99 protein-coding genes are annotated in these 105,889 nt (G+C 61.6%); 46 read left to right on the top strand and 53 right to left on the bottom strand.

From position 1 onward, the window contains the following. The 6 genes from ACM6JM_RS06425 to ACM6JM_RS06400 form a co-directional block, all read left to right on the top strand. On the top strand, nt 1-462 hold a 462-nt coding region (locus ACM6JM_RS06425), incomplete at its 5' end, for a hypothetical protein (protein WP_414881494.1). A 297-nt stretch (nt 463-759) separates the two neighbouring features. Then, nucleotides 760-1,185, top strand: a complete 426-nt coding sequence (locus ACM6JM_RS06420; RefSeq protein ID WP_414881493.1) for a HEAT repeat domain-containing protein — start codon at nt 760-762, stop codon at nt 1,183-1,185. A 152-nt stretch (nt 1,186-1,337) separates the two neighbouring features. After that, nucleotides 1,338-1,652, top strand: a complete 315-nt coding sequence (locus tag ACM6JM_RS06415; RefSeq protein ID WP_414881492.1) for a barstar family protein — start codon at nt 1,338-1,340, stop codon at nt 1,650-1,652. 112 nt (nt 1,653-1,764) lie between these two features. Next, complete coding sequence (locus ACM6JM_RS06410; protein WP_414881491.1) at nt 1,765-2,139, top strand: hypothetical protein; 375 nt, start codon at nt 1,765-1,767, stop codon at nt 2,137-2,139. 176 nt (nt 2,140-2,315) lie between these two features. Continuing rightward, complete coding sequence (locus tag ACM6JM_RS06405; RefSeq protein ID WP_414881490.1) at nt 2,316-2,489, top strand: hypothetical protein; 174 nt, start codon at nt 2,316-2,318, stop codon at nt 2,487-2,489. Between the two features lie 372 nt (nt 2,490-2,861). Then, the gene (locus ACM6JM_RS06400; protein WP_414881489.1) at nt 2,862-3,275 is read left to right on the top strand and encodes a hypothetical protein; all 414 of its coding nucleotides are present in this window, start codon (nt 2,862-2,864) and stop codon (nt 3,273-3,275) included. Between the two features lie 17 nt (nt 3,276-3,292). Here ACM6JM_RS06400 and ACM6JM_RS06395 read toward each other — a convergent pair whose 3' ends face one another. Beyond that, the gene (locus ACM6JM_RS06395) at nt 3,293-4,111 is read right to left on the bottom strand and encodes a VanW family protein (protein ID WP_074687762.1); all 819 of its coding nucleotides are present in this window, start codon (nt 4,109-4,111) and stop codon (nt 3,293-3,295) included. A 244-nt stretch (nt 4,112-4,355) separates the two neighbouring features. Between ACM6JM_RS06395 and ACM6JM_RS06390 the strand changes: the two genes are divergently transcribed. Then, entirely contained in the window at nt 4,356-5,177 is an 822-nt protein-coding gene (locus tag ACM6JM_RS06390; RefSeq protein ID WP_414881488.1) for a glycosyltransferase family 2 protein, read from the top strand. Between the two features lie 325 nt (nt 5,178-5,502). On the opposite strand, the gene ACM6JM_RS06385 is transcribed toward ACM6JM_RS06390, so the two are convergent. The 7 genes from ACM6JM_RS06385 to ACM6JM_RS06355 form a co-directional block, all read right to left on the bottom strand. Continuing rightward, a complete protein-coding gene (locus tag ACM6JM_RS06385) occupies nt 5,503-6,087 on the bottom strand; it encodes a hypothetical protein (protein ID WP_039767783.1) in 585 nt (194 codons plus the stop codon). An 83-nt stretch (nt 6,088-6,170) separates the two neighbouring features. Beyond that, nucleotides 6,171-6,350, bottom strand: coding sequence for a hypothetical protein (locus ACM6JM_RS06380; protein ID WP_039767781.1), 180 nt, complete (start codon nt 6,348-6,350; stop codon nt 6,171-6,173). Between the two features lie 11 nt (nt 6,351-6,361). Further along, nucleotides 6,362-6,604 (bottom strand): hypothetical protein, encoded by a 243-nt coding sequence (locus ACM6JM_RS06375; RefSeq protein WP_074687761.1) that lies wholly within the window; start codon nt 6,602-6,604, stop codon nt 6,362-6,364. A gap of 87 nt (nt 6,605-6,691) precedes the next feature. Continuing rightward, complete coding sequence (locus ACM6JM_RS06370; protein ID WP_085613467.1) at nt 6,692-7,759, bottom strand: lipocalin-like domain-containing protein; 1,068 nt, start codon at nt 7,757-7,759, stop codon at nt 6,692-6,694. Continuing rightward, nucleotides 7,749-10,220, bottom strand: a complete 2,472-nt coding sequence (locus ACM6JM_RS06365; RefSeq protein ID WP_414881487.1) for an FtsX-like permease family protein — start codon at nt 10,218-10,220, stop codon at nt 7,749-7,751. Before ACM6JM_RS06365 ends, ACM6JM_RS06370 begins: the two co-directional genes overlap by 11 nt. Then, a complete protein-coding gene (locus ACM6JM_RS06360) occupies nt 10,217-10,870 on the bottom strand; it encodes an ABC transporter ATP-binding protein (protein WP_414881486.1) in 654 nt (217 codons plus the stop codon). Before ACM6JM_RS06360 ends, ACM6JM_RS06365 begins: the two co-directional genes overlap by 4 nt. Nucleotides 10,871-10,920: 50 nt before the next feature. After that, complete coding sequence (locus ACM6JM_RS06355; protein WP_039767772.1) at nt 10,921-12,618, bottom strand: sulfatase-like hydrolase/transferase; 1,698 nt, start codon at nt 12,616-12,618, stop codon at nt 10,921-10,923. A 382-nt stretch (nt 12,619-13,000) separates the two neighbouring features. Here ACM6JM_RS06355 and ACM6JM_RS06350 point away from each other — a divergent pair, with 382 nt between their 5' ends. From ACM6JM_RS06350 to ACM6JM_RS06270, 17 genes are all read left to right on the top strand, one after another. After that, entirely contained in the window at nt 13,001-14,353 is a 1,353-nt protein-coding gene (locus tag ACM6JM_RS06350; protein ID WP_103387247.1) for a UDP-glucose dehydrogenase family protein, read from the top strand. Beyond that, nucleotides 14,350-15,387, top strand: a complete 1,038-nt coding sequence (locus ACM6JM_RS06345) for an NAD-dependent epimerase (protein WP_074687755.1) — start codon at nt 14,350-14,352, stop codon at nt 15,385-15,387. The genes ACM6JM_RS06350 and ACM6JM_RS06345 overlap by 4 nt, the downstream gene beginning before the upstream one ends. 18 nt (nt 15,388-15,405) lie before the next feature. Continuing rightward, complete coding sequence (locus tag ACM6JM_RS06340) at nt 15,406-16,152, top strand: sugar transferase (protein WP_039767766.1); 747 nt, start codon at nt 15,406-15,408, stop codon at nt 16,150-16,152. Then, nucleotides 16,152-16,799 (top strand): CpsD/CapB family tyrosine-protein kinase, encoded by a 648-nt coding sequence (locus tag ACM6JM_RS06335; protein ID WP_039767764.1) that lies wholly within the window; start codon nt 16,152-16,154, stop codon nt 16,797-16,799. Before ACM6JM_RS06340 ends, ACM6JM_RS06335 begins: the two co-directional genes overlap by 1 nt. A gap of 21 nt (nt 16,800-16,820) precedes the next feature. Further along, a complete protein-coding gene (locus ACM6JM_RS06330; RefSeq protein ID WP_064378938.1) occupies nt 16,821-17,846 on the top strand; it encodes a polysaccharide biosynthesis/export family protein in 1,026 nt (341 codons plus the stop codon). A 17-nt stretch (nt 17,847-17,863) separates the two neighbouring features. After that, on the top strand, nt 17,864-19,456 hold the full coding sequence (locus tag ACM6JM_RS06325; RefSeq protein WP_074687754.1) for a GumC family protein: 1,593 nt from the start codon (nt 17,864-17,866) through the stop codon (nt 19,454-19,456). A 35-nt stretch (nt 19,457-19,491) separates the two neighbouring features. Beyond that, nucleotides 19,492-20,544, top strand: a complete 1,053-nt coding sequence (locus tag ACM6JM_RS06320; RefSeq protein WP_414881495.1) for a glycosyltransferase family 4 protein — start codon at nt 19,492-19,494, stop codon at nt 20,542-20,544. Further along, the gene (locus ACM6JM_RS06315) at nt 20,541-21,911 is read left to right on the top strand and encodes an O-antigen ligase family protein (RefSeq protein ID WP_414881485.1); all 1,371 of its coding nucleotides are present in this window, start codon (nt 20,541-20,543) and stop codon (nt 21,909-21,911) included. Before ACM6JM_RS06320 ends, ACM6JM_RS06315 begins: the two co-directional genes overlap by 4 nt. Then, complete coding sequence (locus ACM6JM_RS06310) at nt 21,908-22,876, top strand: glycosyltransferase (RefSeq protein ID WP_414881484.1); 969 nt, start codon at nt 21,908-21,910, stop codon at nt 22,874-22,876. The genes ACM6JM_RS06315 and ACM6JM_RS06310 overlap by 4 nt, the downstream gene beginning before the upstream one ends. After that, on the top strand, nt 22,869-24,005 hold the full coding sequence (locus ACM6JM_RS06305; protein WP_414881483.1) for a glycosyltransferase: 1,137 nt from the start codon (nt 22,869-22,871) through the stop codon (nt 24,003-24,005). Before ACM6JM_RS06310 ends, ACM6JM_RS06305 begins: the two co-directional genes overlap by 8 nt. A gap of 13 nt (nt 24,006-24,018) precedes the next feature. Next, a complete protein-coding gene (locus ACM6JM_RS06300) occupies nt 24,019-25,020 on the top strand; it encodes a polysaccharide deacetylase family protein (protein WP_210710350.1) in 1,002 nt (333 codons plus the stop codon). Further along, nucleotides 25,017-26,336 carry a lipopolysaccharide biosynthesis protein gene (locus tag ACM6JM_RS06295; protein ID WP_414881482.1) on the top strand — a complete coding sequence of 440 codons (1,320 nt, stop codon included), beginning with the start codon at nt 25,017-25,019 and terminating at the stop codon, nt 26,334-26,336. The genes ACM6JM_RS06300 and ACM6JM_RS06295 overlap by 4 nt, the downstream gene beginning before the upstream one ends. Further along, entirely contained in the window at nt 26,333-28,252 is a 1,920-nt protein-coding gene (locus ACM6JM_RS06290) for a hypothetical protein (protein ID WP_414881481.1), read from the top strand. The genes ACM6JM_RS06295 and ACM6JM_RS06290 overlap by 4 nt, the downstream gene beginning before the upstream one ends. A 68-nt stretch (nt 28,253-28,320) precedes the next feature. After that, entirely contained in the window at nt 28,321-29,010 is a 690-nt protein-coding gene (locus tag ACM6JM_RS06285) for a GNAT family N-acetyltransferase (protein ID WP_414881480.1), read from the top strand. 4 nt (nt 29,011-29,014) lie between these two features. After that, on the top strand, nt 29,015-30,202 hold the full coding sequence (locus ACM6JM_RS06280) for a GNAT family N-acetyltransferase (protein WP_414881479.1): 1,188 nt from the start codon (nt 29,015-29,017) through the stop codon (nt 30,200-30,202). Next, a complete protein-coding gene (locus ACM6JM_RS06275; protein WP_414881478.1) occupies nt 30,174-30,962 on the top strand; it encodes a ChbG/HpnK family deacetylase in 789 nt (262 codons plus the stop codon). The genes ACM6JM_RS06280 and ACM6JM_RS06275 overlap by 29 nt, the downstream gene beginning before the upstream one ends. A gap of 117 nt (nt 30,963-31,079) precedes the next feature. Next, a complete protein-coding gene (locus ACM6JM_RS06270; protein ID WP_102688555.1) occupies nt 31,080-31,772 on the top strand; it encodes a GNAT family N-acetyltransferase in 693 nt (230 codons plus the stop codon). A 49-nt stretch (nt 31,773-31,821) separates the two neighbouring features. Here ACM6JM_RS06270 and ACM6JM_RS06265 read toward each other — a convergent pair whose 3' ends face one another. After that, nucleotides 31,822-32,628 (bottom strand): class I SAM-dependent methyltransferase, encoded by an 807-nt coding sequence (locus ACM6JM_RS06265; RefSeq protein WP_414881477.1) that lies wholly within the window; start codon nt 32,626-32,628, stop codon nt 31,822-31,824. A 163-nt stretch (nt 32,629-32,791) separates the two neighbouring features. Between ACM6JM_RS06265 and ACM6JM_RS06260 the strand changes: the two genes are divergently transcribed. Continuing rightward, nucleotides 32,792-33,160 (top strand): hypothetical protein, encoded by a 369-nt coding sequence (locus ACM6JM_RS06260; protein ID WP_414881476.1) that lies wholly within the window; start codon nt 32,792-32,794, stop codon nt 33,158-33,160. Here ACM6JM_RS06260 and ACM6JM_RS06255 read toward each other — a convergent pair. The 5 genes from ACM6JM_RS06255 to ACM6JM_RS06235 form a co-directional block, all read right to left on the bottom strand. Next, nucleotides 33,151-34,587, bottom strand: coding sequence for a sigma-54-dependent transcriptional regulator (locus ACM6JM_RS06255; RefSeq protein ID WP_011333449.1), 1,437 nt, complete (start codon nt 34,585-34,587; stop codon nt 33,151-33,153). The two genes, ACM6JM_RS06260 and ACM6JM_RS06255, sit on opposite strands and share 10 nt — an antisense overlap. Next, complete coding sequence (locus tag ACM6JM_RS06250) at nt 34,556-36,049, bottom strand: sensor histidine kinase (protein ID WP_414881475.1); 1,494 nt, start codon at nt 36,047-36,049, stop codon at nt 34,556-34,558. Before ACM6JM_RS06250 ends, ACM6JM_RS06255 begins: the two co-directional genes overlap by 32 nt. 104 nt (nt 36,050-36,153) lie before the next feature. Continuing rightward, nucleotides 36,154-37,245, bottom strand: a complete 1,092-nt coding sequence (locus tag ACM6JM_RS06245; protein ID WP_414881474.1) for an SCO family protein — start codon at nt 37,243-37,245, stop codon at nt 36,154-36,156. Continuing rightward, nucleotides 37,242-40,049 (bottom strand): multicopper oxidase domain-containing protein, encoded by a 2,808-nt coding sequence (locus ACM6JM_RS06240; RefSeq protein ID WP_103387233.1) that lies wholly within the window; start codon nt 40,047-40,049, stop codon nt 37,242-37,244. The genes ACM6JM_RS06245 and ACM6JM_RS06240 overlap by 4 nt, the downstream gene beginning before the upstream one ends. A gap of 159 nt (nt 40,050-40,208) precedes the next feature. Continuing rightward, a complete protein-coding gene (locus ACM6JM_RS06235) occupies nt 40,209-41,657 on the bottom strand; it encodes a sensor histidine kinase (protein WP_414881473.1) in 1,449 nt (482 codons plus the stop codon). 318 nt (nt 41,658-41,975) lie between these two features. Between ACM6JM_RS06235 and ACM6JM_RS06230 the strand changes: the two genes are divergently transcribed. The 6 genes from ACM6JM_RS06230 to ACM6JM_RS06205 all read left to right on the top strand — a co-directional run bounded on the left by ACM6JM_RS06230 (nt 41,976) and on the right by ACM6JM_RS06205 (nt 48,369). Then, nucleotides 41,976-43,322, top strand: coding sequence for a hypothetical protein (locus ACM6JM_RS06230; protein WP_414881472.1), 1,347 nt, complete (start codon nt 41,976-41,978; stop codon nt 43,320-43,322). Nucleotides 43,323-43,357: 35 nt separating this feature from the next. Then, entirely contained in the window at nt 43,358-45,592 is a 2,235-nt protein-coding gene (locus ACM6JM_RS06225) for an Ig-like domain-containing protein (protein WP_414881471.1), read from the top strand. Between the two features lie 99 nt (nt 45,593-45,691). After that, nucleotides 45,692-46,156: a curlin gene (locus ACM6JM_RS06220; protein ID WP_007956150.1), complete on the top strand. Its 465-nt coding sequence runs from the start codon at nt 45,692-45,694 to the stop codon at nt 46,154-46,156. A 26-nt stretch (nt 46,157-46,182) separates the two neighbouring features. Beyond that, entirely contained in the window at nt 46,183-47,634 is a 1,452-nt protein-coding gene (locus ACM6JM_RS06215; protein WP_414881470.1) for a curlin, read from the top strand. A 269-nt stretch (nt 47,635-47,903) separates the two neighbouring features. Beyond that, a complete protein-coding gene (locus ACM6JM_RS06210; protein ID WP_246883796.1) occupies nt 47,904-48,110 on the top strand; it encodes an antitoxin in 207 nt (68 codons plus the stop codon). Beyond that, nucleotides 48,100-48,369 carry a type II toxin-antitoxin system RelE/ParE family toxin gene (locus ACM6JM_RS06205; protein ID WP_179695643.1) on the top strand — a complete coding sequence of 90 codons (270 nt, stop codon included), beginning with the start codon at nt 48,100-48,102 and terminating at the stop codon, nt 48,367-48,369. The genes ACM6JM_RS06210 and ACM6JM_RS06205 overlap by 11 nt, the downstream gene beginning before the upstream one ends. 207 nt (nt 48,370-48,576) lie before the next feature. Here ACM6JM_RS06205 and ACM6JM_RS06200 read toward each other — a convergent pair whose 3' ends face one another. From ACM6JM_RS06200 to ACM6JM_RS06095, 22 genes are all read right to left on the bottom strand, one after another. Then, a complete protein-coding gene (locus ACM6JM_RS06200) occupies nt 48,577-48,804 on the bottom strand; it encodes an antitoxin (protein WP_127797545.1) in 228 nt (75 codons plus the stop codon). A 72-nt stretch (nt 48,805-48,876) separates the two neighbouring features. Continuing rightward, entirely contained in the window at nt 48,877-49,257 is a 381-nt protein-coding gene (locus ACM6JM_RS06195) for a DUF6124 family protein (RefSeq protein ID WP_414881469.1), read from the bottom strand. Nucleotides 49,258-50,110: 853 nt separating this feature from the next. Then, the gene (locus ACM6JM_RS06190) at nt 50,111-50,971 is read right to left on the bottom strand and encodes a CsgG/HfaB family protein (protein WP_064378912.1); all 861 of its coding nucleotides are present in this window, start codon (nt 50,969-50,971) and stop codon (nt 50,111-50,113) included. A gap of 29 nt (nt 50,972-51,000) precedes the next feature. Further along, entirely contained in the window at nt 51,001-51,432 is a 432-nt protein-coding gene (locus ACM6JM_RS06185) for a curli assembly protein CsgF (protein WP_007956141.1), read from the bottom strand. Further along, on the bottom strand, nt 51,429-51,821 hold the full coding sequence (gene csgE / locus ACM6JM_RS06180; RefSeq protein WP_039769043.1) for a curli production assembly/transport protein CsgE: 393 nt from the start codon (nt 51,819-51,821) through the stop codon (nt 51,429-51,431). The genes ACM6JM_RS06185 and csgE overlap by 4 nt, the downstream gene beginning before the upstream one ends. Further along, nucleotides 51,818-52,369, bottom strand: a complete 552-nt coding sequence (locus ACM6JM_RS06175; RefSeq protein ID WP_414881468.1) for a type II secretion system protein — start codon at nt 52,367-52,369, stop codon at nt 51,818-51,820. The genes csgE and ACM6JM_RS06175 overlap by 4 nt, the downstream gene beginning before the upstream one ends. Then, complete coding sequence (locus tag ACM6JM_RS06170; protein WP_011333435.1) at nt 52,344-52,718, bottom strand: type II secretion system protein; 375 nt, start codon at nt 52,716-52,718, stop codon at nt 52,344-52,346. Before ACM6JM_RS06170 ends, ACM6JM_RS06175 begins: the two co-directional genes overlap by 26 nt. A 5-nt stretch (nt 52,719-52,723) precedes the next feature. Continuing rightward, complete coding sequence (locus ACM6JM_RS06165; protein ID WP_039769040.1) at nt 52,724-53,197, bottom strand: type II secretion system protein; 474 nt, start codon at nt 53,195-53,197, stop codon at nt 52,724-52,726. A gap of 2 nt (nt 53,198-53,199) precedes the next feature. Then, nucleotides 53,200-55,047, bottom strand: coding sequence for a secretin N-terminal domain-containing protein (locus ACM6JM_RS06160; RefSeq protein WP_414881467.1), 1,848 nt, complete (start codon nt 55,045-55,047; stop codon nt 53,200-53,202). After that, on the bottom strand, nt 55,044-55,562 hold the full coding sequence (locus tag ACM6JM_RS06155) for a hypothetical protein (protein ID WP_414881466.1): 519 nt from the start codon (nt 55,560-55,562) through the stop codon (nt 55,044-55,046). Before ACM6JM_RS06155 ends, ACM6JM_RS06160 begins: the two co-directional genes overlap by 4 nt. Further along, entirely contained in the window at nt 55,562-56,110 is a 549-nt protein-coding gene (locus tag ACM6JM_RS06150; RefSeq protein ID WP_039769037.1) for a GspMb/PilO family protein, read from the bottom strand. Before ACM6JM_RS06150 ends, ACM6JM_RS06155 begins: the two co-directional genes overlap by 1 nt. Next, entirely contained in the window at nt 56,097-56,642 is a 546-nt protein-coding gene (locus ACM6JM_RS06145) for a PilN domain-containing protein (protein ID WP_007956129.1), read from the bottom strand. The genes ACM6JM_RS06150 and ACM6JM_RS06145 overlap by 14 nt, the downstream gene beginning before the upstream one ends. A 1-nt stretch (nt 56,643) precedes the next feature. Continuing rightward, complete coding sequence (locus tag ACM6JM_RS06140; RefSeq protein ID WP_134334404.1) at nt 56,644-57,447, bottom strand: hypothetical protein; 804 nt, start codon at nt 57,445-57,447, stop codon at nt 56,644-56,646. Continuing rightward, nucleotides 57,428-59,149: a GspE/PulE family protein gene (locus ACM6JM_RS06135; RefSeq protein ID WP_039769035.1), complete on the bottom strand. Its 1,722-nt coding sequence runs from the start codon at nt 59,147-59,149 to the stop codon at nt 57,428-57,430. Before ACM6JM_RS06135 ends, ACM6JM_RS06140 begins: the two co-directional genes overlap by 20 nt. An 83-nt stretch (nt 59,150-59,232) precedes the next feature. Beyond that, nucleotides 59,233-59,766 (bottom strand): response regulator, encoded by a 534-nt coding sequence (locus ACM6JM_RS06130; RefSeq protein WP_039769033.1) that lies wholly within the window; start codon nt 59,764-59,766, stop codon nt 59,233-59,235. Nucleotides 59,767-60,002: 236 nt separating this feature from the next. Further along, nucleotides 60,003-60,956: a peptidylprolyl isomerase gene (locus ACM6JM_RS06125; protein WP_414881465.1), complete on the bottom strand. Its 954-nt coding sequence runs from the start codon at nt 60,954-60,956 to the stop codon at nt 60,003-60,005. A 15-nt stretch (nt 60,957-60,971) separates the two neighbouring features. Further along, nucleotides 60,972-62,522: an ABC transporter substrate-binding protein gene (locus ACM6JM_RS06120; RefSeq protein ID WP_414881464.1), complete on the bottom strand. Its 1,551-nt coding sequence runs from the start codon at nt 62,520-62,522 to the stop codon at nt 60,972-60,974. A gap of 9 nt (nt 62,523-62,531) precedes the next feature. Beyond that, entirely contained in the window at nt 62,532-63,170 is a 639-nt protein-coding gene (locus ACM6JM_RS06115; protein ID WP_414881463.1) for an SCO family protein, read from the bottom strand. After that, entirely contained in the window at nt 63,167-63,817 is a 651-nt protein-coding gene (locus ACM6JM_RS06110; protein WP_039769028.1) for an SCO family protein, read from the bottom strand. The genes ACM6JM_RS06115 and ACM6JM_RS06110 overlap by 4 nt, the downstream gene beginning before the upstream one ends. Nucleotides 63,818-63,830: 13 nt before the next feature. Then, on the bottom strand, nt 63,831-65,753 hold the full coding sequence (locus ACM6JM_RS06105) for a cytochrome D1 domain-containing protein (protein ID WP_414881462.1): 1,923 nt from the start codon (nt 65,751-65,753) through the stop codon (nt 63,831-63,833). 75 nt (nt 65,754-65,828) lie between these two features. Next, nucleotides 65,829-71,663 carry a manganese-oxidizing multicopper oxidase MnxG gene (mnxG, locus tag ACM6JM_RS06100; RefSeq protein WP_414881461.1) on the bottom strand — a complete coding sequence of 1,945 codons (5,835 nt, stop codon included), beginning with the start codon at nt 71,661-71,663 and terminating at the stop codon, nt 65,829-65,831. Between the two features lie 218 nt (nt 71,664-71,881). Next, nucleotides 71,882-72,493 carry a lytic transglycosylase domain-containing protein gene (locus ACM6JM_RS06095; RefSeq protein ID WP_064378899.1) on the bottom strand — a complete coding sequence of 204 codons (612 nt, stop codon included), beginning with the start codon at nt 72,491-72,493 and terminating at the stop codon, nt 71,882-71,884. Nucleotides 72,494-72,696: 203 nt separating this feature from the next. Between ACM6JM_RS06095 and gspG the strand changes: the two genes are divergently transcribed. The 3 genes from gspG (at nt 72,697) to ACM6JM_RS06080 (ending at nt 75,030) form a co-directional block, all read left to right on the top strand. Further along, nucleotides 72,697-73,125, top strand: a complete 429-nt coding sequence (gspG, locus tag ACM6JM_RS06090) for a type II secretion system major pseudopilin GspG (RefSeq protein ID WP_102688630.1) — start codon at nt 72,697-72,699, stop codon at nt 73,123-73,125. Between the two features lie 14 nt (nt 73,126-73,139). Further along, nucleotides 73,140-74,327, top strand: a complete 1,188-nt coding sequence (locus tag ACM6JM_RS06085; protein ID WP_007956102.1) for a type II secretion system F family protein — start codon at nt 73,140-73,142, stop codon at nt 74,325-74,327. Between the two features lie 79 nt (nt 74,328-74,406). Beyond that, nucleotides 74,407-75,030: a hypothetical protein gene (locus tag ACM6JM_RS06080; protein ID WP_414881460.1), complete on the top strand. Its 624-nt coding sequence runs from the start codon at nt 74,407-74,409 to the stop codon at nt 75,028-75,030. Nucleotides 75,031-75,179: 149 nt separating this feature from the next. Here the strand turns inward: ACM6JM_RS06080 and ACM6JM_RS06075 are convergent, their stop codons facing one another. After that, nucleotides 75,180-76,079: a LysR family transcriptional regulator gene (locus ACM6JM_RS06075; RefSeq protein ID WP_039773254.1), complete on the bottom strand. Its 900-nt coding sequence runs from the start codon at nt 76,077-76,079 to the stop codon at nt 75,180-75,182. Nucleotides 76,080-76,239: 160 nt separating this feature from the next. Here ACM6JM_RS06075 and ACM6JM_RS06070 point away from each other — a divergent pair, with 160 nt between their 5' ends. Both ACM6JM_RS06070 and ACM6JM_RS06065 read left to right on the top strand, forming a co-directional pair. Continuing rightward, nucleotides 76,240-77,256: an alpha/beta hydrolase gene (locus ACM6JM_RS06070; RefSeq protein ID WP_414881459.1), complete on the top strand. Its 1,017-nt coding sequence runs from the start codon at nt 76,240-76,242 to the stop codon at nt 77,254-77,256. A 63-nt stretch (nt 77,257-77,319) separates the two neighbouring features. Beyond that, nucleotides 77,320-78,747, top strand: a complete 1,428-nt coding sequence (locus tag ACM6JM_RS06065; protein ID WP_414881458.1) for a mechanosensitive ion channel domain-containing protein — start codon at nt 77,320-77,322, stop codon at nt 78,745-78,747. A gap of 57 nt (nt 78,748-78,804) precedes the next feature. Here ACM6JM_RS06065 and ycaC read toward each other — a convergent pair whose 3' ends face one another. The 7 genes from ycaC to ACM6JM_RS06030 all read right to left on the bottom strand — a co-directional run bounded on the left by ycaC (nt 78,805) and on the right by ACM6JM_RS06030 (nt 85,332). Further along, complete coding sequence (gene ycaC, locus ACM6JM_RS06060) at nt 78,805-79,431, bottom strand: isochorismate family cysteine hydrolase YcaC (RefSeq protein ID WP_039771508.1); 627 nt, start codon at nt 79,429-79,431, stop codon at nt 78,805-78,807. A 70-nt stretch (nt 79,432-79,501) separates the two neighbouring features. Further along, nucleotides 79,502-81,340: an amidohydrolase gene (locus ACM6JM_RS06055; RefSeq protein WP_011333416.1), complete on the bottom strand. Its 1,839-nt coding sequence runs from the start codon at nt 81,338-81,340 to the stop codon at nt 79,502-79,504. Nucleotides 81,341-81,385: 45 nt separating this feature from the next. After that, nucleotides 81,386-82,012, bottom strand: a complete 627-nt coding sequence (locus ACM6JM_RS06050; RefSeq protein ID WP_039771510.1) for an antibiotic biosynthesis monooxygenase — start codon at nt 82,010-82,012, stop codon at nt 81,386-81,388. Next, nucleotides 82,005-82,421: a DoxX family protein gene (locus ACM6JM_RS06045; protein WP_085667851.1), complete on the bottom strand. Its 417-nt coding sequence runs from the start codon at nt 82,419-82,421 to the stop codon at nt 82,005-82,007. The genes ACM6JM_RS06050 and ACM6JM_RS06045 overlap by 8 nt, the downstream gene beginning before the upstream one ends. Before the next feature lie 231 nt (nt 82,422-82,652). After that, nucleotides 82,653-83,030, bottom strand: a complete 378-nt coding sequence (locus tag ACM6JM_RS06040; protein ID WP_064378892.1) for a DUF6124 family protein — start codon at nt 83,028-83,030, stop codon at nt 82,653-82,655. A 349-nt stretch (nt 83,031-83,379) separates the two neighbouring features. Further along, nucleotides 83,380-84,303 (bottom strand): LysR family transcriptional regulator, encoded by a 924-nt coding sequence (locus ACM6JM_RS06035; protein ID WP_011333412.1) that lies wholly within the window; start codon nt 84,301-84,303, stop codon nt 83,380-83,382. Nucleotides 84,304-84,348: 45 nt separating this feature from the next. Further along, nucleotides 84,349-85,332, bottom strand: a complete 984-nt coding sequence (locus ACM6JM_RS06030) for an MBL fold metallo-hydrolase (protein ID WP_085655185.1) — start codon at nt 85,330-85,332, stop codon at nt 84,349-84,351. Between the two features lie 248 nt (nt 85,333-85,580). Here ACM6JM_RS06030 and ACM6JM_RS06025 point away from each other — a divergent pair, with 248 nt between their 5' ends. After that, nucleotides 85,581-85,982 (top strand): helix-turn-helix domain-containing protein, encoded by a 402-nt coding sequence (locus ACM6JM_RS06025; RefSeq protein ID WP_039771519.1) that lies wholly within the window; start codon nt 85,581-85,583, stop codon nt 85,980-85,982. 7 nt (nt 85,983-85,989) lie between these two features. Here ACM6JM_RS06025 and ACM6JM_RS06020 read toward each other — a convergent pair whose 3' ends face one another. Then, complete coding sequence (locus ACM6JM_RS06020) at nt 85,990-86,559, bottom strand: flavodoxin family protein (RefSeq protein WP_074687715.1); 570 nt, start codon at nt 86,557-86,559, stop codon at nt 85,990-85,992. 333 nt (nt 86,560-86,892) lie between these two features. Between ACM6JM_RS06020 and ACM6JM_RS06015 the strand changes: the two genes are divergently transcribed. Beyond that, nucleotides 86,893-89,679 carry an ATP-binding protein gene (locus ACM6JM_RS06015; RefSeq protein ID WP_414881457.1) on the top strand — a complete coding sequence of 929 codons (2,787 nt, stop codon included), beginning with the start codon at nt 86,893-86,895 and terminating at the stop codon, nt 89,677-89,679. Here ACM6JM_RS06015 and ACM6JM_RS06010 read toward each other — a convergent pair. Both ACM6JM_RS06010 and ACM6JM_RS06005 read right to left on the bottom strand, forming a co-directional pair. Continuing rightward, entirely contained in the window at nt 89,641-91,113 is a 1,473-nt protein-coding gene (locus ACM6JM_RS06010; RefSeq protein WP_414881456.1) for an ATP-binding protein, read from the bottom strand. The genes ACM6JM_RS06015 and ACM6JM_RS06010 overlap by 39 nt on opposite strands. Nucleotides 91,114-91,203: 90 nt before the next feature. Continuing rightward, nucleotides 91,204-92,154, bottom strand: coding sequence for a GlxA family transcriptional regulator (locus ACM6JM_RS06005; protein WP_039771528.1), 951 nt, complete (start codon nt 92,152-92,154; stop codon nt 91,204-91,206). A 211-nt stretch (nt 92,155-92,365) separates the two neighbouring features. On the opposite strand from ACM6JM_RS06005, the gene ACM6JM_RS06000 reads away from it, so the two are divergent. Continuing rightward, the gene (locus ACM6JM_RS06000; protein WP_085667856.1) at nt 92,366-93,088 is read left to right on the top strand and encodes a pirin family protein; all 723 of its coding nucleotides are present in this window, start codon (nt 92,366-92,368) and stop codon (nt 93,086-93,088) included. Between the two features lie 64 nt (nt 93,089-93,152). On the opposite strand, the gene ACM6JM_RS05995 is transcribed toward ACM6JM_RS06000, so the two are convergent. Next, nucleotides 93,153-94,028, bottom strand: a complete 876-nt coding sequence (locus ACM6JM_RS05995) for a LysR family transcriptional regulator (protein WP_074687711.1) — start codon at nt 94,026-94,028, stop codon at nt 93,153-93,155. Between the two features lie 111 nt (nt 94,029-94,139). On the opposite strand from ACM6JM_RS05995, the gene ACM6JM_RS05990 reads away from it, so the two are divergent. The 4 genes from ACM6JM_RS05990 to ACM6JM_RS05975 all read left to right on the top strand — a co-directional run bounded on the left by ACM6JM_RS05990 (nt 94,140) and on the right by ACM6JM_RS05975 (nt 98,053). Beyond that, nucleotides 94,140-95,360, top strand: a complete 1,221-nt coding sequence (locus ACM6JM_RS05990) for a YbfB/YjiJ family MFS transporter (RefSeq protein ID WP_074687710.1) — start codon at nt 94,140-94,142, stop codon at nt 95,358-95,360. Between the two features lie 63 nt (nt 95,361-95,423). Beyond that, nucleotides 95,424-96,422: an NAD(P)H-quinone oxidoreductase gene (locus ACM6JM_RS05985; RefSeq protein ID WP_074687709.1), complete on the top strand. Its 999-nt coding sequence runs from the start codon at nt 95,424-95,426 to the stop codon at nt 96,420-96,422. 112 nt (nt 96,423-96,534) lie between these two features. Further along, nucleotides 96,535-97,479 (top strand): alpha/beta hydrolase, encoded by a 945-nt coding sequence (locus ACM6JM_RS05980; protein ID WP_074687708.1) that lies wholly within the window; start codon nt 96,535-96,537, stop codon nt 97,477-97,479. Nucleotides 97,480-97,639: 160 nt separating this feature from the next. Next, nucleotides 97,640-98,053, top strand: a complete 414-nt coding sequence (locus ACM6JM_RS05975) for a VOC family protein (RefSeq protein ID WP_074687707.1) — start codon at nt 97,640-97,642, stop codon at nt 98,051-98,053. A 57-nt stretch (nt 98,054-98,110) separates the two neighbouring features. On the opposite strand, the gene ACM6JM_RS05970 is transcribed toward ACM6JM_RS05975, so the two are convergent. The 5 genes from ACM6JM_RS05970 to ACM6JM_RS05950 all read right to left on the bottom strand — a co-directional run bounded on the left by ACM6JM_RS05970 (nt 98,111) and on the right by ACM6JM_RS05950 (nt 103,396). Further along, nucleotides 98,111-98,440, bottom strand: a complete 330-nt coding sequence (locus ACM6JM_RS05970; RefSeq protein WP_163974531.1) for a hypothetical protein — start codon at nt 98,438-98,440, stop codon at nt 98,111-98,113. 74 nt (nt 98,441-98,514) lie between these two features. After that, on the bottom strand, nt 98,515-99,546 hold the full coding sequence (gene rtcA / locus ACM6JM_RS05965; protein ID WP_414881455.1) for an RNA 3'-terminal phosphate cyclase: 1,032 nt from the start codon (nt 99,544-99,546) through the stop codon (nt 98,515-98,517). 8 nt (nt 99,547-99,554) lie between these two features. Further along, entirely contained in the window at nt 99,555-100,343 is a 789-nt protein-coding gene (locus ACM6JM_RS05960) for a nucleotidyltransferase domain-containing protein (RefSeq protein ID WP_414881454.1), read from the bottom strand. Between the two features lie 39 nt (nt 100,344-100,382). Beyond that, nucleotides 100,383-101,609: an RtcB family protein gene (locus ACM6JM_RS05955; RefSeq protein WP_103386641.1), complete on the bottom strand. Its 1,227-nt coding sequence runs from the start codon at nt 101,607-101,609 to the stop codon at nt 100,383-100,385. A gap of 239 nt (nt 101,610-101,848) precedes the next feature. Continuing rightward, nucleotides 101,849-103,396, bottom strand: a complete 1,548-nt coding sequence (locus ACM6JM_RS05950) for an RNA-binding protein (protein ID WP_414881453.1) — start codon at nt 103,394-103,396, stop codon at nt 101,849-101,851. A 205-nt stretch (nt 103,397-103,601) separates the two neighbouring features. Here ACM6JM_RS05950 and rtcR point away from each other — a divergent pair, with 205 nt between their 5' ends. From rtcR to ACM6JM_RS05935, 3 genes are all read left to right on the top strand, one after another. After that, nucleotides 103,602-105,203 carry an RNA repair transcriptional activator RtcR gene (gene rtcR / locus ACM6JM_RS05945; RefSeq protein WP_039771547.1) on the top strand — a complete coding sequence of 534 codons (1,602 nt, stop codon included), beginning with the start codon at nt 103,602-103,604 and terminating at the stop codon, nt 105,201-105,203. Nucleotides 105,204-105,283: 80 nt separating this feature from the next. Continuing rightward, nucleotides 105,284-105,451 carry a hypothetical protein gene (locus ACM6JM_RS05940; protein ID WP_166742349.1) on the top strand — a complete coding sequence of 56 codons (168 nt, stop codon included), beginning with the start codon at nt 105,284-105,286 and terminating at the stop codon, nt 105,449-105,451. A 93-nt stretch (nt 105,452-105,544) separates the two neighbouring features. Then, a complete protein-coding gene (locus tag ACM6JM_RS05935) occupies nt 105,545-105,802 on the top strand; it encodes a hypothetical protein (protein ID WP_414881452.1) in 258 nt (85 codons plus the stop codon). The last annotated feature ends 87 nt before the right edge of the window (nt 105,803-105,889 follow it).

Below are 105,889 nucleotides of genomic sequence, written 5' to 3'. Positions count from 1 at the left end.
ATATCTGTCCCCTTTTCACTAAAAAGATGGAAAAGTCATCCGAATTTATTGGCCGAATCCGTTCGATGGGCAAAAATGACAGCGCAAAAATATATCCCACGAAGTGTATGGTATGGGCTTGACGGGACAGGCTACGACAACATTGCGCAAGAGCTAAAATCCGATGAACCATCATTAAGAAAATGGATTTCAGTTTATGCCATTTACAAGTACTCCTTCACCAACGACCCAAACCAATATTACGAATTCATCCACCATTCAAAAAGCTTCCGATACGCGATTGTAATATTTACAATTCCTACCGAAACACTTGAAACAAGCGACGGCATAGATGACGGCGATATTACTATCGAAAAAATAGAAACCATGAACTCCGAGGATGAGATCAACGCTCTACTTGAAAAACTCGATATCGATCCAGAGCTTTTCACTACACCATGGTGCTGTGAATATCCGCTATAACCACAAAATCGAAAAAAGAAAAAGCAAGAAATCCAAAGTGAAATCCAAAGGGGACAGATTTATTATTTGAAGAAAATAAATCTGCCCCCTTTTCAACCATACCTTCGCACCTAAGAGTTGGAGTGACGCAAAAATACTGAAAGTTACTGATGAAGTAGCAGCAGAGCCTGGAAAAATCTTAAGAAATGAACCTGGAGCTCTCGTCACCGAACACACAAAAATTGTTGATGGCGTTGAATGGTAGGTTATCAAAGAAAACGGCGCAGTTACTCCATCATACCCAACAGGAGCGACTCCATGAGAAACTTTGAAAAAGATGAGATTTATGAAAAATTTTGTGCCTGGATTGGTGATTCAGAAGATTCAAATTGGACAGAATACACCACGGAGATTGTTGCAAAAACAGTCCTGATAGATTTTACAAAACAACAATGGGACCGCTTAACAACAGAGATACTTTCCAAGCCAGAATATTGGCAACAACGTTGCGCGGTCTCATTGGGTGAGGACCGTACTGAACGCTCAATAGAAATACTGAAACTTTTACTTTCCGAATCGAATTACAAAGATGTAAAAACAATTGCAATATACGAACTCGACTGGGCAGAAGCCCCTATAGAAAAAAAGTATGTGCCTTTTATCAAAGAGGTTATAAAAAACACCCCCCATGAAGAAATCGAACCTGAACTCAATAACTTGCTGACCAAAGCCGAATCAACCTAACAACAATTTAAAGGGGACAGATTTATTTTCCGTTAAAAAACATAAACCCGTCCCCTTTTTTCACTAAGAACAAGACTAATTCATTCAAACGATGGACTTCTTTATACAACCAGCGACCACTACGAAACCGTTAGCTCTATTGGAACCTGAAAGTGAGTCTTAAAATGATAATTGTACTTGATGGCTTAACCATTTCATCAGAGCAAGAGTTCCATAAAAAAATAGCCATTGCTTTTGCGGTGACAGATTTTTATGGGAACAATCTCAACGCCTTATGGGACCTACTCAGCACCGACGTGGAGCGCCCAGTAAATTTAATATGGAAAAACTCTGAATACTCTCAAAAAAACATGGGAGATTCGTACAATAAAATAATTAGTATTTTTGAACGTACAAAGCAACAGGATGTGAATTTCGGATGGGAGGAAAAATTTAACTATTATCTAGAGCAACCACTAGAAAGCTAAAAGGGACTATCAAAACCACAAAACAACGTGGATAGATTCATTTTTTACTGAAAAAAATAAATCTGCCCCTGTCCCCTGTCCCCTTTTCCGCATTTCAAAACCAACAGGCAAAATGAAAATTTTTCTCAGCATTGAACACCTGAAAAACTACAATTTCCCTAGTACATTCATAGAATTCGCGACTACGGAACCTGAACCGGACATTGAACCTTGGTGGTTACTAATATATCAAGAGGGAAAAATAAATTACTGGCACAACACGCTAAAAAACCTTTACCCAAACCGCACTCTAGTTCCTTTCGCCAAATTCAATGCGAATGATGATATTGCTTGCTTTGACGGCGATGATTTATCCGGCAATCCAAAAGTGCTAATAATACATGCATATGCTTCAGAGGGATGGGAGCTTCACGGAGAACATCCTGACTTTAGCGCGTGGCTAAAAATAGCCATTGAGACCCATGCGGAATGGAATGAAGAAGATTAAAAGCATCCACATCCAACATCTCATCCAACCAAAGATGGGGACAGATTTATTTTTCGTTAAAGAAAACAAATCTGTCCCCTTTTCACTCCTAGCCCCCTTTTCACTCATTGTTAATATTTATTAAACAAGGAGCATTAATTGAAAACAATATCAGCCCCCCCCTTAACGCACTTGCAATGCAACGCCTAGACATTGACGAAGCTCAACCAGGTGATTTAGCTGAACTAATATTGACGAATGATCAATACGCCGACCTCTCCAATTCTGGAGTATTTGAAAAAATCAATAAAATTTTGGGAACGCTAATTGACGAATACGAAGATGAATCCATCAAGGGGCAAAAAATCTAGCAACCACGCTTGCATTCTTTAGCGACGCGTTTAATAGTAGCCATCTTGAAGTATTTAACGACATAGTAAAGCTCAACAAGATAGCAATTGAAAAAGAAACTGGAATATTTTTTTATTTTTAACCAACGCACCAATCAAGTACGATAACAGAGGAAACCCGTTAAAAAATTCTGAGATATTCCTAGGGGAATTCAAAACAAAAAAACAAGATGGAATTTATTAAAAAAAACGAAGATTTTATGCTTGAAGCATAACAAACCAAAATTTATTTTTCGCTGAAGAAAATAAATCCCCCCCTTTTCAACACCTTTCATACATTATGTTCTTGAAGACAATCCCACCACATTCCTCAGAGCTTGGAGATTCCATCAAATGAAGGTCGTATGTATATTAAATAACCTCAATCAAGCACCAAATCCAGAAACCGTCTCAAGATTAAAAAAACACATATCACTTCCTGATGGCGAATTAGACCTGCAAATAGGAAAAGAATACATTGTCTACGGAATAGAATTTCGGGATAACCAACCTTGGTACTATCTGTGTTCAGAAACCCATGATGAATATCCCATCCCTGTCGCAGCTGACTTTTTCGAAATTGTCGATAGCAGACTTTCGCGCCATTGGAAACTTTGCTTTCTCGCCTTAAAATCAAAGCCGGAAAGCAAGTTGGTTTTCGCTGAGTGGGCTTCAGATATTCATTTTTATGAAAACCTTATTAATGGCGATAAACAAGCCACCGCTATATTTTCCAAATACAGAAAACTCATGGAGGCAGAAGAATAGTAATTCCATAACCATGATTACTTCGTATCGATCAACGCGTCCAAAACCTCATACTTAACCACCACCCGATTCCCATACAACCGCTCCCTCTCCACCAACGCCCCCACCTGCCCCTTCTCCCTCACCTCCCGCCAAATCTCATTCTCTCGATACACGCGCTCCCCCTCCCGCACAAACCGATGCCCCACTTCAAACACGTGATACCGATAAGCCCGCTCCCGATCACACAACAACTCCCCCTCCAACTGCGTCTCCCCCACCTTCAACTTCAGCTGAAAGCTGCGATCCGTCGGGTTGTGCAGTACCAGGTCGATGTAGTTGTAGAAGATTGCCGCGCCGGAGCCGAATGGCAGGACGCGGCCGTCGTCCGGGAAGGGGTCGAAGCTGTGGTTGGCGCGTTCGATGACGACCAGCGGTGAGTGAATGGCCATCCAGTGGATAAGGTTGCTGAGTTGGCAGATGCCGCCGCCGATGCCGGTGCGGGCTTCGCCGAATGAGAGTTCCATGCCTTCGACGTAGCCGCGTTGGCGGGTCGGGCGGCCGACGAGGCGGCAGAAGGAGAAATATTCGCCGGGGGCGATGGTGACGCCGTCGATGGCGGCGACGGCGAGTTTGAGGTTGATGACTTTGTTGTGTTGCAGCGCGAGGTCGGAGTCGCCGAGTTTGCGGATCAGTTTTGAGGTATGTTTGAGATAGCGGTAAGGCAAGCGCTCGGACGTCGTGGCAGGCCGTGCGTAGCGTTTGCTCGAGCAGTGCCAGGCGATGTGGCGGAACAGTCTTTTTTGCCACACGCGCAGCCAGTAAAGGGCCGGGTGGTAGAGGGAAAGTGGTTTCATCCTTGGCGAACGGCGCGGGCCGTTGTCTTCCTTGAGCTTGAAAGGGCGGCGCATCTTACCGTGTAACCGCGCTTGGTCGCCAAGCACCTCGCCGTCGTCGCAAGCGGTAACAAGTCGCCCGGCCCGGGCGCTCGGAAATTAAGCTTGAACTAAGGTTGCGTCCCTACCATCCGGGCCACAAAGCAGCGGTTCTGTGTGCTGATTGCCGTCAGCAGAACCCTTCAACTTGAAGTGAGCCCGGACCATGAGTGCGATCGATTCCACCTCTAAACAACTGCCCGCCTTCAGTCTTGTATTGGTCAATTACAAGACGCCGGAAATAACCCGGATGTGCCTGGAGTTTCTCCAGCAGTATGTCAAGGAGCATCAAATTCCGGTGTGGGTGGTGGACAACGATTCCGCCGATGAAAGCCTGATTTACTTGCGGTCCCTGGACTGGATCAACTTGATCGAGCGCCCTTCTCCCGGCAAGGAAGCGGGGCATATTGCTCATGGCAAGGCACTTGATCTGGCACTTGCGAAAGTTGAAACCGATTACCTGTTTTTGCTGCACACCGACACTTTCGTTTTTGACAGTACTGTCTTTTCGATGATGATGAATGAGTGCATGCAATCTTTGGATACCGCGGCGGTAGGTTGCGTCGAACAATTGGATCGCGGCGTCCTTAGAGACACCTGGCGTTTGTCTTCGCGTTATTTCAAACACTATTTCCGCCGGGCAAAACAGCATTTCGGGTTGCCGTCCCGAGATCCAAAACCCTACCGGGAAACTCACCTGAAAAGCTTCTGCACCTTGTGGAATGCACGGCTGATCAAGGCTCACGGGCTGCATTTTTCGATGGACGACCGGGTCCCGGGATACACGCTGCAGGATCGTTTAAGCAACCTTGGCTACGGCATCAAATGCCTCTCGCCGCGGACGATCTTCCGCTACCTGGATCACATCCAGGCCGGCACCGTGGCCGCGATCGGTGGATACGGCACACAGCACCGCCGCACCACCATGTATCAGGAAACGCTCAAGCGCCTTCAGTTACAACAGGGTATGCGACCCGCCAAATCGTAAGACAATAAAAAAGGGCGACTTCAAAGTCGCCCTTTTTGCATCTGAATTCTTTGGCCTCCACTCCGAGGAGGTGTTCGCCCAGTGTAATGGCCTGGCAATCCATGCACCGGTAAAGAGCCCTGACACTGGGCGAACGCGAAGGATTTTAATGGAAATTGGCGGATATGTCGTCCTGCTTCAACATGAAATTTATGTACTGAAAAGTTAAAGAAAATATTCGTCGATATTTCCCGACAAACTTTCTGACATCACCACCTCGAATACTTCATATGACTGTTCTCATACAATTACTTGTACAAGAACAGCCATTCTGTAGAGTCAATACTCAACTTTCATGCTGACTGGTCACTTTTAATACATCGGTGTAAGTGACCACGACGCTTTGCCCGACTTTCAAATCTTTCAGTTTGGCCTGAATCTCAGGCTTTTCGACGTTGAGGGTTTTCGACTGGCCCGACGGGTTTTCCAGGGTCACCTGGTTTGTCGCCAAATCAATTTTGGTGATTTTCAACTGGACCTGAACCTGGCGGAAAGCCTCGCCACCGGGGTTGCTGCTGCCCACGGCGTTGCGCAGTTCACCGGTGCGCTCGGTAGAGCCTGGCAGACCTTTATCCACGTCGGTGTCCAGATAAGCGGCGACCGAACGTGTCACCTCGATCTGGACCAGATCCCCCACCTTGAGATTTCCGAGGTTTTTCGCCTTGTCGCTGAGCTGAATGTGCACCTGGCGACCTTCCGCGCCTTCCAGGACCACTTGATGATTGGCCGGGTCAACCGCCAGCACTTTGGTGGTGACCCTGTCGGCCTCGACAGCGGCCGACAGCGGGATATCGGCGGCCATCGCCGAAAGGCTGGCCGTAGAAAGGACGGTGGCAAGTGCTATGGCGTGCGTCAGTGCTTGGAGCTTCATAAGCGATACATTCCCTGTGATGGATGGCAGCACCCATCGCCGACGTGGTCAGCGACGGATGTGCCACTGAGCATAGACGCCCTTCAGGGTTTGTTCCGCGATCGTTGCGCAGTGTCCTGCGCGGTGGACTCGCCACTGGCGGTGCCTTTCCCGGAGCTCTGTCGCTGTTTGGGATCGGTGGGACGCAGTGCGTCGTTGTCGCGCTCGGTTTCACCCGGCGGACGAGGTTCGTCGGGGTGCTCGTTATCAGGGACAGTGTTCATGTCGGGCCTCCTCAGGCTTCGGGGTCGTCGAGTTCCCGCGCGACGTTCATGGCGGGCGAGTCCTTGTGCAGGTCATCGGCCTTGGCTCTGAGAATCTGCCACTGCTCAAGATCGATGGCACCTTGGCCGAGCAAATCGTCAGCAATGCGCTGCAGATCGAAGTAATGGGCATCCGGGGATTGTTGCCAGTACGTCTGATCGTCAAACATTTGCTGCCAGGTCGTCAGGTCTGGAGATTTCAGTTCCTCGCTCATGGATCGGATCCTCGGCCATGTTCCTCGGTAGAGGGGGCATCCTGGACAGAGTTCCAATCGATTCCTTCGCAGGCACGGTACGTGGAATCAGTACCCGGTCATTTCCAGATAGCCCTGCCCGCCCCGATTGCCGCTCAGGCGCACCGGCCCTTCCCAATACGGAATGCGCAGGTTCATCCAGGCGTCGGGGTTGATTGCATCGAGGGTGATCTGCAGATTCCTCGTCGGGATCTCAATCGACCAACGCACCGGCATCGAACGGCCGGCGACCTTCGCAGTGCCTTGCGGGGTCAGCTTGATCTGCTCGGCGTGCAGGGTTTCGGTCTGGCCATCGGCGGCAATCCACGTGCCGGTCAGGTAGGGCGCCCCTTCCTTCTGGCGCATGCGGTACAGCATGACGTGTTCGCCGCCGTCCAGATGCAGGGAGAACCAGTCCCACCCTGTCTGGTTGGCGGTCAGCGGCTGGCTGCTCCATTCGCGGTCGAGCCAGGCCGGGCCGTTGACGGTATAGGTCTGGCCGTCGATCTGCAGGGTGCCGCTGGCCTGGAAAAACGGCTGGCTGTAGTAATACGACGCCTGGCCCTGTTCGGATTTCTGGCTGAAGCCCTTGTCGCCCTGCAACACCAGCGGGCGGCTGGAGGTCAGGCGCAGCTGGTAGCTGAAGTTCTTGTCCCGGGCGCTGAGTTGCAGGTCGGCCAGCGGATCGCTCGCCTGACTGACGAAACGCCAGTCATCGATCCAAGCCTCGAACGGCGCCGCACGCACCCCGGCCTGCCCGACGCCGCCACGAGCGTAGCGCTCGGCGGCGTGGTGGACGCTGGCCGAGGTCACCGCTGCATGCCCGAGCCAGATCGTCTGGTTGGCCCAGCCCGGCTGCTGCGGCGAGGCGTTCAGGGCGCTGCGAAACAACGTCCACTGCACGCCGAAATCGTTGCCCTGCGCGTCCTTGAGATTGGCCGTCACGTACCACCATTCGATGCGAAAGCCGTCATGGGCGCCGTGATCCGCCGGGAAGCTGAACACCCGCCCCGGCACCACCGGTGTAAACGCCTGCGCCTGAGCGCCCATGCCGGCGAAACCCTTCTGCTCCGCTGTGGGGTTGTCGCAACCACCGAGCAACAACGCCAAAAACACCAGCGCAAACCTAGTCCTCATGGGCAAACGTCCTCAGCAAGTCCGCCGGTTGCGTGCGGTACAGCGAATACAGCGGCCACGCCGAGGCCAGCAAGGTCGCCAGCAGCGCCAGCCCCATCAGTTGCAGCAACTGCCATGGAAACACCCGCAGCGGCAGACGCCAGCCAAAGGCCTGCACGTTGATCACCGCGTCCAGACACCACGCCAGACCGATGCCCAACGGCAAGGCCAGCACCAGCGTCAGCAGCGCCAACAGCCACGTTTGCCCGAGATTGAGAAGCATCAGCTGCCGCCGCGTCACACCCAGCGCCCACAACGGTGCGAGCTGGCCGAGGCGGCTCTGGCTCTGGGTCAGCAGGCTGATGAACAGCGCCACGCCGGCGACGGCCAACGTCAGGCTGTTCAGCGCGGCGGTCGCGGCGAAGGTGCGTTCGAAGACTTGCACCGACCAGCCCTTGAGTCGCGCCTGATCGACGATCCGGCTGTCATCGAGTTGGAAGCGTGCCTGCAAGGCCCTGAGCAGCGCTGGGATGTTCGACGGGTCGATGCGCAGGTTGAAGCGGTTTGGCGTCAGCTGCGGCCAGCCGCGCAACAGGTGGTTGCTGTTGACCAGCACATGGCCCTTGGGATTGCCGTAGTCGGCGTAAATCCCGACGATGCGCGGCGACCACGACCCGCCCGGCGTGGGAATCGACAAGTGATCGCCCGGCGTCACCTTCAAGCGCCGCGCCAGTTGTTCGCTGAGCATCACCGCATCGTCCTTGGCCAGCGCCGCCCACGGGTCGTCTCCTCGAGATTCGAGCAACGGCCAGTGCTGGCGATAGTGCGGATGATCGATGATCCCGAACACGTCCGCCGGCCAGCCTTGCAGCGACACCGAAACCTGCCAGTTGGGCATGATCGCGGTGACGCTCGGTTGCTGTTTGAGCCAGGTGTACAGCTCTCGCGCCTGAGCCGGGTTGCTCGGATTCAGATAAAGCTCGGCGGTGAGCCGTTGTTCGAGCCAGTCGTTGAAGGTCTGGCGGAAACCGGCGGTCATGCTGCCGGCGCCGATGTTCGCCGCCATCGCCAGCAGCAGCGCCATCAAGGCCAGGCTCAGCGCCGGCAATTGCTGGCGGCAGTCGGCGAGAAACCACTGCCCGAGCACCGAGCGGCTGCGCCCGAGCAAACCGTTGAGCAACGCACTGAGCAACACCGGCAACGCCAGCGCGGCGCCGAGCAACAGCCCCGCCATCAACACAAAACCGCTGGCGAGACTGTTGCCCCACACCAGCGCCGCCAAGGCAATCGCCGCACACACGCCGGCCACCCAACCCTGACGCCGCAACCAGCGTGCATGTTGCTGATGCCAGGCCTGCGGATCCGCCACCGCCAGCAACGGCAGACGCGCCGCCCGCAGCAGGCTATTGGCCCCGGCCAGCAGCGCGCCGAGCAGACTCAAGCCGATGCCGCTGAACCACCACCACGGACTCAGACGCAACTGCCCCGCCACTTCCGCGCCGTACAGACCGCGCAGGCTGGCGGCGACATCCGGCAACAGCACGCTCGCCAGCCAGTAACCGCTGACCACGCCGAACAGCCCGCCGATCAACGCCAACGCGCCGAGCTCGACGATCAGGCAAGCGATCAACATTCGCGCGCTGACACCACAGGCCCTCAGAGTACGCAGCAATCCCCGGCGCTGCTCCAGCGCCAGACCGATGGCCGCGTGGACGATGAACAAACCGACAATGAACGAGAGAAACCCGAGGGCATCGAGGTTGAGGTGGAAGCTTTCGGTCAATCGCGCAAGGTTGTTTTCCTCGCCACTGCTCTTGAGCTGCAACTGGCCTTTGAACGCGGCCGGGACGTCGGCGTGAAAATCCTTCGGCAGCAGCAGACGCGACAGTTGATCAGGTTGTTCGAGCACGCGCTGAGCGACGCCGATGTCCACCAACAGCACCCCGGGGGCCATGTCGGTTTGCGCTCGCAGCGGCGGCAGCGTCTGGCCGGGTTCGGTGGTTGGCGTCGCGCCCTCGGCGAGGTTCAGCGCCCGCAAGGTTTCGGGAGAAATCCAGGTGCTGCCCGGCGGGGTGAAGAATTCGACAATGCGCTCGATCGGCATCGCCTGCCCGGCCACCGCGCTGTCACCGGGTAAAGACACCGGCTCGATGCCCATCAATTGCAGGCGCTGGTTTTCGTGATTTTTAAGAATCAGGCGCCCTTGCAGCACCGGTGACACCGGCCAGCCCAGACGCCGCAGATCGACGAACCATTGCTGCGGAAAGGTCGCGCCGTTCGGCGTGCTGAGGCTGGCCTGGGGCTCGCCGCCGATCATTTGGCTGGCCCGCGCGTAACTGTCCCGCGCCTGACTGTTGAGCGCCTCGACACCGGTCAACAGACTGGTGGCCAGCCACAGCCCGGTCAGCACGCTGAAAAACTGCACCGGATGGCGCCGCCAGTGACTGAGCAGCGCCATCAGCGCGTGACGAAAAACCTTCACGTCAAACAACCGCTGGACAGCACCACGCGCTCCGCCAGCCGCGCCGCCACGCGCTGACTGTGGGTGACCATCAGCAAGGTGGTGGGTGTGTCGTCGAGCAATTCCAGCAACAGTCGCAGCACTTCGTCGCTGGTGGCTTCGTCGAGACTGCCGGTGGGCTCGTCGGCCAGCAGCAGTTTCGGTTGCGCGGCCAGCGCCCGACCGAGCGCAACTCGCTGTTGCTGGCCGCCGGAGAGTTGTTCGGGATAGCGCTTGAGTAATTCGCTCAGCCCCAGACGCTGCACCAGATGCTGCTGCCAGCGCGGGTCATGCCGCCCGGCCAGCCGCGCCTGAAACGCCAGGTTGTCCTCGATCCGCAGGCTGCCGATCAGGTTGTACTGTTGGAACACCAGACCGATTTCGGTGCGCCGCCAGTTGGCCAGTTGCGCCTCGTTCATCCGGTCCAGCCGATGTTCGCCGCTGCGGATGCTGCCGCTGTCGACTTTGTCGAGCCCGGCGATCAGGTGCAGCAGCGTGCTCTTGCCGCTGCCCGACTCGCCCATCAGCGCCAGACTGCTGCCGGGCCTGAGCGTCAGGTCGACGCCTTGCAGCACCGGCAACGGGCCTTGCGGGGTGAGGTAGCTTTTGAAGACGTTTTGAACCTGGAGCATGCCGCCATCCGATCGATCCGTGTCGGCCAAGGATAGCGGATACCGACGCGTTACTGACCCACCGCCACACTCGTCGGCGCTTCACCCGGCGTGACGATGCTGTTCAGGTCGATGTGCTTCCACTCGGGTTTGGCCCCCAGCCGCGCGTTGAAGCGGTAGTTGAAGGTGAATTCATCCGCCGTCGCCACGCTCAGCGGTTTGCCGTATACCGCTTCGATTCCCGGCAGGTCGTAGCCCATCAACTGCAACAGGGTCGGGAAGATGTTGTAGTGACTGGAGCGATCCTTGTTCGCCGCCAGTTGCGCCGACCAGTCGAGAGTCTGCAACTGATCGCCCTGAATCACTACCAGCGGCACCAGCCCTTCTTCCTCCACCGGGTCGCCGCCGCAGTGAGTGTTGAGCCCGGGATTGCCGCGTTCGTGCAAATCCTGGCCGTGGTCGGAGGTGTAGATCAGCAGCGCGTTGTTCAGATTGGCCTGGGCAAACACCCGCGAGAAGAACTCACCGACATTCCACAGCACCGTGTTTTTGTAGGCATTGCGATACAGCACCCAGTCATCCGGCTGGCCGTTGAAGCCGGTGCGTTCACCGGTGTCGGCCACTTCCGTGAACTGCCCGCGGGGCAAGGTCGGGCGGTAGGCCATGAAGGCGTCCGGGTATTTGTCGTGTACCGGAAAATGCGCGCCGACCTTGTTGATCAGCACCAGCTGCGGTTTACCGTCGTTGAGCAGTTCGATCAGCTTGGCGGCGGCAGCCATGTCGCGGTCGCGCACGCTGGTCTGGTCGAATTGCACGAATTCGTCGATGTCCTTTTTCTCGGCATCGTTCATCAGGTTCTGCAGGTTGCCGCCGGTGCGCTGAGCGTCGATGTAGACCGTGCGCAGGCCGGCCTTTTTCGCGTACTGCCAGATCGACGGCAGCGTGCTGTTGATCCGCATGTAGTCGGCGCGGGTGCCGCCGTAGCGCAGGGTGATGTTGGTGTCGGCGCTGCAATTGGCGATGGACGCCGCGTAGCCGTAGTTGAAGATCTCGACGCCGGGACGGGCCTGCTTGAGGTTGCTGTGCACGCCGAACGGCGCGTTGATGTCCAGGTAATTGCCGGAAATGCTCTCGTCGATGATCAGCACGATGTCGTGGCCGACCGCAGGACCATTGCGCGCCAGGGTCACCGGCTCACGCGGGCCGACGGTGTTGTGCAGCGCTTCGTAGCCGAACAGGTTCAGATAGGCCAGCGGCGTGTACATGATCGGCAACCCGCGCGCGCCCTCGCCGGCCCGCACGAACAACACGGCGCTGAGCAGCAATACACCGCACAACGGCGCAGCGATCCGCAAGGCGTTGGGCACCGGGATCGTGTGCCGGGGCTTGAGACCGATCCCGAACAACAGCAACAACCCGTTGAGCAGCCCGTGGATGATCGCCCCCCGGTACTGATACGCCGCTTCCTGGATGAAGCCGCCGGAGTACACCAGTGAGACAAAACTGCTGTAGGTCAGGTAATCGGCGGTGACCCTCGTGTAAACATCGAAGAACACCGCCGAAACAAACAGGGTTAATGCGAACAAATGCCGAATGAAAGTCTGACGTATATAGGCTGTCAGTAATAATGCGAAAGTCAGCGTCAAAAACATCGCGCCAAAAAGAAGTACTGCCAAACCAATACCCATCGCATTTAAACGGTCAAGGTAATATTCGGAATAAAGCAATAGATAAATAATTAAAAGCAGTTCTTTCAGATATCGAAACATGGCAATTCCGGAGTGCGTCCGACGAGAGGTTGTCAAGGGTTTGTCGGTCAAAATCTGACACTAGCACCGGGCCATTAAAGCGCAAGAAATGTCGGACATAATCAAAAAGCGTCAAAAAAACGTTGACTCAAATCTGACACACCCAAGTCGTTAAAACCCTTGTAATACGTGGCCTACGACCGTTTATCGTTTTCTTCGAACACGTCAAGAACGGGACAAATCCAGCTACAGCAAGCACTTGATGGCCTTTCGCCCCCAAAAATGGGGGTGTTATACCCTTGCAACATGTCATTTTGCTGACACGCTTTTCCCACGCTGCGCTATACCCCTTTTGACAGTTCCATTTTCAATCTTCCATCACCGTCTTACGAGGCACGCCAATATGGACGTGAGCGTATTTGGTACGGGCTATGTTGGCCTGATACAAGCAGCCGCACTTGCCGATGTCGGACATCGCGTATTGTGCGTCGATATTGACCCGAACAAGATTAAACAACTGCAACAGGCGGTACCGCCTATTAGCGAACCGGGTCTTTCGGCAACTTTGGAAGAAAACATCAAGGCCGGGCGTTTATTGTTCAGCACCCAGGCCAGCGATGCGGTGGAACACGCCGAACTGATCTTCATCGCCGTGGGTACGCCGGCCGACGAAGACGGCTCCGCCGACCTCAGCCATGTGCTCAACGTGGCGCGGCAGATCGCAAGCTTCATGGAAGACGATCGCACGTTGATCATCAAATCCACGGTGCCGGTCGGCACGGCCGATCAGGTGCTGCACACCGCCGAAGAAGAACTGCAACGGCGCGGCAAAAGCGCTCTGGCAGTGCGGGTGGTGTCCAACCCGGAATTTCTCAAAGAAGGCAGCGCCCTCGCCGACTGCATGCGGCCGGACCGGATCATCGTCGGCACTCGCGACGACCTGGCCCGCGAGCAGATGAGCGAGCTGTACGCGCCGTTCTGCCGCAACCACGAAAAACTGATGTTCATGGACAACCGCAGCGCCGAGCTGACCAAGTACGCGGCCAACGCGATGCTCGCCACCCGCATCAGCTTCATGAACGAACTGGCCAACCTCACCGAACTGCTCGGCGCCGACATCGAAGCGGTGCGCAAGGGCATCGGCTCCGACCCGCGCATCGGCTATCACTTCATCTACCCGGGCTGCGGCTTCGGTGGCTCGTGCTTTCCCAAGGACCTGCGCGCCCTGCTGCACACCGCCGAACACAACGGCATGCCATTGAAACTGCTGCGCAGCGTCACCGACGTCAATGACGCGCAACGGCACATTCTGTTCAGCAAACTCAGGGTGCAATTCCCTCAAGGCCTGGCCGGCAAGTCCATCGCGATCTGGGGCCTGGCGTTCAAGCCGAACACCGATGACATGCGCGAAGCCCCGAGCCGTTATCTGATGGAGGCGCTGTGGGCCGAAGGCGCCAGCGTGCAGGCCTACGATCCGGAAGCGATGTCCGAGTGCCGGCGCATTTACGGTTACCGCAATGACCTGCACCTGTGCGCCACCCGCGACGACACCCTCGAGGATGCCGACGCACTGGTGATCTGCACCGAATGGAAGAATTTCCGCGTGGTGGATTTCGAGCTGCTGGCCAGCAAGCTGCGTTCCAAAGTCATCATCGACGGACGCAACCTCTACAACCCGGAACAAGTGGCGGCCGCCGGCCTGCACTACAGCGGCATCGGTCTGCGCCACATCGCGCCTGACGGGTTGCGGCCATGAAAATCCTCGTCACCGGTGCGGCCGGGTTCATTGGTGCTCATTGCGTGCTGCGGCTGGTGCGCGACGGGCATCAGGTGATCGGCCTGGACAATTTCAACGGCTACTACGATCCCCAGCTCAAGCACGATCGGGTGGACTGGGTGCGCAAGCAAATTGGAGATTTCCAGCTTGCCACGATTGATCTGGCCGACGCGTCGGCGCTGCAAGCACTGTTCAGCAGTGAACGACCACAAGTGGTGGTGCACCTCGCGGCGCAGGCCGGGGTGCGCTATTCGCTGGAAAATCCACGGGCCTATCTGCACAGCAACCTCGATGGTTTCCTCAACATCCTGGAATGCTGCCGCCAGTACCCGGTCGAGCACCTTATCTACGCCTCGTCCAGTTCGGTGTACGGCGCCAACCAGCGCACACCGTATTCGGTGCAGGACGGCGTCAATCACCCGCTGTCGCTGTACGCCGCGACCAAGAAAGCCAATGAATTGATGGCCCACAGCTACAGCCATCTGTTCGGCATCGCTTGCACCGGGCTGCGCTTTTTCACGGTCTACGGGCCGTGGGGCCGGCCGGACATGTCGCCGATCCAGTTCGCCAAGGCCATCAGCGAAGGCTCGCCGCTGAAGCTGTTCAACTACGGCGAGCATCAGCGCGATTTCACCTACATCGACGACATCATCGAAAGCATCGCACGCCTGATCGAGCGGGCACCCCGGGCCAATCCCGAGTGGAACCGCGAACAACCCGACCCGGCCAGCAGCATGGCGCCGTGGCGCTTGTTCAACATCGGCGGCCAGCACCCGGTGGCGCTGAAAACCTACCTCGCCCTGCTGGAAAAACACCTCGGCCAGAAAGCCGTGGTCGATCTGCTGCCGCTGCAACCGGGCGACGTACTCAATACCTGCGCCGAGGCCAGCGACCTGGCCCAGGCCACCGGGTTTCAGCCCCGGATAGAGCTGGATGAGGGACTGGGGCGGTTTGTCGCCTGGTTCCGCGATTACTACCCCACTGCCTATCGCCCACGCGCCGTTCGCGGCTGAACATCAGCGGAGGACTCCATGACTGGACTTGAGAAAGGTATACCGATCCAACAACTGGTGCGTGACAAACGCATGGATCCGGAACAGCGAATGCGCCTCGACGCGGCAATCCACCGCCAGGGCCAGGGCTGGATGACCGGTCGAGAAGGTGGCCGGCCGTGGCAACTGTCGCGCACCAATCGGGTGGTCGCCTGTCTCGGCGCCCTGATGATTCTGCTGATGATTTCGCCGCTGCTGATCGGTCTGGCGCTGGCCATCAAGTTCACCAGCAAAGGCCCGGTAATGTTCGTGCAGAAACGCACCGGCTATCGCGGCCGCAAGTTCGGCATGTACAAGTTCCGGACCATGGTCGCCAACGCCGAAGAGCTCAAGGAGTCGTTGCGCCACCTGAACAAGCACGGTGCCGACGCCATCGACTTCAAGATCGACCAGGACCCGCGCATCACCGGGATCGGCGGCTTCCTGCGGCGCACCAGCCTCGACGAGCTTCCCAACCTCATCAATGTAGTGACCGGCGACATGCGCCTGGTCGGCCCTCGTCCGACCTCGTTCAACACCTACCGCTACAAGGACAGTCACCTCGCGCGTCTGGCGATCTACCCCGGCATGACCGGCCTGTGGCAGATCTCCGGACGCAGCAATATCGACTTCGACCAGCGCGTTGAGTTGGACCTCAGCTATATCGCCGAGCAGAGCCTACTGCTTGATCTGAAGATTCTGTTGAAAACCCCCTTCAAAGTATTCAGCGGCCACGGAGCAAGCTAATGGACGGTTCAACCAACAAAAGCCTGAGCATCGCCAGCCCCAGCGAGTCGAACCTGACCTCGACCGTGCTGGACCTGGATCTGCGGATCCTGTTCCTGACCGCCGCCAACCCCGGCGCCGGCACCACCACCAGCGCCCTGGCCATGGCCAGTCAACTGGCGCAGATGAGCAGCGGCCAGGTGCTGTACGTCGACGCCAGCCAGTCGGCGAGCAACCTGACCCAGCAACTGAACCTGAGCAAGGAGCGCGGCCTGCGCGACCTGTTGTTCAACCCGGACAACCCGCCGCTGTTGCAAGACTGCGTGGTGCAGGTGTCGAGCCTGCCATTCCACGTGCTGCCCAACGGCCGGCCGATCCGCACCCTGGAACACCTGACCGCCGAGCGTCTGAGCCCGTTGCTCGATCAACTGGGCAGCCAGTACCGCTTTGTGGTGATCGACGGCGACGCGGTGTATTCGGCGGCCGACACGCTGGTCATCAGCACCCAGGTCGACGGCGTGGTGTTCGTGGTACGCGCCGAAGACACTCGCTGGGAAGTTGCCCAGGCGGCGGTCCAGCGGTTGACCCAGGCCGGGGCGAAAGTGGTCGGCAGCGTGTTCAACCGACGCAAGTACTACATGCCTAAATGGCTCTACAAAAACCTGTAAGCAACCGCAAAGGATGACGCCATGAACGCCAGGATTCTTGTGCTGCTGATGCTGCCGCTTGCAGGCTGCTCGAGCACCTCCGAAACCCAGAACATGCCGGTGAATATTCTCACCGCCACCCCGGCCAACGCCCAGGCCACCGACATGCCGAAGGTCGAGCAGACCCTGCGCCCGCAGGATGTGCTGGACGTGATCTTCCACATCAGCACCAGCGGCTCGGACGCTTATCGCGTGCAGTCGGGGGACCAGATCGGCCTTAACTTCACCGCTGCCAGCCAGCTCAATGGCAACCAGTTGGTGCTGCCGGACGGCACCATCGAACTGCCGGGCGCCAACACCTCGGTGAAAATCGCCGGGCTGACCAGTGAAGAAGCGCGCCAGGAAATCCAGCGCGCCTATCAACGCAAACAGTTGTTCCAGCCCAACCGCAATCAGTTGACAGTGCAGATCATCAGCCCGCTGACCAACGAGCAGAACCTGAAAAGCGCCCTCAACCACCCGGCCACCGGCATGAGCCGCGAGATCACCGTCGGCACCGACGGCTACGCGAGCTTCCCGGAAATCGGCGCGGTGCCGCTGCAAGGCATGACCGTCAACCAGCTCGAAGCCTTCCTCAACAAAAAGTACGCGCAACTGCCGGGCCGCATGACCGTGGACGTGCTGCTCAAGTCCACCGCCGGCAACGAAATCTATGTGCTGGGTGAAGTCGGCCAGCCGGGTTCCTACCCGATTCGCCGGCCGGTGTCGGTGCTTGAGGCGCTGACCCTGGCGCGCGGCACCAACGTCAAAGCGCGGCTCGATTCGGTGGTGATCATGCGCCGCAACGGCAATCAGGTGCAGGCCGTGCGCTACGACGTCGAGAAAGCATTGTCGGGCGAGGCGCCGCAAATCGCCTACCTGCAACCGGATGACATGCTGTACGTGCCGAAAACCAAACTGGCCAGCGCCGGCGAACTCGCCCGGCAACTGGCCGACGTGGTGCTGTTCCAGGGTGTGGGCTTCAGCTTCGGCTACCGCGTCGACAACAAAGACAGCAACAACAACTGACTCTCAGGTGACCGATCATGAATCCAAAGGAAAATTACCTGCATGAGTTCTTCAGGATCTTCTTCGCCAACAAGCAACTGGTGAAACGGGTCTTCCTGATCTTTGCAGTGATCGCGCTGGTGCTGCCGCTGCTGCTCAAGCAGACCTTCGATATCACCGCTCAGGTGATCGTGCAGTCGAAAAAACTTTCACAGGGCGACGCCACCACGTCGCTCACTGTGGACAACGCCACCTTCATCCCGCCGTCGCTGGCGGACATGGAAACCGAGAGCAACATCCTGCGTTCGCCGGCGCTGATCCGTCAGACCATCAGCGAACTGCGCGACAAGGGCGAATACACCCCGTCGCCCGGGATGTTCAACAAGCTGGTGAGCGAGCCGTTCAAGCGCTACATCAGTTCGCCGCTGCGCCAGTACGTGATCAACCCCGTGCGCAACACCCTGGGGCTTGAGACCGATCCGGTGCGCGACACCGCGCTCGATGCGCTGACCCAGGATGCGATAGACAGCCTGAAAATCGAGACCCTGCCTGGCTCCAACGTGATCTCGATCATCTACAGCTTCCCCGATCCGCATCAAGGCACGACCTTCGTCTCTGCCCTGTTGCAAAACTATCTGGTGAGCCGTCAGGCGCTGCAATCGATCGACCTGCCGCAATCGTTCTACGAAACCAAGAAACACCTGTATCAGGTGAGTCTCGATGGATTGGAAGGCAATCGCCAGGCGTTGCTGGAAAGTGTCGGTGCGTCGGATCCGAAGGAGGAAATCACCTTCCGCCTCAACGCGATCAACACCGAAGAGCAGGCGCTGAACCTGTATCGCGACCGCCTGCTGCAAAGCCAGCGCTGGCTCGAGTACCTGAAGACCGCGCTGGCCGCCGCCAGTAACAGCAAACTTAACGACTACACCTTCCCCTACACCTTCACCACCACGGTCGACAACGTGGCGTTCGAGGACCGGGAAATCAAACAGATGGGCGAGCAACTGACCACCCAGGTCAGCCGCTACATGAACGATCTGGCGGTGTTCCAGCCCAGCAGTGAACCGATGTTGCTGACCCGCGAGCAGATTGCCCGCACTCGCCAGCAGTTCCTCAAGGTGGTGAGCAACCGTATCCAGGAACGCACCAACGATCTGGCGGTGGTCCAGCAGGTGATCGATCAGAAAACCGCGCGCATCGCTGAGTTCAAGAACCGTATCCGCGAGCTGCAGCAAACCCAGAGCAAGCTGCGGCAGATGGATACCGAGATCGATGCCCTGCACGCCGCGTTCTCGACCTACGCCCAACGTTTTGCCGAAAGCAGCACCACCCGCTCGCTGAGCGATGACCTGTCCAACGCCCGGGTGTTGAGCCCGCCGTTCGAGCCGACCGAAGCGGCGTTTCCCAAACCGATGCTGATCATTCCGTTCGGGTTGTTCACCGGTCTGTTGCTGGCGATTGCACTGGTCTACGTGCGTGAGTTCTTCGATCACCGCTTCAAACATCCGGCGCAAATCAGCCACGAGCTGGGCCTGCCGGTGCTGCTGGTGATCAACGACCAGAACGCGCAACCGAGCAACCCGCACAAGAACTGGACCGTGCCGAGCTTCGTGCACTGGGTACGCAATTGAACACGTCCGCCACCCCGAACGCCGCCCTGCCGATCATGCATTTGCTCAGCAGCGGTGGCTTCTATGGGGCCGAGCGGATGTTGCTCGATCATTGCCTGGCGACGCCGGGGCAGCACCAGGTGCTGTTCCTCGATGCGCCGCCGGAATTGATCGCGCGCTTTCGCGAGGCCGGCGTCGATGCAAAAGGCTGCGCAGGGCTCGGTGCCCTGTTGCGGCACTTGCGTCAGCGGCGCGGTGAACGGCCATTGATCAACACCCACAATTTCAAAGGCCTGTTGTTCGGCTGGGTCGGCGCCACGCTGTTGCGCCTGCCGCTGGTGATCACTCAACACGGCTTCACCCCGCGCAGCCGCAAGCAGAAGTTCTACACCTGGCTGAGCCTGCAACTGTGCCGCACGGCGTCGGTGGATCGGGTGGTGTGTGTCGCCGAAAGCATCGCGGTGTTGCACCGTCAGGCCAGCGTACGCGCGGAGAAATTGCAGGTGATCCCCAACGGATTGCCGGCAGCGGCCGCCCTGCCTTGCGATGCGCCAGGACCACGCTGGCTCGCCGGTTACGTCGGGCGTTTGAGCAGTGAGAAAGGCCCGGATCTGTTTCTCGACGCGCTGATCCCGCTGTGTCATCAGCACCCGCAACTCGACGCGGTGATGCTCGGCGACGGCCCGGAACGCGAAGACTTGCAGGCAAGGATCGACGCCGCCGGATTGCAGCAGCGCATCCGCCTGCCGGGTTACCAGACCGACATGCGCCCCTGGTGGCAACAACTCGATGCGCTGGTGATCAGCTCGCGCACCGAAGGCACGCCGATGATTCTGCTGGAAGCGATGCAGGCCGGGGTGCCGGTGGTGGCGTTCGGCGTCGGCGGGATTCCCGACGTGCTGGAGCATCGCCACAACGGTTTGCTTGCGGCCCCCACCGACAGCGCCGCCCTCGCCCGCCAGCTCGACACGTTGCTGTCCGAGCCTGGCCTCGCGCGGCAACTGCGCGACAACGCAAAACGCACGCAACAGGACCGCTACGACCTCAAGGCCCTGGCCGAACGCTGGTCGCAGCTGTACATCCGCACGGCACGGGAGGCACGCGCATGATTTTCCCACTCTCGATCGTCAGTCTGCTGGGTCTGGCCTGCATCGCTCTGCTGGCCAGCCCCTGGCCCTATCTGGCGCCGGGCGCAGTCATCGGCCTGGTCGGATTCGCAGTGCTTTACCGCAAACCGACCTGGGGCCTGCTCGGCATCGTCGCCCTGGTGCCGTTCGAGGGTTTCTTCAAGGACAGTTCACTGTCGGGCAGCAAACTGATCGGCGCTTCGCTGGCGGTGATCCTGATGCTGCAACTGGCGATGCACCAGATTCCCTCGGATCGCCTGCGCAGCAATATCTGGCGTTTTCTGATCGCCTTCATGGTTCTGTACTTTCTGAGCCTGCTCAACACCGATGACATGGGCATGTCGCTCGGTCATCTGCGGGAAATCAGCGTCGGCCTGATTCTGTTTGTCATCACCCTGCTGATCGGCCGCGAGCTGAACCTCGACCTGTTCGCCCGGCTGGTGACCCTGGCCGTCAGCACGACCTGCGCCATGGCCATGTTCTCCAGCAAATTCCAGGATCAGGGCCGCGCCGCCGGCCTGCTCGAAGACCCCAACGCCTTCGCCCTGCTCATCGCCTTCGCCATTCCGCTGGGGCTATTGCTTGTCATCCGCAGCCCGAACCTGTTGCATCGTCTGTTCTGGGGCGGTTGCTGCCTGCTGTTGCTCGGCGGCATGACCAAGACCGAATCGCGCTCCGGGCTGGTGGTGCTGGCCTTGAGTCTGGTGATCGGTTGCTGGCACTACCGCGCGCAACTGGCACGGATTCGTCCGCGTCACCTCGGCTTTGCCATGCTCGGTGCGGCGATCGTGATTCCGCTGGCGATCTACGCAATGCCCGCCGGTTACATCGCGCGCATCCAGTCCCTCAGCGTATTGAGCGCAGGCGCCAAAGGGCACAACGATGAATCCCTCGGCCGCCGCGCCTCGTACATCGTGGTCGGTGGCCAGATGATCCGCGAGAACCCGCTGCTCGGCTCCGGCCCCGGCACTTTCCCGCTGCACTACGCCACCACCGGTTACGCCAAGGCGTTTTCCGCCAACCGCAAGATCGGCGACCTGTATCGCCGGGCGCATAACACCTACCTGGAAATCTTCAGTGAGCTGGGGGTTCCTGCCGGCCTGATGTTCGTCGGCATGCTCGCGCTGGGTCTGTACAACCTGATGCGGGCGCGCAAGGCGTGGATGTTGCGGCATGACTGGCAACAGGCGGATCTGATGACCCATCTGGGGGTGAGTTTTCTGTCGCTGACGCTGTTCCTGATGTTCCTCAGCGCGCCGAACCAGAAATACGTGTGGATCATGCTCGCCATGACCAGCGTTCTGCGCCTCAAAGCCGAGCAGGCACCGCTGACGGAGAGCAGGACATGAGCCGGATCAGTATCGTCATTCCGATGTACAACGAGGCCCGACACATTGGCCGCACCTTGCTGGCCGCGCAAAAAGCGGCGCACGCGGCGAATGTCGAGTGTGAACTGATTGTCGTCGACAATGGATCGAGTGACGAAGGGCCGCAGATCGCCCGGCAGTTCGGCGCCCACGTACTGGTGATGCCAGGCCTGCTGATCGGCGCGTTGCGCAATCGTGGCACCGCCATCGCCACCGGGGAATGGCTGGCGTTCATCGATGCCGACATCGAAATGCCGGAAGACTGGCTGCGCCCATTGTTCGACATCGAAGCCAGTGGCCAGGCCGATGTCTTCGGTCTCGACCTGCACACCCCCGCCGCCGCGCCGTGGTACGCCACTGCCTGGCAGCGCCGCACCTTACGCCCGACCACACATACCAGCCATGTCGTCGACTGGCTGCCCAGTGCCAACCTGTTGATGCGCAAGCGCTGGTTCGACAAGGTCGGCGGTTTCAACGAAACCCTGCGCACCGGCGAAGACAAGGAATTCACCCTGCGCCTGCGCGAGCACGGCGCCCGACTGCTGTCGATCAATGAGAACGTCGCGCTGCACTGGGGTTACGAAATGAACTGGCGCGAGTGGATGGGCAAGGAACTGTGGCGCCAGGGCAGTCACCTGCAACTGCTGCGCAGCCATGGTTTCAGCCTGCGCCTGTTGCGGTTTCCGATGCTGTCGATCTTCGTCTGGGTTCTGGATTTCCTGGCGATCTCCGCGCTGCTCGACGGCTTTCCCCATCACGCCGCGATCATGGTGATGCTGACGCTGGTGCCGGGGCTGGTGCTCAGCGTGCGTCAGAGCGCCAAGCACCACAACGTCTGCCTGACCCTGCAACTGTGGGGCCTGCACTGGCTGCGCCTGCACCTGGCGGGCGCCGCGTTCATTCTCAGTCTGTGTCATTGGAACGCCAGGAGGCCTGCCCGTGGCTGAATTCATTTTCTGGATGTGCCTGCTGCTGCCGGCCTACGCCTATGTCGGCTACCCGCTGCTGCTGACACTGCTCGCTCCGCTGTTTCCGGCGTGGCGCCATAGCCCGGCACCGCCGCTGAACGTCAGCATCGTCATCGCCGCCCATAACGAGGCGCGGCACATCGAACACAAGCTGCGCTCGCTGCTGTCCCAGGATTATCAGCCGGCGACCCTGCAAATCATCCTGGCCAGCGACGGTTCCACTGACGACACCGTGGCTTGTGCACGCAAGGTCGTCGACCCGCGAATCACCGTGCTCGACCTGCCCCGCCAGGGCAAGGCCGCCACGCTGAATGCCGGTACGGCTTTGGCCACGGGCGACATTCTGGTGTTCACCGACGCTGACAACCAATGGTCGCGGGAAACCCTCGGCTACCTGCTGGCGCCCCTGAGCGATCCGCAGGTCGGCGCCTGCGCCGGGCACATGGTGATTCCGGTCACCGGCGGCGGCTTGAGCGTCGGCGACAGCCTTTATCGGCACTACGAGGGCTGGTTGCGCCGGGTCGAGAACCGTACCGGCTGCATGGTCTCCGCCGACGGCGCGCTGCTGGCCTTGCGCCGGGAACTGTTCGAGAACGTGCCGGCGGAGGTCAACGACGACTTCTTCATCAGCACCTGCGCACCGGTCAAATTCAAACGCATCGTCTACGTGCCCGAAGCGCAAGTGATCGACCACGGCGTGGACGAAGCCGACAAGCAATTCCGCCGGCGCCAGCGGGTCACCGTCGGCGGCCTGCAAAGCCTGGCGCAACGCAGCGAGCTGCTCAATCCGTTCAAGCACGGGCTGTATTCGATTGCGTTGATCAGCCACAAGTTGATTCGCCGTCTGGCGCCGATCCTGTTGCTGCCGCTGCTGCTGAGCAATTTCTGGCTGTGGCAAGAGCACGGTTTCTATCGCCTGAGCCTGATCGCGCAAGTGGTCGGCTATGCCATCGCGATTGCCGGCCTGCTGGATTCGCAACACCGCTTGCCCAAGCCGTTCCGCCTTGCGGCATTCCTGCTGGTGACACTGGCGGGCATGAGCATCGGCCTGTGGCAGTTCCTGCGCGGCCAGCGTTATGCCCAATGGAACCCTGACCAAAACCGTTGAGAGGGATCGAGCCATGGCGATCAAGCAACTGATTAAACGCACCAGCGGCTGGCTCTATCTCAACTCGTCCGTGGGGCGCAACCAGCTGCACGGCGCCGGCGTGATCCTGATGCTCCACCGGGTGCTGTCCAACGACCGCGCCGCCGACCTGCCGCACCGCAACGAACTGTGCGTCGGGCCCAAGGCCTTCGAACACTTGCTGGTGTGGCTGCGCAAGCATTTCGATTGCGTGCCGCTGATGGAGATCCTGCAACCCAATGCCTTGCGCACCGAGCGTCCGCAAGTGGCATTGACCTTCGACGACGGCTGGCGCGACAACGCCGCCAACGCCTTCCCGCTGCTGCAGAAACATCAGGTGCCGGCGAGCATTTTTCTCTCCACCGATTTCATCGGCAGCCGCCAGCGCTTCTGGTGGGAAAGCATCGGCGAAACCCTGTGGGGCAGCCATGGCGAAAAGCCGCGCATGCACCTGATCGAATATTTGCAGTCGATCCACCATCCCGTGCCGGTGCTGCTGGACGACATCGACGTGGATCGGCGCAGTCTGACCCTGTTGCATTACCTGCAAGGGCTCAAAGCGCTTGACCCGATGATGCTTGAACGCCTGACCGACGAGTGCCCGCAAGAGTCGCAACCACAGGCACTGGACTGGCATCAGGTGCGGGCAATGGAGTCTTCCGGTCTGGTGCGTTTCGGCCCCCACGGCGCCAGTCACGCCATCCTCACCGGCCTTGACGATGTGCGCCTGGGCGAAGAAATCAGCCGCAGCCGCGATGCCCTGCTCAATGGCTGCAACCGGCCGCTGCCGGTGTATTGCTACCCCAACGGCGACAACGACGAGCGGGTGCGCGAACAGATCGCCCATCACGATTACCCGTTCGCCCTCGGCACTGGCAGCGGCATCTATCGCGGCACTGGCGATCCGCTGAACCTGCCACGCTTCGGCGTCAGCCAGCGCACCGCGCGCAATCCGCAACTGCTGTCGTGGCGGATCTATCGCGGGGCGCGACCATGAGTCGAAGCAGTTACCTCAAGCATCTGGCGCTGAGCATGGGCGCCAAACTGGCGATGATCGCCCTGCGCCTGCTGAGGAATGTGCTGCTGGCGCGGATTCTCGGCCCCAGCGAACGGGGCCTGTTCGCCCTGCTCAGCACCCTGCCCGATCTGATCAGCGCCGCCACCAGCGGCGGGTTGAATTCGGCGGTCGGTTATCAGGCCGCCAAGCAGCGGCCGATGGGTTTGCTACTGGCTCAGGTGCTGGTGTTCGGTTGTTTGCTGGCGGGTCTGTTGACCTTGCTGGTGGTGGCGCTGGTGCGCGAGTTCGGCAGTGAACTGGACGTGACCCTGCAACTCGGTCTGCTGGCGTGGCTGTTGCTGCTCGCGGTGCCGTTGACCGTGCTCAAAAGCGGTCTGCTGACCTTGCACAATGCGTCCGGCGGTGTGGTCGCGTTCAATGCCTTGCGACTGGTGGAATCTTTGGCGCCGCTGCTGCTGTTTCTTGCGCTGTTCTGGATGTGGAAAGAAGCGGCCCTGGAAGCGGCGCTGATCAGTTGGCTGGCCGGCATCAGCCTCGTAGTGCTGGTAGGCTGGCTGTGGCTCAAACGCGCCCAGCCGTTGCAACTGCAATGGGATCGCGCCAGCCAGAACGAACTGCTGCGCTTCAGTGCGCGCAGCCATCCGGATCTGCTGTTCCAGCAGGTGATCCTGCGTTCCGATTACCTGTTCATCGGCGCCCTGCTCGGCAGCACCGCCCTCGGGCATTACGCGATGGCCAGCGCCGCCGCCGAGTTGCTGCTGATCGTCCCGGAAGCGGTGACCACGCCGCTGATGAAACGCCTGCTGCAACAGGACGAAGGCATGGACAAGGTCACCCCGCTCGCGCTGCGTCTGACCGCCACGGTGATGCTCGGCGCCTGCCTGACCATGGCCGTGATCGGCGAATGGCTGATCGTCACCCTGTTCGGCGTCGCCTACCAGCCGGCGTATCCGGCGCTGCTGGCGTTACTGCCGGGGCTGCTGGGCCTGTGCTACGCGAGCATCCTGCGCCTGGACCTGATCGGCAAGAACCGTCCCGGCACGGTGTCGTTGATGATGGGGCTTGGCGCGCTGCTCAACCTTGCGCTGAATCTGCTGCTGATTCCGGCCTATGGCATCGTCGGCGCAGCGGCGGCGTCATCGATTGCCTATCTGGCGGTGACCGTGGCGATGCTGGTGTTGTACTGCCGATTGAGCGGCGTGGCGTTCTGGCAAACCCTGATCATTCTGCCCAGCGACCTCACGCCGATGTGGCTGATGTTGCAGCGTCGCTTCTTACAACGGAAATCGGCATGAAAGGCCTGGCCCTGCTGCTCGGTCTCGGCCTGTCGCTGGACGCCTTCGCGGCGTCTATGCGTTGGGGCGACATTCGCGACGGCAGTCTGTACCTGCAAGCGGATCGCCCCGACACGGTGACCGTGCGCTGGGCGCCGGCGTGGCAGGCCGAGGCCAACGAAGAGCACATTTACCTGCTCGACGGCCGGGGCCAATTGCAGGGCGAGCGCTTCATCAAGGCCAGTGAAACCCGTGGCAGCCAGAGCTGGCCGCTGGCGCCGGGCGCCGCGAGTTATCAGCTGGAGATCCCCGGCTACAGCTTCCGCAGTTACCGGGTCGAACACGACGCAACCACCGTGGCGCTGTTTGCCCCGGCCAAGGTGCATTTCAGTGCAGAAACCCGTAATGGCGATGAACTGTATTTCAAGGTCGCCGCCGGTGAGCACGCGATATTGGCGGGCAAGTTTCACGGCGGGGTCAGCGCCCTGCAAGCGCAGCGGGTCGGCGACGGGCAGTACCTGACACTGGCGCTGAAACCCTATCGCGCCTATTGGCAATTCGATCAGCTGGCGTTGCCGGTCAGCGAACGCGAACAGGTCTGGCGCCTGCGTCTGCAAGGCTGCGGCAAAGCGGCATTCTGGCTCGACGGCACGGCCAATCTGTTCGCACAGACCCCGCAACAGCTCAAACCGCTGCGCTTGGACGACGGCCAGACGCGCCTGACCCTGCACGACAAAGTCCTCGGCCGCACCCCGGATCTGGGCATCGCCCTGCCCTACGTGATGCCGCCGCCCGCCAGCCATCCGGTGCTCGATGCGCTGAAACCGACGGCCGCCAGTTACTACAGTTTCGTCGACGTGACGGCGAGACAACCGCACTTCGAAGATGCATTTCGCCAGGTCTATCAGGATCGTTTCGGCATTCGTCAGGACATCACCTTGCTCGCCGGCAGTCAGCGTCAGGCCGATCTGCGCGCCGACGTGCAAAGCAACAACGGCCTCGACGCCTGGCTCGCCGGCACCCGTGCGCTGGGCGGCAAAGGCACGCACTACATCGGGTTCGCCGACGAGCCCAACCTGAATTATTCGAGCTACGAGCAATACCGTTCGATCTTCACCAGCATGGCCCGGCAAGTGCGCAGCGATCCGGCCAATGCCAAGGCCGGCGTGCGCATCGCGATGCCGGCCAGTTCGCGATTGGTCAACGGGCCATTCGCTGACAACGCAGCGAATAAGCGTGGCATCGACTGGGCCCGGCGCCTGCTGAGTGAATCAGCCGATCAGGTCGATGCGCTGGCCTGGCACGAATGGATGATTCGCGACCTGCTCGCCACTCGCGTGTACCGCGACAGCGTGCGCCGCGCTGCCGATCTGGTCGGCCTCGATGCCAAGGGCCAGCCGCGCAAAGCCTTGTTGCTGGACCAGACCAACCTGTCCAGCGGCTCGAGCCTGAGCCCCTACGATCAGGAAACCCATTTCACCTCGCTGTGGTGGGCCTCGGTGGTGATCAACGCCTCCCAGGACGGTTTGCTGACCATGCTCAACTGGTTTCAGGCCGCCGATGAGCCGCAGTACCCCAAAGGCATGTTGCGGGTGCTGGGCGATGACCGCTTCGAGTTGAAACCGGTGGGCCTGGCCCAGCAGTTCATCCAGCAACACTGGCTGCATCAAGTGCTGCGGCTGGAGAACGACGCGTTCGAAGTCGATGTGCTGGCGATGGCCGGCGACGATCAGCGCGGGCTGCTCGGTGTAAACAAAGGCACGCGCTTGCAGCATGTCGACCTCGCGGGCGCGAAATGCCCATTGAACAACGGCGCGCTGCGCTACTTCGGCGCCGACAACCGCAGCCGCGACGCGCCTTTTCGCTGTCAGGACGGCCGCGTGCGTTTCGAGCTGCCGGGACAGACCCTGTTTGCCCTGCGCTGGAGCGCCTCATGACCGCCCTGTTGATGTCCGGCCGCGCTGGCCCTTGGCCGCGCGATGACTCGTCATCAGGAGCAACGACCATGAACATGCTGCGCAAACTGACTGAAAACCTACGGCAGAAAGGACTCACTGCCACCGTGAAAAAGGTCTGGAAACACTACGTCTTTTCTCATCAGGAACTGCTGTGGATGGAGCGCGATCTGGTCAGTCCGGTACCGCCCCACAGCCTCAAGCCTTACCCGCCGCTGCGGGTGGTGAAAATCACCCCGGGCAACGTCAGCGCCTTCGCCCGCCACTTCGGCGACCGCGTCGGCACCATGGCGGAACTGGCCCGGGAACATCACACCGGGCACATGCACCTGGACGATCAGGGCAATGCGGTGGCGTTCATCTGGGGCAGCGCCCGGGACTACTTCGACCGTCACTACTACGGCTGCCTGTTTCCGGTGAAAGCCGGCGAGTTCTTCGAGTTCGGCGGCGAACTGACCCGCTCGTATTGGGGCACAGAGCTGTCGGTGGATCTGCAACTGGAACTTTGGAAAGCCATGGCCGCCCAGGGCTGCGACAAGGTGGTCGACGTCTGCGAATTCCACAACATCCCGGCGCTCAAGCTGCACCTGCGCATGGGCTATACCGAACAGGGCCGGATCATGAACATCTACAAACTGTTCGGCCGCTGGCGCTTCTACCGCGAAACCCGCTACAGCGGCTCGCGCCTGGAGGCACTGCGCAAACCTTCCCGTCCACCTGTCACAGCAACGGTGACCTGAATCTATGGCGCGATTCGAATGGCGCACCTCGTTGTGCGCACCCGACTTCCCGGCGGCGGCCTATGAAGCGCTGCGCCTGCGGGTGACGGATCACACGCCGTTCAACAGCCTCGACTGGCTGTGTGCGGCAGAGCAAGCGCTCGACACGCACGAGCGGCTGCACGTATTGCTGGGTTGGGAAGCGGACGAATTGCGCCTGTGCCTGCCGCTGGTGGCGAGCCGTGAGCGGTTTTTCGGATTGCCATTTCGGGTGGTGCATCACCTGGGTTATCCGCTGGCCGATCGCCTGGCGTTGTTATCGGTTCTGGACGCAGAAAGTATGCGCCAGGCCCTGCGGCTGATTCGCCAGCGCGTGCCCCACGCCCTGTTGCAACTCAACGAAATCGCCGAACCGGTCGGCGCCGAAAGCGTGCTCACCGAATGGATGGCCCACAGCTCCACCGGCGAACGTCGCTTGAGCTGCCGGGTGCCGGTGCACCTGATCAGCGACGCCGACCGCCAGGAAGTCTCGGGCGATCCGCGCTACAAACTGCGCCGGGCGCGCAAGCGGATTGCCGCGTGCGGCGCCGAAGTCCGGCGGATCATTCCCGACGCGACCAGCATGGGCCCGTTGCTGCAGGCCATCAGCGAAGTCGAAGCGGTCAGTTGGAAAGGCGACGAAGGCGTCGGGATCTTTGCCAGCGACCGCAGCCGCCGCTACATGGAAAACGCCTTCACCGCCCTCGCCGCTTCCGGCCGGGTGCGCGTGGTTATGCTGGAACTCAACGAACGTTGCATCAGCTATCGACTCGGTCTGTTCGAACAAGGCCGTCTCTACGATTACAACCTCGCCTTCCTGCCGCAGTACGCCGATCTGGGCAGCGGCCGGGTGTTGCTGGAGGAATGGATTCGCTGGGGACTGGATGACAACTGGCGCTGGATCGATGCCTCGCGGGTCAGCCTGGAAAACTCCAGCCATCAACTGCACGAACGCATGACCGGACAACTGGAGCACTGGCGCTGGAGCTTCTACTCGTGGCGCCCGAGCGGTCTGTTGCTGGGGCTCGGGCTGCGCGTCTGGCACCGGCTCAAACCTGCGTTGCAACAATGGCGGGCGAAGCATGCGGCGGCCAAAGCGGCGGCCATTGCGACACCTGTGATCAACCCCGGCAAGGAGGGCGAACATGCCACGCCAAGTCATAGTCAACGCTGACGATTTCGGCCTGAGCCCGAACGAAAACGCGGTGATCCTCGGTGCGTTCCAGGCCGGGGTCATCAGTTCCGCTACCGCCATGGCCAACATGCCGGCGTTCGAAGCGGCCTGCGCCATGGCCCGGCTGCCGCTGCTGGAGGGCCGGATCGGCCTGCATTTCAACCTGACCTACGGCCGGCCCTTGAGCCGGGCCATTCTCGAGCGTCGCACCTTCTGCGACAGCCACGGCGTGTTCGACCTCAACCTGCCTCGCCACAGCCTGTGGCTGAGCCGCGAAGACCGCGAGGCGGTGCAGGAAGAATTGCAGGCGCAGTGGCAGCGCTGCGTCGATCACGGCGTGCGTCCCAGCCACCTCGATTCGCATCAGCACGTGCACAACATCTGGCCGATCGGCGAGATCGTCGCGCGCTTCGCCGCCCATCAAGGGGTGCCCGTGCGCCTGGCGCGCAACCAGGGGCAAAACCTCAGCCTGCCCAAGCGCCTGTTCAAGGGGTTGCTCAACCGCCGATTGCAGGGATTGGCCGGGGTCACGGCCGATTACGTCTGCACCCCGGTGGACCTGCGCAACGCTGCTGCGCCGACCGACGGCGTGCTGGAAATCGTCGCCCATCCGAACCAGCTCGGGGCGGATTTCGGCGACGCCTATCTGCCACCCGAAGAGTCCCTGAGCCGCTTGCTAGAGCAGCGGCTGACGGGGGTTCCACGGGTTTCCTATGCCGATCTGAACAAGGATTTTTTGCGGGGTGCCGAGGCGATCTGAACCGTTACACAACTTGCAATACATTCAAAGCTGGCGCTTTGACATGAACTTGCAGGGCTGATCTATACCCACAAAAGCGTCATCCACAACACCCGGGCTCCGGCCTCGGAGGGCATCATGAGCGTCATTGAAAAGCTGCGCGAACGTATCAAGCAAAAAGGCCTGGGCCGTACCTTCGGCACGTTGTGGAAACGCTACGTGTTCTTCCATTGGGAACTGTTGTGGATGGAGCGCGACCTGGTCAGCCCGGTACCGCCGCACAAGCTGCGCCCCTACGACGGCCTGCGCAAAGTCGACATCACCGCCGAGAATGCCGGCGCGTTCGCCAAACACTTCGGTGACCGGGTGCAGACCATGGCCGAACTGGCCAACGAAGGCCACACCGGGCACATGTACCTGGATGCCGACGGCCATGCGGTCGGGTTCATCTGGGGCAGTATTCGCGACTACCACGACCGCCACTATTACGGCTGCACCTTCCCGGTCAAACCCGGCGAGTTCTTCGAGTTCGGCGGTGAAATGATCCGCGCCTACTTCGGCAGCAGCCTGTCGGTGGACGTGCAGGTCGCCCTCTGGGAAGCCATGGCCGCCCAGGGTTGCAACAAGGTGGTGGACGTCTGCGAAACCCACAACATCCCGGCGCTGAAACTGCACATCCGCATGGGCTACCACGAACAGGGCCGCGTCACCCACGTCTATTGCCTGTTCGGCAAATGGCGGTTCTTCCGCGAAACCCGCTACGAAGGCTCACGCCTGGACCCACTGCGCAAACCGGGACGGCCGGTGGTGACGGCGGCTGCGCAGGCTTGAAACAACGAAGGCGGCCATTCGGCCGCCTTCGTAATGCTCCATTCGCGCCTCAGCGCTTCACCCCCACCCACGTAAAACACAGCGGCATCTGCGCCTCGCGGTTCTGGTACTGGTCATACACTTCTTCCCGGTTCGAGTGCGGGTATTCCTTGAAGTGCGAGATGTTCAGGCCGGCCTCGAGGGCGGCGGTGAAGATCGCGCCGAGGGTGTGCACGAACCAGTAGGACTTGGCCGCCGGCTGTTCGACCTTGCCGACGTAGACGATCGGTTTTTCAAGCACGAACGGTTCTTTACGGAAATACGAGCTGGCGAAACGAAACGGGTCCTCGGCCTCGGGGTCGACCATTTCCAGGAACGGGTGGGTTTCGTAGATCACCAGTTGTCCCCCCGGTTTGAGAGTCGAGGCGACGTGGCGGAAGAATTCGCCGATGTCGGGCATCCAGTTGAGGACGCCGATGGTGATCAGTGCAACGTCAAAACGGCCGCGCAGCGATTCAGGCAAATGATGAATATCGGCTTCGATGAATTCGGCGTTGTGCGGCGAACGCTTGTTCAGTTCGCGGGCCTGTTCGAGAAACGCGCTGGACTGATCGATGCCGACCACATTCCGCGCGCCGAGGGCGAACAGTGACAGGCTTTCGCGGCCGTTGTTGCAACCCGGTTGCACGACGTCTTTGCCATCGACACCGACCTGCTCGAGCAAACCGCGCAGGGTGTCGTCGAGGCAGGAAAAATCCGCCTGCGCAACCTCGGTCAGCAAGGCCTGCCAATCGGGCGAGTCCTGATGATGACGGGCGGAATCATTCCACGCCTGACGATTGCTCTCGACGGCATTTTTATTGTTTGGCACTTCCATGGCGCACTCCGGGCGATGCTCACCATTGAGCGGCCCGAGTCTAGTTCAGCCTCGCGCTACAGGTTGTTGCGAACTTGTAAGCCGACCACGCCTGCACCAACGCCTGCACCGCGGGCAGCTATAGTTAATAGCCTTGGGGAAATCCGCTTCCACAGGTGCTGCCATGGGAATGTTCAATCGACTGCTGTTGTCCGCCTGTCTGCTCGCCGCCGCCCAGGCGCAGGCGCTGGACAGCAACTTCAACTACTACGGGGCGGACCAGCCCTTTGCCCACCCTGCTCCACCGTCGCTGTCGGCCCAGCCGCCCCGGCCGTTCGATGACACGCCGCCACAGGACTTCATCGTCATCCCGGATCGCCGTGTATTCCATGACTCGCAACTGCCCACCGTGGCCGATGCGACGGTGCGGGTGTTTATCCGCACCTACGATGCCGAGCGCGGCATTTACGTCAACGACGAAGTGCTGGATCCGACGTGCGTGCTCGAATGCCTGAGCCCGCCGAATCCAAGCAGCACCGCCGTTTACCACTGACGCTTGTCCGGGCGCGCCAGGCCGAGCTTTTCGATGCGGTAGCGCAGCATGTCGCGGCTCAGGCCCAGCAGGCGCGCCGATTTGGTGACGTTCCAGTCGGTCTTGTCGAGCATCTTGCGCACCATGTCGCGTTCGACTTCCGGCAGGTTCATCGATTCGGTGTTGCTCGCCGGGCGCGGTTCGAAGTGCGTGTGCGGCACCTCGTGCTGATGTTGCGGTGGCAGCTCATCGCACAGGCTCATGCACACGTTCAGTTGATGCGCGGCGATGGTGTCGTTCGGCGCCAGCAGCACGGTCTGTTCGAGCATGTTGCGCAGTTCGCGCACGTTGCCCGGCCAGGTGTAACTGAGCAGCAGCTCCTCGGCCTGATCGCTGAAGTGCAGGTTCGGTTTGCCATAGCGCTTGCCGTGGCTGGCGAGGAAGTGCCGGGCCAGCAGCAGGATGTCTTCGCCACGGGCGTACAGACGCGGCACCTTGATCGAGATGATCCGCAGCCGGAAAAACAGATCACGGCGGAACTTGCCCTGCTGGACCATCTGCTCAAGGTTGCAATTGGTGGCGCTGATCACCCGCAGGTTGACCTTGCGCTCCTTCACCGAACCGACCCGGCGAATGGTGCGATCCTCCAGCAGTTTCAGCAGTTTGGCCTGGAGCACCAGATCCATTTCACCGATTTCATCGAGAAACAGCGTGCCGCCATCAGCGGCTTCCACCAGCCCGACCCGGCGGTCCTTGGCATCGGTGAACGCGCCTTTCTCGTGGCCGAACAATTCCGATTCCACCAGATTGGCCGGAATCGACGCGCAGTTGAATTCAATGAACGGGCCTTTGCTGCGCGCGCCGTCGAAATGCAGCGCACGGGCCACCAGTTCCTTGCCGGTACCGGTTTCGCCCTCCACCAGCACCGGCGGCAGATCGCCGTTGGCCATGCGCCGCTCGGCGTCGAGCAACTGGCCGATGGTGTTCTTCAGGTGCAGCATCGGCGCTGACTCGCCGATCAGCGCCTGCACCCCGGATTTCTGCGCCTCGCGCTCCTGGTAGAACGACAGCGTGCGCTCCATCCGTTCGGTGGCCAGGGCCTTGTCCAGCAGCAGTTTGAGTTCCGGCAGCGCAACCGGTTTGGTGACGTAATGAAAGGCGCCCTCCTTCATCGCGACCACCGCGTCTTCGACGTTGCCGTAGCCGGTCATCATGATCACTTTCAGGTCCGGCGCGCTGATGCGCAGCTTCTGGATCAGATCGTGACCGCTCATGCCCGGCAGCGAGTTGTCGGTCAGGACGATGTCCGGCATGAAGCTTTCCAGTTGCCCCAGCGCGTCCTCGGCCGAGTGGCAGACCGTCACCTCGAAGTCCTTGCGCTCCAGGTAGGTCTGAATATTCTCGGCCAGCAGTTCGTCATCCTCGACCAGCAGAATGCTGTGTTCCATATTCCCCTCCCGATGCCACTCTAAAGTTGAGACTGACGCGGGTTCCTTCCTGCTCGCGGCTGGTCAGCATGACCGAACCCTGAAACCGCTCCATGATTCGCTTGACCAGCGCCAGGCCGACCCCGAGGCCGCCCTGTTTGGTGGTGAAAAACGGTTTGAACACCTGTTGTTGCTGCTGCGCGCTCATGCCTTTGCCGGTGTCGCTCAGGGTCATGCGCACCTGACCGGACTGCGCCGTTTCAATCTCGACACTGAGTACGCCGCCTCTGGGCATCGCTTCCAGGGCGTTGGCAAACAGGCTATTGAGTATTTGCGTGAGCAGCACCTTTTGACTGACGACCGGCGGGCAACTTTGTGGAGTGAATCGCACTTCGACGCCATTGCGCCGGATCAGCGCGTCAAATGCTCCCAAGGTGTCCTCGACCGCCGCCAGCAGGTCCACCGCCTCGCCGTCATCACTCATCGGGCGCAACGACACCAGCAGCTCGCGCACCCAGCGCGACATGCGGTCAACCTGGCTGATGATGTCGCCGATGTTGCGCTGTGCCCCCGGGCTGGCGATTTCCTGGGCCAGCTCGGCACTGGAACGAATGGTCGCCAGCGGGTTGCGCAGGCTGTGGGCCACCGCCGAGGACATCTCGCCCAAAGCGACGAAGGTCTCGTTGCTGATCAACTGCTGTTGCTGGCTCTGCAACAGGCTCGAGGCGCGCCGCACGATCCAGAACAAACCGAGGTAAATCACCGCGCCGCCGAGGATGGTCGCGGCCCAGATCGAGGCGAATCCACGGTCGATGCGGTCCACCAGATCCGCCGGTTCCTTGTAGATCTCGACCATGGCGATGACTTTGCTTTTGTCGGCGTTGAACATCGGGATGTAATTTTCGATGAACAGGTATTTGGGTTCGCGGGATAGCCGCTGCTCGGGTTTTTCATCGTCGATCTTGTGATAACTGGAAGACACCGGGACTTTCATCTCGAACGACTCATCCAGCTCGTCGTCGTCTTCAAACTTGACGTTGATCAGTTCGGGGTTGGTCGACCAGATGACCGTGCGGTCCAGGGCGTACACCGTGGCCAGCAGAACGTCCGGCAAGTGTTCGACATGATCGAGAAACTCGGCACGGGCCATTGCATGGGACAGCGGATCGACGTCGGGGTAGTTCCCGTCCTGGCGCGAGTCGAGCATCTCGCCCATGGTCCGTTGCGGCGTGATGTTGGCATGGCGCATTTCCGCATCGCCGATGGCCTGCACGAATTGCGCGGTGAGCAGCGCGTCACGCTCTACGCTTTCGGTGACCACGAAACGCGTGGAGATGTAGCCCAGCCCCAGCGCCACGGCCGCGATGATGAAAAAACTCGCCAACGAAAACCAGCGCAACAGATTGAACTGCCCGCCCCAGCTCTTGATGGCCGCCAGCGCGAGGTTCGGTGCCGATGTTTTCTGTTCTTCCAGTCGTTGCATGGGGATGCCCTGGCGTTCTGGTATCGAGCCGGTTACAGCCGCCCTCTCGAATGAGTGTAGGTGGCAATGACCGTGACACACGGTTCAATGATGCTATTTAGCCGCTACTGCATACGACTCACCGTTTCGCTGGCAGAAGCCGGTTTTACTGGCGTCAATGCCCCGTCGGCCAAGGGCTGCACGGACGGATGCTGACGCTCGGTTTCGGCACTCAAAAAGTCGATGATCGATTGCGCTGAAGCTTCATCCAGACGCAGATTCGGCATCGGGATGCGCTCGTATTGCTCGAACAGTTGCAGTGCGATCGGATCTTTCTCCGCCAGCACCCGATCCGGTTCGCGGATCCAGCGATTGAGCCAGGCCGCGTCACGCTGACGGGTCACGCCGATCAGGTCCGGGCCGATGTTGCGCATGCCGATGCCTTCGCCGTCCTGCGGGCCGAGGCTGTGACACGAAGCGCAGCGGGTGCGGAACAGTTCTTCACCATTGCTCGGCGGCCGGATCTGCGGGGCGTCGGCGTAGCTTTCTTCGGTGCTGGCCTGCTTCCAGTTCTGCAGCGTGTTGGCGAGTTGGTCGGCGAGGATCCAAGGGTTCTCGAACGGCGAGGCTTTCATCCAGCGCCCGGTGCTCTGGTTACCGACGATCAGGCTCAGGTTGTGATCCTTGGTCCGGCCGTTGTCGACGCCTTCGATAAACAGCCCGAGTTTCTTGCGCAGCTCGGTGACGTCTTCGAACTCGCCGGTGAGGAATTTCCAGCCGGGGCCGACCTTGAAGCGTTGCGCATAGGCCTTGAGCACTGCGGGGGTGTCGCTCAACGGGTCGATGGTGATCGAGTAGAAAAAGATGTCTTTCCCGACCCGATCCCCCAGCAGTTTCTGCACCTGGCGCAGGCGCGCGGTCTCCAGCGGGCAGGAGTCGCTGCACGAGGTGAAGATGAAGTTGATCACCACCACCTTGTCTTTGATCAGGTCATCGAAAAACCGCACCTGCCGACCGTCCTGGTCGGTCAGCAGGGTGTTGGGGAAATAGTCGCCACCCCACGGGGTGGCGGATTCACTGGCGCCTTCGGGCTGCGCCTGATGGGCGATGAGCACCTGGCTGCCGAGCAGGCAGGTGACCAGCACCAGAATCAGGTGCATGCCCAGGGCGCGGGAGCGCGGCGTTGGCTGGGTCATGTCGGCTCCCTCCCTTTTCATGGTTTCACGGTCACTTGCGGGCCGAAGCCGTCGCCGGTGCGGAAGGTTGGCAGCGCGGCGGAGTTGACGTAGCGCACGCCATCCCAGCTCGGCAGCGGTGTCGGCATCAACTGCAGTTGCCCGGGTTTTTCCAGGTCCCAACGCAGCAGCATCGAGTTGTCCTCATGCTGGGTGTTGTGACAGTGCTCCATGTAAGTCCCGGCGAACTCGCGAAAGTTGATCGCCATTTCGACGCTGTCCAGCCCGTCGGCTTCGGAGCCGATGCGATAGACGTCCTTGCGCGCCCATTTTTCCCACTCAGGCGGGGCCTTGCCGCCACGGCTGAGGATGATCCCCTCCTCGAAGTGCACGTGTACCGGATGGCTCCAGCCCGTGCCACCGGCCTTGATGTTCCACACTTCCAGGGTGCCGATGCCGCTGACTCCGGCGTCGGTCGGGCCGCTGGCCAGTTTGGTCGAGGCATTCAACCGGCGCGGGTCCATATGGAAGCCGAAACCGCCATCGGTCTTGATCGTCCACGGCGCTTCATCGGTGCCGTCGGAGCGGCCGAAGATGAAGGTCCGGTGCAAGGCCTTGGCCAGCAGCGCCTTGTCGGCAGCGTTGTCACGGTGGATCTTCAGCGGAATCATCACCATGCCTTCGGCCTTGCCCGGTTTGGCTGGCTCATAAGCGGCCGGGTTCATCGACAGATCCTGGCCGGTATAAGCCTTGACGTTGAGTTGCAGGACCTTGCCTACCACCGGGTCGCCCCGGTCCCATTGCGGGCCCTTGCTGGTTTGCTTGATGACCGCCAGGTATTTCTCCGAAAGCACGTCGGCCAGCGGGATCACTTCTTTCGGGCCTTTGCCGTCGTCCTGGGCCTGCAGGTTGACGAAGAACAGCTTGTCGCCCGGTTTGATGCCGTTTTTCGCGAAGTTGACGATGATGTCGAACCGCTCGGCGATGCCTTGGGTCGGCAGAATCGCGTTGTGGTTCTGTTTGTCGCCGTCGGCATCCAGGTCCATCGAGCCGTCGAACGGCACGCTGTGTTCCATGATGTTGCCGTCGTTGGCGATCATGTGGAACGGCACCCGGCTGTAGGACACACCGGAGTTTCTCGGCCCCTGGAATTCGCCGCCGGTGCCTTTGACTTCACGCACCAGCGCGAGCTTGAAGTAGCGCGACACCGAACCGTTGAGGAGGCGGAAGCGATAACTGCGGGCCCGCACGTCGAGGGTCGGTTTCCACTGCCAGTTGACCAGCACCTGATCGCCGATGAAGCCATCGGTGTTGAACGGGTTGAACCACAGCTGACCCTGCTGATCCCAGGCCTTGTCGGCGAACACCAGGTTGACGTCGTAGTCGCGGTTGCCCCACGGCAAGGCGCTGCCGCTGGGGAAACGCAGGTTGACGCCGTCGTTCACCGATTCGTTGCCACGGTCCAGGGCGCTGTAGTAGTTCATCATCGCCGCGTTGCCCTTGTAGACGTTCTGCGCGGTAAAATCGAGCATGTGGTCGTGGAACCAGTGGGTGCTCATGGTTTCGCGCCAGTCGCCACGAATCTTGATGGTGCCGTGATCGCAGGTCTTTTTCGCAGGCTGCAGGTCGTTGACCCACAGGGTTTCCCCCGGTGCGCAGGGGAATGCGGCGCGTGGATCTTCAGCCTTGGTGTTGATGCTGTCGTAACCGGCGAGCTGGATCGGCCAGCGATAGTCGTAAAACTGGCCGGGGAAGAAGAACGCGTTGGCATAACCGTCGCTTTCCGCTGGCGCGTGGCCGTTGTGCTCATGGGTGGTGATGGTGTGCAGACCGAAACCGCGGTTGGCGGAAGGATCAATCGGCAAACCGTTGTAGTGCCGCATCAGCACCGGTTGGCCGTAGCGCACCATCAACAGTTTCGGCGGCAGCGTGCCGTCGAAAGTCCACACCGAGTTGTGGTCCTGCACCGGCATCGCCGGGTGGAACCGTGGGTCGACACCCTTGGCTGTGCCATCCGTCGCCGGCACGCCCGCGACGTTGTGGTACAGACCGCCGGGGCCGAACTCGCCCACCGCATAACCGTGCATCTGCCGACTGTCACGCAGGCCGCCGTTCAGACGCGCACCGGTCTGCACGGTCTTGTAGGCGACTTGCGGGTAGAACTCGTTCCAGCGCTGATGAGCCCAGCCTTTTCCCGGTGGCCGGCCTTCGGCGGAGGAACCGATGTGACGATTGAGGAACAGTTCGATCTGCGCCTGCCACGGGTTGCGGTCAACCACGTTGGCGTACTGGCTCGGAAATGGCGTGAGCCCCGGTTGACGCAAAAACGCATCCAGCGCCGTGCCGGGAGGCGCGCTGCGGGCGATGTTGTTCGGGTCTTGCGCCGGCGCCGGGCCGATGGCCGCTGGCGGGAAGCTCAACGGCGCGGCCGGTGTGGTCGGGTCGAGTTTTTCCGGGCCGAACTCTTCGAACAGCACCAGTTGCTGAGTGAACGGCTGGGCACCGTACAGCGGGCTCGGCTTGCCGTTGGTGGGGTAATTGAAACTGGTCTGGACGGTGGGCGGCAGGATGTTTTCCGTGCGCGTCGTGTCCCGCGTGCCTTTGACCCCGTCGGGCAGATCGAAGGAGTCCTGGTTGGCCTCGGGCATCGTCAGGATGGCGTTGAGGGCACCGGCGCGGTCTGCGGGCTCGTCGTAATACGCCGACGGGTCGGACGCTTCCGGCTGATTCTCGTCGTCGATCGGGCTCGCTCGAACCCCGGTCATCTGGCCGAGGGTCAACATCAGAAAGACGCTCAGTGGCGTCAACAGGAAGAGTTTTTTGGGGTCATGCGTTGCTCTGTCCATCACCAGCCGCCTCATCTAAGGAAGGGGTGATGGTGTTTTGCAATTACCTCGCCAAAAAATCATTTCCAGTTGTAACAGGTACTTGGACGCGCTGTTGCATTCCCCACTCCCCGGTGACCGGGGCCTGACACCCACTGCTGGGGGAAAGTTCACCCCAATTTACTGAATGAGCTGAAACGCCAGACGAACGGTGGTGCCCTCGCCTTCGCGGCTGTCCAGGCTCACGCCGCCGCCGAAGCGTTCCATGATCCGTTTGACCAGCACCAGGCCCACGCCGAGGCCGCCCTGCTTGGTGGTGAAGAATGGCCGGAACGCCATGCTGCGCTGTTCCTCGTTCATGCCTTTGCCGGTGTCGCTGAGCATGACGCTCACGCCACGGCTGTCGCTCGGTTCGAGGGTGATGGTCAGCGTGCCGCCCTTCTCCATGGCTTCCAGCGCGTTGGCCAGCAGGCTGTTGAGGATTTGCGTGAGCTGCACCGGCTGGCTCAACACCATCGGCGTCTGCTGAGGTTGAAACACCACCTGCACGCCGGCCCTGGCGATCTGCTGCTCGAACGCCGTCAGGCTGTCATGCAGCGCCGCCACCAGGTTCACCGGTTCCGGGTCGTCATTGAGCGGTCGCAACGATTGCAGCAGTTCGCGCACCCACTTCGACATGCGGTCGACCTGGCCGATGATGTCCTTGATGTTCTTTTGCGCCGGGCCGGCGTCGAACTCCAGCGCCAGTTCGGCGCTGGAGCGGATGGTCGCCAGCGGATTGCGCAGACTGTGGGCTACCGCCGAGGACATCTCGCCCAGCGCGACAAAGGTTTCGTTGGCGATCAGTTGTTTTTGCTGGGCCGCCAGCAGAATCGCCGCCCGCCGCACGATCCAGTACAGCCCCAGGTAAATCAGCCCGCCGCCCAGCGCGGTGGCCAGCCAGATCAGCGTCAGCCCACGCTCCATGCGGGCGATCAGGTCCTTGGGCTCTTTATAGATTTCAACCATCGCCGTGACGTTCTTGCCCTCGGCGTCGAACAGAGGAATGTAATTCTCGATAAAGATGTATTCCGGGGGGACGACGAACTTCTGTTCTTCACGGCCCTTGTCTACGTTGTGGTAACTCGCCGACACCGGGATCCTTTGATCGAACGCCCGGTCGAGGTCTTCGTCGGCATGAATGCGAGTGTTGACCAGCGCGGGATTGGTCGACCAGATCACGGTACGATCCGGCGCATAAATGTTGGCGAGGATCACATCCGGCAAATGCTCGATGTGATCAAGAAACTCACCCCTGGCGCTGGCTCGGGCCGCCGGGTCGACGTCGGGAAAGTCCTTGTCCTGGCGCGGGTCGAGCAATTCGCCCATGGTGCGGATATTGGGGATCGAGACGTGGCGCACCTCCGCCGCCGCAATCGCCTGGATGAACTGCGCAGTGAGCAAGGCATCGCGCTGCACGCTTTCTTCGATCACGAACCGTGTCGACACCGCCCCGAGCGCCACCGCCACGGTGCCGATCACCGCCATGCTGATCAATGAAAACCAGCGCAACAGGTTGAACGGCTGCTTGCGCGAGTTCAGCCGCTGGCTGCCCTCCTCGACCGGTAGCGATTGTGACTGCATGTTCATGGCGGCGACTTCCCGAAACGTCCCTATAGGGTTATAGCCCACGGTTGGGTGTTTGCCCGGATGCGGGGGGTGAACGGCCCCACACTCAGCCGATTTCCCGGTCAGGGAAAAACCGCCAGGCGTTCATGCCCCCACAATCCCCAATCCTGGGGACAGTCGCCCTATCCGGACGTTTGCCCTCTTCCCGCGTATCCAGCTTCCAACCCTTGCGCCACGGGCCTTTGCCGCCGGTTGGCCAATCGTTGGTATGGAAGTTGTAAAGCCCTCAGCAACTGACCCAACCCCACGGGGCAGGTACTTCGATAGAGGGATTAACTCATGCACCCTTTACTGTCCAAAACCGCGACCGTCCTGGTCGTGAGCGCCTTGGCCCAGGGCATTGCCCAGGCCGCTCTGTTCGCCGTCGACCCGGGTCCCTACACACCGGCCAATGGCGGTTTCGCCAGCTGGTATCAGGACACCCACGGTCGCACCCTGGATCTGTGCCTGTCCAAAGCACTCAGCTCCCGCGTGCCGAGCACCCCGGGCGCCCCGTCTTACATGTGCTCGCTGCTGCCGACCCCCGGCGTGTTCGATGACACGCAACCGCTCGTATTCCCCACCAACTTCCCCGATGAAGCCTTCTGGTTCACTGGCGATACCTCCATCGTCGATGCGGCACGCGGCATCAATCTGACTTACGTCAGCGCCGTCGAGGCTGCCTTTGCCGCCGGCGATCCGGTGGAGGGCGACCAGATCAGCTTCGCGCGGATCCGCATCCGGGTCGATGTGCCCACCGCCGGCACCTACGTCATCACCCACCCGTACGGCGTCGATGTGTTCACCGTCGATACCCCCGGCCGGCGCGCGATCAACATGACCCGCGACATCGGCATCGGCACCCCGCAAACCTACGACGGCGCCCTCAAGGGTGACATCGGCCCGTTCCTGCGCAGCGTCAACGGGCCGTACACCGAGACCAATCCGTTGACCGGTGCGGCCGAACAGTTTGTTGGCGATCCGAACCTCAACGAAGCCGTGACCGGCAGCCCGTTCAACACCAACTACGTACGCATCGAAGGCCCGGGCGGTATTGACCTGCGCAGCACGACCTTCGCCGTGTCCGGCAAGTTGTCGACAGTGGTGCGGCCAACGCCTCTGATCACCGAGCGCAGCACCTACTCGCGCAAGCCCGGTGAAAGCGCACCAGTGGCCCAACAAGACGTGTTCGTCAAAGCCCCGCCCGCGCCGGGCACCGCCGCCATCACCAGCAGCACGCCCGTGGTGAACATGACAGAAGCCGACAGCACCGGCAGCTGGTACGCGCAATCGGCGGTCAACCCGACCTTGCCGGCCGTGTTGCAAGTGACCGCCGACAACCACCTGGCGATCGCCACCAGTTCGCCGACCACCCTGCCCATGACCCTGACCGACCTGGTGGTGATCCAGCGCGCCGAGTACAGCCTCACTTCCGGGCAATTGACCGTGGTGGCCTCGACCAGTGACGAAACCTCGCCACCGGTGCTCACCGCCACCTCCGACACCGGCGCCGCTATCGGTGCGCTGGGTGGCGACGGTGCGGAGAAAACCCTGGCCACCGGGATCACGCCGATACCACCGGCCAAGGTTCGGGTGACGTCGTCCAACGGCGGCAGCGATACCGAAGAAGTGGTCATCGTGCAATGAACGCTCACATGCCCAGATCCGCATCAGGAGGCATCATGAACAAGTGGCCACGCTTCGCGCTCAACGCGCTCGGGCTGACAATCTCGCTGACCGGCAGTGCGTTCGCGCAACTGGCCGCCGTCGATCCCGGCCCCTACACCTTCGCCACCGGGAAATTCCCGATGTGGTACCAGGACAACAATCAGCTGTCGATGGAGCTCTGCCAGTCGCGCGCCGCCAGTTCGCGGGTGCCGGTCAGCACCCCGCCGGCGTACATGTGCACCCTGCTGCCGGAACCGGGCGTGTTCGATGACAGCCTGCCGATGGTGTTCCCCGACAACTGGCCGCCAGAGGCGTTCTGGTTCCTGGCTGAAACCGCCATCCCGAACAACGGCGCCGGTTTCGGCGTGGATGCCTACGTGGCGGGGATTGAAGCGGCGTTCGCCTCGGGGAATCCGGTGGATGGCGATCAGCAAAGCTTCGCGCGGATCCGCATTCGGGTGAACGTCCCGGTGGCCGGCACCTACACCATCACCCACCCGTACGGCGTTGAAACCGTCAACGTCACCACCCCTGGCCGGCGGGCGATCAACATCACCAAAGACATCGGCATCGGTGCGCCGGGCAACTTCAGTGGCGCGCTCAACGGTGCCATCGGACCGTTCCTGCGCAGCATCAACGGCCCGTACACCGAAGTGAACCCGGACACCGGCGGCATCGAAACTTTCGTCGGCGACCCGAACCTCACCGAAGCGGTGACCGGCAGCCCGTTCAACACCAACTTCCTGCGGATCGACGGTCCGTCGGGTGTTGGCTCGATTCAGACCAACCTGTTCACCGTCGCCGGCAAGGTCCTCGACAATCGTCAGCAAACCCACGTCGCCGTCGACCGCGCCACCTATCGCCGTACCTCGGCCGGTGTGCGCGCCGAAGTGTTCGCCAATGCCGACAGCAGCTCGACCCTGTGCTTCCGCGAAACCCTGGCCTTACTGCCCGGCCCACCGCCGACGCCGTGCCAGACCAGCCTGCTGGGTGACAACAACGGACTGTTCTTCGGCCAGCGTCTGGGTACCGGCACCCTGCCGTCGGTGGTAGTCGTGACCGCGACCAACCCGGCCGGCACTACCCGGCCGACTGCCGTCTCGGCCAAGCTCACCGACGTGGTGAAAATCCAGACCGCCCGCTACAGCTGGGCCAACCACAGCCTGCTGATCGAAGCCACTTCGACCGATGAAGTCGCGGTGCCGGACATGGTTGCGCAGGGCTACGGACGCCTGTCGAAAACCGGCACGCTGCAAAAAATCACCGTGGCCGACCTGACCCAGCCTCCGGCCACCGTCACGGTCAAATCCGCCGCCGGCGGCAGCGATACCGAGCCGGTGGTGGTGGTCGGCAGCGCACCGGACACCGGTGAGAACCAGGCGCCACTCTCCGTCGCCGACAGCGGCAGCACCAGCTTCGGTGTGCCGATCACGCTCAGCCTGTTGACCAACGACAGCGACCCCGACGGCAATGTGCCGCTGAGCATCACTGCCCTCACTCAACCGGCGGCCGGCCAAGGCACCGTAGCCCTGAACGGCACCACGTCGGTGGTCTACACCCCGCCAGCCGTGGTCAATACTCCGCTGACCACCACCTTCACCTACAAGGCCCAGGACAACAAAGGCCTGGCCTCGGTGAACCCGGCCACGGTAACGATCAGCGTCGCGCCTAACCGGCCACCGACCGCCGTTGCCGACAGTGTCGCCACCCTCGGTGTCGCGATCCCGATCAACGTCCTGGCCAACGACACCGATCCGGAAGGCAACACGCCGCTGGGCGTCGCCAGCCTGACCCAACCGCCGGCAGGACGCGGCACGGTCAGCACCGACGGCACGGTGATCACCTACACCCCACCGGCCACCGTGACCACGGCCTTCACCACGACCTTCACCTACATCGCCCGGGACAGCTTCGGCGCCCAGTCGACGCCGGCGACCGTCACGGTGCAAGTGTCGCCACGGCCAGCGGCGGAAACCTTCACGGTCACCACCTCGACCGTGCAGGCCCGTTCCGGCGGCCGCTTCAACTGGGACTTCGCCGGCACCTCGTCGGTGACCACCGGCAACACCATCACCGTGCAGGTCACCACCCCGACCGGGCTGGTAACGCTGGGCACCACCACGGTACCGGTGACCGGACGCTGGCGGCTGACGCTGAACAACACGCTGGTCGTGCCATCAGCCAACCCGACCGCCACCATCCGCTCGTCCCAGGGCACCGTTCGCACCATCTCGGTGAACACGCTCTGAACCCACGCCCCACCCAACCCACACCGCTTGGCGCGGGATGGGTGGGGCTGCCTCAGCCACGATTCCGGATTTGAGCAACACACAACACAGGACAACGCCATGAACACGCCGACCGCCGCCCTGCTTTGCCTGCTCGCCCTGTGCGTCAGTGCGGGCGTGCGCGCCGACGACCTGATGGAAAACGATGACCTGGCGCCCAACAGCGCCGATCTCGGCGAACTGCCGCCCCCCGTGGGCCAGCAAGCCCTGATCGACCAGAACGGCCAGGTCAACCTCGCCCTGCTCTCGCAGAACGGTCAGTCGCTGCTGGGCAAGATCGTGCAGTCGGGCAGCAATCAGGAGGCGTACATCCTGCAACAAGGCAGCGACCTGATGGCCCTGATCACGCAAAACGGCTCCGGCAACGCCGCGTCCATCACACAAACCGGCAGCCACAACCGCGCGCAGATTTCGCAAAACGGCAACAACAACGACGCCAGCATCGAGCAGGCCGGCACGGGGCTGCAAAGCGCCGTGACCCAGTCGGGCAACGGCATGAGCGTTTCGGTCAAGCAATATCGCTAAGCACTGCAATCATCGGAGAGTTCATCATGTTCAAACTGACGCCCCTCACCGCCGCCATCCTGGTCATGATCAGTGCCCAGGCCATGGCCGACGACAGCCTTTCCACCCAGAGCCAGTTCGGTACGGCCAACATCGCTGATGTGAAGCAGACCCAGGCCCCGTTCAGCACCGCGACCCAGACCCAACTGGGCCAGGGTAACAACGCCGCCGCCGTGCAGGACACCGCCACCAGCGTCATTACCCAGGACGCGGTCGGCGACTACAACGCCGGTTACGCCGAACAGCTTTTCGAAGACAACAGCACCATCACCCAACAACAGACCGGTGCCTTCAACACCGCCCACGCCAGCCAGTCCCTCGGTTTCGGCGCCGGCAACCAGGCCCTGCAACAACAGCAAGGCACCGGCAACTTCTCGTTCGTCTACCAGGACTCGCAGAACGGCAGCGAAGGCAAGACCTTCCAGTTCGGCGACAGCAACGAAGCCAACATCGAGCAACTTTACGAAGGCGCCGGCAACAGCTCGGTGATCACCCAGTACGGCACCGCCAACTACGGCACCGCCGAACAAGTGCTGCACAACGGCGGCCAGATCGGCATCAACCAGGCCGGCGAAGGCAACTACGCCTACGGCGACCAGCGCAACGGCACCGGCGGCAACATCACCATCAACCAGTTCGGCAACCTCAACGGCACCGAAATCTGGCAAGACTCGCAACTGGCCAGCCAGGCCACCGTCAACCAGTACGGCGACAGCAACGAAACCGTGGTCGACCAAAGCTTCGGCGAAAACAACACCGCCGCCGTCACTCAGATCGGCAACACCAACGCCATCTATGCCGACCAGTTCGAATCGGTCAACTCGACCCTGGCGCTCTATCAGGTCGGCAACGGCAACGTGCACTTCACCTACCAGAACGGCGACAGCCACACCCTCAACGCCACCTCGGTGGGTAACGACAACAAGGTCTACGCCAGCAACTGGAAAGGCCCGCAACATGGCGGCCAGTTCGGCAGCAGCCAGCGCGCCACCGTCACCCAGGCCGGCAACGGCAACATCGCCAGCTTCAAACAGGACGGCATCGGCCAGATCATGACCACCCACCAGACCGGCACCGGCAACAAGACCACGGTCAGCCAGGCTGATTCCTACAACGAGCTGTACTTCGATCAGAACGGCAGCGACAACATCCTCATCGCCGACCAGCGCGGCACCACCAACCTGGTTCAGGGCTCGTCGAACGGCTCGGGCAACAGCGCCGAATTCGACCAGTCCGGCACCGGCAACCAGGCCTACACCGCGCAGCTGTATGGCAGCGACAACATGATCACCGTGAAACAGGCGGACACCATGAACGTGGCGTATGTAACCCAGGGCGGCACCGGGAACATTGCCAATGTGGATCAGAGCGGGATGACGCAGACCGCGACCATTCAGCAGTTTGGGTCGGCTAACCAGGCTACGGTTTTGCAGCAGTAAGGGTTGGGTGTTGGAAAACCGCGACCTGTTGAGGGTCGCGGTTTTTTTGCGCTGACGCTTGAGTGGCGTCCTACGGAAAACGGAACGTTTTCAGAAATTCGAGGAGTTTTCTGACGAATTCTGGCGGTTGGCCGTCGGAAGTGCAGGCTCTAGGATTTGCCGGGACAACTTGATCCCCATGGAGCTTGGCCTACATGCAATTCATCCAGACAGCGACGACAGCGATACCGTTACCGAATAGACTTCCAGGCACCCAACCCGGAGGTTCCATGATTGACCCGTCTTTGATCGACCCACTGTGCCCGGTTGTTTCGGATCTTGGTCCTGAGGAGCAGGCTGCGAGTTATGACCGTTGGTTGATCGCCAAAATACAAGCTTCCATGGATGACCCACGTCCGAGCATTCCTAATGATCAGGTGATGGCCGAAATGCATGCCCTGATGGAAGCAAAGCGTAAAAAATACGATGCAGGTTGAGTGGCAACCCGAAGCTCGGGCTGAACTCCTGCACATTCTTGACTACATCAGTGACCGTAATTTCAAAGCGGCTAACAAGCTCTCAAACGCTATCGAAGCCGCCACGGTTACCCTTACCAAACATCCACACCTCTATCGAGTGGGGCGAACTCCCGGCACTCGCGAGATGGTCGTACATCCCAACTACCTGCTCATTTACCAAGCGGTGGGCCGGATAAATATTCTGGGCGTTGTGCACGCACGTCAGGAATATCCGTGATGTGGCGCTCGGCCACAGAATGAATGACTCCACTGAAGCAAAAAATGCGCTCCCTTTTGGGGGCGTTTTTTTCGCTGGTACTTGAGTCGTTGATCGTTCCCACGTCGAACCGACTCGGGAAATGCCTCAAGGGACGCACCGCGTTCCAGCTCGCGAATTTGACGCGGAGCGTCAGGGGCTGCATTCCCACGCAGAGCGTTGGAACGATCAATCTGGTGCTGCGGTGCAGTCCTTGTTCGACGCCTCAAGTGCCTCGTACCTGCGTTGAGCCTCTTCCATCAATACCTGTATTTCAGCCATCACTTGCTCATGCGGAATACTTGGACGCGGGTCATCGATTGACGCTTGGACTTCGGCACGGAACCACCGGTCGTAGCTGGCGGCCTGCTCTTCGCTTTCGAAGTCTGAAACGATTGTGGAGATCAGGGGATCCATGGTGACTCCGGTTTGAATGTGAAAAACGCGACCCATTGCTGGGTCGCGTTTTTTTATTGGGGATGTGCTGGATCAGTCCTTCAGCTCGACGTGATCCAAGGCCTGATTTACGGCCAGTTCACCCAACATGAGAATCTGCGCGATGCCCAGGGCGGTCTTGCGGTGGGCGGGGTCGAGGGTGGCGGCGAAGTTGTTGAGCATTTCGCTGGCCGAGCCCAGGGATTCGCTGGCGTTGGCGAGCAGGGATTCGGTGTTGTAGGCCGGGTTGGCGAGGTACATCGGGGCGGGTTCGTTGACGCTGCCCATGATGTGGGCGCCGGGGCAGAGGTAATGATCGAGGGCGCGTTCGGCGGCTTCGTGGAGTTTTCTGGAGTGGGCGGAGGTGTATGGGGAGGTTGGGTCGGTCTCGGGGTTGGCTTGGGTTTCGGGTGGGTTGGGTGTTGGTTTCTTCATGATTTTTTACCCTGTATGACGGTTATAGCTGGCCCTATTCGGTTTCCAAGCGAATAGGTGGCAGCTGTACGCAGGCTGGAAACCCGGGACAGAGCAACCCGGCAGACACGAGGTCTCCTACGCACAGCCGCCATAACAAAGTGCACACCATGAGGGTGCGCAGGATACGTTATGAATGGCGCTTGTGCGCTCTGTTGTTACGCGGGTTTCCATGCCCGATCACTGAATTGGCAGCGACCGAAACAGGCTAGAGCCCGCGCTTCCGACGGACAACCTGAAAACCTTGTGGGAAGGATCGCTGAAACAGACACAACTTTTAAACATTCGAGAATGGAACGCGGAGCGTCCCGGGCTGCATTCCCACGCGGAGCGTGGGAACGATCAAAGCAAAAGCAGTCCGCTTTCTGCTTTCTGCTTTCTGCTTTCTGCTTTCTGCTTTCTGCTTTCCGCTTTCCGCTTTCCGCTTTCCGCTTTCCGCTTTCCGCTTTCCGCTTCTCACCACTCAACACGATGAGCGTTAGCTCGAGTAAAGCTTTTGACGTGCCGGCCCCTTCGGAAGGCTGAGTGGAGGGATTTATCCGGGGGTGGGAGCGCAGCGACCGTTTGGCGAAGCCAAACACATCGAGAGGAGGTGCAGCGAAGCAAACCGGAGGCGATGCCCCCGGATGAATCCCGGAGCGAAGGAACCCCGAGCCCCAGCGAGGGGCCGAACGCCGGGGCCAAGCCTTTTGCTTACTTTTTGGCGTTTGAAAAAGTGAGCCGCTGTAAGAGCGGAACCGCCAGCGGCAACACCCGAAGAAACGGATATTCACCCAACCCAACAAGAACCTGGTCGGCCCGAAGGCCGCCACGTTCACTCGGCATCCGGATCAATCTTGTTCTGAGTCAGGTACCGATTCAAAACATCATCCTGCGAAGGCGTAGAAGCATCCCCCGCCACCTGCCACAACCGCCGCTCAATCCCCTGCGCCACCATATGCCCCACCGCCGCCTCAATCGCCGAAAGCACACACAACTGCGCCGGCTCATTGGTCGTATACCCGACCTCAGCCTCAAGCAACTTCTTGAACTCGATAAACTTGAAAATCCCCGCACTGCGCGCCACCGAATAAATCGTCTTGCTGGTCATCACATTCGCCAGCACCTGCCCACTACGCACATCCACCGCACGCAAATTCACCGTCACCTGATCCACCCGATACTCACGGGACAGATCAATCCCCAGATACCGCGCCCCTTCCCCACCGCTGCGCACGTTGGTGTCGTAAGCGATGATCCCGCCCTCGAGCATCATGTTCGCCGCCTGCAACGGTGGCAGCTCACCCTGAATGTTCACCGGCGTATTCGGCTTCTTCTGCGACGCGCGAATGATCTTGCGTTCAGTCAGCAGGTTCTGCAGCCCTTCACGCTCAAGCACCACAAACCAGCCGCTGGCCTGCATGGCGTCCATCAACATCGACGCCGCGCCCTGGGTGACGCTGGTGGAAAAGGAGCTGGCCGGCGTCGGTTTGTACTGCCCGGTCTGGTCACGGAAGCCGTACACCACCGCCATCAGCCGGCCCTTGGGTCGCGGCATTTTCAGCAAGTCGTAGTAGGTCGAGGCCCTGGGGGTCAGGGTCGGGGTATCGGTGTCCTGCTCGGCCGGCATCGGCTCGCGCAGACTGCACCCTTGTAATGCTGCCAACATCAGCCCTAGCGCAATTATTTTTTTCATGTCCATCGCTCCCCGGAACCGTCATCCCGTCATGGGTTGAGGCCGTTCACCTGAATTTCGGAAACTTCGCCGCTCGCCCGGTCGGTCACTTCAATCGTCAGTGCCCCCGAGTCATCAACGACGTTGACGATAAAAGCGTCGGTGGACAGGCTCCCCGTGTTGCCGGTGGAGATGTTGTCCAGCAGTTGCCCCAGCAACCGCGACTGCAATTGACTGGTGAAGCGCTCGAGTGCCGAAGTGCCGGCCACCGTCGAACGCTTCTTGAGATCCGGATCGTCGTGGTCGTTTTGCGCCTGGGCGTTGTTGAGCAGCCAGGTGCCGTTGAGCGGGTTGCCGCCGAACGACGGGTTGACCGGCGTGTAGACCAGTTCGGTGGCCTGGACGGCAGCGGCGCTGGCAAGCCCGATCAACAACCCCGAGATCCAGAATCCGCTGCGCCGTGAGAACGTTGTCGTGTTCATAGTTCGTCCTTCTCAAGGTCGGTGGTGTCCTGCAACAAGGCTTCCAGCTTGCGCCGGACGACCTCCAGTCGAACCGAGTCGGCGGCCTCGTAGGCCTCGTCCTTCAGTTCCACGGTGTTCGGCGGCAGGAAGCGCCGATACACCAGGCGTTGTTGATACTCGACGGTCACCAGGCTGCCCCAGCGTGCGTCGGGGCGCTCGCGCACCACCAAGTTGAAATCCATGCGGCTGGTGTCGCGCAAGCGCTCGCTGAACGAGTAGTAAAAGTCGTGGCCGATGTGCGAGATCGTGTCGTCGACGATGAAGCCCATCATTTCGTCTTCCTCGCTGGCGCTGGCGAAAGACGCCACGGCCGCGAGGATCAACGCGCACCACACGTGGCGGCTCATGGTTGCAACGCCTGCGGCAGGGCCGACTGGCCTTTGACCGGGGCCCCGTTGCCAGAGCCGGTGCCGTCGAGGAAGGCTTTCTCGGCCACAAACTGCCAGTCCGAATAACGCTGCATGCCTTCGAAATCCGACCACTGCGACGGGAAGTCCGCCTGCTTCAACGGCACCTCGGTGGAGGCACTGTTGATGCCGGTGATGCGTCCGTCGAAACCCCGTTGCAGTACCCATTCGCCGCCGCCGATCGGGTCCGGATAGAGCTGGCGCAGATGGTGGCGGGCTTCCGGAAAACGTTCGTCCTGCAGCAGGTCGGCCAGTTCTTTCGGGTACTGCGCCAGGCCCGGCGAACTGCGGTAGTAGCTGCGCAGCGCCTGGGCGTACTGGGTGCCGACCCACAGCAGTTGTTTCTCGCGATCGCGGCGCGACGCGGTCGACCACAACTCGCCGGCACTGGCCAGGCCCATGCCCATGATCACGATCAGGAACAGCACGCCCAGGTAGGTGAACCCACCCTGCTCCACGTGCTTACCACTCGGAATACTGGCTGCCATCACGCGCCCTCCCGGTAGCTCCGCTCTTGATGTCGGCGACGCCGCCCGCCACACCGTCCGGCGGTGCGATCAGCACCCATTGGTCATTGCGTTCGGTGATCGGGTCCAGCGGCGCGTTGCGCAGGTAACGCATCTCCACCAGTTGCTCGATGGAATCGGGATAGCGCCCGGTGTCGCCGTAGTAGTGATCCAGCGCCTCGCGCATGGCCGACAGGCTCTGGTGCAACGTGGTCTCTTTGGAGGCCTCGAGGCTGTTGAAGTAGCGCGGCAAGGCGATGGTCATCAGGGTCGCGATGATCGCCATCACCACCATCAGCTCGAGCAAGGTAAACCCCTTTTCCCGGCGCATGAGAATCACCACTCGCGGTAAGCGATGCCGTTGAGGCCATGGCCCCGGGCGAGGGAGTAGACGTCGAACACGTCTTCGCCATCGCGCGGGTTCTGGGCCGAACTGTTGTAGGCCCGCAGGCCCCAACCGCCGTTGTCGTCACGTTTGGCCGGCACCAGCGGATCCCGCGGTATCCGGCGCAGAAAGTAAAACTTCGCCCCCTTGGCACTGCGCACGTCGCGCACGCCTTCGACCAGCACTTTCAGGTTCGGCGGGTAGCCGCTGCTGTTCAGGGATTTCTCGATGTAGCCGGCATCGAAGGCACGCTTGTAGGCGTCGATGCCATCGCGAATCTGATACAGCGCGGTGCGCAGTTCCTGCTCCTTGCCACGCCGTACCAGGGTCTCGGTCAGCGGCGCGGCCATGCCGGCCAGCAGGCCGATCAGGGCCAGCGTCACCACGACTTCAATCAAGGTAAAACCGCGCTGGGAGGCGTTCATGATCAAGGCTTCTCGACGGTTACACGGGTGGTGGCCACGGCCGCTTCACCGACTGCACGAGGCTGCGCGGCAGGCGTCGGCATCGAGTAATTCTGCGAACGGTCCGGCGCCTGGATGTGCATGCTGGTTTCGGTGCCGGTGGGGAATTCCATGTCCGACGGGCTTTGGTACGGCAGGTTGCGCACGATCCGTGGGGTGATCGAGAGCACCAGTTCCGATTTGCCGATGGTGTCCTTGTTGCTGCCGAACAGCCGGCCCAGACCGGGGATGTCGCCGAGGCCCGGAATCTTGTTGCCGGTGGCGCCGTGGTCGTTGCGCATCAGGCCGGCAAGGATCTGGGTTTCGCCGTCATGCAGACGCAGCGAAGTCTGGGCGTTGCGGGTGTCGACCTGCACCGGAATCGTCCCCTGGCGGGTCGGTTCCAGCGGCGTGGCGTTACTCACTTCCAGAGCGATCTTGATCGCCACTTCGTTGTTCAGGTGCACGGTCGGTTGCACTTCGAGCTTCAGACCGACGTCGAGGTAGGTGACGCTTTCGGTGATCACCGGGCCCTGAGTCGACGGCACCGACGTGGCGCTGATGATCGGCACCCGCTGACCGATGTGGATGCGCGCCTGTTCGCGGTTGCTGACGCGGATCACCGGGCTGGCCAGGGTGTTGATGTCGTTGTCCTGGGCATTGATCTTGGCTTGCGGCGAAGGCGCGATTGAGATGCGGCTGGAGTTGATGCCTTTGAGCTGATCAAGAATGCTCACCGCCGAACCGTCGCTGTTGACCACACCGAAGGTGTTCGGCCATTGCAGACCGAGGTCGAGAATGCGCTGGGTGGCGACTTCCATCACTTCCACTTCCAGCACCACTTCGGGGTTGGACTGGTCTTGCGATTGCAGGAGTTTTTCGGCCATGCGCACGGCGTCTTCGGTGTCGCGCATGGTCAGGGTGTTCAGGCGTTCGTCGACGAACACGTCACGGGTCTTGAGCATGGTCTTGATCATGTTCAGCGCGGTGTTGGCGTCGATGCTGGTCAGGTAGAAGGTGCGCATCACCAGTTCTTGGTAATCCTTCAGCTTCTGCGGCGAGTCCGGAAAGATCAGCAAGGTGTTTTCGTTCACCACTTTCTGGTGCAGCTGGTTCTGTTGCAGCAGCAGTTGCACGGCGTCTTCGATGCGCACGTCACGCACGAAGATCGTGGCTTTCATGTCGGGGCGCAGGTCCTTGTCGAAGATGAAATTGAGGCCGGCGACCTGCGACAGCACTTCGAAAATGGTCTTGAGGTTGGCGTCGCGAAACTCCAGGGTCACCGGGCGATCAAGCCGGGTGCGCAGTTGCGGGTACTGGATGACGTTGCGGCTCTGCACCAGACGGATGTTGCCTTGCAGCTCCAGCGCGCCGTCGTTTTTCGGGTCGAGTTCGAGGATCTGTTTGACTTGGCGGTCGGCGCCGTAGATGTCGCCCCGGCGCAGGTCGCCACGGGCCAGCTCAAGTTTCTCGTCCATGCTGCGCAGGTAGTCGAGCTGGCGCAGGGCATCCTGGGCGCGGCGGTTGTTCGGCTCGATGGTCAGCACCCGGCTGTAGGCGGTGCGGGCCGAGGCGAAATCGCGGCGGGCGCGGTCGGTGTCGCCGGAGGTCAGCAGCGCGGTGATGGCTTTGGCCCGGCCGCTGTTGAGCAGCAGGTGCAGCTCGGTGTCGCGCGGATTTTCCCGCAAGCCTTCCTCGATCCGGGCCAGGCCCGCCTCGTACTGGCCCTGCTCGATCAGGTCGGAAGCCTCCTGGTTGGCGACCTGCGCGGAACTGCACGCGGCCAGCCCGGCACACAGGCCGAGGCTCATCAGCAAACGGGATCTGTTCATTGCGTACTCCCCACAGACAAGGTCTGCGACAAATGCAAAGGCAGGTAGACCAGGCTCAGTTCCACATCGGAAATCGCCGCAATCTTCCAGGTGTCGTCGATCACATCCCCGCTGCGCACGACGTAGATTTTCTCGCCGTCCTGCAAGAACACCTGCAGGTCGCTGCGGTCATGCAGCCTGCCGACGAACTGAAACGGCACCGGTGGCAGGCTCGGGGCTTGCACCACCGGGGTCGGGTTGATCGCTTGTTCGGTGACCGTCGCCAGGGTCGGCGCGGCCTTCCAGGATTTGCTCGCAAACAGGTCGCCGGCCGGGCTCAGGTCCTTGATCGGCGCCGCATTCGCCTTGGCGCTGCTGGCGGGCAAGGCGCCACGGGCGCTGGCTTTGGCCGGGCTGGCCACGGCGACTTCGGTCGAATCCGCTTCGTCGCTCGGCAAGAAATATTCCGGCAACCAGGCCAGCGCCGCCGCCACGCCGAAGAACACCACCCAGCCGGTTATGCGTTTGCTGTCCATCACGACCTCGACAGGTAGAGGGTCATACGGATCCGGCCGCTGAGGTCGGTGTCGGCAATCTTCTTGCGTTGAAACTCGACGTCTTCCACCACCACCGCCGGCAACTGGCCGAGCAAGGCGTGCAGGAAACGGCGCAGCTGCGGATAGCTGCCGCGCACCGGCAACAGGATCTGGTAGCGCGCCAGATGGGTCTTGGGATCGACGCCGAGAGCGTATTCGCCGCGCGCCAAAGTGATGTGTTCCTGCGCGGCCAGGGCGTAGATGCGGTCGATGGCGACAGTGGCTTGCGGCTGGGCCGGCAGCTTGTTGCGAAAATCATCCAGCTGACGTTGCGGCACCACCGGCGGCGCGATGCTGCCGTCCTCGACCTTGGCCAGGTATTCGGTGGCTTCCCGGGTTTGCTGGCTGAGCTGTTGCAGCGATTGCCAGCCCGGCAGCAAACCGCCGAGTGCCCAGGCAACCGTGACCAGCAGCAGCGCCAGACCGGCCAGTCCCGGAACGCCGAGGCCTTGCAGGTATTCGTGAACGATCAGTCTAGGGATTCGCATCGCCTATCTCCCAGGTCGCCGACAGGTTGAATTGCACCGGTTGCTCCGGCGATTTGACGACGATTTCGTGGCTCAGCAGCGACACGTCGGACAGCTCGTCACTGGCCTCCAGCCGTTTGTGGAAATCCAGCATCGCTTGCAGATCCCGTGCTTCGGCGCTGATCCGCACCTGGCCCTTGCGCGCATCCGGGGTCAGGGTCAGCAAGGCAATGTCGTCGCGCGGCATGGCTTCGAGCATGGCGAACAGGCGTTCCCAGGGGCGGCGCAGTTGCTGCGAGACCTTGCGCATTTCAGCAAGGTTCTGCGCCTGCTCGCGGGTTTCCGCCGGGCTCAGCGTTGTCTTGCTGCCGCTGTCGCCGGTGAGCTGGCGCTGGGTGTGTTGCAAGTGACCCTGCTGTTGTTCGGCCTGATCGCCGAGGTGCTGCTGCACGCCGAAGCACACCAGCGCGAGCAATACACCGCCGCCGAGCAGGCTCCAGCCCAACGGGCCGGAACGCGGACGAGGCTGGAAGTCGAGGTTCAAGGCGCGCATGTCAGGCCACCGCCCGGGACATGACGTACAAGGCGTCACGCACGGTCATCGAGTTGTCTTCGAGGGTGCGCAGGTGCACCCCCGCCACCTCCGGTTGCGCATCGAGCCGCGCCGGAGCGTGCAGATAAACGTTGAAGGCGCGTTCGCTGGTGGAGGCTTGCAGTTGCCGTTCGCGACCGATCAGCGCGCTGAGTGCCGCGTCGCTGTCGCTGCCGCCCACCGAACGCACCGACGACCAGCGCCCTTCCCTTGCCAGCAGCAACACGCTGCGTTGCGGCTCGGCGACGATGAACAGGAAGTCACCGGCGTCGAGGCTTTTGTCGAAACGGTTGAACGCGGTCATCAGGTACGGCTGCACCGAGCGCAGGCGCAGACCGCGACCCGTGACCAGCGTGCGCAGGCGTTCCAGCAAATCCTGCGGCAAGGCACTGGCGATGCGGTCATACCCTGCCGGCTCAGCCGACAGCACCAGGCTCCACGGTTGGGTCGGTGCGCCGAACAGGTCTTCGAAGCACAGTTGGGCGAAGCCGCGCAGTTCGTCAGGGCTGCTGATCTGCTCGCTCCACGGCACCAGGCAGAAACGGCTGAAGTGGCCGGAGATGACCACGCTCAGCTCGGCGCCGGCACGGGTGTGTTCGCCGAGCAGACGGTCGAGGGTGTCCAGCGCCACCGCGTAGCTCTGGAAGCCTTCGTCGATGTAGCCGACGCTGCCCAGCCACAGGGTGTCGCTGCCCCGGCGCTGGCCGAGGCCGACACCGCTGGCGCCGAGCACGGCGATAAATTGATCACGCGATAAAAGTGACACGATTGATCTCCTCCAGCGTGGTCCGACCGTGCTCCACCAGCTCCAGCGCCGATTCGCGCAAGAGGCGCAAACCACGGGCGCAGGCCAGGGCTTTGATCTGAGTGATGGGTTGGCGCTCGACGATCATCTGGCGCAGTTCGTCGTCCAGGTGCAGCAGCTCGGCAATCGCCGTGCGGCCGCGATAGCCGCTGCCCCGGCAGTGACCGCAGCCCTTGCCGTGGACGAAGTGGTAGTGATCGACTTTCTGTGGGTCGAGGCCCGAAGCGCGCAGCTCTTCATCGCTCGGGTTGACCGGCGTGCTGCAACTGCTGCACACCAGCCGGATCAGACGTTGGGCAAGAATCGCGTTGAGCGCCGAGACCAGGCTGTAGGGGTCGATTTCCATTTGGGTAAAACGACCGATCACGTCGAACACGTTGTTGGCGTGGATGGTGGTGAATACGAGGTGACCGGTGAGCGCCGATTGCACGGCGATCTGCGCGGTGTCCGGGTCGCGGATCTCGCCGACCATGATCTTGTCCGGGTCGTGACGCAGGATCGAGCGCAGGCCACGGGCGAAGGTCAGGCCTTTTTTCTCGTTGACCGGAATTTGCAGCACGCCCGGCAGCTGATATTCCACCGGGTCTTCGATGGTGATGATCTTGTCCACGCCGTGGTTGATCTCGGTGATCATCGCGTACAGCGTGGTGGTCTTGCCGCTGCCGGTGGGGCCGGTCACCAGCACCATGCCGTAGGGTTCGGCAGCCAGGCGGCGCAGTTGGCGCAGGGTTTCGTCTTCAAAGCCCAGCGCTTGCAGTTGCACGCCGCAGACCTTGTCGGCCAGGTCCTGTTTGTCCAGCACCCGCAGCACCGCGTCTTCGCCGAAGATGCTCGGCATGATCGACACCCGGAAGTCGATCTGCCGGCCGCTGATACCGATCTTGAAGCGACCGTCCTGAGGCACGCGTTTTTCGCCGATGTCCAGTTCGGCCATGACCTTGACCCGCGAGATCACCTGCTCGGCGAACTCGCTGCCCTGGATCTTGCCGATGTTGTTCAGCACGCCGTCGATCCGGTACTTGATCACCAGCCCCTGGCCGGTGGTGCCGAGGTGGATGTCGCTGGCGTGCATTTTCAGCGCGTCGTACAGGGTCGAGTTGACCAGTTTCACCACCACGCTCGAGTCTTCGCTGATGCTGGTCAGCGACAGGCTTTGCAGGGTGTCGGTCTCGCTGCCGGCGTCGGCCTGGGCGTTGAGCGATTCGACGGCGTGGAAGCTTTCTTCGTGGCGGGCCAGATAGGCCTTGAGGTCGTCGGCATGCACCAGGTACAGCGGCGCGCCGTGCAGGCATTCGTCGATCCAGGCCAGACGCGAGGTGTCGAAGGGGTCGGCGAACACGCCGATGACTTCGTCGTTGTGGCGCAGCAGGATGAATTCACGTTTGAGGCATTGCGCGAGGGTGACCCGGTCGAACACCGGGGTCGCCAGAAACAGCGTGTCGGTGTCGAGCACCGGGTAATGCAGGGTGGCGCCGAGGCTGGCAATGAACGGCATCGGCGCCAGTTCGCAGAGCACGGCCAGTGCATCGAGCACCCGTTCCCCGGAAGTGCTGGCCCGTGCCCGGGCCTGGGCCAGTTGCTCACTGGAAAAGCGTGGCGGGGTCTGGGCCTCCAGCGGAGGATTGACCGACAGCGGTTCGACGACAACGGACAGACGATCCATGGCTTGCTCTCCAACACCCGGGGCTTGAGGCCCTGACGGCGCGGGAGGCGAATTCGGCGAGTGCCGGAACGTCTATCGCGCCATTACTCCCCGGTGAGCATTTGATCGTCGTCCGGTGCCATGACCTCCGACCGGTTTCGTCGGCGGTCCGCCAGCACCCAACTGCCATCGTACAACTGCAACGGGAAGCTCTCGGTCCTGCTCTGGCGTCGTTCGACAAAGCCTTCGGATGGGCTCGCACCGGGTTTCGCTTCGCGCTGGATCCCCAGAAGGTCGCAGACAGCTCGGGCCAGTTCCGCCAAGGGAAACGGTTTGAACAGGATGTGACTGACTCCCAGTTGCCGCGCCCGCTCACAGACTTCAGCGGTCGGGTGACCCGTTATCAGCACGAAATGACACGTCCTGTTCTGGCGGACCGCGTCGAGCACCTCGAACCCTTCCATATCGGGCAAGCGGTAATCGAACACCAGCACGTCGGGGGCGAAAGTCTCGGCCAGGCCGATTCCCTCTGCGCCGTCATGTGCAATCCGGACTTCCAGCCCTTGCGCCGACAGATAATCCTGAAGGTTCTGTGCAAGCAGCTGTTCGTCTTCGACAACCAGTACTTTGTTAACCAAGGTGGACTCCCTGAAACCTCAAGTGCCGGCAATTGAAATTCAATGACCCGAACCTGCTGGAGTGCGCCTCACAAGAGGTAACGCACACTTCATGCCAGGCTGAATGCCGGTAATTTTTTGTCTTCATGTCCTTGAATTGAATGGAAATGCCCGCTCGTCCCGGTACCCCGTTCCCCAGAAACGGGGAAGCACCTGAATGGGCATCGAAGCCATTCCCCACTATTGGGGGGGAACCTTCAGTCGTCGTCAATTCGTTCGATCCTGTTCTCTGCCCGTAACTGCGCGAGCACCTGACGACGAGCCTGGGTCTGTTGCTGTCGGGCGAGGTACGCCCTGACTGTTTCCAGCCCTTGCTCCTCTGGGACATCGGCCGCCTCCTTGTGGTTCTCGACAAAGATCAAATGCCAGCCGAACGGTGTGCGCACCGCTTCGCTGACTTCACCAGGCTTGAGGGCAAACGCTGCCGTTTCGAAGGCCGGCACCATCTGCCCACGGGCGAAATACCCCAGGTCCCCGCCCTGGCTGGCGGTGACATCTTCCGATCCCGATTGCGCGACGCTAGCAAAGGTTTGCCCCCCTGCGATAGCGGCATGCATCTGCATCAAGCGTAGTCGTGCCGCTTCAACCGTGGCGGCATCGGCATCGCCAGCAACCTTGATCAGAATGTGCCGGGCCTGCACCTGCTCCGGCGAGCCCATTTCAGCGCGGTGTTCTGCAAAAAACGCCCGCACCGTTTGCTCGTCCGGGGCCTGGACTTGGGTCAGCTCGGCAAACATCCGCTGCGCCGCCAGCTCACGATGGGTGTACTCGGTGAACGAGGCTTCGTCGAAACCGGCGTCCTGCAAACGCTGGAGGAATTTCTCGGTGCCGCCAATGGCGGTGCGGGTCTGTTCGACCTGTTCGCGCACGGCTTGCTCATCGATCTTCACCCCGCGCTTGCGCGATTCCTGCCAGAGCAGTTCCTTGTCGATCAGCGTGTCCAGCGCGGCCTGACGCAGTTGTTTATAGGCCTTGGGGTTGCGGATGCTCGCCACGGCACGCCCCTGATCTTCCAGGTACTCGGCGAAAAAGCGTTCCAGGCGAAACTCGGAAATCGCCTCGCCGTTGACCCGGGCGGCCACCGGTTCATTGTTCGCCATTCCCACCGACAACCAGCCTGTCAGCAGCCAACACAGGGTTTTGAGCTTCATGATCAGGGCCTCCGGTCAGGGCGTGGCAAGAATCGGTTTGTAGGGAGCGACCAGATAAAAACGCTGGTCGGGCAAGTCAACGGTGACCACGTGCGCCCCGCTCAGGCCCAATCGTCGGCCGGGGCCGAAGCTCAGGCGCGGGGTCAGGCCGGTGTCGAAGTCATGCAGGCCTTCGAGCGCCGCCACCAGTTTTTCGCGGCTGGCGTCGCGGCCGGCCTGCTTCATGCCTTCGCTGAACAACAGCATCGAGGCGTAGGCGCCGACTTGCAGCACCGCATGCTGGGCGCCGAGGCCTTGATGCTCGCGCAACAGCGTCAGGGCCATGCGCCCGGCCTGGGTCCAGTCGCTGGGCACGAACGGATACGCCAGAAACACCCGCCGGGAAAAACCCTCCGGCACCTGCAACAAATCCCCCGCCACCTGGCTCGACGCAGCAAACAGGTACGGTACCTGCCCGGCATTCTGCAATCCGGCCGCCAGCCGACTGAAACCTCCGCCGCTACCGAGGTAGAACACTGAGCGCGAGCCCAGCGGCAAGCTGTCCGCCGCCGGGTCGTAGGCCTGCAGATGGACTTTTTCCCAGCCGTGTTCCTGCAGATAGCGGCCAAGGGTCTGCGCCGCCAGCACCTGGGCCGGGTCATCGGGATAGGCAATCAGCGTCGGCCCTTGCAGCACTCGCAAACTGGCGGTGGCGTAATCAGCCAGCGCTATCAGTTGCTCGCGCAGCCCCGGCAGCGGTTCGAAAATCTGCGGGCTGGCCTGCACCGGGCCGAGCAACGACAGGGCCCCGATCAGCGGCACGCCGGACTGCTCAAGGCGCGGCGCCAGTTCGCTGTCCAGCGCCGGGGCCAACGGCGCGATCAGGGCGAAAACTTGCTCTTCCTCGATCAGCCGTTGCAGGGCCTGTTCGGCGCTGGCGCGATCCGGGCCGGGATCGGCCACGGTCAGGCGCAACTGCCGGCCGTGAATGCCACCGGCCTGATTGATCCGCGCCACACTGCCGTTGAGCACCGCCGCGATGGTGGCCCCCTCCTCGGCCAGCGGCCCCTGGCTGGGCAGCAAGGTGCCCAAGTGCAAGGTCTGGTCATCGAGCCCCGGATCGCGGTCATCGGCCAGACGCTTGAGGTACGCGGTGAGGTTGCGCTGATCCTTCATCGACAGCAGGAAGCGCGGCATGCTCGGGTCGAGGCGATTGTTGCCGGGGTCGCGACCCTGCTGGATCACCCGCGCCAGACTGCTGTCGGTGTAGGCCGGGTAGTTGCGGCCGTTGATCTGTTGCTGGCCATGAATGCTGGTCAGCCGCGACCAGTTGAGTTCCGGCGGACGCACCCCTCCCTCGGGCCGGCCGAGGCCGTCGGCACCGTGGCAGTTGGCACACGGCAGGCTGGTGGCCGGCAGCAACACATCCGCCGCGCCGACCCGCGCCATGATCGGCTCGCCGCTGGCGGACAGGCCTTCGCGGTACAGGCGCTTGCCGGCGCTTTCTTCATCGGTCAGCGGCAACGCGGCCACGCCGAGGCTGACGCCAGCGAGCAGGATCAGGGCGAGGACGCGGCCGAGGTTCATGGCGCGGACTCAGCGGCCGGCCACGGGCATTGTCAGCAGCTGCAAGCGCTGGGCAATGGCGGCGGCCGGGGCGTCGGGACGGATTTTGCTCCAGCGTTTGTTGGCCACATCGCCGACGATCAACTGGGTCGAGTGCTGTTCGGGCGTCGGCACGATCTGGCCGATGCGGCCCAGCACCAGCTCCATCTGCGCCTTGTCGCCGGTGAGGAAAAGCCAGTGAGGGTCATCGGCGCCCTGCTTCAAGGTGTAAGCCTTGAGCACCGCCGGCGTGTCGCGCAGCGGATCACTGGTAAGGGAAATGAAGGTGATGCCGTCGGCCTTGTCGCCCAGCAGCTCGCGGACTTCCTTGAGCTTGCGGGTGATCAGCGGGCAGGCGTCATTGCAACTGGTGAAGATCACGTTGAGCAGCACCACGCGGTTGTGCAGCGCATCGCTGTAGAAACGCTGGACGTCGCCGTGCTGGTCGAGCAACGGGGTGTCGGTGAACCAGGTTTTCGCGTCGTGGGTGCCTTTGGCCGGTGCGGGCGCAGCGCTGGTCGTTGTCGTTGCTGGTGCCGGTGCCGGTTGCTCGTGGCCTTCGTGAGCCAGGGCCATGGCGCTGAAAATCCAGAAACACACCGTCAGGGTGATCCAGTCCAGGGTTCTCATGGTTGTTGCTCCATGGCAATCGCGGTGTGTTTGGCGTGGGTGCGCAGGCCGCTGAGTTTCTCGACTTCCCTGGCCAGCAATGCCGGGTCGGTGAAGCCGTAATAGCGCGTCCAGTGGCGACTGTTGCCGTCACCGACGAGGATCAGCGGCTGATGATTCTTGAAGTCGCCGCTGAAACTGCCGAGGCCCTTGAGGGTTGCGCTGATCGATTGCGGCGAACCGGTGAGCCAGCTCCAGCCCGGGCCTTTCTGGAAGGTGCGGGCGTAATCCTGCAGACGTTTCGGGTCGTCGCGCTGCGGGTCGATGCTGATCGACACCAGTTGCACTTCCGCGCCGACCCGGGCACCGAGCTGTTTCTGCACCTTGCCCATGATCGACGAGACCACCGGGCACACCGTCGTGCAACTGGTGTAGATGAAACTCATGACCACGATTTTGTTGTGCACCAGATCCTGCTCAAGGTGCACGGTCTTGCCGTTCTGGTCGAGCAGCGGCACGTCGGCGAACTTGACCTGGGCGTGTTCCTGGCTGTTGGCGGCCGGTGCGGTGTGGCCGGCATGCTCGTCCGCCGAGTGGGCGCTGGCCTGCTGGATACCGACGGCCAACAGGCACAGGGTCAGCAGGCCACGGGATGCAAATCGGTTCATGGTCGTTTCCTCGTCACTGAGTCTGGCCGGGCAGCGCCCGGACACTGGCAAAGGTCTTGTCGTCGAAACCGGCGCCCAGCGATGCCGCGCGCACGTGCAGGTACCAGGCGCCGCTGCGGTCGAGGGTCACCGGCGCTTCGTACACGCCGTCGGCGACTTCCCGTGCGGCCACTTCACGGGGCCGGGAAGTCGGGGCGAGGAAGTAGCGCAACTGCACGTCGGTCACGCCGCTGCGCTGGATTTTCTGTTTGCCCTGGACGATGCGAAAGCGCACCACGTACGGGTCGTTGAGGGCCACGGCGGTCTTGTCCAGCAGGAACTCGACTTTCGCCGCGCCCAGGTGTTTTTCCGGCGCGCCGTCGGACGCCACTTGCGCGGTGAAGCAATGAATGATGTTCGGCTGGTTGAGCAGGAACGCCACGTCGAAGCGCCCCGCCGCCGGCAGTTTCACCCGGGCGCTATAGAGCCCCGGCGAGACTTCGCGCAGGCTGCGGTCGATCACCAGCGCGGCGCGGGCGATTTGCCCCCGATTGGGGTAACCGGACATCGGCGCATTCATGCCTTCGGCGTAGAAATAGGTGGTGTTGTCCACCGGGTTGACCACGAACACCGCGTTGTCATCGCGCGATACCGCGAGGCTCGATGCCAGCGGCAGATCCCCGGCCAGCCGTGGCGGCTGCGGCCCGGCTTCGAAACCCTGGGTAATCGGCTGACGCCCTTCGCCGAGCGAAGACAGGTTGATCATGGTGACTTTCGGCGAGGCCAGTCCGCGCACGTAGGCATAGGCCTGGGTGAACACCACTTGATAGGGTTCGGCCGAGACTTCCAGATCATGGATCGCCGAATCGTTGGCCGCGTCGATCACCGTGGCACGATTCTCCACCGTGTTCAGCACCACGCCAAAACGGCCGTCGGCGCTGAAGCCCATCGGGCCGAGGCCCTGTTGCAGCTTGATCACCCGGCGGACGGCGCGGCTATTGCTGTCGATCACCGTGACGGTGCCGTCCTTGCCATCGGCCACGTACACCGCGCCGGACAGCGGCGAATACGCCACCGACAACGGGCTGGCACCGGTCTTGACCTGTTGCAGCAGGCTCAGGCTGGCAATGTCGATAACGCTGAGGGTGCCGTCGTCGCGGTTGCTGACGAAGGCGAAACGGCTGTCCTTGCTGAAACTGATTTCGTGGTGGCCGCGACCGGTCGCCAGGTGTTTCAGCGGTTTGAGGCTCTGGGTGTCGATCACCGTGACCCCGGACTCTTCAGCCTTGCTCGCGTTGTTGCCGACCCACAGCAGACGCTCGTCCGGTTGCAGCGCAACCCGCACCGGTTGGCTGCCGGCGGCCACCGAGTCGATGACCTTGAATTGCTCGCTGTCGATCACCGCCACTTCCCCCGCCGTCGGCATCGACACGAAGACCTTTTTGTTGTCCTTGGGCGTGACCCAGTCCATCGGCGATTGCTTGAGTTCGATCCGCGCCAAAGTGCTGGTGATACCGCCGACCGAGACTGACGGATCCACCACCGAAACGCTGGCATCGCGGTTCATCACCAGCAGGAAATAGCTGTTGAGGTCGAGCAGCGGCCGCGCGCCGATATTGGACTTGAGGAACGTGCCGACCCGCGACTTGCAGCTCTGGTCACGGCCCTGGGCCTGGTCAGCGGCAAGGACTTGCGGATCAATCCACGCCCCCGGCGCCACACCGGACAACGGCTGGCCGGACGCACCGTCGGTGACGCGAAACTGCACGTCGGCAAACTCGCCCTCACGCAGCTGGCCGTCGCTGGCCAGCGGCTTCAGATCGAAGGCGATCGACACGCCGTCGCGGGTCAGCACCTGGCCTGCGCCGGTTTGCGCCAGGGCAATCTCGCTCAGCGTGAGCAGCGCGCCGGCCATCGCCAGCAGGCAGACGCCGATGATGTTGATGATCCTGTTCATGTCGCTCTCCCCTACAAATCCTGTCCCCACCTGTGGGAGCGGGTTCACCGGTTCCCACAGGTCGCGCATTGGCACTTACTGAGCAGGCGGCGCCGGCTCCGGCTCATTGGTCACCCGCAGCAATCCCCACAGCCCCGAGGTGTTGCCATAGGCGCCGTAATCGCGGAACAGGTAGTCCCCCGGTATCGCGTTGCTGCCCCCGGCGCTCGGGATCATGAAGCTGAAGTGCGCCGCCGGCAGGATGCTTTCGTGAGCGCCGATGTACATCGACATCGGGTTGTAGCCGAAGCGCACCGAACCCACGCCCGGCGTGCCCATCGGGTAGCCGCCGGTGTCGCTCTTCTCGGCCTGGAACGGGTTGAGCGACCAGACGTGTCCGTCGAGCTGGAACGTCGTGCCGCGACTGCCGCCGCTCGGCATCAGGATGTGCGTACGCAACGGCTGACCCGGTTTGGCGTACAGCACCGGCGTCTGAGGATCGCCGCCCACCAGCGCATTGCTGTAGGCCATGTGCGCGTTGGTCATGTCGCCGTAACCCGCGCCATCGGCATGGCCGAACGGCGCATCCGGGGCGAGGCCGAAGCGATACCACAAAGGTTCGGTCTTGTAGTTGATGGCCATGCTCGAGTTGTCCTGCGGATCGGTCGGCACGCCGAAGCCCTCGGCAGCGATGCCTTCGACCGGCCGGCCATTGGCCCAGCGAGTGTTCAGCGCCTTGTGCCAGACCATCGCGAAGTCGCGGTAAGTCGTCTGCCCCGGAGCGGTGACCGTGGCGTTGACCTTGCGCGCATCGTCGACCCAGGTCGCGCCGATCGGCAGGATGCTCATCGCACCACCCAGGCCTTTTTGCGGTTGCTTGATCACATCCGCCGGGGTGAAGTTCAGGCCACCGAACTCCACGGCAGTGGCGTTGATGTTGTCGACACTGCGCCCCAGTTGCGTGACCGGTTTGCCTTCACGCTCCAGGTGCCCGGCGTAGTACTGATAGGTACGGGTCGGATAGGCGCCGCTGCTGCCCAACCGTGGTGGCACGGTCTGGACCGGGTTGGCGCCGACGTTGGCACCGTCGGACTTGGTGATGTCATAGGCCAGCAGTTGCGCGTGCAGACCCACATGGCTGGACGGCCGCATCAGGTTGTTGCTGAAAGTGGTCGAGCCCAGGCCGCTGTTGCGATCACGTTTGACGATGCCCTGCATCACGGCAGTCTGAGTCAGGTCGGGCATCACGCTCGGCAGCCGGTTTTCCAGGGTGATATTGATGCAGTCCCCGGCCGCTGCGCGCAGCACCAGCGGTTCGACCGGAATGCCGGGTTTGAGCTTGCCGCTGACCGGATCGAGGTCGGATTTGCGCACATACAGGATCGCCGTCGGATCATGCAGCGGCCCGCTCTGGCCACCGATGGTGATGGTCTCGCCGTCCTCCGGATCGGTCACCGTGACCTGCGGGATGCTCACCGTGCGCGAGTTCAGCACCAGGGTGCCGCCCGCCGGATTCAGCGGCCCGCCGACATGCTGACCGAGCCCGGCCGAATCGCCGATGCTCAGGCCCAGCGAGTTGCCGAGGATGTCGTTGGCCAGCGCCGCGACCACTTCATAGTTGCGCTGCACCGTCGGCCGGGTGCCGATGCCGTTGGGGTTGGCGCTGATCCGTGGGCAACTGCCTTCGAAGGCCACGGTGTTGCGCATGCCCGCCGGACTCGGGTTGTTGGGGATGGCGAACAGGTCATTGCGTTTGGCCGTGTAGTTGCGCATCACGCCCCAGATCCCGCTCCAGTAGCCTTCGATCGAAGCGTCCATCGAGTACAGATAGTCACCGGTGGTCGCCGCAGAGCTGGACAGCATCGACACCGGTGCGATGAAGCCCATCTGTTCGGAGATGCCGATCATCTGCGAGGCGCGCCAGCCGGAGTTGGAGCTGTTGCCGAAACCGGAACCGCTCTGCAGCCATTTCACGCCGTGCAGGGTGACGTTGTGCTCTTCTTCGTGTCCGCCGGCATGTACCCGCAGGCGTACGTTGTCACCAGTGTAGGTACGCAGCATCGGGGTGAACGGATCGCCCGGCTCGCTGCCGCCCTTGTTGATGTGCGGCGGGAACAGGGTGGTGCCGCCAGTCGGGCCGGTGGCAGCCGTGACCAGGTTCGGCGCCAGGTTCATCGCCGGGATCGCCCGGTCGGTACGGCTTTGCATGGCGTACGCCAGATCGCCGCCGAGGCCGTCGGCCTGCATGCCGCGCTTGCCGTCCGGGCCGACCTTGTTCGGGTCGTAGACCCGCAGGGCTAGCGGCTCGTTGCGATAGTTGACGACGAACATGCCCGGATCATCCACGGAGATTGCTTGCGGGCAAGGCCGGCTCGGGCAACCCGGCACCTGACCGCCCTGCACTTCCAGCACGCCTTCCAGCAGGGTGCTGGCGTTGTTGCGCACCGGCGGATTGATCGCGTAGCGGAAGCTGTCGGCGGTGGCCGGGAACGCTTGCGGATTGGGCACACCGTTGGGGCCGGCGCCCACGTACACACCGGCTTCATAGGCATGCTGGAAGTCGCTGTATTCGAGGAAGAACTCACGGAAGCTGTCGTTCTTGCCGTCGCCGTCGAGGTCGCCGGTGTTGATCACCGCCTGCCAAGAGGTCGGCCCGCCGTCCTGGCGCGCGCCGCTGTACAGAGGCTCCCCGGTTTCGGCGTGGAACCAGGTGGAACCGGCCGGCTCCGCCAGCACCGTGGCATACAGCCCGATCTGCTGGTGAGTCGATGGGCCGAGGTGGTCGTGGGTGAAGATGGTGCCCAGCCCGCGATCCACGCCCTTGGCGTTGACCACCGGGTCGACGAACCAGCGTTGCATGGCCGTGCGTGCGCCCATCCAGTCACTGCGCCCGAACTGGCCGAAGAACGGATGCGCCTTGGCTTTCGGGCACGCCTGGGTGCCGTCGCGCGGGTCGGTGCCCTCGCACTGGTTGAATTCGCGGATCGCGTGAATGCGTTCCTGAACGGCGCCTGGGGAGAGCACACCGTCCTCGTAGTTCCAGCCGTTGGAGGAGCCGTCGGCAGCCGTCAGATCCCACTTCGGCAAGTGAATGTGCTGGCCGATCACGTCGGTCGGCGTGCGCACCTGATAGTCATCCATCTCGTAGGTGGCGGGCACCAGGTTGGTTTGCTGGTACTGCACGCAGTCGAAGGTGTTCATGCGCATCACCAGCGGCTCTGGCGGACGCTGCTTGGTGATCACCGGCCAGGCGTCTTCCCACAACGCCAGAATCCGGGCTTGCGGGAAGTGATAACCGACTTTGTTGTAGACCGCGTCGAACTGGATGTTGGCGGCCTTGTAGATCCGTGGCCGGTCGGCGGTGAAGGTCGAGGCGCCGACGAAGGACATACCGTCCAGCCGATCGCCGCTGGCGAATTCACCGCTGCCGGCGCTGCTGGTCAGGCGTTTTTGCCGGTCGTCCATGCACGGTTCGTAGTACGGCGCGCCGGCAATCGGCAAGGCGCCGTTGGTGCGGAAGGCCTTGGCCACAATCTGGTTGCCGGGCAGCAAGGCAAAGCTTGGGTGATCCTTTTTCGCGTGGAACGCCATCGCCGCCTGTTCCACTTCGGTGCCCTCTTCGGGCAGGTAAATCGGTTTGGCGCGGGTGACTTCCTTGGAGAAGTCCAGCGAGGTGGTCACGGTGTGCGCCTCGCCTCCGGCCGCCACCCCGTCGAGGGTGTGACGCTGCAAGCCGCCATCCCAGCCGCCGGACTGATTCGGATCGAGGTTGGCCCACAGCGCTTTGCCGCTGGCTTTCAACGATTGCGCGGTGGCGGCGTCGAGCATGTCCAGCGGTGGAGTGGGCGGACGTTGGCCGACCGAACTTTCCATGCCGCCGATCCAGAACGGATAGCCAGGGTTTTTCAGGCTGCCGTCGGCGTTACGGTTGGCCTCGCTGCGATCGACCAGTGCCAGGGAACCGATGGCTTGCGAACCACCGTTGCCGCCGTGGTGTTCGCCGTCGTCATCGCCCTCTTCTTCCTCATCGTCCTCATCGTGGCCGGCGACCAGGGTTTCACCGATTTTCGGCACCACCACCACTTTGCCCGGCATCGGCGCCATGGCTTTGCCGGGCAGCGGCACGACGGCAGGAATCGGCGTGCCGGCGATGATCTCGCCATCCGGCAAGGCGCGGGCACCGGCGGCGGGTTTACCGCTGCGCAGTGCGTAAGGTTCGCTGTGATAACCATCGGCGCCCTGTTGCGAGACTTCCAGCCGGGTGCCTTCCTCGAACACATCGTGCACCCGCCACATCGACCACATGCCCTGGGCGAAATGCGGGTAGAAGTGGCAGTGATAGATCGCATCACCGGCCACCCGGTTGCGGTTGCCGGAGCCACCGTTGGCGATTTCGTAGGTATAGCCGGCGCCTGGACCAATGCCTTGGGCATCGACGTAATCGGAGTTGTCGTCGTTGGGGTTGAACAGCCACTGATGGCCGTGCAGGTGAAAGATGTGCTGTTCGTGGCCGTTGTGGGTGTTGCGGAATTTGACGAAGTCACCGATGTAGCTGTGGTTGACGTTCGATGGCTCCGACGGATACAGGGCCATGGTGGCCTTGACGCCAACCTGATCGGCGCTCGGCGTCTGGCCAGGGGCGATGTTCTCAAGCCCGGTATTGGCCGGCACGTCCACCAGCATCGCCACGTCACCGACGGTGTGCGAGCTGAGGAAGAATTCTTCGTAGGCGCACGACAGGCAGTCGTGCATCGGCCCCACGCCGAGGCGGTTGGCGACCACTTCGGCGCCCATGCCGCCGGAACCGTAGTTGATCATGAACGAGTCGCGGGTCGGCTCCAGCACATGGGCCATGACCGGGTCGGCCCAGTAGGCGGGGAATGCCTGGGTAGCGGCGGTTTCGTCCTGGAACTGCGAGGCGAAATCGCGAAACGGCTCGAGGCGATTGGGGATCGCCGGGTTGCGTTTGCCCACCGATTCCAGCGGATAGGTGCTGGGCGCGAAACTGCCATCGGCATTGCTGCCCATGACGATGGCGTCGCTTTCGCTGGAGATGATTTCGTTGCCGTCGACCATGCTGATGATCGGCGTGCCGGCCTTGCCTTCACGCAGCCACGGTTCGCGCTGCGGGTAGCGGGCCTGGTAATCGACGATGGGGTGACCGGCCGGTGTACGGCCGGTGGTGGCCAGACGCATTTCTTCTTCGGTGAGGGTGTTGCGATAGGTGCGTCCCGATTTCGGCACCACCACGACCTGGCCGAACAGGCCATTGGCGGTGTTGCCGGCCGCGCCCTCCCCGCCGAATGTCGCGCCACGGCTGCTGACGGCAAACGCCCCTTCGCGCTCGGCGTACAGCACGTACGAACGGCTCGCGCCCGGCGGCACCAGGGTGTTGGCGTTACGCCCGGTGTAGGAAGAAATGTCATCGATACTGTTCACCGCTTGCAGGCCGTTGACCTGGAAACCGACATGCCGGTCGGCGACCTGCTCGTCGACCTTGAAGGCATCGGCGCCACCGGGGTTCACGGTGCCCTCCTCGCCTTCAGGCCCTTCGAAGTGCTTGTTCGGGTTGGCCTGGTAATCGAGCAGGTTCTGCAGGTTGATGGTCAGGCAATCACCGGCGGCCACCCGCAGCACCAGCGGCCGTGGACGCTTGTCCGCACGCAGCGATACCTTGCCCGGCACCGCGCTGCCGCCGTAGGCCAGCGAAACGTCATGCTCATCGACGACATCGCGGCGCAGGGCGTACATCATGCCGTTGGCGTTTTGCGCACCGAGGCGGTTGAACATCAGCGGTTGATCGAAGGCGACCACATTGGCCACCAGATTGCGCTCGCAGCGCACGGCGGCGCTGGCCAGTTCGACGCTGAGCATCGAGACCAGCAACAGCAGACAGTTCAACAGGGGCGGAGCGTGGTGAATGCCAACCATGATCGGAAACCTCGTAGTGGGTGCTCACAGGGAACGATTCTCGTTAAAGCCCTGAGAGCAATCCGCATGCCACAAAAAATTGCCTTCCATCTCAATCAGTTACACAGGTCACTTGAGAATGCGGGGGATATTCCCCACCCGTTTCCCCACTTTTCCGGGCCCCTTGGGTTTGCCCCGATAGTGGGGAAAGCCGGGGCTGGATTTAGAAAAAAAAGGCTTTACAACGGCGCATCCACCGCCAGCCCCTGCAAGCGCCGGTACTGACGCAGCACGCTCGGGACATAGCGCTGGGTTTCGGCGAACGGAGGAATCACCCGGCCGCGGCTGAGCACCGCGTCAGGCCCGGCGTTGTAAGCCGCTACGGCCAGAGCAATGTCGTTGTCGAACAGGGTCATCAGACGCTTGAGGTATTTGGCCCCGCCCTGGATGTTGGCTTTGGGGTCGTAGACGTCTTTCACCCCCAGCTCGCGGGCGGTGTCGGGCATCAATTGCATCAATCCGCCGGCGCCCTTGGGCGAGGTGGCGCCGGGGTTGTAGTTGGATTCGGACTTGATCACCGCGTGCAGTAACGCCTCGGGCAGGTGATTGGCACTGGCCGCCGCTGACACCAGCTCGGCGTAAGGCTGGTTGGCGATCAATTGCGGTTGCTGGTCAAGGCTGACCAGGGGCGCATCGGCTTCGCGAATCACCCGCTCGTAAGTGCGTCCGGGACGGTGGACGTTCGACAGCACGTAGCTGCCCTTGGCGTCCATGGAAACGAAGACATCGGCTTGTGCGACACCGACCGACAGCACGCAGCCGAGCAGTCCTGCAGTGAATGAATGGATCATTGGGCCTCCCCTGACAGGCCCCGAAAAATTGGGGGAAATGCCCCACTGACCCGTCGTTGATCAGCCGTACGCAAGCACTGTGCCGACTCTTGAAAAGCCCGTAATACAAGGGCTTCAGCCCGACCACAGAATTTATCGGGGGCTGAGCATGGCAATTGCATAAGCCCTTTCGGCGACACGGCTGCCACTCACGGGAGGTCATCATGAAGCTGCATTTTCGTCCGCGTGCCCAACGCGGTTTCACCCTGCTCGAACTGCTCGTGGTGCTGGTGGTGCTTGGCCTGTTGGCCGGGATCGTCGCGCCCAAATATTTCGCCCAGCTGGGGCGCTCCGAGGTGAAGGTTGCCAAGGCGCAGATCGAAGGCCTGAGCAAGGCGCTGGACCTGTACCGGCTGGAGGTCGGCCATTACCCGTCCACCGAACAGGGCTTGCAGGCGCTGGTGACCGCACCGAGCGACGAAGCCAAATGGACGGGCCCGTACTTGCAGAAAAAACTGCCGCAGGATCCGTGGGGGCGTAACTACACCTACCGCTATCCCGGCGAAAACAGCGAGTACGACCTGCTCTCAATGGGCAAGGACGGCCAGCCCGGCGGCGATGGCGAAAACGCCGAAGTCACCAACTGGCAATAAGCGGAGCACACGGCATGCGATTTCAACTCAAAGCAGTGGGCAAGGCCGGGGTGGTGTCGCTGAGCGTCGAGGCGCCGGGTCAGAGCGAGGCGCGGCGCATTGCCGAGGATCAGGGCTTGCGCGTGGTCAGCCTGCACGCCGAGAGGCACTGGCGTTCGTTGCGCCTGAGCAAGCGTGAAACTTTCAACCTGGTGCTGTTCAGCCAGGAACTGACCACCCTGCTCAACGCCGGCCTGCCGCTGATCGATGCGCTGGAAAGCCTGGCCGAAAAAGAAACCGCCCCCGCCGCCCGCAAAACCTTGAGCGAGCTGGTGCGGCTGCTGTACGAGGGCAAATCCTTCTCCCAGGCGCTCGGCCAGTTGTCGGCGGTGTTCCCGCCGTTGTACGTGGCGCTGGTACAGTCCAGCGAGAAGACCGGCGCGGTCGGCGATGCGCTGGGCCGTTACGTGAGCTATCGCCAGCGCATGGACGAAGTGCGGCAGAAGATCGTCAGCGCCTCGATCTACCCGCTTTTGTTGTTGGTGGTCGGCGGTGGCGTGGTGCTGTTTTTGATGGGCTACGTGGTGCCGCGCTTCAGCCTGGTGTTCGAAGGGCTGGGCTCGAACCTGCCGTGGCTGTCGCAGATCCTGATGAGCAGCGGCATGTTTCTGCACGCCCATCAGGGTGAGTTTTTCGGCCTGTTGGCGACGATCGTCATCGCCCTCGCCGTGCTGCAGAAACAACCGGCGTTTCGCCGTGGGCTGGATCGGCTGGTGGAGAAACTGCCCGCCGTGCACCAGCGGATTTTCATGTATGAGCTGGCGCGGTTTTACCGGTCACTGGGGATTCTGCTGCAAGGCGGGATTCCGCTGGTGACGGCCATGGGCATGGTGCGGGGCCTGCTCACCGTGGCCTCGCGAGCACGCCTGGATCAGGCCTGCGAACGGGTGCGCGAGGGGCAGTCGTTGTCCACTGCGCTGGAGCTCAATCGTCTGGTGACGCCCGTGTCCCTGCGCCTGCTGCGCGCCGGCGAACAGTCCGGCAACCTCGGGCAAATGATGGAACGCAGCGCCGATTTCTACGACGAGGAAATCAGCCGCTGGATCGAGTGGTTCGTGCGTCTGTTCGAGCCGCTGCTCATGACCTTCATCGGCCTGTTGATCGGGGTGATCGTGATCCTGATGTACATCCCGATCTTCGAACTGGCTTCGAGTATCCACTGACCTCGGGAACGGGTCGGATCACACGCAAAAACAAGGCACATCCACGTTCCCAATCAAGACAACAAAGACGGAGAACGATATGCACATTAAAAAGCTCGTGCTCGCAATGTCCATCGGCGCAGTCCTCTCGGCGTCTACCGTACTGATTCCGGACAGCCTGTCCGGGGTGTCGAGTGTTCAGGCCAAGGAAGGGGGAAGTGGTGGTGGAGGAAGCGGCGGTGGCGGCGGCGGTGGAAACGGTGGGGGGGGCGGCGGTAATGGAGGGGGCGGTAGCGGAGGCGGTGGTGGCGGTAATGGAGGCGGCGGCAGCGGTGGCGGTGGTGGCGGTAATGGCGGGGGCGGCAGCGGTGGCAATGGTGGTGGTCACGGCGGCAGCGGCGGTGGCGGCAACAGTGGCAGTGGCGGTGGTGGCAACAGTGGCCACAGTGGCAGTGACCACGGCTCGGGACATTCCGGCAACACGGCGTCATCCGGTCGCAGCGGCACGCATTCTGAACCCGGCGACGACCATGGTGTGCATCGGTCCGGAGAGATCGGTGATGACCACGGCGTGCATCGCGCTGGTGAAATCGGCGATGACCATGGTGTACACCGCGCTGGTGAAATCGGTGACGACCATGGCGTACATCGCGCTGGCGAGATCGGTGATGACCGTGGCGTACACGTTGGCGGCGAGCCTGGCGATGACAAGCGCGCCAACTGAACCGAACTGAAAGCACCGCAATCCCTGTGGGAGCTGGCTTGCCAGCGATGAGGCCTGGTCAGTTAAAGCATCACTAACTGACCCACCGCTATCGCGGGCAAGCCCGACTCACACAGGGCTCATCGGTGCCCACCAGTTCACCGCAAAACCTAGAGAGCGACATGATTCTGATCCAGCCGCTCACGCAAAAACTCGATCAACGCCTGCACCGGCCGCGATGCCTGACGATGCTGCGGGTACACCGCCGACAGGGTCAGCGGTTCCGGCCGAAACTCGTCCAACACCGGCACCAGCCGTCCATCCTTCAGCGCCGCGCCGACAATGAACGTCGGCAGATAGGTAATCCCCATCCCCGCCACCGCCGCATCCCGCAGCAACTCACCGTTGTTGACGCGCATCCGCCCGGTGACATTCACCAGCAGCGGCTTGCCCTGCCCCGCATTGAACCGCCACTGCACCGAACGCCCGTGGCCGTAAGGCAGACAGTCGTGGCCAAGCAGATCTTCCGGTTTGACCGGCGTACCGCGTTCGGCCAGATACCCAGGACTGGCGCAATACACTCGCTCGATTGACGCGATGCGTCGGGCGATCAGGGTCGAGTCTTCCAGTACGCCGATACGCAGCGCCAGGTCGTAACCCTCGCCCAGCAGATCCACCGGCCGGTCGCTCAAGTCCACCTCCACCGTGACCTCGCGATAACGCTGCAGAAACGGCGGCAGCAGACAGCCCAGATGGGCCAGCGCAAACGACAGCGGCGCACTCACGCGAATCGCCCCGCGCGGCTCGGCGGTCTGCCCGGCGATGCCCTGCTCCACCGACTCCACTTCACCGAGCAGGCGCAGCGCCGATTCGTAATAGCTCTGGCCCAGCGGCGTCACGTCCAGGCGCCGGGTCGAGCGGTTGAGCAATCGCACGCCGAGGCGCTCCTCCAGTTGCATCAACCGACGGCTGACGAACTGCTTGGACAGGCCCAACTGATCGGCCGCCGCCGTGAAGCTGCCGGAGTCCATGACCTGGCAAAAAATACGCATGTCTTCGAACGGGTTCATTGTCACTCTCTGGTGGACAGTTAAACGCTTTATAGCCGCTTTTTCACTTTCCGGCACCTCATTAATCTGTGCTCACGGTGTTGCTGAGGCCTGAAGCCCAGCGCCACAGCAGCCCGATCCCAAGGCATAAAAACTCAAACGACTTAAAAAGGATTTGCACATGAACATCAAGAAAACCCTCGCCGCTTCCCTCCTCGCCCTGTCCATCGGCAACGCCTTCGCCGCCGAAAGCACTGGCGTCGAACACAACACTCAGGCCTTCCTCGACGCCCTCGCCGCCGGCGGTGGCAAACCACTTGAACAACTGAGCCCGAAAGACGCCCGTGCGGTGCTGACCGGCGCCCAGGCTTCGGTGAAGGTTGATCTGTCCGGCGTTCAAGTCAGCGACAAGGCGATCAAGGTCGACGGCCAGACGATCAACCTGAAAGTGGTGCGTCCGGCCAAGGTCAAACGCGAGCTGCCGGTGTTCATGTTCTTCCACGGTGGCGGCTGGGTGCTGGGCGACTTCCCGACGCACCAACGCCTGATCCGTGATCTGGTGGTGGGTTCTGGCGCAGTCGCGGTGTACGTCGATTACACGCCGTCGCCGGAAGCGCAGTACCCGACCGCGATCAATCAGGCTTACGCCGCAACCAAATGGGTCGCCGAGCACGGCAAGCAAATCGGTGTCGACGGCAAGCGTCTGGCGGTGGCCGGTAACAGCGTCGGCGGCAACATGGCAGCGGTCGTGGCGTTGATGGCCAAGGAACAGAAAACCCCGGCCCTGCGCTTCCAGTTGCTGATGTGGCCGGTGACCAACGCCGGGTTCGATAACGGCTCGTACCAGCAATTCGCCGAAGGCCACTTCCTGACCAAAGGCATGATGCAGTGGTTCTGGGACAACTACACCACCAACCCGGCCGAGCGTGCGCAGATCCATGCCTCGCCGCTCAACGCCAGCGCCGAACAGCTCAAGGGCCTGCCCGCCGCACTGGTGCAGACCGCCGAGTTCGACGTGCTGCGTGATGAAGGCGAAGGCTACGCCCGCCACCTCGACGCGGCTGGCGTGCCGGTGACCTCGGTGCGCTACAACGGGATGATTCACGACTTCGGCCTGCTCAACCCGCTGAACGGGATTCCTGAAGTCAAAGCCGCCGTGCGCCAGGCCGCGGCAGAACTCAAGACCCACCTGAACTGAGTGCAACCCCTCGCCACACCTTCGGGTGTGGCGTTTTCTTTTGTGCCCGCCGGAGTTCGACTCATGAGTCTTTTTTCTGCCCACCTGCTGTCCTGGAGCGCCCTGCTGCTGGTGCTCGACACCTTGCTCTGGCATCTCGTGCCGTTCAAGCATCGCGCGCAACGGGTCGCTGTGCGACTGGTGCTGTTTCTGGGCTTCAACGCACTGGCCATCAACGCGGGTGTCAGCCCGTTGCAGGCGCCGCTGTTTGCCGACGACCCGGTGACGCAACTCGGGGCGACGGCGCTGGGGATTCTCTGGTGGCTGTACGCCGCGCGGGTGCTGACCGAAGTCATCGGCCTGATCCTGATGCGCCGCATCGGCCACAGCGGCCGCCTGCTGCAGGACGTGATCGGTGCGCTGGTGTTTCTGGCGGCCATCGTCGCGGCGGCCGGTTATGTGTTGGATCTGCCGGTCAAAGGCCTGCTCGCGACCTCCGGCGTGGTGGCGATCGTCATCGGTCTGGCGCTGCAAAGCACCTTGGCCGATGTGTTTTCCGGCATCGTGCTCAACACCACCAAGCCGTATCAGGTGGATGATCTGGTGGTCATCGACGGCGTCGAGGGCAAGGTGCTCGACATCAACTGGCGCGCCACGCACCTGCTGTCCAGCAGTGGCACTCTGGCCGTGGTGCCGAACTCGGTGGCGGCCAAGGCCAAGATCGTCAACCTCAGCCGGCCGAACAACCTGCACGGCGTGTCGATCAGCATCAAGGTGCCGAACCACATCCGCCCGCGCCGGGTGCTCGACGCCCTCGACCGCACGCTGCAAGGCAGCAGCAGTTTGTTGTTGTCGCCAGCGCCGAAAGCGGTGCTGAAAGAGGCCGGCGAAGAAATGTCGGAATACGTGGCCAGCGGATTCATCGCCGAACTGGGCAAGAAAAGCGAGGTGCGCAATCAATTGTTCGACCTCGCCCACCGGCACCTTGAAGCGGCTGGCATTTCGCGGCATCCGGATGGCGTGATCGAACCTTCTACCCGCGCTCGCGCGTTGCTCGATGAAGTGAAAATCTTCCGCTCGCTGAGCCACGAGGAACGCGATCGCCTCGCCGAATCGATGGTCGCGCAGCAGTACAGCGCCGGGCAGGTAGTGCTCAATCTGGAGGAAGTCCCGGACAGCCTGTTCGTCATCGCCACCGGCGTGGTCAGCGCCAGCGTGCCGGACGGCAGCGGCTTCACCGAGGCCGGGCGCATGGGGCCGAGTGAGGTCATGGGCGAACAGAGCATTCTGGCCGACACGCCTTCGCAGGCGACGTTCACGGCGCTGACGTCGTCGATCATTTATCGCCTCGACAAGAACCTGACCCGCCAGTGCATGGAACAACGCAGTGAAGTGGGTCAGGCGTTGAACAAGTTGCAGGCGGTACGGCAGCAGAACAGTCGGTTGGCGCTGATGGCCAAGCCTGTACCGGTTCGCAAGGGTGGGTTTTTGGGGTGGTTGCAAAAGCGCTGAGCCCTTTGCTACAGACGAAAAAATGCCCGCTCTTCAGCGGGCATTTTGTTCAGCCAATTACTGGGCCGTGAACTTGGTATAGCTGTTGATCAGGTTGCGATAGTTAGGCAGACGCTGCGACAGCAGATTCGCCAGGCCTTCCATGTCATTGCGCCAGTCGACTTGCAGCTCACAAGCCACAGCGAACCAGTTCAGCAGGTGTGCACCGGCAGCCGACATGCGCGCCCACGCCGCTTGTTGCACGGTGGTGTTGAAGGTGCCGGAAGCGTCGGTGACCACGAACACTTCAAAACCTTCGGCAATGGCCGACAGGGTCGGGAACGCCACGCACACGTCAGTCACCACACCGGCGATGATCAGTTGCTTGCGGCCGGTAGCCTTGATGGCCTTGACGAAGTCTTCGTTGTCCCAGGCGTTGATCTGGCCTGGACGGGCAATGAACGGCGCGTCCGGGAATTGCTCTTTCAGCTCAGGCACGATCGGGCCGTTCGGGCCGGAATCGAAGCTGGTGGTGAGGATGGTTGGCAGGTTGAAGAACTTGGCGATGTCGCCCAGTGCCAGCACGTTGTTCTTGAACTCGTTCGGCGAGAAATCCTGTACCAGCGAGATCAGACCGGTCTGGTGGTCGACCAACAGCACAACGGCATCGTCTTTGTTCAGGCGGCTGTAAGGAACGTTGCTCATGTGAAACTCCTCGATGGATGGTTATTGCGGGGAGCGCCGCTCACACAGAGCGACGCTTTTTTCAATAGGATCAGAACGCGAAGCAGGAGCAGCCGAACGCGCCCCAGAAACCGGCGAAATCGCTGACCGGCGCATTCGACATCCGCGCTTTTTCGTGGCTGTGGGTATGCACTGCGCACGGGCCGCTGCACTGGTGCACCTGGGCCTGCAAGGGCGAATTCGGGCGCCAGTGGCCCGGGACTTTCACCACCGGCGACCAGTCCGGCAGCACCGGCAGCGAACGTGGGCCAAGGTCTTCGAAGTCGCCGGCGGCGTACACGATCTTGCCGCCAACCACCGTCATGACCGACTCGATCCACTTGATCGCTTCTTCTTCGACACTGAAGAAGTCCGCGCTCAGCGCTGCCAGGTCCGCCAGTTGCCCGACCTTGATCTGGCCTTTCTTGCCCTGCTCGGACGAGAACCAGGCGCTGCCATGGGTGAACAGTTCCAGCGCGGTGCTGCGTGGCAACCCTTCTTCGTACAGCGCCAGACCGCCAACGGTGCGACCGCTGACCATCCAGTACAGCGAAGTCCACGGGTTGTAGCTCGACACCCGGGTGGCATCGGTGCCCGCGCCGACCGGTACGCCTTCGGCGAGCATGCGCTTGATCGGTGGGGTGGCTTCGGCGGCTTGTTTGCCGTAACGGTCAACGAAGTATTCGCCCTGGAACGCCATGCGATCCTGAATCGCGATGCCGCCGCCCAGTGCCCTCACCCGCTCGATGTTCTGCGGGGTGATGGTTTCGGCGTGGTCGAAGAACCACGGCAGACCGTTGAACGGAATGTCGCGGTTGACCTTCTCGAACACATCCAGCATGCGGCTGATCGATTCGTTGTAGGTGGCGTGCAGACGGAACGGCCAACGCTGCTCGACCAGATGGCGCACCACCGGCTCCAGCTCCTGTTCCATGGTCTGCGGCAGGTCCGGGCGCGGCTCGAGGAAGTCTTCGAAGTCCGCTGCCGAGAACACCAGCATCTCGCCGGCGCCGTTGTGGCGCAGGAAGTCATCGCCCTGATGCAACTTGACGCTGCCGGTCCAGTTCTGGAAGTCGGTCAGCTCTTCTTTCGGCTTCTGGGTGAACAGGTTGTAGGCGATGCGCACGGTCAGCTGGTCGTCTTTGGCCAGTTGTTCGATCACCTGATAATCGTCCGGGTAGTTCTGGAAACCGCCGCCGGCATCGATGGCGCTGGTCAGGCCGAGGCGATTGAGTTCGCGCATGAACTGGCGGGTCGAGTTGACCTGATATTCCAGCGGCAACTTTGGCCCCTTGGCCAGCGTCGAGTACAGAATCATCGCGTTCGGCCGCGCCACCAGCATGCCGGTCGGGTTGCCGTTGGCATCGCGCACGATCTCTCCGCCCGGCGGGTTTGGCGTGTCACGGGTGTAGCCAGCGACGCGCAACGCAGCGCGGTTGAGCAACGCACGGTCGTACAGGTGCAGGATGAATACCGGGGTGTCCGGCGCGGCCTGGTTGATTTCTTCGAGGGTCGGCATGCGTTTTTCGGCGAACTGGAATTCGTTCCAGCCACCGACCACGCGCACCCATTGCGGAGTCGGCGTGCGGTCGGCCTGATCCTTGAGCATGCGCAGCGCATCGGCGAGCGACGGCACGCCTTCCCAGCGCAGTTCGAGGTTGTAGTTCAAGCCGCCACGGATCAGGTGCAAGTGCGAGTCGTTGAGACCGGGAATCACGCAGCGGCCCTTGAGGTCGACCACTTGAGTGCCGGCGCCCTTGAGGGCCATCGCCTCGGCATCGTTACCGACGGCGACGAAACGACCGTCCTTGATCGCCACGGCACTGGCGAGGGGTTTTTCGCGGTCTACCGTATGAAATTGGCCATTGAACAGAATCAGATCGGCGTTCATCGCAGTTCCTTCGAGATAAGTGAAACGGAGCCCGGACCCGCCGCTTCAGCGCGGCGGATTGGCATTGGATTCGAGGTGTTTGTGTGACTGACCGGCTTCCAGCCACGGCGCGAACAAACGGGTCACGGGCGGCATGAACACGTAGACCACCGACACCACGATGGTCAGGGTGATCAGGAACGTGGCGACCACGTAGTTGGAGAGAAAGGCATTGAGTTGCAGCAGCGGCCCCCAGATCAGCGGCACCAGCAAGGTGTGCGGCAGGATCACCAGCAGCGTCACTACAGCCTGCTTCCAGCGCGGTGGCGGTGAGCCGGCCTCGGCCAGCGGCGTGAACCAGAATTCGTTGGCCGCATTGACTTCGGTCTGGTCGCCGTCGGCGAGCATCGGCGCGGCTTCGTCGATCAGCTTCTGACGCTGCGGCGAATCGAGCCAGCGCTGCATCGCCTCGGTCGAGCAATAACGCAGCACGCAGGTGAACAGTGCGAGCCCGCCCTGCTGGCTGCGCATCACGTCCACGCCCAAGTGCCCTTCTTCGCGCCCCGCCACGCTGACGATGTTGCGCAGCCAGGCTTCGTAAGGCTGCTCGAAACCGGCCTTGACCCGGTGCTTGACGATCAGCGTCACGGTTTCTTCGGGTCCCGGTTTTTTCAGGGTCTGGGCATCAGGCATAACGGAGTACTCCGGGCAAACGAACATTGAGCGCCAGCCGTCCGGGCCCGGCGATCAGAACAGTGGTGAAGAGGATCAACAGCAACCAGCCGAACTGCCCTTCGGCCACACTCCATTGCGGATGCACAAGCAGCAGCGCCACCAGCAGCACAAAGAGAATAGGCAAGCACGCCAGACGCGCCAGCACCCCGGCGACGATCAGTAGCGGGCAGAGGACTTCGGCGAAGATCGCCAGAATCAAAGTGAGATGGGCCCCGAGGTGAAACGGATCTTCGATCTGTTGCAGCTGCGCGGTGAAGTCCAACAGCTTGGGCAAGCCGTGGACGAACAGCAGAAACAATCCGCCGGCGACCCGCAGAAACAGCAGGCCGAGATCTTGCGCCTGGTCATTGCGTTGTACAGCGTTCATGGGCCCACCCTTGATCAATCATTGCAGGGAATAGTGCAATGATTGACCGGGGGGAAATTGGATGGGTGTGCTCTCTTTTTTGAGAGCACCGTCGGTCGTTCCCACGCTCTGCGTGGGAATGCCTCAATGGACGCTCTGCGTCCGCTCTTTGGGACGCGGAGCGTCCCGGGCTGCATTCCCACGCAGAGCGTGGGAACGATCAGGTGAGCAGTCGATCAGTCGATCAGTCGATCAAGCTACAGCGGGCGCCTCAGCCTTCAGTTCCAGATTATCCAGCACTCGATTCACCGCCAGCTCCCCCAGCATGATCAATTGCGCAATCCCCAACAGCACATGCCGCTGCGGGCCGTCCACCAGCCCGGCGAAGTCATTGGCCATGACCTTGGCCGAGGTCAGGGTTTCGCAGGCGTCGGCCAGCAGTTCTTCGCTGTCGATGCCGGGGGCGATGAGGTAGCGGGTGTTGGGTTTGAGCAGCGGTTTTCTGGGGAGCAGCGGATTGAGGTAGTGGTCGAGGGCGCGCTCGGCGGCTTCGTGGAATTTCTTGGAATCGAGGGTTTCGTAGGGCGAAGTGGGGTCGGTTTCAGGCGGGTTTGGCGTTGGTTTGATCATGGATAAAGCCTCTAGAGTAGTGGAGGCGCCACGCTTCGCTGCTAAACGAAAGAGGTGGCGGCCGTACGCGGGTTAGCAGACCAGGACTCTAGAACCCGGCGCACCGAAGTGCCCCACGCAAAGCCGCCATAACGTGGACGGTCAGGCGTAAGCCTGATCACGAACGAAGGGCATTGTGCGTCTAGAGTAGATCCGGGCTGCTAAACCCGATCGCTGCTTTTCAGCGACCGGCGAACAATAGAACCCGCCCCAGAGGCGCACAAGCCGGCGGATTCTGGCGTACACGTAGGCAAAGGCGCAAGGCGTTGTGGCTTACCGGAAGTAACGCTAAACACCTTTCAACACCGCGCTAAACCGCCGGAATATCCAGCGTCACCGACATGAACTGACTGATCCGCGAACGCAGCCATTTCTCTGCCGGGTCGTTGTCATGCACCCCGCTCCAGGCCATGGACAGTTGCGCCGCATCAATCGGAAACGGCGGATCTTCAGCCCGCAACGCACAGCCTTCGACCAACGCACACGCCGCGTAATCCGGCACGGTGGCGATCATCTCGGTGCCCGCCAGCAGCGCGCGCAATCCGCTGAACTGCGGCACACCAAGCACCACACGGCGGCTGCGGCCAACCTTGGCCAGGTCCATGTCGATGTTGCCGCTCAGGTCTCCGGAGAACGACACCATCGCGTGCGGGCGCTCGCAATACTCGTCAAGCGTGAGCGGGCCCGGACGATTGTCGCCACGCAGGACCTTGCAGGGAATGTCACGCAATTTCTTGCGCTTGGCGTTGGCCGGCAGATCGGTGGTGTAACTGACGCCGACGGAGATCTCCCCCGATGCCAGCAACCCCGGCATCAGCAGGTAATTGGCTCGACGTACCACCACGACAATCCCCGGCGCTTCTTCCTGCAATTGGCGCAGCAGCGGCGGGAACAGACCGAATTCGGCATCGTCCGACAAGCCGATGCGAAACACGTCGCAACTGGTCGCCGGATCGAATTCCTTGGCCCGGCTGACCGCGCCGGAAATCACGTCCATCGCCGGTTGCAGCTCCTGGAGAATCGCCAGCGCCCGCGCCGTCGGCTCCATGCCCCGGCCATTGCGCAGCAACAGCGGATCATCGAACAGATCGCGCAGACGCCCTAGCGCCGCGCTCACCGCCGGTTGGCCCATGAACAGTTTTTCGGCGACGCGGGTCAGGTTCTTTTCGAACATCAGCGCTTCGAAAATCACCAGCAGGTTCATGTCGACGCGGCGCAGATCGTTACGGTTCATGGGGCACGTTTTCCTTGTTTTAGCCTGACGTGAAAGGTGGGAACTTTACTCGATCAGCGGCACTTTGGCCGCGCGTTTGTAGGGGCCGTATTCGACCGGCACCCACTGGAAGTGCTTGTCGACCGCCGTGATGTGGCCGATGCCCGGGAATGGCAAGTGCGCGGCCGTGACCCAGGTCTTGCTGGCCGCCGCTGCACTGAACACGGCGTTACGACTCTTGATCGCCTGCTGACCGTTGACGTCGAAGCGGATCGACACCTCCGGATGATCGAACTGCACCGCCAGGTTATGCACCAGATCGCCCATGAACACGATGCTCTGGTTCTGCGAAGTGAAGCGGTAGGTGGTGCTGCCCGGCGTGTGCCCGGCTTCCAGTGTGGCTTCGACCACACCCGGCAAAGGCGACTGGCCCTCTGCGAACGTCTTGAAGCGCCCGGCCGCCACGTAAGGCGCAGTGGAATCCTGGGCGATCTTGAAAAACTCCCGGGCACCGGCCGGCGCCTTGGCCTCGGCCTGCGGATCGAGCCAGTAATCGGCTTCGGCCTTGGCTGCATAAACCGTGGCATTGGCAAAGATCGGCCGTTGCTGGCCGTCGACCAGCCCACAGACGTGATCCAGGTGCAGGTGCGTCAGCAGAATCGCGTCGACCTGCTCAGGCTTGTAACCCGCTGCCTGCATGTTCGCCGAGAGCTGGCCGGCGGTGGCGCCGATGCACTGGCCCGCGCCGGTATCCACGAGAATCAGTTGTTTGCCGGTGTTGACCAGGAAGGCATTGAACGCGGTCTGCACGCCCGGCGTTTCAATCGAGCGCCGGGCCAGCAGCGCGCGAATCTGGCTTTGACTCATGCCCTGCAACAGCTTCGGCGACAAATCGTTGTAGCCGTCGAACAGCGCCGTCACCTCGTAATCGCCCAGCGCCAGCCGGAAATAACCCGGCGCCTGCGTGCCGACCTGCGGTGCCTGCGCCATGGCGCTGGACATCACACCGACCAACGCCAAGCCGATTACGCCGCGTACCAAATCTTTCATATGCATCCCCTCGCCCGAGCCCGATTCTGCGGCCCCTTATGGCCCGCCCCCAATCTTCGCCATCCTGCCCGGTTCCCCTCATGGCGACTTGCAACGGTGTGCTGAGTTGCAGCCGACGGTGGAATTAACAACGTTTAACTCGTCAGCACTCGCCCTTCACCAAACAATGAATCCCTCTGCGCAGCGTTGTTTTTTTGACCTGAGGGAAAGCGCTGACCGTGCGTTCCCCCCCGACACGGACCTAGGCCATGGCTCACTTACAGCAAACCGTCGCCCTCGCCCCTGCCAGCGAACACCGCAAATCCAGCACCGGCGGCCTCAGCCCGCAACGGGAACGCCTGGTGAAACAACTGATCCTCGAACGCCTCGGCGACAGCCTTGAAGTCACCGAACTGGCCAGCGCCTGCTCACTGTCACGCAGTCATTTTTCCCGGGCGTTCAAATGCAGTACCGGGTACTCGCCGCAAGACTGGATCCGTACCCAGCGCATTGCCCGTGCCAAGCTGTTGATCCAGCAGACCAACCACAGCCTCACGCAGATCAGCCTGGAATGCGGCTTCTGCGATCAGGCGCACTTCTGCCACATCTTCACCCGCAGCGAAGGGATCAATCCGTTTGCGTGGCGTTGTCAGGTCATGAAAAACCGCTGAGGCGGTTTCATCCGCGAGCCATCCGCTGCGCCAGTCGCGCCACCCGCTCGCCCAGGTGCGCGGCGGTTTGTTGGTCTTCCAGCGGCGGTGCGTGTTCGGGCGGTTGTTCGACACTGGATTGGGACATCGCACCGAGGGAGCTGCCGAGGCGATTCAATTGACCGTCGAAAACACCTTGGCACGCACGCGCCGGCAACAGATCGAGCCCGACCCAGATCATCGAATGCTGGGCCGCAAACACCGCCATTTGCAGCAGGGTATTGAGCTTGTCGCCGCACAGGCTGCCGGAATTGGTGAAGCCCGCCGCGAGCTTGTCGCGCCACGGCCGGGCGAGATAGAACGAGGCCGTGGCCTCCATGAATTGCTTGAACGCCGCCGACGCGCTGCCCATGTAGGTCGGCGCGCCGAAAATGATGGCGTCGGCGCGGTGCAAGTCATCCCAGTGGGCTTCCACGTCTTCCACGGCCAGCAACAGGCAGGTGCTGCCCAGGTGGCGTTCCACACCTTGGGCCACAGCCTGGGCAATGACGCGGGTATGCCCGTAGCCACTGTGATAGACCACCACCACCTTGCTCATCGCAGCGTCCTCCGGACGTATGCATTCCATTGCCCCGCAGTTTTGGCTCTGAAGCCGGCACGGACGAGTTAATCGTTGTTAATTCTCCCCGGCTGTCGGGTCAGCGGGCACGGTTTCCACCCTTTAAATACAGTGGTGACGGCACTGGAGGCCGAGCGATTCCCGGACGCGCGCCCAACGTGCACATTGCGCTGGCGCCAAATCCTGAGGAATATGCCCGGATACTGCGGTTCAGACGGCTTGCGTGCCCCTCAAGTCGCCATCCGCCCTGCCCGTCACGGACTCTTCACCGAGGCGGACCAGGATCATAAAAAACGTCGAAGGAGTGAGCGGTTGAGTTTTTCCCCGAATCAGGCCATCGGTTTCGGCCCCTATCGGATCCACCCCGGCCAGCGGCTGGTGCTTGAAGGCGACCAGCCTTTGCGCCTGGGCCGCCGCGCCATGGACATTCTGCTGATCCTGCTGGCCAACGCCGGCGAGGTCGTGAGCAAGCAGCAGTTGATCGCCGGGGTCTGGCCGGACAGCGTGGTGGAAGACATCAACCTGCGGGTGCACATGGCCGCACTGCGCAAGGCCCTCGGTGACGGTCAGGCCGGTCAGCGCTACATCGTCACCGTGGCGCAGCGTGGTTACAGTTTCGTCGCGCCGGTCGTGTTGCAATCGATTGAACAACGCCCTGCCGCCGCCAACCTCGGCCGGCATAACCTGCCATTGCGGCGCACGCGGATGATCGGGCGCCAGTCGGTGATCGACAGCCTGATGACGCAACTGCCGCGCCAGCGCTGCATCACCTTGGTCGGCCCCGGCGGCATCGGCAAGACCACCGTGGCCCTGCGTGTCGCCGAACAATTGATCGGCCGTTATCGCGACGGTATTCGGCTGCTGGACCTGGCACCGCTCAACGATCCGGGCTCGATCTGCTCGCACCTCGCCGCCCTGCTGGACCTTTCGCTGCATGACAGCGAGCCGATGGCCTGCCTGATCAACAGCCTGCGCGAGCGGCAGATGCTGCTGGTGATCGATAACTGCGAGCACTTGATCGACGCCGTCGCACTGCTCAGCGAAAGCATTCTGCGTGGCGCGCCGCAGGTGCATATTCTGGCCACCAGCCGCGAAAGCCTGCGCGCCGAGGGCGAGTATGTGCAGCGCCTGGAATCTCTCGATTGCCCGCCACCGATTGCAGTGCTCGACCGCGATCAGGCGATGGGGTTTTCTGCGTTGCAGTTGTTCGTCGAACGGGCGATGGCGGCCCACGAACACTTTGAGCCGGGCAACGCCGACCTGCCCTTGATCATCGAAATCTGTCGGCGGCTGGACGGCATCCCGCTGGCACTGGAACTGGCCGCAGCGCAGGTGGCAGGCCTTGGGCTGGAGGGTTTGCTGAGTCAGCTCCAGGGGCGTTTGCCGGCTGGCAACCAGACTCGCCTCGGTCGGCATGAAACCCTGCGCGCTACGCTGGACTGGAGTTTCAATCTGCTCAACGCCTGCGAACAGACCGGCCTGCGCCGACTGGGTGTATTCCGTGGCGCGTTCACGCTGGAGTCTGCGGCGGCGGTTATCGTCGGTCAGCACATCGAGTCGAACGAAGTGTTCGCCTCGATCACGCAACTGGTCGCCAAGTCGCTGCTCAACGTCGAGGTCGGTGATGAGGAAGTGTTTTATCGCCTGCTCGACACCACTCGTCGCTATGCATTGGAAAAACTCGACCAGGCCGCCGAGCTCGGCGAAACCCGCGAGCGTCATGCCGAACGCAGCCTGGCGCTGATGTATCAGGCCCAGGCCGATTGGGAGAACACGGCGACCGAAGTCTGGATCGAGCGTTACGCCCGGGGCCTTGAAGACCTGCGCGCGGCGCTTGAATGGACGCTGAATGACCAAGGCTCGCGCGCGCTCGGCGTAAGCCTGACGGCGACCTCGGCACCGTTGTGGCAGGAACTGTCCCTGCTCAAGGAGTACGGCGTTCATGTGCGCCGGGCACTGGCGTTGCTGGCGTCATCCGACGAGCCCTGCCCGCGACTGGAAATCGCCTTGAAACTGGCCCTCGGCAGCGCCTGCTACCACACCTGGGGCGGCACGCCGGAAACCATCGAAGCCTTCGTCAGTGCGCGGTTGCTGGCGCAACGGCACGACGACATGGCCGGCCAATTGCGCGCGGTGTCGGGGCACATGGCGGTCAATCTCAGTTGCGGGCATTACCAGATGGCGCTGGAGCAGAGCGAGCAATTCGAAAGCCTCGGCGTGCACGGCGATGCGCAGTTGTCCTTGAGTACCCATCGCTTGCGGGTGCTCGCGCTGCATTACGCCGGCGATCAGCATCAGGCGCGAATCCATGCCGAACAGGTCATTCAGCGCATGGCCCACAGCGGCCACCTCAACCGCTTCACTCACGGTTTCGGCGTGCAATACGACCAGAGCGTCGCCTCGCTGACCGTCCTCGCCCGGGTGTTGTGGTTGCAAGGTTTTCCCGAGCAGGCCTGGCGCACGGCGCGGCAGGCGCTGGACATCGCAGTGCAGATCAACCATGGCACTTCGATCTGCTACACCCTGGCTCTCGCCTCGTGCCTGATCGCCCATTACAACGGCGACGTACAAAACGCACGCGCGCTGCTGCAACTGCTGCTCGAACAGGCGCAGAAGCATTCGGTGCTGCTGTTCTATACGTGGGCGCGACACTATGCGCAGGTGATCGATGCTGACAAGGCCCCCGCCATCCCGCCCGCCGACAGCGGTCTGGTCAGGGAAATCATGGTCACGCTGGATCCGGATTTCGTCGATGACGCATTGCTGGAACGGGCGCAAAGTGGCGCAGCCGGTTGGAGTACTGCGGAGATCTTGCGGGCCCGGGCCGAGCGATTGCTGGCGGCTGAATCGCCCTGCCATCACACGGTCGAAAGCGCCTTGCAGCAATCGCTTGAGATAGCACGGACACAAGGCGCCCTGGCCTGGGAACTGCGCAGCGCAACGTCGCTGGCTCAGTGGTGGCAGCGCCAGTCGCGTTATCGTGAGGCTATCGAATTGCTGGCGCCGGTCTACCAGCGCTTCACCGAAGGATATGCCACCCCGGACTTGCGCAAGGTACGTCTACTGCTCGACGAACTGCGCGCTCAGTCGGCCGCTTGAGGCCGGCCGGGTGCGGCCCAGGTAACGCGTGTGTCGACGCTCGACATCATTCAGCTCGCCGCACTGCTCCAGCCGTTCACGGGCATAGCGGCGCGTCGTGTTGAGCATTCGATAGCGCAGTGTTCCGCTGGACCGATCTGTGGTCAGCAACGACTTGGCCGCTAGCTGTTCGACCACGGCCACCAGTGTCGAGGGTGGCAGTTGCGCGCAACTGATCACTCCGATAGCGGCGTCCAGGGTGAATGCCATCTTGAACACCGACAAGCGTTGCAGCACGCGTTGTTCCTGCTCGCTCAAGCGCTGATAGCTCCAGTCCAGCGCGGCCTTCATCGACTGATGGCGTGGCACGGCGGTACGGCGACCGTGACTCAGTACTTGCAGACCTTGATCCAGTTGCGTCTGAAGGCCGACCAGCGCCAAGGCATCGATCTGTGCCGCTGCCAGTTCGATCGCCAACGGCAGACCATCGAGCCGCCGACAGATATCGCGCACCGTTTCCAGATCCTGTTCACGCAGACTGAAGCCGTGTTGACGGGCACGGGCACGACTGACAAACAGCTGCACCGCCGAATAGCCCATGACCTCGGCGACACTGTTGAGGGCCGAGGCTTTGGGAAGGGTCAGTGGCGGCAGCGGCTGGAGGACTTCCAGACCGAGACGTAACGGTTCGCGACTGGTGGCCAGGATCGATAGACGGGGCGCGGCGTCGAGGAGTTTTTGCACCAGGTTCCGGCAGGCTTCGTGCAGATGCTCGCAGTTGTCCAGCACCAGCAAGGCGTGACGCGCTGCGAGGGTGGGGAAATCAGTGTCGAGGGTTTTCAGCAGGTGATCGAGGAGCGGGATGTCATCGCCGACCAGCGACAGATCCACCTGCCACACGCCGTCACGAAAATGTTGCAGCAGCAGTTCCGCTGCGCGCAGTGCCACGGTGCTTTTGCCGACGCCGGCAGGCCCCGTCACCGTCAGGAGCCGGGACAGCGGTAATTGCCGGACCAGACCACCGACCAGTGAATCGCGCCCGGTGACCGGCGTCAGTCGTGCGGGCAAATTGTGTTGGGGCGCTTGCAGGTTTTCGAACACCACGTGGGCGGCGCTGTCGCCCTGCACTGGTGCCACGAAGCTGTACCCGCGTTGCGGCACATTGACGATGTAGCGCTGGCCTTTTTCGCCGTCGCCAAGGGCCCGGCGCAGCGCGGCGATGTGCACCCGCAGGTTGATCTCCTCGACCACCGAGGTCGGCCACACCAGCGCGATCAATTGCTCTTTGCTGACCACCTGGCCGGCGCGCTCGACCAGCACTTGCAGAATGTCCAGCGCACGCCCGCCCATGCGCAATTGCCGATCCCCTTCGAGGATCAGCCGCTGGCGCAAATGGAACGCGTACGGCCCGAAACGCAGGACCGACGCCGAGTTCAATTCGTCGAGGCTGTTCATGTCCGTTATCTTCGCAGGCCTCGATGACGGTACAACCACCACGCGGGGTCCAGCACGGACATCCGGATGCCCGGAACGGACAGAACCGCTCTAGCTGAACTGTTCGCGATACTGCGTGGGGGTCAGCCCGAGCTTTTCGCCGAACAGAAACCGCATGTGCCGCACGCTGCCGAAACCGCTTTTGTAGGCCACGGTTTTCAGCGGCAGATCGCTGGTTTCCAGCAGATTTCGCGCGCAATCGATGCGCGCGCTTTGCAGGAACTCCATGGGCGTCATGTTGACCTCGCGAGCGAACACCCGAGCGAAGTGCCGTGCGCTCATGTTCGCAAGTCCCGCCATGCGCTCGACGGTGAAGGCTTCCTCCAGATGTTCCAGCACATGGTTCTGCACCCGGGTAATCGGCGTTTCCTGGGGCGCCACCGCTGCCATCAACGGGCTGAACTGCGCTTGCCCGCCCTGGCGCTTCATGACGACCAGCAGCACCTTGGCCACGTCCTGGGCAATCTTTTTGCCATGATCGCGAGCGACCACCGCCAACGCCATATCGATGCCGGCCGTGACACCTCCGGAGGTGATCAGGTTGCGATCCTCAATAAAAATCTGGTCGGTCGCGACGTTTGCCTTCGGAAAGCCCTTGATCAAGCGTTCGGTGTAATTCCAGTGGGTGGTCACACGATAGCCATCGAGCAACCCGGCATGGCCAAGCACGAAAGCGCCGGTACAGATCGAACCGTACTGCCCGGCACGCGTCACCGCACCTTGCAGCCAGGCGAGCAGCGGCGGGTGTTTTTCGTTGTAGGCGCCGGGGCCGCCCGGCACCAGCAGCAAGTCATAGCGCTCATCGGCTTCGTCCATATGCCGATCGGTGTGCACGAGGACGCCATTGGACGCACGCAACGGCCCGCGCTCGGTGCCCAGGGTGGTCAGGTGATAGTGGTCTTGCGGTTTCAGGTAGCGGTTGGCAACCGAAAAGACTTCCAGCGGCCCAGCCATGTCGAGCAGCAGAAAATCCGGAAACAGCACCATTGCCACGGTCTTCATGTGGGCATCACCAAAATCCAAGCAAAGTCATAGGTCTGCGCATTATGGCCAGATACGGTGAAAACGTTGGAAAAGAATGCGTGATCCAGTGCACACAACTGTCAACTAAAACAGGACAGTATTTCAATTTTCATCTACTTATTGCACCGCAGGGTAACCAGTAACCTTCTCCTCACTCGGACGAATCAACGTCCTGAAAGGAGATTTCATCATGCTGACCCTTCGTAAAGCTTCCGACCGAGGTCTGGCCAATCATGGCTGGTTGAAGTCGTTCCACACCTTTTCCTTCGCCAGCTACCGTGACCCGCGTGAACAGGGTTTCTCCGACCTGCTGGTGATCAACGATGACCGCGTTGCCGCCGGCAAGGGTTTTGGCCAGCACCCGCACCGTGACATGGAGATTTTCTCCTATGTGCTCGAAGGCGCCCTTGAACACAAGGACACCCTCGGCACCGGTTCGGTGATCCGCCCCGGCGATGTGCAACTGATGAGCGCCGGCAGCGGCGTGGCCCACAGCGAGTTCAACCACTCGGCGAGCAAGCCGGTGCACTTCCTGCAGATCTGGATCGTGCCGGACGTCAGCGGCGCCAAACCGCGCTACCAGCAAGAGCACTTCAGCGAACAGAAAAAACGCGGTCGCCTGCAACTGATCATTTCGCCCGAAGGCAGCCACGGCTCGCTGAAAGTGCGCCAGGATGCACGGGTGTATGCCGGGCTGTTCGATGGCCAGGAAAGCGCCACCCTCAAGCTGCCCGCCAATCGCTACGCCTATGTGCATGTTGCTCGCGGCAGCGTTGAACTGAACGGCGTGCAGTTGAAGGAAGGCGACGGCGTGCGGGTTCGTGAAGAACAGGCGCTGACCCTGAGCAATGGCCAGAATGCCGAAGTCCTGGTGTTTGATCTGCGCCCGCAGGAACTGCCGGAAATGCCATGAGGCAGCGGTTTCGACGCTCCCAAAAAACGGCCTTCAGTGAAGGCCGTTTTTTTTCGCAGAACAACTATTCGTTTTCCAGCACAAACGCTTCGACAATGTGTTCGATCACCGCTCTGACCCGCGCGGTGTGACGTAAATCCGCATGGGTCACCAGCCACACTTCATAAGGCAACGGACGCGTGCGCTCCGGCCACAACCTGACCAGACCATCACGCTCGCCCATGTAGACCGGGATTTCTCCTACCCCCAACCCGGCGGCAATCGAGCGGCGTACCAACAGGCTGGAGCTCAGACCGGCGACGATCCGCCCGCGAGTCATGGGCTCCGACACGAGGGTCAGATCCTTGTTGCTTTGCAGATACGGCTGGTACACCACCAGATCATGGCCCTCGAACGCACTGCCCGGCGCCGGCACGCCATGGCTGTCGACATAGGCCTGCGAGGCAAACAGCCCCACCGGCCAACGCGCGATGCGCCGAGCGATCAGGTCCGGATTGTCCGGACGGGTGTTGCGCACGGCGATGTCCGCTTCACGTTTGGCCAAGCTGAGGATTTGCGTGGAGGCGTCCAGTTGCACACGCACGTCCGGATGCCGTTCGTGCAACTGCGCAATGGCCGGGATCAGGAAATCGATGGCCAGCGAATCGGTGGTGCTGACCCGCACACTGCCGGTCAGGCGATCGTCCAGGCCCTGGATACGCCGTTCCAGCTCCAGCGCCGAATACTCCATTTTTTCCACCGACTTGAGCGCCGCTTCGCCGACGGCCGTCAGTGCATAGCCCTCGGAGGTGCGCAGAAACAAGGTCGCGCCCAGCGACTTTTCCAGTGCCGTGATGCGGCGCCCGACCGTTGCCTGATCCACGCCCAGCACGCGCGCGGCGCCGCGCAATGTCGACTCGCGGCAGACCGCAAGAAACACCCGTGCGTCATCCCAATTCATAGCGTTCTCCATTGATGCATAAACGCATCACTATCACGCAAACTCGCTGCATTAACGCAGCAACGATAGCCGATATGCTGGGCGCCATAAACCTTTCAAAGGATTGCCGTCATGCACACTTCAACTGCTTCGCCCGAACGTCCGGACACAAGTGTCTGGCTGGCGATCTTCGCCGGCCTCTGCGCCAGCCTGGTCAGCATCGGTCTGGCACGTTTCGCCTACACACCGCTGATCCCTTCGCTGATTCAGGCGCAGTGGTTTTCCGCCCATGATGTGGTCTATCTCGGCGCGGCCAACCTGGTCGGTTACCTGATCGGCGCCCTCCTCGGCCGACCGCTGGCACGCCGGCTCACCCAGAGAAATGCCTTGCGACTGATGATGCTGGCGGTGACCGTGGCGTTTTTTGCCTGTGCGTATCCCGTGTCGGTGAGCTGGTATTTCGGCTGGCGCCTGCTGTCCGGGATCGCAGGCGGCGCGATCATGGTGCTGGTGGCTGCGACTGTATTGCCCCATGTACCGGCCGCGCGCAAAGGCCTGGCCAGCGGGGCGATTTTCCTCGGCATCGGTCTGGGCATCGCCGGATCGGGCACGATTGTTCCGCTGCTGTTGAGCCTTGGCCTGCAGGCGACCTGGCTGGGATTGGGCGCTTTGTCGCTGGCACTGACGGCATTGAGCTGGTTCGGCTGGCCCTCGGAGCTGCCCCATGCAACCACCGCAACGGCTCAGGTGGAACCGGTCGAGCCGACACCGCCTGCTGTTTATCTGCTGTTTGCCCAATACGCATTCATGGCCGCCGGGCTGGTGCCGGCCATGGTTTTCCTGGTGGATTACGTCGCCCGTGGCCTGGGCGCCGGGGCGCACGTCGGCGCGCTGATCTGGGTCATGTACGGCCTGGGCGCCATCGTCGGCCCGGTGAGTTATGGCTTCCTCGCCGATCATCTTGGCGCGCGGGCCGGCATTCGTCTGGTGCTGGTGGTGCAGGCGATCACCCTGGGTTTGCTGGCGGTTTCACATTCGTTCCTGGCGTTGGCGCTGCTGGCGGTGATCCTTGGTTCATTTCCGCCGGGCATTGTGCCGCTGGCACTGGCCCGGGTGCATGAGCTGGTGCCGGATCACCATCGCCAACAGGTGGCGTGGAGCCGGGCCACGGTGTCGTTCGCCACGTTTCAGGCGCTGGCGGGCTTCGCCTATTCGGCGCTGTTCAACGCCACGGGCGGACAACATGCGCTGCTCTTCGTGATTGCCGGCGGTGCCATCGTGATCGCGCTGATACTTGAGCACGCCATGAAATTGCTGCCCTCCTCCGTCGAACAACGCTGCTGCGCCGAATGACGGGAATCATTGCGCCCTGACTGCGTTCCCATCTACTGATCACTTTTTCAAGAGGAATCGAAAATGACGTTGCCCACTGAAATGACCCGAATCGAAATCACCGAACCGGGCGGGCCCGAGGTTCTGCAATCCCGACGCGTGCCGCTGCCGGTCGTCGCAGAAGGCGAAGTGCTGATCCGTGTGCACGCCGCCGGCGTCAATCGCCCGGACGCCCTGCAACGCGCCGGCAAGTACCCGATGAAACCCGGCATGAACCCGATCCCGGGCCTTGAAGTGGCGGGTGAAGTCGTGGCGGTCGGCAATGGCGTCAGCACATTCGCGGTGGGTGACCGGGTGTGTGCGCTGACCAATGGCGGCGGTTACGCCGAATACTGCGCGGTTCCGGCGGGCCAGGTCTTGCCGATCCCCGATGGACTGGACTGGATTCAGGCAGCGGCCATTCCGGAAACCTTTTTCACCGTATGGGCCAACCTGTTCGGCCTCGGCGGCGCCAGCCGTGGCCAGCGCGTCTTGATCCACGGCGGCACCAGCGGCATCGGCACCACCGCGTTGATGCTGTGCCGCGAGTTTGGCATCGAAGCTTTCGCCACCGCCGGCAGCGCCGACAAATGTGCAGCGATCCGCAATCTGGGCGGCGAAGCAATCAACTACCGGGAACAGGAGTTCGCCGCGGTCATCGCCGAGAAAACCGCCGGCCAGGGCGTCAATGTGATCCTCGACATCATGGGCGGCTCGTACCTCAACGGGAACATCAGCGCCTTGGGAATGGATGGGCGGTTGGTAATGATCGGTTTCCTCGGTGGCGCGCGGGCCAATGACATCGATCTGCTGGCGATCCTCGGCAAGCGTGCGGTGGTCACCGGTTCCCTCCTGCGTGCCCGTACCTCGGCGGAAAAAGCCGCCATCGCCGATCAATTGCGCGAACACGTCTGGCCGGCGCTGGCTGCCGGGCGTTGCCTGCCGATCATCGACAAGGTCTACCCGCTCGCCGACGCAGCCAAGGCCCATGCGCACATGGAAGCGGGCGACCACATCGGCAAGATCGTGCTGAAGATCGATTGAGTCGTTGCAGCATTTTGTAATCGTTGCAGGCTTGCGGTGGTCGAAAATGTCACGCGCGGGTCAAGGCATCTGGTAAAAAGCGTTCTTTGTCCGCGCCTTGGTGAAACGTTTAATGTTCCTTGCCTTCATGACCCGACTTCGACGCCGCCGTCTGGCGTTCGCCTGCATGGCCGCCCTGATCATCGGCGTGCCGGCGAGTTGTGCCGTGCTGGAACACACCGAGCGCAAACTGCTGTTTCGCATCGAGCCGGGCACCGCCGGCTGGTATCACGGCTTGCCCGGCAGCGTGCAGGAACTCGACCTGCAACCGAAAAGCTTCAAGGCCGGACAAAACATTCACGCCTGGTGGTGGCCGGCGGAGCGCGCCGATGCTCCGGCCATCCTCTATCTGCATGGCGTGCGCTGGAACCTCACCGGGCAACTATTTCGTATCGAACAATTGCGCGCGGCAGGTTATTCGGTACTGGCCATCGACTATCGCGGTTTCGGCCAGAGCCACGGCGACCTGCCGTCGGAAAGCACGGTGTACGAAGATGCGCGGGTGGCCTGGGAACGCTTCCAGCTGTTGCAACCTGACCCGAACAAACGCCTGATCTACGGGCACTCGCTGGGCGGCGCGGTCGCCATCGATCTGGCTGCCGAACTCGGTCGCGATGCCGCCAGAAATCACACCCCACTGCCGGTGCGCGGGCTGGTCATCGAATCCACGTTTACCTCCCTGGCGGATGTTGCGGCAGCCGTGGCCAACACCTCCCTTCCGGTACGCTGGCTGTTGTCGCAGAAATTCGACTCCATCGACAAGATCGCCGAAATCCACATGCCGTTGCTGGTGGTGCACGGTCTGGCCGACGCATTCGTGCCGTCACGCTTCAGCGAACAACTGTTCGCTGCCGCCCGGCAGCCGAAGCGCCTGTTGCTGGTGCCCGGCGCAACCCACAACAACAGCATGGCGCTGGGCGGACAGAACTATCGCAAAGCGATTGATGCGCTGATGCAGACCCGACCTGCCGCCCGAGTGGCGGGCGCTGTGGTACAGAAAAACCCGCGCGACTCCTGACGCCCCTCCCCCGCAGACCATCGGTCACCCCGAAAGGAAATTCTTGCAGCATCGGCTGGCAATCCGGCGTTCTAACGCTTTGCTGGAGGGAGTCCATCCATGACGCTGCTTCGGCACACCCGGCCGCGCAGCGTTCCACTGCCTATTCGGGAGCACACCCATGAAAATCAACCCGTACCTGATCTTCAACGGCGACTGCCGCGCTGCCTTCACGTTTTACGAGCAATGCCTGCAAGGCAAGCTCGAAGCGATGATGACCTTCGGCGAAACCCCGGCCGCCGAACATGTACCGAAAGAGCACCACAACCTGATCATCCACACCTGCCTGAAAGTCGGCGATCAGATGCTCATGGCTTCGGACACCACCCCCGATCGCCCGACCCAAGGCATGAGCGGTTGCTCGATTTCCCTGAATGTCGACAGCATCGCCGAGGCCGAACGGGTATTTAACGCCCTGGCCAGGGACGGTCGCGTCGACATGCCGCTGGAAGCCACCTTCTGGGCAGCGCGCTTTGGCATGTTGGTGGATCGTTTTGGCGTGTCGTGGATGGTCAATTGCGAAAGTGACAAGTGACGCTGTCATTGCAGCGGACATGAAAAAGCCCGACCTCTTCAGGTCGGGCTTTTTCGTTCAACGCTGGGCCAGTTCATGGCGAACGCACTGCTCGTAGTAGGTTTGCTTGACGGCCGCCGGCTTGAGGCGCGACGCGCTGTCATAGGTCTGCTCGGTAATGCCCATGGCGGTCATGCGCATCCACGGTTGCTGAAACTTGCGTGCCTGCAAGCGCTTGCGCGCGCCATACAGGGAAATCCCTGACAACTTCGATTGTTGCGCGCCGGCCGCGATGTCCGAGCCCCAGGCACACGCGAAACGATGGCTCTTGCTCAGTTCCCTGGCCTGGGCCTGCACCGCGAACAGAGCGAGGGAAAGCGTTGCTACGGTGATGACAATCGTCCGCATATAGCCCACCTAACCTTTTGAAAAAAGGCGAGTTTGCCGGGACTGAAAGCTTTCGGGGGCCAGCAATTTGCCGCCTATTGTTCCCGAGCGCGAACTTCAACCTTTAACCGGTCTGCGCCTTCTTCCTGGCACTGGATGTGGACCGGTACAAACCGCTCGATCACCGAGATGTTGCTGTGCAAATGCTCGGTCATCCTGGGCGTGGTAAACGATCCACCTCCGGCCAGCACCATCGGCAACAGCAGTTGATCAGCCAGATGCTCCGCTACCGCCGCACCGCTGTGCAACCAATCGGTCGCTTGATCGATCGCGGCGTCCGCCACCTTCTCCGAACGCAGTGAGGCTTGACCGAAAGCGCTGAAAACCTCGGTGACGTGTTCAAACGCATATTCCAGCAGCAGCACATTGCCCGGTCCACATGCCGGATCAAGGATGACGGTGTTCAATTCTGCTGACACCATGTTCAATCGCTGGGCCACCCTTTCGAGCTCGCGGACACCGACACTCGGCGCCAGTCCCGCCGTCAGCGCAAACGCCTGTTGCGAAAGCGGCAAACCGCGCTCACACAAGTGCAGTGCTGACAATTTCGATGGTTGCACCCTGACGTCGATTTCACCGCCCCCTGCCGGTACGAACCCGTGGCGCAGCAACGTCAGTTCAACCTCCGCGCCCATGCGTTGCAGCAACGGCAACCAGCTGCGGCTGAGAAAATCGGTCGGTGGCGCCAGCGGATTATGCGTGCCGCCGCTGATCCGCACGCGGCTGGCTTGCGGCGCCAGTAACAAGGCGGGCAGCAAGGTTTGCAACACCAGGGTGCAACTGCCGGCGGTGCCAATGGCAAGGCGATAATCGCCGCCACGGATCGGCCCTGGCTCGAAGCTCAATGTCTGCGAGCCCAGTTCAGCCCCCTGGACCTTCGCACCGCAGACCTGCGCCGCCGCCATCACGGCGGTCAGATGCTGGCGCAACAGGCCCGGACGACTGCGACGGGCCCGAATCCGCTCTATTCGAAACGCCTGGCCCGTCACCATCGACAGACTCAGCGCACTGCGCAACACCTGGCCACCGCCGATGGCGCCGTCCAGTTCAATCACGTCCTGTTTCATTTTTTTCCTTAGGCGTACAAACCAACGGTTTCCCGCAGGAATTGATTGAGCTGGCGCGAATCCTCCCGGGTTCGGGGCAATGTCGGCACCACACGCTCAAGTTCCTCCTCGATGAACGCATGCAGCGCCGGACGACGAGGACCGTAAGCGCTTTCGTCGGCATTGCGCTTGAGCGCGAGCAGTTCGTCGACCTCATTGAGCAATGCCCGGTCATCGACGGTGCTCAGCAGATCGCTGAACGTCATCGGCGGCCGACCCCGCCCCTGATCGATCCAGCGCACCGCCAACAACGGCCGCAGGACGTAGAAATACTTCTTGAACCGCACGCTTTCGCCCTGCAGATAACCACGGAAGTTCTTCTTCGCCATCGACAGATAATGATTGCGCGCGGCCGGCGGACTGTAGAACGCCTCGGCCAGTGCCCGCAGTTGAGAAACCGCTGCGGTCTCGCTGCGATAAACCAGCGGTGAGTCGAGCCATTCGAGCAAGGTCGGGTTGGATTTGCGCAACAGCCCGAGGGTTTTGCGCAGCTCCCAGCCACTGACATCCAGCTCGTCATCCAGCGGCCGCTCGATCACATCACTTGGCGTATCGACCTGGACGAACCACTCCGGTTTCTCCACATAAACGAAGCGCACATCGTAATCACTGTCCGGCGAGGCAAAACCCCAGGCCCGGCTGCCCGATTCGCAGGCATACAGCACCGTGACATTGCGTTCGCGTTCTATGCGCGCCAGTTCTTCCAGCACCCGGGCGCGCATGGCGCTGCACAGCGGGTGACGTTCTTCGAATTTCATGTCCTTTAATCCTTGTTCCGGCGTGCCTTGCGGCACGCGTTATCCCTTGACGCACACCACCTGACGCAAGGTGTGCAGCACTTCAACCAGCTCACGCTGGGCGTGCATGACTTTGTCGATGTCCTTGTAGGCCATCGGAATTTCATCGATCACCGCAGCGTCCTTGCGACATTCGACGTGCGCGGTGGCGCGGATCTGATCTTCGACGGTGAACATGTTTTTGGCCTTGGTACGGCTCATGGTCCGACCGGCACCGTGGCTGCAGGAGCAAAACGATTCCTCGTTGCCCAGACCACGCACGATAAAACTCTTGGCGCCCATCGAACCGGGGATGATCCCCAACTCGCCCTTCTTCGCCGATACCGCGCCTTTGCGGGTGACCAGAATCTCCTCACCGAAATGCCGCTCTTTCTGCACGTAGTTGTGGTGGCAGTTCACCGCTTCCAGCGCGACGTCGAACGGCTTGCGGATGATCTGCCGCGTGGCCTGAATCACCGCTTGCATCATCAGCGCACGGTTCTGTTTGGCGAAATCCTGAGCCCAGCCCACCGCCTCCACGTAGTCATCGAAATGCCGGCTGCCTTCTTCGAAGTACGCCAGATCACGATCCGGCAGGTTGGCGATGTGCTGACGCATATCCGCCTGGGCCATCTGGATGAACAGGTTGCCGATGGCGTTGCCGACACCGCGCGAGCCGCTGTGCAACATGAACCAGACCCGGTTGGCCTCGTCCAGGCACACTTCGATGAAGTGGTTACCGCTGCCCAGTGTTCCGAGATGCCCGCGGTTGTTGGTGTTGGCCAGTTTCGGGTACTTGTCGGTGATCGCCTTGAACCGTGGATTCAACGCCGCCCAGGCCTGATCGGCCTGTTGCGGGATTTCGTCCCAGGCGCCTTTGTCACGGCGCGACCGGGTCGAACTGCGGCCATGAGGCACCGCTTGTTCGATGGCACTGCGCAGGCCATGCAGATTGTCCGGCAGATCGGCCGCGGTCAGCGAGGTTCGCGCGGCAATCATGCCGCAACCGATGTCCACCCCGACCGCTGCCGGGATGATCGCGCCGACCGTTGGAATCACGCTGCCGATGGTCGAGCCCTTGCCCAGATGGACGTCCGGCATGACCGCCAGGTGCTTGAAGATGAAGGGCATCTTCGCCGTGTTCATCAACTGCTCGCGCGCTTCGTTTTCCACCGGGACGCCTTCGGTCCAGAGCTTGATCGGTTTGCCGTTGGCGACTTCCAGCAGTTGGTAAGTGTGTTCTTTCATCATCTCGATTCTTCAAGTAGTCCCACCGGCAGTCGCCGGCAGATTCAAAAAAAGGTGGCACGACAAAAGTTGATGACTGTTGCGCGTTGCCGCGCACCGGGGTTAGCCGGCCTCAGATGTACAGCCATCGGCATTCGTGCCGTCACGCGCATTGACAAGGGTTTGGTGAGACGTCTTGGATGTAGTCCCACCGGCATTCAGTGCCCGTGACAAATCAATTCTTTGGGCGGCTCATTGCCTCACCCCATGCGTTCAATCGCTTCGACCCAATGCTGTGGTCCGTATCGGCCGGTGGTGAACTGGTCGATCACATCGAACACCGCATCACTGAAACCGCCGACATTCAGGATGTCTTCACGATCCGCCGCCGGTGTCGCCCAACCCGGTTGCAGGTCAATGCAAATCAGGCGTGCCTGGGGGTTGATGCGCTTTATCCGTTCCCATTGCAGCATCGTCTCGCTGGCGCCCTGGCGTCGCGCATCGATCCAGGATTCGTTGTCCGACACCATGATCAGCGTATCGACCCTGGCCTTGCTGTCCGCCAGCTTCTTCAACGGCGCCGAGCAGCAGGTTCCGCCGCCGAAAATGCCCGCAAGCTTTTCGGCATTACTGATCACACTGTCGCGCGGGTTGAGAGTGATATCCACCACCTTCCATTCGAACGGCATCACCCGCGCCGTCGGTTGTTTGCGCAACACCGCCGCCGTAATCAACGCCGCCACATCGATGCAGCGCACCGCCGTGGTCGCGCCCTGACGGTAACCGGTCAGCGGGCTGCCCATCGAGCCGGAAACATCCGGGCAAACCACCACCGCACCCGGAAGCTTCGGCACATTGGTCAACGACAGCTCCAGCGCATCCTGCAAAGCCTCGCGAATCAGCGCCGGCACGTCATCGCCGACCATCCTGTACGCCGCCAGCAACTGGTACGGATACACCCGCGCCTTGGCCACGGCTTCGGGATCCGCCAACCGTGCAGCCACGTATTCGGTACAACCCGGTACTTCAAAAGCACCGTGGCGCGCCAGCGTATTGAGGTTGATGCGCAGCCCCTGCCAGCCCATGTTGCGCGCCTGCGCCGCCCATTGTTCCTTGCTCAATGTTTCGTTACCGAGCAGTTGAAACGGCACTTCAGGCACTTGATCACTCGCACCGCTGCGAAAGGCCAGCAAATCGCGAGTCAGTGCGGGCAACGCCTGTGCATCCACCGGTTTACCGATCACCCAGGCAAAAAAAGCTTCGCGCCAGGCCTCGGACGGTTTTGGGTGAACCATCTTCACCACATCCGCCAGCGAAGGCTGATTGCCGATCGATGCCTGCAACAGCTGTCGCTCGGTCGCGCTGTTCAGCCAGTTCTGCACCAGACGCTTGGGTTGAGAACCGAGGGAGCGGCGACCGGTGGCGCCACTGCGCAGGATCTGCACGAAGTTGCGCAGCATCTTGCCGCTGTCCACGACCTGCCCGAACACCTCTGGCACCAAAGCCGAACGCTGAGCCGTCAGCGCTGCCAGCAACAACGCCGGCATGTCTTTCATGTGTCCTTTCTGGCGAGCATAAAGAGCGGCATTTGCCACGAAACGGCTGTCCAGCTCCGCCACCAGCTTCAACACCTGATCCAACTGACTTTGCGCGGATGCGTAAAAGGTCGAATTCAGGCAACCGGTGACTGCCAACTGTGCCAGTTGATGCTTGGGCGTATAGGCATAAGCCGCGGCTCGGGAAGCATTCAAGGTGTCGCACGCCGGCAGGTTTTTCGATTGCGTATTGAAGAGGTTGAAGTTGGCCATCGTGGCGTCTCGCTGTGTTGTCCTGTTCGTTGCGAGAGGTATTGCAGCCGCTGTGCCAATTTTTGACGACCATCGTGAAATATTGTTATCTATTTGATTTATAACGTTTTTATTTTTTTAACGAGCGTGACCTGATTTTCATCACGACAAATAAAGCCCTAGAACACTATCATTCGATATCGTCATTTATCTTTCAGGATAATCAATGTCCAGCAAGCGCACCGTCGCCATCGGTTTCATCGGCGCCACCCTCGATCGAGTAGGCAAAGGCGCCAACCGCTGGAACCATTGGCGGCCTAGCGTGGGCCTGTGCCAGCAACCGGACGTATTGATCCATCGCCTGGAACTGATACACGGCACAGATGCACGGGACGCGAGCCTGGCCGAACGCATTCGCGAGGACATCCGTCAGGTGTCTCCGGGCACGGAAGTGCGCCTGCACCCGATGGCGTTGCGCAACCCCTGGGATTTCGAAGAGGTCTACGGCGCACTCCACGACTTCACCTCCGAGTACACCTTCGATACCGAGCGTGAGGACTATCTGGTGCACATCACCACGGGGACCCACGTCGCGCAGATCTGCTGGTTCTTGCTGACCGAGGCGCGCTACCTGCCCGCGCGCCTGATCCAGACCTCCCCCGCCCGCCGCAAGAGCGAAGAAGAACCGGCCACCGGCACCCACGCCCTGATCGACCTTGATCTGTCGCGCTACGACCGGATTGCCTCACGCTTCACCCACAAACGTCTGGAAGGCCTGGAATTTCTCAAGTCCGGCATCGCCACCCGCAACACCGCATTCAACCGCTCGATCGAGCAGATCGAACGCGTGGCCGTGCGCTCGAAAGCGCCGATGCTGCTGATCGGCCCGACCGGCGCCGGCAAATCCTTTCTCGCCCGACGTATCTACGAGCTCAAACGCAGTCGCCATCAAATGCAGGGACGTTTCGTTGAAGTCAACTGCGCCACCCTGCGTGGCGACGGGGCAATGTCCGCACTGTTCGGCCACGTCAAAGGCGCCTTTACCGGCGCGCAAAACGCCCGCGATGGTCTGCTGCGGGCCGCTGACGGCGGCATGTTGTTTCTCGACGAGATCGGCGAGCTGGGCGCGGACGAACAAGCCATGCTGCTCAAGGCCATAGAAGAGAAGCGCTTCTTCCCGCTGGGCTCGGACAAGGAGGTCGACAGCGACTTCCTGATCATCGCCGGCACCCACCGCGACCTGCGCAGTCGCGTCGCCGAAGGTCTGTTCAGGGAAGATCTCTACGCACGGATCAACCTCTGGACGTTCGACCTGCCGGGCCTGGCGGGTCGCCGCGAAGACATCGAACCCAACATCGATTTCGAGCTTGAACGCCACGCGCGCGAACACGGCCAACTGGTGCGCTTCAATCTTGAAGCACGACGGCGCTACTTGAGTTTCGCCAGCTCACGGGAAGCTGCGTGGCTGGGCAATTTCCGCGAGCTTTCGGCCTCGATCACGCGCATGGCGACGCTGGCCGACAGCGGGCGAATCGATGAAGCGCAGGTCGAGGAGGAAATTGATCGGCTGCGGTATGCGTGGGGCCTGGCGCAACCGGCCGGGATGACGAATGACTTGCCGGGCGATGCCGAGACGCTGGATCTGTTTGATCGATTGCAATTGAAAGCAGTGCTTGAGGTTTGTAGACAGGCAGACAGCTTGTCGGATGCCGGCAGGCGACTGTTCGGCGTGTCGCGACAGGCGAAGGCGCAGCCCAATGATGCGGACCGATTGAGGAAGTACCTCGGACGGTTCGGCATTGACTGGAGCCAGTTGCGTGAGCAGTGAAACATGACCGTGACCAATTGAGTCGATGAGATAAACTGCGCCGCACCGCGATACCGGCACCGAACGAAGGACAAAAACGGATGGACTTACTGGATTTTTTTTCAAACCTGCTATCGATTCTTGACGGCTTCCAGACGTCCGGCCAAAAGCCTCGCAGAGTCTTCACCCGCGGATTTGTCGTGACCTGCGTCTTTGTGGCGATCATCGAGCTGTTCTTGCTGAACCACATCTATAGCGGGCGTGCGTGAAGAATAGCTATGAGTTCCCGCCCGTCAGTTGACCGGCACTTTACCCCGAGTCAGAACTTCCAACGTCTATCCACCTGACGCGGAAGCCCGACGATGAACAGAACCATTGCAGCCCTCATGCTTGGAAGTCTTTTATCTGCCACCGCACCGCTGGCGATGGCGGGAAGCAGCGTACCGCCTACCGGAATTCCAGGGGTCAATCAGGGAGGCACCGAATCCAAGGAAGACAAGGCCGATAAAAAGGGTGAAGAAGCCTCGGGGTCGAACTCCGGTGCAGAGTCCCACGAGACAGAGAAGGACGCACAAACATCCAGCAGGTCGAAGGATGGATTTGAAGAAAAGAAACCTTGAACGGTTTTGCTGCAACAGCAATTTTTCGCGGGCACAAAAAAGCCGATCCAGGTGATCGGCTTAAATGTCTGATTTTACTCAGGAATA

It is taken from the genome of Pseudomonas sp. IT-P2 (genome assembly GCF_949767575.1).
Classification (GTDB): domain Bacteria; phylum Pseudomonadota; class Gammaproteobacteria; order Pseudomonadales; family Pseudomonadaceae; genus Aquipseudomonas; species Aquipseudomonas pharyngis.
Note: the sequence above shows the minus strand (reverse complement) of the source record. Positions and strands in the feature narration are given on the sequence as shown.

Coding starts and splice junctions, on each gene's coding strand:
- ACM6JM_RS06160 (WP_414881467.1), bottom strand. CDS start 55,047: ATGAACAGATCCCGTTTGCTGATGAGCCTCGGCCTGTGTGCCGGGCTG.
- ACM6JM_RS06265 (WP_414881477.1), bottom strand. CDS start 32,628: ATGGAAGTGCCAAACAATAAAAATGCCGTCGAGAGCAATCGTCAGGCG.
- ACM6JM_RS06215 (WP_414881470.1), top strand. CDS start 46,183: ATGTTCAAACTGACGCCCCTCACCGCCGCCATCCTGGTCATGATCAGT.
- ACM6JM_RS06340 (WP_039767766.1), top strand. CDS start 15,406: ATGACTGGACTTGAGAAAGGTATACCGATCCAACAACTGGTGCGTGAC.
- ACM6JM_RS06275 (WP_414881478.1), top strand. CDS start 30,174: ATGCCACGCCAAGTCATAGTCAACGCTGACGATTTCGGCCTGAGCCCG.
- ACM6JM_RS06145 (WP_007956129.1), bottom strand. CDS start 56,642: ATGCGCGCCTTGAACCTCGACTTCCAGCCTCGTCCGCGTTCCGGCCCG.
- ACM6JM_RS06210 (WP_246883796.1), top strand. CDS start 47,904: ATGATTGACCCGTCTTTGATCGACCCACTGTGCCCGGTTGTTTCGGAT.
- ACM6JM_RS05955 (WP_103386641.1), bottom strand. CDS start 101,609: ATGAAAGAACACACTTACCAACTGCTGGAAGTCGCCAACGGCAAACCG.
- ACM6JM_RS05995 (WP_074687711.1), bottom strand. CDS start 94,028: ATGAATTGGGATGACGCACGGGTGTTTCTTGCGGTCTGCCGCGAGTCG.
- ACM6JM_RS06190 (WP_064378912.1), bottom strand. CDS start 50,971: ATGAAAAAAATAATTGCGCTAGGGCTGATGTTGGCAGCATTACAAGGG.
- ACM6JM_RS06310 (WP_414881484.1), top strand. CDS start 21,908: ATGAGCCGGATCAGTATCGTCATTCCGATGTACAACGAGGCCCGACAC.
- ACM6JM_RS06000 (WP_085667856.1), top strand. CDS start 92,366: ATGCTGACCCTTCGTAAAGCTTCCGACCGAGGTCTGGCCAATCATGGC.
- ACM6JM_RS06165 (WP_039769040.1), bottom strand. CDS start 53,197: ATGAACGCCTCCCAGCGCGGTTTTACCTTGATTGAAGTCGTGGTGACG.
- ACM6JM_RS05985 (WP_074687709.1), top strand. CDS start 95,424: ATGACGTTGCCCACTGAAATGACCCGAATCGAAATCACCGAACCGGGC.
- ACM6JM_RS06095 (WP_064378899.1), bottom strand. CDS start 72,493: ATGATCCATTCATTCACTGCAGGACTGCTCGGCTGCGTGCTGTCGGTC.
- ACM6JM_RS06200 (WP_127797545.1), bottom strand. CDS start 48,804: ATGGATCCCCTGATCTCCACAATCGTTTCAGACTTCGAAAGCGAAGAG.
- ACM6JM_RS06255 (WP_011333449.1), bottom strand. CDS start 34,587: ATGGAACACAGCATTCTGCTGGTCGAGGATGACGAACTGCTGGCCGAG.
- ACM6JM_RS06030 (WP_085655185.1), bottom strand. CDS start 85,332: ATGAAAGATTTGGTACGCGGCGTAATCGGCTTGGCGTTGGTCGGTGTG.
- ACM6JM_RS06010 (WP_414881456.1), bottom strand. CDS start 91,113: ATGAACAGCCTCGACGAATTGAACTCGGCGTCGGTCCTGCGTTTCGGG.
- ACM6JM_RS05980 (WP_074687708.1), top strand. CDS start 96,535: ATGTTCCTTGCCTTCATGACCCGACTTCGACGCCGCCGTCTGGCGTTC.
- ACM6JM_RS06070 (WP_414881459.1), top strand. CDS start 76,240: ATGAACATCAAGAAAACCCTCGCCGCTTCCCTCCTCGCCCTGTCCATC.
- ACM6JM_RS06280 (WP_414881479.1), top strand. CDS start 29,015: ATGGCGCGATTCGAATGGCGCACCTCGTTGTGCGCACCCGACTTCCCG.
- ACM6JM_RS06005 (WP_039771528.1), bottom strand. CDS start 92,154: ATGAAGACCGTGGCAATGGTGCTGTTTCCGGATTTTCTGCTGCTCGAC.
- ACM6JM_RS06035 (WP_011333412.1), bottom strand. CDS start 84,303: ATGAACCGTAACGATCTGCGCCGCGTCGACATGAACCTGCTGGTGATT.
- ACM6JM_RS06080 (WP_414881460.1), top strand. CDS start 74,407: ATGCACATTAAAAAGCTCGTGCTCGCAATGTCCATCGGCGCAGTCCTC.
- ACM6JM_RS06155 (WP_414881466.1), bottom strand. CDS start 55,562: ATGGACAGCAAACGCATAACCGGCTGGGTGGTGTTCTTCGGCGTGGCG.
- ACM6JM_RS06025 (WP_039771519.1), top strand. CDS start 85,581: ATGGCTCACTTACAGCAAACCGTCGCCCTCGCCCCTGCCAGCGAACAC.
- ACM6JM_RS06235 (WP_414881473.1), bottom strand. CDS start 41,657: ATGAACATGCAGTCACAATCGCTACCGGTCGAGGAGGGCAGCCAGCGG.
- ACM6JM_RS06185 (WP_007956141.1), bottom strand. CDS start 51,432: ATGAACACGACAACGTTCTCACGGCGCAGCGGATTCTGGATCTCGGGG.
- ACM6JM_RS06065 (WP_414881458.1), top strand. CDS start 77,320: ATGAGTCTTTTTTCTGCCCACCTGCTGTCCTGGAGCGCCCTGCTGCTG.
- ACM6JM_RS06350 (WP_103387247.1), top strand. CDS start 13,001: ATGGACGTGAGCGTATTTGGTACGGGCTATGTTGGCCTGATACAAGCA.
- ACM6JM_RS06085 (WP_007956102.1), top strand. CDS start 73,140: ATGCGATTTCAACTCAAAGCAGTGGGCAAGGCCGGGGTGGTGTCGCTG.
- ACM6JM_RS06375 (WP_074687761.1), bottom strand. CDS start 6,604: ATGAGCGAGGAACTGAAATCTCCAGACCTGACGACCTGGCAGCAAATG.
- ACM6JM_RS05970 (WP_163974531.1), bottom strand. CDS start 98,440: ATGCGGACGATTGTCATCACCGTAGCAACGCTTTCCCTCGCTCTGTTC.
- ACM6JM_RS05940 (WP_166742349.1), top strand. CDS start 105,284: ATGGACTTACTGGATTTTTTTTCAAACCTGCTATCGATTCTTGACGGC.
- ACM6JM_RS06195 (WP_414881469.1), bottom strand. CDS start 49,257: ATGAAGAAACCAACACCCAACCCACCCGAAACCCAAGCCAACCCCGAG.
- ACM6JM_RS06300 (WP_210710350.1), top strand. CDS start 24,019: ATGGCGATCAAGCAACTGATTAAACGCACCAGCGGCTGGCTCTATCTC.
- ACM6JM_RS06270 (WP_102688555.1), top strand. CDS start 31,080: ATGAGCGTCATTGAAAAGCTGCGCGAACGTATCAAGCAAAAAGGCCTG.
- ACM6JM_RS06170 (WP_011333435.1), bottom strand. CDS start 52,718: ATGCGCCGGGAAAAGGGGTTTACCTTGCTCGAGCTGATGGTGGTGATG.
- ACM6JM_RS06240 (WP_103387233.1), bottom strand. CDS start 40,049: ATGGACAGAGCAACGCATGACCCCAAAAAACTCTTCCTGTTGACGCCA.
- rtcR (WP_039771547.1), top strand. CDS start 103,602: ATGTCCAGCAAGCGCACCGTCGCCATCGGTTTCATCGGCGCCACCCTC.
- ACM6JM_RS06260 (WP_414881476.1), top strand. CDS start 32,792: ATGGGAATGTTCAATCGACTGCTGTTGTCCGCCTGTCTGCTCGCCGCC.
- rtcA (WP_414881455.1), bottom strand. CDS start 99,546: ATGAAACAGGACGTGATTGAACTGGACGGCGCCATCGGCGGTGGCCAG.
- ACM6JM_RS06230 (WP_414881472.1), top strand. CDS start 41,976: ATGCACCCTTTACTGTCCAAAACCGCGACCGTCCTGGTCGTGAGCGCC.
- ACM6JM_RS06330 (WP_064378938.1), top strand. CDS start 16,821: ATGAACGCCAGGATTCTTGTGCTGCTGATGCTGCCGCTTGCAGGCTGC.
- ACM6JM_RS06345 (WP_074687755.1), top strand. CDS start 14,350: ATGAAAATCCTCGTCACCGGTGCGGCCGGGTTCATTGGTGCTCATTGC.
- ACM6JM_RS06420 (WP_414881493.1), top strand. CDS start 760: ATGAGAAACTTTGAAAAAGATGAGATTTATGAAAAATTTTGTGCCTGG.
- ACM6JM_RS06045 (WP_085667851.1), bottom strand. CDS start 82,421: ATGAACGCTGTACAACGCAATGACCAGGCGCAAGATCTCGGCCTGCTG.
- ACM6JM_RS05975 (WP_074687707.1), top strand. CDS start 97,640: ATGAAAATCAACCCGTACCTGATCTTCAACGGCGACTGCCGCGCTGCC.
- ACM6JM_RS06370 (WP_085613467.1), bottom strand. CDS start 7,759: ATGAGGACTAGGTTTGCGCTGGTGTTTTTGGCGTTGTTGCTCGGTGGT.
- ACM6JM_RS06335 (WP_039767764.1), top strand. CDS start 16,152: ATGGACGGTTCAACCAACAAAAGCCTGAGCATCGCCAGCCCCAGCGAG.
- ACM6JM_RS06110 (WP_039769028.1), bottom strand. CDS start 63,817: ATGAACCGATTTGCATCCCGTGGCCTGCTGACCCTGTGCCTGTTGGCC.
- mnxG (WP_414881461.1), bottom strand. CDS start 71,663: ATGGTTGGCATTCACCACGCTCCGCCCCTGTTGAACTGTCTGCTGTTG.
- ACM6JM_RS06360 (WP_414881486.1), bottom strand. CDS start 10,870: ATGCTCCAGGTTCAAAACGTCTTCAAAAGCTACCTCACCCCGCAAGGC.
- ACM6JM_RS06115 (WP_414881463.1), bottom strand. CDS start 63,170: ATGAGAACCCTGGACTGGATCACCCTGACGGTGTGTTTCTGGATTTTC.
- ACM6JM_RS06325 (WP_074687754.1), top strand. CDS start 17,864: ATGAATCCAAAGGAAAATTACCTGCATGAGTTCTTCAGGATCTTCTTC.
- csgE (WP_039769043.1), bottom strand. CDS start 51,821: ATGAGCCGCCACGTGTGGTGCGCGTTGATCCTCGCGGCCGTGGCGTCT.
- ACM6JM_RS06285 (WP_414881480.1), top strand. CDS start 28,321: ATGAACATGCTGCGCAAACTGACTGAAAACCTACGGCAGAAAGGACTC.
- ACM6JM_RS06315 (WP_414881485.1), top strand. CDS start 20,541: ATGATTTTCCCACTCTCGATCGTCAGTCTGCTGGGTCTGGCCTGCATC.
- ACM6JM_RS06040 (WP_064378892.1), bottom strand. CDS start 83,030: ATGATCAAACCAACGCCAAACCCGCCTGAAACCGACCCCACTTCGCCC.
- ACM6JM_RS06225 (WP_414881471.1), top strand. CDS start 43,358: ATGAACAAGTGGCCACGCTTCGCGCTCAACGCGCTCGGGCTGACAATC.
- ACM6JM_RS06355 (WP_039767772.1), bottom strand. CDS start 12,618: ATGTTTCGATATCTGAAAGAACTGCTTTTAATTATTTATCTATTGCTT.
- ACM6JM_RS05935 (WP_414881452.1), top strand. CDS start 105,545: ATGAACAGAACCATTGCAGCCCTCATGCTTGGAAGTCTTTTATCTGCC.
- ACM6JM_RS06105 (WP_414881462.1), bottom strand. CDS start 65,753: ATGAACAGGATCATCAACATCATCGGCGTCTGCCTGCTGGCGATGGCC.
- ACM6JM_RS06120 (WP_414881464.1), bottom strand. CDS start 62,522: ATGAACCTCGGCCGCGTCCTCGCCCTGATCCTGCTCGCTGGCGTCAGC.
- ACM6JM_RS06075 (WP_039773254.1), bottom strand. CDS start 76,079: ATGAACCCGTTCGAAGACATGCGTATTTTTTGCCAGGTCATGGACTCC.
- ACM6JM_RS06020 (WP_074687715.1), bottom strand. CDS start 86,559: ATGAGCAAGGTGGTGGTGGTCTATCACAGTGGCTACGGGCATACCCGC.
- ACM6JM_RS06135 (WP_039769035.1), bottom strand. CDS start 59,149: ATGGATCGTCTGTCCGTTGTCGTCGAACCGCTGTCGGTCAATCCTCCG.
- ACM6JM_RS06295 (WP_414881482.1), top strand. CDS start 25,017: ATGAGTCGAAGCAGTTACCTCAAGCATCTGGCGCTGAGCATGGGCGCC.
- ACM6JM_RS06390 (WP_414881488.1), top strand. CDS start 4,356: ATGAGTGCGATCGATTCCACCTCTAAACAACTGCCCGCCTTCAGTCTT.
- ACM6JM_RS06245 (WP_414881474.1), bottom strand. CDS start 37,245: ATGAAAAGGGAGGGAGCCGACATGACCCAGCCAACGCCGCGCTCCCGC.
- ACM6JM_RS05990 (WP_074687710.1), top strand. CDS start 94,140: ATGCACACTTCAACTGCTTCGCCCGAACGTCCGGACACAAGTGTCTGG.
- ACM6JM_RS06320 (WP_414881495.1), top strand. CDS start 19,492: ATGCATTTGCTCAGCAGCGGTGGCTTCTATGGGGCCGAGCGGATGTTG.
- ACM6JM_RS06250 (WP_414881475.1), bottom strand. CDS start 36,049: ATGCAACGACTGGAAGAACAGAAAACATCGGCACCGAACCTCGCGCTG.
- ACM6JM_RS05950 (WP_414881453.1), bottom strand. CDS start 103,396: ATGGCCAACTTCAACCTCTTCAATACGCAATCGAAAAACCTGCCGGCG.
- ACM6JM_RS05960 (WP_414881454.1), bottom strand. CDS start 100,343: ATGAAATTCGAAGAACGTCACCCGCTGTGCAGCGCCATGCGCGCCCGG.
- ACM6JM_RS06175 (WP_414881468.1), bottom strand. CDS start 52,369: ATGGCAGCCAGTATTCCGAGTGGTAAGCACGTGGAGCAGGGTGGGTTC.
- ACM6JM_RS06205 (WP_179695643.1), top strand. CDS start 48,100: ATGCAGGTTGAGTGGCAACCCGAAGCTCGGGCTGAACTCCTGCACATT.
- gspG (WP_102688630.1), top strand. CDS start 72,697: ATGAAGCTGCATTTTCGTCCGCGTGCCCAACGCGGTTTCACCCTGCTC.
- ACM6JM_RS06290 (WP_414881481.1), top strand. CDS start 26,333: ATGAAAGGCCTGGCCCTGCTGCTCGGTCTCGGCCTGTCGCTGGACGCC.
- ycaC (WP_039771508.1), bottom strand. CDS start 79,431: ATGAGCAACGTTCCTTACAGCCGCCTGAACAAAGACGATGCCGTTGTG.
- ACM6JM_RS06050 (WP_039771510.1), bottom strand. CDS start 82,012: ATGCCTGATGCCCAGACCCTGAAAAAACCGGGACCCGAAGAAACCGTG.
- ACM6JM_RS06220 (WP_007956150.1), top strand. CDS start 45,692: ATGAACACGCCGACCGCCGCCCTGCTTTGCCTGCTCGCCCTGTGCGTC.
- ACM6JM_RS06400 (WP_414881489.1), top strand. CDS start 2,862: ATGAAGGTCGTATGTATATTAAATAACCTCAATCAAGCACCAAATCCA.
- ACM6JM_RS06410 (WP_414881491.1), top strand. CDS start 1,765: ATGAAAATTTTTCTCAGCATTGAACACCTGAAAAACTACAATTTCCCT.
- ACM6JM_RS06405 (WP_414881490.1), top strand. CDS start 2,316: ATGCAACGCCTAGACATTGACGAAGCTCAACCAGGTGATTTAGCTGAA.
- ACM6JM_RS06385 (WP_039767783.1), bottom strand. CDS start 6,087: ATGAAGCTCCAAGCACTGACGCACGCCATAGCACTTGCCACCGTCCTT.
- ACM6JM_RS06150 (WP_039769037.1), bottom strand. CDS start 56,110: ATGCGAATCCCTAGACTGATCGTTCACGAATACCTGCAAGGCCTCGGC.
- ACM6JM_RS06055 (WP_011333416.1), bottom strand. CDS start 81,340: ATGAACGCCGATCTGATTCTGTTCAATGGCCAATTTCATACGGTAGAC.
- ACM6JM_RS06395 (WP_074687762.1), bottom strand. CDS start 4,111: ATGAAACCACTTTCCCTCTACCACCCGGCCCTTTACTGGCTGCGCGTG.
- ACM6JM_RS06125 (WP_414881465.1), bottom strand. CDS start 60,956: ATGAAGCTCAAAACCCTGTGTTGGCTGCTGACAGGCTGGTTGTCGGTG.
- ACM6JM_RS06380 (WP_039767781.1), bottom strand. CDS start 6,350: ATGAACACTGTCCCTGATAACGAGCACCCCGACGAACCTCGTCCGCCG.